Source organism: Methylobacterium mesophilicum, assembly GCF_022179445.1.
GTDB classification, from domain to species: domain Bacteria; phylum Pseudomonadota; class Alphaproteobacteria; order Rhizobiales; family Beijerinckiaceae; genus Methylobacterium; species Methylobacterium mesophilicum.
Genome location: NZ_BPQU01000016.1, coordinates 1 through 109,456, shown reverse-complemented (window position 1 = coordinate 109,456; position 109,456 = coordinate 1). Strand labels below are relative to the sequence as shown.

The window sequence follows — 109,456 nt, the reverse complement described above, 5'->3', positions numbered from 1 at the left end:
GCGGAAGCGCAGGTCGATCGGATCGACATACGGGATGCGCTTGGCGCGCTCGCGCAACTTCAGCAGCGCGCGTTCCACGTCCGGCCGGCCCGGGTCCGAGTCGCGCATCCCCGCGAGCTGGGCCTCCAGCGCCGCGACCTCCTCGGGCTTGGGGCGCTTGAGGGCGATCCGCCGCGACATCGAGTTGCGCAGGGTGCGGGTCAGGGCGAGGTTGGCGGGCGAGCCGGTCACCGTGTAGCCGGCCCGGCGCAGCCCCTCGGTCTCGACCACCGCGAGGCGCCGCTTGGCCAGATCCGGAAGCTCCAGATCCTCGAGGAAGAGTTCCAGAAACTCCTCGCGGGTGAGCACGAAGCGGAACGCGTCCTCGCTGTTCTCGCCGCCCTCCCCGCCCTCGCCGGAGCCGCGACCGCCGCCCGGGGGCCGCTCGATCGTGTCGCCCTCCACGTAGGTCTTGTTGCCCGGCAGGATGTGGTCCTGCAGGCCGGTGCCGGGCTGGCGGGAGAACCGCGGCTCGCGCACGCCGTCGGCGGGCACGCTCACCCGGCCGTCCTTGCCGAGATCCTTGATGTCCTTCTCGCGGGCGGATTCGCGCACGGCGCGCTGGGCCACGTCCTTCACGCGGCGCAGGAAGCGCTGCCGGTTGGGGAGGCTCTTGCCCCCTGGATTCAGGCGTCGGTCGACGATGTGCATACGCTGCGAAAACCCTCGTCCGCGTGTTCCGGCCGGGTCGGGCCCCGTGTCGTACCATGCTGTTCAGGGAGGGATGGATCCCTCTTTCGCAGCAGGCCCGAGAGCCTCGCCGGCCGGTCGTCCGAAACTGTGGCGGCGGAGGGTCGAAACCGGGCCCGGTCGGAGTCGCCCCCGCCGGGCCCCTCGCCCCTCAGCCGGCCTGCTTCACCCGCATGTACCATTCCACCAAGCGGCGGACCTGCCGCTCGGTGTAGCCGCGCGCCACCATGCGCTCGACGAACTCGCCGTGCTTCTTCTCGGTGTCGCCGTCCTTCTTCGAGCCGAAGGAGATCACCGGCAGCAGCTCCTCCACCTGGGAGAACATCCGCCGCTCGATGACCTCGCGCAGCTTCTCGTAGCTGGTCCAGCTCGGGTTGCGGCCCCCGTGCTGGGCGCGCGAGCGCAGGGCGAACTTGACCACCTCGTTGCGGAAGTCCTTCGGGTTGGCGATCCCGGCGGGCTTTTCGATCTTGGTCAGTTCCTGGTTCAGCAATTCGCGGTTCAGCAACTGGCCGGTCTCGGCGTCCTTGAAGTCCTGATCCTCGATCCAGGCGTCGGCGTAGTCGATGTAGCGATCGAACAGGTTCTGGCCGTAATCATGGTAGGATTCGAGGTAGGCCTTCTGGATCTCGTGGCCGATGAACTCCGCGTAGCGCGGGGCCAGCTCGGTCTTGATGAACTCCAGGTACTTCTTCTCGGTCTCGGGCGGCAGCTGCTCCCGGCGCAGCGACTGCTCCAGCACGTACATCAGGTGCACCGGGTCGGCCGAGACCTCGGTGGTGTCGTGGTTGAAGGTGGCGGCCAGCACCTTGAAGGCGAAGCGGGTCGAGATCCCGTCCATGCCCTCGTCGACGCCGGCGGTGTCCTTGTATTCCTGCATCGAGCGGGCGCGGGGATCGACCTCGCGGAGCGATTCGCCGTCGTAGACCCGCATCTTCGAGAACACGTTGGAATTGGCGTGCTCGCGCAGGCGCGACAGGACCGAGAACCGGGCCAGCATCTCCAGGGTGCCGGGGGCGCAGGCCGCGTCCGAGAGTTCCGAGCCGGAGATCAGCTTCTCGTAGATGTGCTGCTCCTCCGCGACCCGGAGGCAGTACGGGACCTTGATCACGTAGATGCGATCGATGAAGGCCTCGTTGTTCTTGTTGGTCTTGAAGGTCTGCCACTCGGATTCGTTCGAGTGCGCCAGGATGATGCCGGTGAACGGGATCGCGCCGATGTTCTCGGTGCCGACGTAGTTGCCCTCCTGCGTCGCGGTGAGCAGGGGGTGCAGCATCTTGATCGGCGCCTTGAACATCTCGACGAATTCGAGGACGCCCTGGTTCGCCCGGTTGAGGCCGCCCGAGTAGGAGTAGGCGTCGGGATCCGCCTGGGACAGGGTCTCCAGCCGGCGGATGTCGACCTTGCCGACCAGCGAGGAGATGTCCTGGTTGTTCTCGTCGCCCGGCTCGGTTTTGGCGATGGCGATCTGACGCAGCCGCGACGGCCGGACCTTGATCACCGTGAAGCGCGAGATGTCGCCGTTGAACTCGTCGAGGCGCTTGAGCGCCCAGGGGCTCATCAGCCCGGTGAGCCGCCGGCGCGGGACGCCGTAGCGCTTCTGGATCTCGTCGCCCATCGTCTCGGGATCGAACAGCCCGAGCGGGCTCTCGAACACCGGCGAGACCTCGTCCCCGGCCTTGAGCACGTAGACCGGGTGGACCTCCATCAGGGCCTTCAGGCGCTCGGCCAGCGACGACTTGCCGCCGCCGACCGGGCCCAGCAGGTAGAGGATCTGCTTGCGTTCCTCCAGCCCCTGCGCGGCGTGGCGGAAGAACGAGACGATCCGCTCGATCGTCTCCTCCATCCCGTAGAATTCACGGAACGCCGGGTAGGTGCGAATCGTCCGGTTCATGAAGATCCGGCCGAGGCGCGAATCCTTGGCGGTGTCCACGAATTCCGGTTCACCGATCGCCGACAGGATGCGCTCGGCGGCCGAGGCATACATCAGCGGCTCGTCGCGGCAGGCCTCGAGATACTCGGAGAGCGTCATCTCCGTATCGCGGCGGGCCTCGTACCCTCGGGCGAAGCTCTGGAAAAGGTCGTTCGTCGCATGCATCGACATTCGATAACCCTCTCAGACCCTGACAGCTTCATCCTGTCTCGGCTCGGATGCAACCGACAGGCCCGCTTTTGTCGCAGCGCGGCGAACGCGCCGCGGGCCTGTCGATTGCTTGCAACACTCGTCTGGCCAAAACCCGGCCTCGACGTGCTCCAACGTTGATTTCGATCTCCTTCGAGCGGGCATTTTAGGATGAAAAACTATGCACGCGCCAGGGTTTCCTGCCTCTGCTTAGAGATCCGTGCCTTCTTTCTTGGCATCGTCGCCGGATTTTGATCCAGAGCCCCCCACAGTGATCTTGATGTTGTGAGTCTGGACTTGGCCGTCGGCGCCCTTGACCTCGAACGTCACCTCGTCGGCGCCGGTGAAGCCGCCGTTGGGCTGGTAGAACAAAGCCTGCACGGCCGCCTCCTTGTTGGGGCAGCGATAGCTCGCCGGGGTCTTCAGCTTGCCGACCTTGGTGATCACGGAACCGTTCTTGGGCGCGCCCGAGACCTTGAACTCCGGCATCGGGCCGGGGGTGCAGTCCTTCTTGAGGTTCGGGGCGATCTCGAGCCGCACGGTCTTGCCGGGCGCCACCGTCTTGGAGCGGGTCACGGTGGTCTGGGCGAAGGCCGGGACCTGCGCCGTCCCGGCGAGGATCAGGCCGCCTGCGAGCAGCGCGGCGAGCGGACGTAGGGCGGTCATGGCGGCGTCACTCCGGTGCCGATCCGGGGCCGGATGTCCGGTTCCCCTGCCATCGGTCGAGGGGTCATGTGGGGACGCGGAGCACGGCCGTCGAGGGTTTTTGCGCGCGATGCCCGCCCCGGGCATCGCGCGTCCGGCCGAATCTTTTCCGGAACCGGTCCTATTCCTGCAGCACCGCGGCGACGACGCCCGTGACCCGGGCGATCTGCGCGGCGTCGAACTCGCCGGCGAGCGCCGCGGCGAGCCTTGCCTCGACCCGGGCGCGCTCGCCGGCATCGGCGAGCGGCACCGGCGGGATCTGGTCCTCGGGCAGGCGGCAGACCCGGCGGATCGTCTCGGCGGCGGCGAGCAGCTTCTCCCGGTCGGGCGGGCCCATCTCCCACAGGGGGTTGCGCAGGCGGCTGATCACCCGCTTGGCGTCCCGGTACTCCCGGTCGACGTTGGTGGCGGCCTCGATCTGGCTCACCAGGAACATCAGTTCGAGGACTTCGGAGGCGGCCTCCGGGCAGGTGCGGACGATCCGCATGATGCGGGCCATCAGTTCCTGGCTGGGAGACAGCTTGGGTTTTGGCACGGCCATGCGGGCAACAACGCGGTTTGGGGCCGGAAGGTCCGCCCCATCCGCAAGATGCATGCGCGGCATTCTCAACCGATGGGCGAGATACCGCGGGAACGCTACACGTCGCGGTCGTAGGGCCGGCGCAGGGCGTCGAGCAGCGCGCGGCAGGCCTGCAGGTCGTCGAGCACGTCCCGCAGGGCCGCCCGGTCGGGGGTGTCGGCGAGGTCCTGCATGGTGGCCTCGGGGGCGTCCTCGACCTCCTGGATCCGGGGCTCGGCCGCCCGGGCCTCGCCGCGGCCGACCGCCTGGACGAAGCGGATGCCGTTCTCCTTGAGCACCCGCTGCGCGCCCGCGATGGTGTAGCGCTGCACGTACAGGAGCTGCCGGATGCCGGCCACCAGCTCGATGTCCTGCGGCCGGTAGTAGCGCCGGCCGCCGGCCCGCTTCACCGGGCGGATCTGTCCGAATCGCGTCTCCCAGAACCGCAGGACGTGCTGGGGCACGTCGAGTTCCTCGGAGACCTCGCTGATGGTCCGGAAGGCGCCGGCGCTCTTCTCAGCCATCGGTTCGAGGGACATGTCGGCGGCGAGGGCTGGGGGCATGGCTATCTGATGCGGCGCGGGGCGGCGTCGATCTTGCCGGCCCGCGGGGCCGGGCTCAAGCCTTACCGGGAGTTGAGGCGATAATGTTTGCCGCTCGCCGTCGCACTCCCCCGCCGTGAGGGGAGGGAAAGGGCGTCACCCCTGTCGCAGGGGGCCTCCATCCAGGCGCTCAATCGTCCTCGTCGTGCTTGTCCAGCCCGTTGAGCGCCTGGCCGTTGATCTTGGCCTTGAGGACGTTGGAGGGCTTGAACACCATCACCTGGCGGGGTTCGATCGCCACCTCGACGCCGGTCTTGGGGTTGCGGCCGACGCGCTTGCCCTTGCTGCGCACCACGAAGGAGCCGAACGAGGACAGCTTGACCGTCTCGCCCCCCGCCAGGCAGCCGCAGATCTCCGACAGCACGGTCTCGACCAGGGCGGCGGATTCCGTCCGCGACAGGCCCACCTGGTGGTAGACGGCCTCGCTCAAGTCGGCGCGCGTCACCGTCTTGCCTGCCATGCCGTGTCCCCTCGCCTGCTGTTCTCATCCGGCAGCCCACGGGCGCGACGAACTGCGCCGCGCCGTGGGCTGCCGGTGTATCCCTATGATCCGGCACGCTAATCGGCGTCCGCCGCCCGGTCAACCGCGCGGGGCGGATGAATTGGCACGGCGCCGTCCGGCGGATTGCGGCCGCCGGCTTCGGCGCCGGGCGAGGGCCACCTGAGGCCGTGCCGCGTCACCAGCGGATCAGCGCCGCCCCCCAGCTGAAGCCGCCCCCGATCGCCTCGATCATCACGAGGTCGCCGGGCTGGATGCGGCCGTCCCGCCGCGCCACGTCGAGGGCCAGGGGGATCGAGGCGGCCGAGGTGTTGCCGTGGCGGTCCACGGTCAGGACGATCTTCTCCCGGGCGATCCCGAGCTTGTCGGCCGAGGCCTCGATGATCCGGCGGTTGGCCTGGTGCGGCACGAACCAGTCAAGGTCGGCGGCCGTGACGCCGGCCTGCGCGAACGCGTCCGCGATCACGTCGGCGACCTGCCCGACCGCGAACCGGAACACCTCGCGGCCCTCCATGCGCAGGTGCCCGGTGGTCCCGGTGGAGCCCGGCCCGCCATCGACGTAGAGCTTGTCCCGGTGCCGCCCGTCCGAGCGCAGGCTGGCGCAGAGGACGCCGCGCTCGCCCGCATCGGCCCGCGCCTCCAGCACCACCGCCCCGGCGCCGTCGCCGAACAGCACGCAGGTGGTGCGGTCCTCCCAGTCGACGATGCGCGAGAACGTCTCCGCCCCGATCACCAGGGCCCGGCGGGCCGAGCCGGTGGTCAGGAACTTGTCGGCCGTGGAGACCGCGAACACGAAGCCGGCGCAGACCGCCTGCAGGTCGAAGGCTGCGCCCCGATGGATGCCGAGCGCCGCCTGGATCTCGGTGGCGGTGGCCGGGAAGGTGTGGTCCGGCGTCGAGGTCGCGCAGATCACGAGGTCGATGTCGTCGGCGGTGAGGCCGGCATCGTCCAGGGCGGCCTGCGCGGCCCGGGCGCCGAGCACCGCGGTGGTCTCGCTCGCGTCGGCGATGTGGCGCTGGCGGATGCCGGTGCGCTGGACGATCCATTCGTCCGAGGTGTCGACCCGCTCGGTCAGGGCGGCGTTGGTCACGACCTGCGCGGGCAGGCTCGACCCGGTCCCGACCACCACCGAGCGCGGCGCCTGCGGAGACTCTGTGCGGAGGGCTGACATCGCTTTCCTTCCCGGACGCCGCCGGCTTCACACTTCTCAGGTGTGTCGCCCCGAACGTCCGAATCCTATCCGTTTGAACACGCGGAGCCGAGATAGGGATCCGACCTCCGCGGTAAGCGCGCGGACAGCGGGCTGGCCACCCGCGCGATCGCAGGTCGTCCAGGGCCGCCCCGGCCACGTTCGGTGATCGGAGGAGCGACCTCGAGACTCCTGATCACCCTGTCATTCCGGCGCCGCGCAGAGGAACCTGAAATCCAGAGCCGCCGACAGATCAAGGTCTTGCAGCGTCGGCGGTTCTGGGTTCCGGGCTCGCCTGCGGCGCCCCGGAATGACGGGGAGGAGGTTCGAGCGTCGTGGGACACGCCACGGCCAAAGGCAAAAACATCACGCCGGCGCCAGGACCGCCGTCTGGTCGAGCATCTCGCGGATCGTGCGGATCATGTCGTGGCGGGCCATGTCGTGGGCCAGGTCGATCGCGGCGGCGAACCCTTGCGCGTTCTCCGAGCCGTGGCTCTTGATGACGATGCCCTCCAGGCCGAGGAACACGCCGCCGTTGGCACGGCTCGGGTTCATCTTGTCCTTCAGGGCCTTGAACGCCTGCCGGGCGAACAGCGCGCCGATCTTGGCCGAGAGCGTGCGGGTCATGGCCGAGCGCAGGTAGCTGCCGATCTGCTTGGCGGTGCCCTCGGCGGTCTTGAGCGCGATGTTTCCCGTGAAACCTTCCGTCACGACCACGTCGACGGTGCCGCGCCCGAGGTCCGTGCCCTCGACGAAGCCGTGATAGGTGAGCCGCGTGCTCTCCATCTCGCGCAGCAGCCGCGCGGCTTCCTTGACCGCCTCGTTGCCCTTCATCTCCTCGGTGCCGACGTTGAGCAGGCCCACGGTCGGCTTGTCGAGGTCGAACACGATGCGGGCCATGGCCGAGCCCATCACGGCCATCTCGACCAGGTGCTCGGCATCGGTGCCGATGGTGGCGCCGACGTCGAGCACGACGCTCTCGCCGCGCACGGTGGGCCACAGGCACGCGATCGCCGGGCGCTCGATGCCCGACATGGTCTTGAGGCAGATCTTCGACATCGCCATCAGGGCGCCGGTGTTGCCGGCCGACACGCAGGCGTCGGCCTGCCCGTCCCGCACCGCCTGGATCGCCTGCCACATCGAGGACTTGCCCCGGCCCTGGCGCACCGCCTGGCTGGGCTTGTCGTCCATGGCCACGGCCACGGTGGTGTGGCGGATCTCGACGCAGTCCTTCAGCCGCGGTTCCTTGGCGACCAGCGGGGCGATCACCGCCTCGTCGCCGAACAGCAGGAAGGTCATGTCGGGATGGCGCTCGCGGGCCAGGGCGGCGCCGGGCACGACGGTCGAGGGCCCGTGGTCGCCGCCCATGGCGTCGAGCGAGATGCACACGCGTTGGGACATGTCTTTGCGGGTCGCGGTCTCGGCAGGGGGAACGGCGGCGGGAACGGCGGCGGGACGGACGAGGGCCGCCCGCCGGGCGCGCCGGACCATAGCGATACAGGCCCGCCGGGCAAATGAAATCGGGCCGGACGGGTCAGGCAATTGTTTCGGGGCGGGCCGGGCTGGGGCTCTGCGGGGGCTTCTGCTTCTGCGAGCGATCCCGTCCACCCTCCTCATCCTGAGGTACGAGCGCAGCGAGCCTCGAAGGAGATCTCCAGGGATCGCGCGGCCGGCTGGAGGGCTCCTTCGAGGCCTCCGCTGCGCTCCGGCCCCTCAGGATGAGGGGATTGGATTGGAGATTCCTCTTGGTGGAAACCGAACGCCCGATTCGTCCCTCTCGCGCAGCGACCCGACTGCTGACAGCGCCAGGCCGGTCCGCCTCACCCCTCCCCGTCGCGGAGCCGGCGCAACGCGTCGAAGGGGCCGGCATCCTCGCCCGCCACCACGGGCTCGAACGCGATGCCGGGCTTGCGCGGATAGGGATCGAGGCCCAGCGCCAGGAACTCGGCCGTGAGCGCGCCGAAATCGATCCGGCCGCCGACCAGCGGGTCGGGCACCTCGACGTCCTCGGCGTCGGTGCCGGCGAGCTGGTCGGTGTCGGTGTACACGACCTCCACCGGCTCGCGGACCGGGCCCTCGAACGGCTCGAGGCTGACGGTGCAGACCTGCGTCACCACGGCCTCGACCGTGCCGGTCACGGTCATCCGGTTGGTGGAGCCCGAGATGTCGAAACGGCCGACCAGGTCGCGGATGGCGGGGATCTTGAAGTCGGCCGCGAGCGCGTCGCACTCGGCCTGGCTCGCCTCGACGGTGACGGCGCCCCGTCCCTGCGGCAGGCGCTCGACGTTGACCCAGCGCGAAAGCGGCCCGCTCTCCGGGCCCGTACGGTGTCTCATGTCCTGTCTCCGGTCGGGGCCGGCGCGAACGCGTCCGGCTCCGGAAAGGGCGGCCCGGCACCGAGCAGCCCGTCGAGGTCGGCCCCGGCCAGGGCCGCATCGGCCGCCAGCACGTAGGCGGCGAGGCCCGCCGCGTCGCCCTCCCCGCCGAGCACGTTGCGGGCGAGCACCGCCCGCAGGGCCGCGTCGTCGCGGGCGTCGAGCGCGGCATCGTAGCCCGTGGCCCGGCCGTAGAAGGCGGCACCGAGTTTCTTCATCCGCTTGCCGACGCCCATATCGCCGACGCCGAGTTCGCGCAAAGCGGCGTCGAGCTGGGTGAAGACCGCGTTGACCAGGTCCTGCGCCACGTCGGCCGCCGGGGCCGGCAACCGGTTCAGCCGGCGCAGAACCAGGATCACGTGCAGGCACAGGGCCTCGAACCGGCCCTCCACGGTGTCGGGCACCGCGAGCCCCGTGTAGAGGCCCGGCCGGCGCGCCGCCAGGCTGATGGCCGCGTGCAGCCCCTCGACGGCGCGGCGGCGCGCGCCATCGCGCCGGAACAGCGCGGCGATCATGGATGCCTCGCGGGCTTGCAGGATGCCAAGAACAAAGCCGACACGCGCCTCTCCCTCCCCCCTCTAGCCTACGGTCTACACAGGTTTGAAGCACAAGCGTTGTTGCAGGCTGCGCCGCGCCCCCTCTCCCGTGCGGGAGAGGGTTGGGGTGAGGGACCAGGGCCTTCCGGAGAGGTCGTATCCCTCACCCTGTCCCTCTCCCGCACGGGAGAGGGGACCCGCGCCTTCTGCGCCCACGGCATGATCACGGCTACGGTCGAAACCTATGTCGCCCGTAGCCCCTCTGCGCAGCAGGGGGAAAGGGGCAGCGCGACAGCGCAGCTTGTGGGTCCCGTCGCGACGTCTCCGGCCACGGCGCTCCCCTCTCCCGACCCTCGCTGACGCCAGGCCCACCCTCCCCCGCAGGAGGGAGCACGGGTGCGTTGGCGGCCTGCGTGTGGCCAAGCTTGCCTTGTCAAAGCCATATCCCCGCGGTACGGCAACCCACGCCCAAGGCGCAAGCGCCGTCGGAGACATGGACCGGCGGCGGCCTGCGTCGCTCGTCCGTCAACACGCTCTCTGGGGGCCCGATGCGGCGCCGTCTCGTCCAGTCCTTTGCGCGCCTCGCCCTGATCGGCCTCGCGGGCGCCGGCCTCGCCGGCTGCGTCGGCGAAGAGCTCCGCCACGGCTACCAGATCGACCAGGCGGCGCTCGCCACGATCAAGCCCGGCATGGCCCCCGAGCAGGTGCTGCAGATCCTCGGCACGCCGTCGACGGTCTCCACGGTGGGCAACAAGTCCTGGTACTACATCTCGCAGAACACCAGCCGGACGATCATGTTCCTGGGCGAGCAGGTCGAGGACCAGAAGGTCACGGCGGTCTACTTCACCCCCGGCTTCAAGGTGGAGCGGGTAGCGCTCTACGGCCTCCAGGACGGCCGGGTGTTCGACTTCATCGAGCGCACCACGCCGACCAGCGGCGCCGACCGCGCGTTCCTCAGCCAGCTGTTCCGCGGCCTGACCCGCTACGAGCCGTTCGGCTCCGGCAAGGGCACCAGCGTCGTCCCGGGCGCCAACCGCGGCCTGTGATCGACCGGTAGGGGTTTCCAAAGGGCTCTGCCCTTTGGCGGGGTTCGGGGGCGGAGCCCCTCAGCACCCGGAGCGGGGCTCTGCGCTCGACCCGCAAAAGGTCGCGGACCTTTTGAAACCCTGACTTGTCTCAGACCAATTCGCGTCGTCGCACCAGCCGGGCGATGTCCGCCGGCTCGGCGAACAGGTATTCCGGCCGGAGCGCCGCCAGCGCGGCCGCGTCGGTGTAGCCCCAGGCCACCGCGCCGAACGGGCAGCCGAGCGCCCGGGCCGCCTCCAGGTCGCGGACCTCGTCGCCGATGCACAGGGCCCGCTCCGGCGCGACCTTCCGGTGGGCCAGCAGCGCCCGCAGCCGCCGGGCCTTGCCGAACAGCGAGGCGCCGCAGGCATAGGCGTCGATCCGGGCCGCGTTCTCGGGGCCGAGCACCCGGCGGACGGTGTCGGCGCGGTTCGACGACAGGATCGCCAGGGGCACCCCCGCCGCCGCGAGGTCGGCCAGCATCGCCGGCACCTCGGGAAACAGCGCGATCGCACCGGCGTCGCGGGCGGCCAGCGCGTGCATGTGCCGGGCGATGAAGGGCAGCTTCCAGCGCGGGATGCCGAGATGGGCCACGATCGCCCGCGCGCCCTGCAGCCGCAGCGCCTCGACCTCGTGGGCCTCGACCCGGCGGAACCGGTAGCGGTCGGCGACGCCGTTCAGGACCGAGCAGAACCAGCCGAAGCTGTCCGCGAGGGTGCCGTCGAAATCGAGCACCACGAGCGCGGGCCCGGCCCCGCCGGGGCTGCGCGCCATCTCAGTGCCGGAGGTTGGCCAGCGGCATGCTGAGCCGCATCAGCAGCCCGCCCGGCGCCCAATCGTGCTCCAGCACGCCGTCGAGCTGGCCCGCGACGCTGCGCTCGGCCAGCACGGTGCCGAACCCCTTCCGGGAGGGCTTTTGCGTCACCGGAGGGCCGCCGGACTCGGCCCAGGTCAGGGTGTAGCGGGCGCCGTCGCGCAGGCCGCTCAGCGTGACGCCGCCCGCCTTGGTGGAGAGCCCGCCATACTTCATCGCGTTGGTGGCCTGCTCGTGCATGATCAGCGCGAGCGCGGTGGCGGTGCGCTCGCCGATCTCGGCATCGTCCCCGGAGATCGCGACCCGCGCCCGGCCGTCCTCCTCGTAGGCGGCCATGATCAGGCGCATCAGCCCGAGCACGGTCTGGCCCTCGACTTCGGGGGCGCTGTCGGGGGAATGGGGCCGGACGTATTCGTGGGCCCGGGCGAGCGCGCCGAGCCGCTCCCGGAAGGCCGCCGCGAACGGCTTGGCCGCCGGGTCGCTCCGGGCGGTGAGCGCCGCCAGGCCGCCCACCACCGCGAAGATGTTCTTGATCCGGTGGGACAGCTCGCGGATCAGCAGGTCGCGGGCCTCCTCGGCGCGCTTGGCCTCGCGCAGGTCCCGGGTCACGGTGGCGTAGCCGATCTCGGCCCCGGTCGGGTCGCGCACCGGGAAGATGTTGTAGAGCACCGCCACCGGCTCGCCCGTGCCGAAATGCCGGAAGGCCAGTTCGCCCTCCCAGTATCCGGTCCGGCGAACCGCCGGCATCACCGTCCCGGCCAGCACCCGGCGGCTGTCGTCGCCGAAGAAATCCTCCATCCGGTGCCGGCGGGCGGCGGCGAGGTCGGGCAGCCCGACCAGCGCCACGGCGGCCTCGTTGAGATGGGTGACGGCGCCGTCCAGGGTGAAGAGGCCGATGAAGTCCTTGGAGGTCTCCACGATGGCGGCGAGCTTGCGCGCCTCGGCCTCGGCCTGCTTCAGGTCGTCGATGTCGGTGCAGGTCCCGAACCAGCGCTCGATCCGCCCCTCCGCGTCGCGGATCGGCATGGCCCGGCCCAGCGTCCACCGGTAGGCGCCGTCGCGGTGGCGCAGGCGGTACTCGATCTCGTAGGGCTCGCCGGTCTCGAGGGAATGGCGCCAGCGGGTCCAGGCCCGCTCCTGGTCGTCCGGATGGAACACGTCGTTCCAGCCCTCGCCGTCGGTGGAGCCGTACGGCATGCCGGTGAATTCGTACCAGCGGTCGTTGTAGTAGTCGTGGAACCCGTCCGGCAGGGTGGTCCAGACCATCTGGGGCATCGCCGACGTCATCACCCGGAAGCGACGCTCGCTGGCGGCGATCTCGGCCTCCCGGGCGGCGACCTGGGCGTGGGTCCGGCGGTTCTCGAGCAAGGTCGAGATCTGGCGCGCCAGGGCGGTGAGCGTCGCGGCCTGGTCGGCGTCGAGCCCCTCGGGCCGGGGCGTCCGGTCGAGGACGCAGAGCGCCCCGAGCGGGATGCCCTGCGCGCCCCGGATCACCGCCCCCGCGTAGAAGCGGAAGCCCGGCCCGCCGGTTACCAGCGGGTTGTCGATGGTGCGCGGGTCGTCGGCGAGATCCGGGATGATCAGGCAGTCGCCGGCCTCGATCGTGTGGGCGCAGACCGAGCAGTCGATCGGCAGTTCGCGCTGGCCGAGGCCGAATTCCGACTTGAACCATTGCCGCTCGGCGTCGACCAGGCTGACCAGGGCCACCGGCGCCCGGCAGACATGGGCGGCGATGCGGACGAGGTCGTCGTAGAGCGGCTCCGGCTCGGTATCGAGGATGGCGAGGTCGTGCAGTTCCGCCAGCCGGTCCGCTCTGCTCCAGCGCCGGTCGGTCGGTTCGAGATCCGCGCGCGGATTGGGGGGCGGCACATCCATGGTCTCGCGCTCACATAGGCGCGCGACGGGCGGATGCATAGGCGTGGCCGGTGATTAAGGTTTTCACGGCCGCCGTGACGGGCTGTCGGGCGGCCGCCCATTCCGCATGCGATTTCCACAGTGCCGGGGCCCGTCAGTGCCGGGGCCCGTCGCGCAGGCCTCGGCACCGCGTTGAAGCCGATCAGGCGGCGCGGGCTTCGCCGAGCGTCGGGTAGTCGGTGTAGCCCTGCGGCCCCTGGCTGTACCAGGTCGCGGCCTCGTCCTTGGCGAGCGGGGCGCCCTTGGCGATGCGCTCGACCAGGTCCGGGTTGGCGATGAAGGTCCGGCCGAACGCGATCGCGTCGGCCTCGCCCGCATCCAGCACCTTCTGGCCGCTGACCCCGTCGTAATCGGCGTTGAGGATCATCGGGTTGCGGAACACCTTGCGCATCGCCGGGGCGATCGGCGGGTGGTCGGCCTTGCCGAAGGTCCCGTCCGGGCCGGGCTCGCGCATCTCCAGGAAGGCGATGCCGCTGTCGGCGAGCGCCTGGGCGGCGGCCACGAACAGGGGCTCCGGGTTCGAATCGTTGGTGCCCTGGATCGCGCCGTTGGGCGACAGGCGCACTCCGGTGCGCTCCGGCCCGGCGACGCCGGCCACCGCATCGGTCACCTCGCGCAGCAGCCGCACGCGGTTCTCGATCGCGCCGCCGTACGGGTCGGTGCGGTGGTTGCTGCCGTCGCGCAGGAACTCGTCGATCAGGTACCCGTTCGCGGCGTGGATCTGCACCCCGTCGAAGCCGGCCGCCAGGGCGTTGGCGGTGGCGCGCTCGTAGTCGGCGAGCAGTCGCGGGATCTCGGAGACCTCCAGCGCGCGCGGCTCGGCATAGGGCTTCTTTCCGGAATAGGTGTGCGCCTGGTCCGGGGCTACGATGGGCGAGGCCGAGACCGGCTTCTCGCCGCCGAGGAAGTCCGGGTGGACCAGCCGGCCCATATGCCAGATCTGGCAGACGATCTTGCCGCCCCGGTCGTGCACGGCCTTCACGATCGGCCGCCAGGCATCGACCTGCGCGTCGGACCAGATCCCCGGCGCGAACGGCCAGCCCAGCCCTTCTTGAGAGATGCCGGTGGCCTCCGTGAGGATCAGCCCGGCGCCGGCGCGCTGGGCGTAATACTCGGCCATGATCGGGGTCGGCACGTGCTCGCGGGTGGCGCGGCCGCGGGTGAGCGGGGCCATGAAGATCCGGTTCTTCGCCTCGATGGCGCCGATGCGGATCGGGTCGTGCAGGGACGGCATGGATACCTCGTGCTGGTGCGGCGACGCCGCGTCCGAAACTCAAACGCCGAGGTGGCGTCGCGGCGCGGTGATGCCAGGGTGCAGCGCAGCATGGGGGCTCGGTCCGTGCGCGAGCGCACGTCCCAGGGGGGTGGAATCATCCCGGTTTTCTTTGGATTTGGGGGTGTGGTGAGTCGGGATGTGTCGGGCTCGATGCGCATGCGGCGGCGAGCCAGATCAGCCGCCGCATCATCTCATCCTTCGCGGGAGCACGATCGGGCATGCGCACAAGTCGCGCCGTCATCGTGTCGAGCGAGAAGAGTTTCGCTCGGACTCCCGATTTCAGCCACGCCTTGTCCTTGTCGCGCCATGCCACGACCTCGGACAAGGCCAAGTCATCAGGATCTGGGACAACCGCCGTAACCCCGGGGCAGCCGGCACTCTCGTAGAGGACCGTACGGGCTTCCCAATCGGTCGGCATCACAGCCGTTCCCGGCGAAACGCCATCGCAATAGTAGCCGAATTGCCGATGGAAACTGGAGCCTTGGCCGATACTGGCTTCGAGGGCGTCCGAGAGATCTTCCGAATCCGGTACGCCGGGCACGTAGAGGTCCGCTTCGGGCGTCAGCAACATGTCGCCCGGAATATTCCGGCAGCGGACGAGGACAACCGCGGAACCGACGAGCACGAATCGACGGTGGCCTGTCACACCCTCGGCGGCGCGGAGACAATGATCGAGTCGGTCGCGCCGCATCATGCCGTCAGCTTCGCTCTTGGCTTCCCTCCCGGATTTTGCGCCCATGCGTCCGCATCTCCTCGGGCGGGAGCACCACGAAGACCGGCTGGGTGTCGCGCAGGAGATCGCCCTCGGCCGTATCCTCCAAGAGGTGGCGGACTAACTGCCGGACATCTCTGCGGAGGAGATCGGCCCATAGGGTATAGTATTGGGATTGCTGTGGGTCGGTTCGGACGTGCCGTTCCAGATAATCCAGCCCCTGGGCCAACAGACCTGGCTCGTCGACGAGTCGCACGGCGAAACGACATGTCCGCTCGTAGGACCGGCGCTTACTGGAATCGTGGAAATCGACCTTTTTCGGCAACGCGCCGACGAAGCGTTCTCCATCGGTCATGAGCCTCACTCCGAAGCTTGTCCGTACGCCTCACGGCGAAGTCCCACCTTAGAAAATCACAATGCCGATCGAGGTCAAGCTGCCTCGGGACTCGCCGGGAACGACTTGCCGAGGGTCTCCCGTCCCCACCCTCATCCTGAAATGCGCACGCGCAGCGGGCGGCTCAGGATGGGGCAAGGGTTTGGGATGGGCGCTGAGGCATTATCGCTGCCCCACCGTCATTGCGAGCGCAGCGAGGCAACCCAGGGACACGCGACCTTCACGGGTGGCGCGCTGAGCGCCGAGTCCGGCGCGGACCCGCGCCGGACCCGCCCCTCAATAATGCGCCAGCACCGCCAGCAGCAGCAGGGCGATGATGTTGGTGATCTTGATCGCCGGGTTCACCGCGGGGCCGGCCGTGTCCTTGTAGGGGTCGCCGACCGTGTCGCCGGTCACCGCGGCCTTGTGGGCGTCGGAGCCCTTGCCGCCGTGGTGGCCGTCCTCGATGTACTTCTTGGCGTTGTCCCAGGCGCCGCCGCCCGAGGTCATCGAGATCGCCACGTACAGGCCGGTGAGGATCACGCCGAGCAGGCTCGCGCCCACCGTGGCGAAGGCCTGGCTCTTGCCCGCGATCGCCTGGATCACGAAGAAGATCACGATCGGCGAGAGCACCGGCAGCAGCGACGGGACGATCATCTCCTTGATCGCCGCCCGGGTCAGCATGTCGACCGCCCGGCCGTAATCCGGCCGGTCGGTGCCCTGCATGATCCCGGGCTTCTCCCGGAACTGGCGCCGGACCTCCTCGACCACCGCGGCCGCCGCCCGGCCGACCGCCGTCATGGCGATGCCGGCGAACAGGAACGGGACCAGGCCGCCGAGCAGCAGCCCGACCACCACGTACGGGTTGGACAGGGAGAAATCGACGCTGACACCCTGGAAGAACCGGTACTGCGTCGGGCTGGCATTTGCGATGAAGTAGTTCAGGTCGGACGTGTAGGCGGCAAACAGAACCAGGGCGCCGAGGCCGGCCGAGCCGATCGCGTAGCCCTTGGTCACCGCCTTGGTGGTGTTGCCGACGGCGTCGAGCGCGTCCGTGGACTTGCGCACGTCCGGCGGCAGGCCGGCCATCTCGGCGATGCCGCCGGCATTGTCGGTGACCGGCCCGAACGCATCGAGCGCCACGATGAAGCCGGCCAGCGCCAGCATCGCGGTGACCGCGATGGCGATGCCGAACAGGCCGGCCAGCGCGTGGGTGCTGATGATGCCGGCCACGATCACGAGGGCCGGCAGCGCGGTGGATTCGAGCGAGATCGCCAGGCCCTGGATCACGTTGGTGCCGTGGCCGGTGACCGAGGCGTCGGCGATCGACTTCACCGGGCGGAAGTTGGTGCCGGTGTAGTATTCGGTGATCACCACGATCAGCGCCGTGATGGCGAGTCCGATCACCGCGCAGCCGAACAGGCCGCCCGACGTGAAGGTCACCCCGGTCGAGGTGGTGAAGGCGGTCGAGAAGCCGCCCAGCAGGGCCAGGTTGACGATCGCGATCGCCACCACGGAGAGCACGCCCGCGGTGATCAGGCCCTTGTACAGGGCCCCCATGATCGACTGGTTGGCGGACAGCCGCACCGCGTAGGTGCCGGCGATCGAGGTGACGATGCAGGCCGCCCCGATGGCCAGCGGATAGAGCATCATCGGCTCGAGCACCGCCCGGCCGCTGCCGGTGGGGCCGGAGAAGAAGATCGCGGCCAGCACCATGGTGGCCACGATGGTCACCGCGTAGGTCTCGAACAGGTCGGCCGCCATGCCGGCGCAGTCGCCGACGTTGTCGCCGACGTTGTCGGCGATGGTGGCCGGGTTGCGGGGGTCGTCCTCCGGGATCCCGGCCTCGACCTTGCCGACGAGGTCGCCGCCGACGTCGGCGCCCTTGGTGAAGATGCCGCCGCCGAGCCGGGCGAAGATCGAGATCAGCGAGGCGCCGAAGCCGAGCGCCACCAGCGCGTCGATCACCTCGCGGCTCGACGGGTCGAGCCCGGCGCCGCGGGTGAGGTAGAGGTAGTAGAGGGCCACCCCCAGGAGCGCGAGGCCGGCGACCAGCATGCCGGTCACCGCGCCGGACTTGAACGCCATGTCGAGGCCTGCCCCCAGCGAGGCCGAGGAGGCCTGGGCGGTGCGGACGTTGGCCCGCACCGAGACGTTCATGCCGATGAAGCCCGCCGCCCCCGACAGGACCGCGCCGATCAGGAAGCCCACCGCCACCTTGATCCCGAGGAACACCGCCAGCAGCACGAACAGCACCAATCCGACCACGCCGATGGTGAGGTATTGCCGCTTCAGGTAGGCCTGCGCGCCCTCCGCGATGGCGGCGGCGATCTCCTGCATGCGCTGGGTGCCGGCGTCCCGCCGCATCACGTCGAGGATCGTGACGATGCCGTAGGCGACGGCACAGAGCCCGCCCACGATGATCAAAGCCAAGGGGATCATGCTCTACCGTCCTTGTTCTTATCGTGCCTGGCGGGGGCTTGTGATCGGTGTCGCGCTTGGCCATCGCAGGACGACCATGGGACGTGTGCGCGAATCAGGGCATTCCTTCCCAGTCGGTAAGTCTTAGCGCGTCCACCGCCGAAGTGGAGACCGGTTCGGCGACAGTGAGCCGTCTCAGCAAAGGATAAGAATCGGCCCGAGCATGGCGTGATCGGGCGGAGTCTAGTTGCCAAACTTCGCCGGTGAGCGCAAACGCCGCGTTTCCCGGCATGGGCACTGCATCATGTCGATGCTGCACTGCGCCATTCCAGGATACGGACCCAGACCGCGAAGGCTCTTCGCAGCGAAGCGGCGTCCGCGGTGTCGGTTCGTCGAAGTCTGGACCGATCCGACTGCCTCCGCGCCGCCCGACCGCCGAATTCTTCGCAGCTAAGGCGGGCCCTTAACCCACGGTTAACCATACGGATCTCTACTTCCGGTTGTATAACGGATGGGGCTGGACATGAGCAGCGACCAGGTCGCCAAGCTGGCGGCGACGATCGAGGTGTTGACCGGGGCCGTGCACTTCTTGATCGCCGAGCGGGTCTCGGCCCAGCCCGAGGCGGTCCAGGGCGACCTCCTGCACATCCTGCAGCGCGCCTTCTCGACGCCGCCCCGCCCGGAGGAGGCGCTCACCGGCCGCGCCGCGCTGACGAGCGGCGACCTGGCCCTGTGGATGCCGATCGTGGCGGCCGGGATGATGGACGAGGTCCGCCGCCAGATCGGGCGCCAGCCCGAGGGGGTGACCCACATCGTGCTGGGCCGGACCAGCCCGGGCCCCGCCTCAGAAGTGGCTGAACGACCCAGCCGCGAACACGCGCGCAGCGCCATCGCCCATTTCGAAGCGGGGCGGGCCGTCGCCTGAGGTGACGGTCCCGATGGCGGTGAGCGGGACCCCGGCTTCCGTCGCCTCGGCCCGGAGCGCGTCGAGCTTCTCGGGAGCTGCGGTGCAGAGAATTTCGTAATCGTCGCCGCCGGTTAGGACCGGGTCGATCAGGTCCGGATCCGCCGCGCAGGCCCGGGCCGCGGCCTCCGACAGCGGCACGGATCCCACCGCGATCCGGGCGCTGCGGCCGGCGCCCAGCATCTTGGCGAGGTCGCCGGCGAGCCCGTCCGACACGTCCATCGCGGCCGAGGCGTGGCGGCGGATCGCGTTTGCCAGGGCGATGCGCGGGCGCGGATGCAGGTACCGGTCGGCCAGCACCGCCAGCAGCGCCGGGTCGAGGGCGGCCGCCCAGGCGGCGTCCGGTTCCAGGCGCAGCCGCAGGCCGAGCGCCGCGTCGCCGATCGTGCCGCTGACGCAGATCCGGTCGCCGACCCGGGCGGTGCCGCGCCGGACGATGCCGCCGCTCGGAACCTCGCCGAACGCCGTCACCCCGATCAAGGCCGGCCCGCCGGAACGCACCGTGTCGCCGCCGAGCAGCGGGCAGCCGGCCTCGGCCGCCGCCGCCCCGAGCCCCCCGGAAAAGCCGGCGAGCCACGCCTCCGTCCAGTCGTCCGGGAGCGCCAGGGTCAGCAGGAAGCCGCGCGGCACCGCCCCCTTGGCCGCGATGTCGGACAGGTTCACCCCGAGCGCCTTGCGGGCGATCGAGGCCGGCGAATCGTCGGGGAAATAGTGGATCCCGGCCACCACCGCGTCGGCGGTGACGACGAGGTCATGCCCGGGGGTGGGCGTCAGGGTCGCGGCATCGTCCCGGAGCCCGTCCGCTCCCGGCCCGGCCAGTGGGGCGAAGTAGCGGGCGATCAGCCCCTCCTCGGAGGCCCGGCCCGGTCCGGACACGGCTCAGGCCTTCTTGGCGGGCGGCTTTCCGGAGCCCGGCTTGCCGCCCCCCTTGTTGCTCCCGCCCTTGTTGCTCCCGCCCTTGTTGCTCCCGCCCTTGTTGCTCCCGCCCTTGGGCGCGCTCATCTCACCCGGCCGGACCTCTCGGGCGACCCGGTCGAGCACGGCGTTGACGAGGCCGGGCTCGTCGGCGGTGTAGAAGCTGTGGGCCACGTCGACATACTCGGAGATCGCCGCGGGCGCCGGCACGTCGGGCCGGAACAGCAGCTCGTAGGCGCCCGCCCGCAGGATCGCCCGCAGCACGATCTCGATGCGCCGGAGCGGCCAGCCCTGGGCCAAAGCCTGGTCGAGCTTCTGGTCGATCGCCCGCTGTTCCTCGACCGTGCCGCGCAGCAGGTCGCGGAAGAAGGCGGTCTCGGCCTTGGGATGCACGATCCCATCGACTTCCTGGCCGATCCAGAAGGCCTCGAACTCGGCCAGCGCATCGAGGACGCCCTTGCCGGAGATGTCCATCTCGTAGAGCGCCTGCACCACGGAAAGGCGCGCGCCGCTGCGCGGGCTGATCGCCCGGGCGGTCTCATGGGCGGTCTCGTGGACCTCGCCTTCGGGGGCAGCCTGGGCGGTGTCGTCCGGCCTGGTTTCGGTCGTCCCGGTCATGTCGGTTCTCGTTATCGCGGGCGCGCCGCCTCGGCCGCGCGCTTGAGGGCGAGCACCCCGAGCGCCGCCTCGGCCGCGCCGCCGCCCTTGTTCATCTCGGCGACCCGGGCCCGTTCCAGCGCCTGCGCCTCGGTCTCGACCGTGAGGATGCCGTTGCCGAGCGGCAGCCGGCGCTGGACCGAGAGGTCCATGAGGGCGCGGGCGCTCTCGCCGGCCACGATGTCGTAATGCCCGGTCGCGCCGCGGATCACGCAGCCGAGCGCCACCACGGCGTCGTAGTCGTCCGCCAGGATCGCCACCGCGGCGGGGATCTCCAGGGCACCCGGCACCGTGACCACGGTGGCGTGCGCGGCGAACGCGTCGATCACCGCGAGGGCGCCGGCCAGCAGCTCGTCGGCGAGCGCCTCGTAGTAGCGCGCCTCGACGACGAGGATGCGGGCGCCGGCAAGGGCCGGATCCGCGGGCATCGGCGCCGTGGCGGCGCGGTTATGGGCGACCATGGCTGCGTCCGGTCGATATTTCGGGGGTTGGCGAGGGCGCCGCGCATCGGGCGCCCTCCGGATAGAGGGACGGTTAGACCGAAGCGGCCGGCGCGACAAGCACCGCGGGGCGCTACCGCACCAGCGGCGGCAGCGGCGGCGCGCCCGCTTCCGGGAGCGCCGTGCGGGCCACGTTCATGGTCATGGCCAGCAGCGCGTAGTAGCCGTTGATTCCCGTGAGATCGATCGCGCCCTGCTCGCCGAAGCGCGCCACCACGGACGCGTAGGTGGCATCGCTGACCGCACGGTTGTGCTGCAGCTCGGTCGAGAAGGCGTAGGCCAGCGCCTCGTCGTCGCTCATGGCCTCGGGGCGGCGGCCCTCCGCCAGGGCCTGCGCGGTCTCCGGTGCGACCCCGGCCTTGAGCGCGATCGGATGGTGGATCTGCCACTCGACCTGCTGGCTCCACAGCCGGGCGACGATCAGGATCACGAACTCGCTGATCCGCAGCGGCAGGGCGCTGCCGTAGCGCAGGTACAGCCCCATGCGACTGGCGCATAGCATCAGTTCGGGACTGCGCAGCAGCGGCACGAATGGCCCGAAGACCGGGACCCCGCGCTCGGCCTGGAACGCCTCGGCGGCTGCGGCCTGCGCCTCCGAGAACTGGTCGGCGGGGATCTCCGGCAAGCGATCCGTACCCGTCATGGCTTCCTGCCCTCACTGCACCGTGCGCGCGGCACGCGCTCTGGATTTCCGGCCCCCGGGAGCCTAGACCATTCAGGCTCACCGGCCCGACGAGCGCCCGGGCCGGACGCGATCCGAACACACGCCAGCGAGGCTTACGGCTTTGGCCCTCCCCGTCAACGAACGCCGGCGCATCATGCTGCTCACGGGCGCGAGCCGGGGCATCGGACACGCCACCGTCAAGCGCTTCTCGGCGGCCGGCTGGCGGGTGATCACCTGCTCGCGCCACGCATTCCCCGAGAACTGCCCCTGGGAGATGGGCCCCGAGGACCACCTCCAGGTCGATCTGGCGGACGCCCAGGACACGATGCGCGCCATCGAGGAGGTCCGGGGCCGGCTCGACGCCGAGGGCGGCGTGCTGCACGCGCTCGTCAACAATGCCGGCATCTCGCCGAAGGGCCCCGCGGGCGAGCGCCTGGGCGCGCTGGCCACGGAGTTCGACGGGTGGCAGCGGGTGTTCCAGGTCAACGTCTTCGCCACGATCCTGCTGGCCCGCGGCCTGCGCGACGAACTCGCCCGGGCCCGGGGCTCGATCGTCAACGTGACTTCGATCGCGGGCTCCCGGGTCCATCCGTTCGCGGGCGCCGCCTACGGCACCTCCAAGGCGGCGCTTGCGGGCCTGACCCGCGAGATGGCCGCCGATTTCGGGCCTCTCGGGGTGCGGGTCAACGCGATCTCGCCGGGCGAGATCGACACCTCGATCCTGTCGCCCGGCACGGAGAAGCTCGTCGAGCAGATCCCGCAGCGGCGGCTCGGCACCCCCGACGAGGTCGCCAAGGCGATCTACTTCCTGTGCACCGACGCCTCGTCCTACGTGAACGGGGCCGAGCTGCACATCAACGGCGGCCAGCACGTTTGACCCGCCGCTCCCGGCGGCGGACATGACCGCCATGCGCCCTTTCCCGCCCCTGCGACGCCGGATCGTCGCGGCCCTCACGGGCCTGGTCCTGTGCGCGGCACCGCTCGCCGGCGCCCGCGCCGAGGCCCCCGGTATCCGGATCCTGGACCTGCCGTTCAAGGTGCGGGCGCTGCGGGGGCCGCGCAGCGAGGTCGCGATCTCGGTGGCGACCTCCGGCCTTCTGCCGATCGCCGGCGCGAAGGCGAGCCAGCCGGCCGGCGACGAGGAGAGCGCCCCGATCGCCGTGGTCTGGGGTGACGACGGCGGTGCCGTGCTCGGCCTCGCGGACGGCGCCGTCACGGTGCGGCCGATCGGCCGCGAGGCGGTCGAGGGGCTGACCGCCGCTGAGACGCCGCGGGGCGCCCTTCCGGGTTCGCGCCGGGTCCTGGCCGGACCCCTGAGCGCCTACCTGACCGGCCGTACCCGGGCCGCCGACGGCGGCGAGGCCGCCGCCGTCCTGACGATCCGCGAACGCCAGCCGATGGCCGTCAGCACCGATCCGAAGCCCGTCCCGGTCGCCACCGTCACGGTGCCGGCGGGGGGCGACGCGGTTTTCGCGCCGCTCCGGCCGCGCCTGCTGCGCCTCGCCGGCCGCCCGGCCCTCCTGGCCGCGACCCTCTCGGGACCGGATTCGGGCGGCCTGGTGCTGATCGGCCGCCCCGACGGTGCTGCGGCCTGGAGCGTCACGGCCCGCACGCCGACGCAGGCCGGCCCGCCTCTGAAGATCGCTGGTATCGCGGATTTCGCGGGTTCGGGCGCCGTGCAGGCGGCCACCGTCAGCGCACGGGGCCTGCTGCAGCTCTGGACCCTGCAGGCGGACCGGATCGAGGCCGCCGGCGAGGCCCCGGGCTACGCGGCGGGCGAGGGCGACGCCGACCTCGCCGTCACGGCCCCGGCCGCAGGTCCACCCGAGCTCGCGGTGCCGGTGGCCGGACGGTCGGAGATCGCCCTGGTTCAGGCCAAGGGTCCGCTGCACGAGCGCCTGCGCATCCCGCTGCCGGCACCCGCCACGATCGGCATCGTGGCACTCGGCGAAGGTGCGGCGACGCGGCTGGTGGTCGGCCTCACCGACGGGCGGATCGCAATCGTCGCCCCCGACGGGGGCAAGCCGTGAGCGCGGGCGAGGCCGATGGCGGCGGGCGCCTATTCCCGACCCGGCCCTTCGTGGGCGCGTCGATCGCGGTGATCCGCGGCGATCGCGTCCTGCTGGCGGCCCGGGCCAACGAGCCGATGCGCGGGGTCTGGACCCTGCCGGGTGGCCTGGTCGAGGCCGGCGAGGCCCTGGCGGAGGCGGCCCTGCGCGAATTATCCGAGGAGGTCGGCCTCACGGCCGAGGTGGTCGGCGTGCTCTCACCCACCGAGATCATCGTCCGGGACGAGGCCGGCCGCGCCCGGCACCACTACGTCGTCCATCCGCACGCCGCCCTGTGGTGCGGCGGCGAGCCCGTGGCGGGTCCGGAGGCCCTCGGGGTCCGGTGGGCGACACTCGGCGAGATCGCCGGGCTGGCGACGACGCCGGGCCTGATCGGGACCCTGCAGGAGGCGTTCGCCCGGGTCGGTGACAGAGGTGAGGCGCGCCCGTGAGGCTTCCGGTCATCCTCTGCCTCGTCCTGGCGCTCGCGGGGCCGGCCCTGGCGCAACAGCGTGGCAGCCGCGCGGCGCCGGCCAAGGACGCGCCCAAGGAGACGTCCAAGGAAACGTCCCCGTCGGCGGACGTGCCCGCCCCCTATGACCGCGACCTCATGCGGATGTCCGAGATCATCGGGGCGCTGGCCTTCCTGCGCGGCCTCTGCGCGGCGCCCGACGCCGGGGAATGGCCGGCCCGCATGAAGGCGCTGATCGAGTCCGAGGGCGTGACCCCGGCTCGGCGCGACCGATTGGCGGGCGCCTACAATCGCGGCTATCGCGGCTACGCGCTGACCTACCGGGTCTGCACCCCGGCCGCGCACGAGGCGGCTGCCCGCTACGTGACGGAGGGCGACAGGCTGTCGCACGCCCTGGCTGGGCGATTCGGCGGGTGATGCAGAGGCAACACACGCGGCACGCATCCCCCGAAAGGATCAACTTCGAGCGTCCGCGTTAACCGATCTGAAATTCTCGGCTGGCCGAGCCGCGGGGAGCCACCTATCATTCGTTGGTCCGCCGGGTCCCGTGCCCGGCGCAACGGAAGTATCGGGTCCATGCAGCACATCTCTCAGACCGCCCCCATCGAGGTCGATGTCGAGGAGAAGCGCGTCGCGCTGAGTTACGTCTCGGAAGCGTTCGCGGAAGGCTGCCTCGACGGGCTCGACGGCGACTGCATGGCTCAGGCCGCCCTGTTCGCGGCCTTCCAGGAACTTGTGATGACCTACGGCGAGGAAGCCACCGCCCGCTACGCCGAGGGCTTTCCCGAGCGCATCCGTGGGGGTGCCTTCACCACGACCCTCCAGCATTGAGGAGGCGGTCGCGGACCCCGGACGGTTGAGGCACGGGCGCGCAGCGACTACCTCCCGGCCACGCGCTCCGGAATTCCGGATCGCTCCCGTCGCGTGAGGATCTGCCTGCCATGCCCGTCGCCCTGCTGCCGGACCGCGCCCTCGTCACCGTCACCGGGCCGGAATCCGCCGCACTGCTCCAGGGCGTGCTGACCTGCAACGTCGAGACCCTGCAGGCCGGCGAAGCGCGCCTCGGCGCCCTGCTGGCGCCGCAGGGCAAGATCCTGTTCGACTTCCTGATCTCGCGGATCCCGGACGGTTTCCGGCTCGACACGGCGATCGACCGGGCGGCCGACCTGGCCAAGCGCCTCACGCTCTACCGGCTGCGCGCGCAGGTGGCGATCTCGGTCGACCCGACCGTGGCGGTAGCGGCGGCCTGGGCCGGGGCCTCCCCGGCGGCCGAGTCGGACACGGTGGCGGATGCACGCCACGTCGATCTCAGCGCCCGGATCTACGCTGTCGAAGGCGCCTTCTCGGCCGACGCCTCGGAGGCGGAATACCATCGGCGCCGCATCGCACTCGCCGTGCCCGAGGGCGGACGCGACTACGCCTACGGTGATGCGTTCCCCCACGAGGCGCTGTTGGACCAGCTCGGCGGCGTGGACTTCAAGAAGGGCTGCTATGTGGGCCAGGAGGTGGTCTCGCGGATGCAGCACCGGGGCACCGCCCGCACCCGGATCCTGGCGGCCCGCTATACGGGCGAGGCCCCTCCCCCCGGCACCGAGATCACCGTCGGCGGCAAGGGACTGGGCACCACCGGCAGCGCCGCGGACGATCGCGGCCTTGCGCTGGTCCGGCTCGACCGGCTGGCCGACGCGCTGACGGCCGGTGCCACCCCGCTGGCCGGCGACCGGCCGGTGACCTTCGAGAAGCCGGCCTACGCGACCTTCGCGATGCCGGAAGCGGCCGGATCGCCGGCAGCCTGACCGCGGATCGGGGCGCGGGCCGCGATGGCGTTCCGCTCCTGTTCTCGCTAAACCGGCGGGATGTCCGAGACCGGCCTGATCAACCATCCCGATGGCTGCCCCCGCTGCTGGTGGGCCGGCCACGACCCGCTCTACGTCGCCTATCACGACACCGAATGGGGCGTGCCCGAGCGCGACGGCCGGGCGCTCTACGAGAAGCTAATCCTCGACGGCTTCCAGGCCGGCCTGTCCTGGATCACGATCCTGCGCCGCCGCGACGGGTTTCGCGACGCGTTCTCGGGCTTCGATCCGGAGGCCATCGCCCGCTACGACGAGGCCGACGTCACCCGGCTGATGGCGGACGCCCGCATCATCCGCAACCGCGCCAAGATCCTGGGCACGATCGCCGGCGCCCGGGCCTGGCTGCGGATCGAGGAGAGCGGCCCCGGCTTCGCGCCGTTCCTGTGGGATTTCGTGGACGGGCGGCCGATCCAGGGCGGCGCCCGGACCCGCGCCGAGATCCAGACCGAGACGCCGGTCTCCCGGGCGATCGGCAAGGCCCTTAAGGAGGAGGGTTTCTCCTTCTGTGGGCCGACCATCGTGCACGCCTTCATGCAGGCGGTCGGGATGGTGAACGACCATCTCGTCGACTGCCACCGGCACGTAGCCTGCGCCGAACTGGGGCGGCCGGCATGAGCGAGGCGCGCGACCCGGCGCCCCGGGCCTGGCAGCGGATGCTGTCCGGCCGGCGCCTCGACCTGCTCGATCCCGCACCCCGGGACATCGAGATCGCCGACATCGCCCACGGGCTCGCCCGGGTCGCCCGCTGGAACGGCCAGACCCGGGGACCGCACGTCTTCTCGGTGGCCCAGCACAGCCTGTTGGTGGAGGCGGTCGGGCGCCAGATCGCCCCCGGCTGCACCGAGCCCGAGGGGCTGGAGCTGCTGCTGCACGATGCCCCGGAATACGTCGTCGGCGACATCATCTCGCCGCTCAAGGCCGCGATCGGCGACGCCTATCGCGGGGTCGAGCTGCGCCTGCTCGCCGCCGTGCGCCGCCGCTTCGGCCTGGCCGAGCCCGGGCCCACCCTCGGCAGCCTGGTCAAGCGCGCCGACCGGATCGCCGCCCATATCGAGGCCGTGGAGCTCGCGGGCTTCGCGCCCGACGAGGCGGACCTCTATTTCGGCGCGGCCCCCGATCTGCCCGAGGCCGTCCTCGGGTTGGCCGAGCCCTGGCCGACCGCCCAGGCCGAGGCACGGTTCCTCGACCGGTTCCACGCCCTCTGCCGGGCTTGAGATCCGAGACCTCCGCCCTCGATCCGTCACGATCCCACGCCATGGGCCGCCACATGCCGACCCTTCACGTCTGTCCGCTCTCGCGCCTGCCCGAGACCGTCGCCGCCACCGGGGCGAGCCACGTGCTCACGCTGGTCAATGTCGGCACGCCCCTGGAGCGGCCGGCGCTAATCGATGCGGAGAATCACGCCATCATCGGGGTCAGCGACATCGCCGAGCCCCGGGACGGACACGTTTTGCCGGCTGACGAGCACGTGGCCGGGATCCTGGCCTTCACGCGGGCCTGGCCCCGGGACAAGCCGCTGGTGATCCACTGCTATGCCGGGATCAGCCGCTCCACCGCGGCGGCCTACATCGCGGCCTGCGCCCTGGCGCCCGAGCGCGACGAGGGTGCCATCGCCGACGCCCTGCGGGCCGCCTCCCCGTCCGCGACCCCCAACCCCCTGTTCGTGGCGATCGCCGACCGGATGCTCGGTCGGGACGGCCGCATGGTCGCGGCGATCGCGCGGATCGGCCGCGGCGCCGAGGCGTTCGAGGGGACGCCGTTCTGCCTCACGCTGACGTGACGGCCCACCACAAAACTTTCAGTTGCCGACGCCTGTACCGCTGCGTGCGACCGTTCGAGGGTCGTTCCGCAGAGGGTAGCGAGTGTGGCGCAAACGCCGCCGCGCCGCACCAAAACGCTGCGGATCGGCCCGGGCCCACCCTCGCCTGGGTTGTGGCCGCACCGGCTGCCGCCTTAGAACCGACCCAAAGGATGTGTGTGGGATGAACGCGAGCAGACCCGAGGCGGCCCCGGCCGCCGGCGACCTGCCCTTCGAGAAGGCGCTGGAGCAACTCGAAGAGATCGTGCGCAGGCTCGAGCGGGGCGATGTCCCGCTGGACGAGTCGGTGGCGATCTACGAGCGCGGCGAGGTGCTGAAGAAGCACTGCGAGGCGCTGCTGAAGCGGGCCGAGGCGCGGATCCAGAGGATCACCCTCGGCGCCGACGGGCGGCCCGTGGGCGTGGCGCCGCTCGATATATCCTGAGGCTCGGCGGTCAGACCGATCCCGTCCGATAGAGGTTGATGCCGTGGCGATTTCCCCCGAGCTGAGCGCACTTCTCGACCGTATCCCGGAGCCTGCGGCGCTCCGGCAGCTTCCCGAATCCGAGCTGCAGGCGGTGGCGGACGCGGTGCGGGCCGAGATGATCGACGCGGTGTCGATCACCGGTGGCCATCTCGGCTCCGGGCTCGGCGTGGTCGAACTCACGGTCGCCCTGCACCACGTGTTCGACACCCCCGACGACCGCATCGTCTGGGACGTCGGCCACCAGTGCTACCCGCACAAGATCCTGACCGGGCGCCGCGACCGCATCCGGACGCTGCGCCAGGGGGGCGGCCTGTCCGGCTTCACCAAGCGCTCCGAGAGCGCCTACGACCCGTTCGGCGCCGCCCATTCCTCGACCTCGATCTCGGCCGCGCTCGGCATGGCGGTCGCCCGCGACCTCGACGCCGACGCCGCCAAGGCCAAGGGCCGGACACCCAAGCGCCGCAACGCCATCGCGGTGATCGGCGACGGCTCGATGTCGGCCGGCATGGCCTACGAGGCGATGAACAACGCCGGCGCCCTGCACTCGCGCCTGATCGTCATCCTCAACGACAACGACATGTCGATCGCCCCCCCGGTGGGCGCGATGTCGGGCTATCTCGCTCGCCTTGCGTCCGGCGGCACCTACCAGTCGCTCCGCGAGACCGCCAAGCAGCTCGGCAAGCTCCTGCCCAAGGCCATCTACCAGCGCGCGGCGGCCGCCGAAGAATACGCCCGCTCCCTGGTGGTGGGCGGCGGCACGATGTTCGAGGAGATGGGTTTTCACTATGTCGGCCCGGTCGACGGGCACAACCTCGACCAGCTGCTCCCGGTGCTCAAGAACGTCCGCGACGCCGAGCACGGCCCGATCCTGCTCCACGTGGTCACCCGCAAGGGCAAGGGCTACGCGCCGGCCGAGGCCAGCGCCGACCGCTACCACGGCGTGGTCAAGTTCGACGTGGTCTCGGGGGTCCAGGCCAAGGCCAAGCCCAACGCCCCGGCCTACACGAGGGTGTTCGGCGAGAGCCTGATCAAGGCGGCCGACGCCGACGACCGGGTCGTGGCGATCACGGCGGCGATGCCGGGCGGCACCGGCATCGACCTGTTCGGCAAGGCCCACCCGGACAAGACCTTCGACGTCGGCATCGCCGAGCAGCACGCGGTGACCTTCGCGGGCGGGCTGGCGACCGAGGGCTACCGGCCGTTCGTGGCGATCTACTCGACCTTCCTGCAGCGGGCCTACGACCAGGTCGTGCACGACGTGGCGCTGCAGAACCTGCCGGTGCGGTTCTGCCTGGACCGGGCCGGGCTGGTCGGCGCCGACGGGGCGACGCACGCCGGCGCGTTCGACCTGGCCTACCTGTGCTGCCTGCCGAACATGACCGTGATGGCGGCCTCCGACGAGGCCGAGCTGGTGCACATGGTGGCGACCGCGCACGCCCATGACAGCGGCCCGATCGCGCTGCGCTACCCGCGCGGCGAGGGCGTTGGCGTCGAATTGCCGGAGCGGGGCGACGTCCTGGCGATCGGCAAGGGCCGGATGGTCCGCCAGGACCCGGAGGCGCGGGTGGCGATCCTGTCGCTGGGCACGCGGCTGTCGGAGGCCTTGAAGGCGGCGGATACACTCTCGGAGCAGGGCGTGGCGGTGAGCGTGGCGGATGCGCGCTTTGCCAAGCCGCTGGACGAGGCGCTGATCCTGGACCTGGCGCAGAGCCACGAGGTTCTGATCACCATCGAGGAGGGCTCGCGCGGCGGGTTCGGGGCGATGGTGCTGCACCTGCTGTCCGAGAAGGGCGCGCTGGATGCCGGGCGCGTCCGGGTGCGCACCCTGACTCTGCCGGACCTGTACCAGGACCACGACAGCCCGGAGAAGATGTACGCCGAGGCCGGCCTCGACGCCGCAACCATCGTCAAGACCGCGCTCGCCACCCTGCCGGCGTCCTCCGGCCAGGTCGAGCAGGCGAGCAACGTGGTGAGCGTCCGCCGCCGCCCGCGCTGATGTTTTTGAATGCGACGAGCGTCCAACCCAAGTCCCTCATCCTGAGGGGGCGAAGCGCAGCGTAGCCCTCGAAGGAGCCCTCCAGCGGTCTCGCGATCCCTGGAGGGCTCCTTCAAGGCCCGGTGGCGCGGACCCTTCAGGATGAGGGGGGTGGATGGGAGGTCGCGGAAGCGCCCCCTACCCCAAAGCGTCAGCCACCGCCTTACCGCACGCCTGCGTGTCGGCGTTGCCGCCGAGGTCGCGCGTGCGCAGCGTCCGCTCGGACAGCACCCGCTCGATCGCGCTGACGATCTCTCGGGCGGCCTCGTGCTCGCCGAGATGCTCCAGCATCATCGCGCCGGACCAGATCTGGCCGATCGGGTTGGCGATCCCCTGGCCGGCGATGTCGGGGGCGGACCCGTGGACCGGCTCGAACACCGACGGGTGCACGCGCTCCGGATTGATGTTGCCGGACGGCGCGATGCCGATCGTTCCGGTGCAGGCGGGTCCGAGATCCGACAGGATGTCGCCGAACAGGTTCGACGCCACGACCACGTCGAACCGGTCCGGGTTGAGCACGAAATGCGCGGTCAGGATGTCGATGTGGTACTGGTCCCACCGCACGTCCGGGTAGCCCTCTGCCACCGCCTTCACGCGCTCGTCCCAGTACGGCATCGTGATCGAGATGCCGTTCGACTTCGTGGCCGAGGTCAGGTGCTTCTTCGGCCGGGTCTGGGCCAACTCGAAGGCGAACTTGAGGATCCGGTCGACCCCGTGGCGGGTCATGATCGTCTCCTGCAGGGCGAATTCGCGGTCGGTGCCGGCGAACATGCGGCCCCCCGCATTCGAGTACTCGCCCTCGGTGTTCTCGCGGACCACCCAGAAGTCGATATCGCCGGGCTTGCGGTCGGCCAGCGGGCACTTCACCCCGGGCATGAGGCGCACCGGACGCAGGTTGGCGTATTGGTCAAACTCGCGCCGGAACAGGATCAGCGAGCCCCACAGGGAGATGTGGTCGGGAACGCGCTCCGGCATGCCGACGGCGCCGAAATAGATCGCGTCGTGTGTCTCGATCTGCGGCTTCCAGTCCTCCGGCATCATCCTTCCGTGCCGCTCGTAATAATCGCAGCTCGCGAAATCGAACCAGTCGAACTGGAGCGCGAAGCCGTGCCGCTTGGCCGCCTGCTCGAGCACGCGCACGCCCTCGGGCACCACCTCCTTGCCGATGCCGTCGCCCGGGATAACCGCGATGCGGTAGCGGCGCTGCGGGCTGCTGTCTTGACCGGCCATGGATCCTCACGGGTCTCGCGTCGGGGGCCGCGGACCGGCCCCGAGTTGCACGATGCCAGGGTGTTGCACCCGCGCATGCGGTCAACACCCCGGCCTGACAATCACGGAGATTCGCCTGCCATGGCCCGGCGCTGGCGGTCCAGTTCCTCGCTGTAGCGCTTGAGCGTGTGGCTCTCGGTGAGCAGGCCCAGGACTTGGCGGCTCGCCGCACTCTGGACCACCGCGAGCGCCTCGCTCTCGCTGCGGTCGAAGGTTGCGGCCGCATCCTTGGCGTTCATCTCCGGCGTCAGGAACAGGTCGGGGTGATGCAGGAGGTCGGTGAGCACCGGCGGGGCGCCGGCCTCGGCGTCGCGGGCGGCGGCATGTGCCTCGGGAACGCTCACGATCCCGGCGTAGCGGCCCTGTGCATCCACGGCGACCACCCGGGAGGGGGAGCCCAGCGGATGCGCGCGCAGGAAGGTCGGCAGCGGCGTGTCCGCCGCCACGGTGGCGACGTCCCGGCGCATCAGCCGGCCCACGGTCAGAGAGCGGATCCAGCCGACATCGTGGGGACTGCGGATGGTCTCGCCGCGCAGGTGGAAGCGCCAGGTCGCGAAGGAGTAGCCGAAGATCTTCCGGACGGTCAGCGAGGACGCGATCACCGCCGCCAGCACGAGCCCGGTGATCGGCAGGCTGCCGGTGATCTCCAGCGCCAGGAACGTCATGGTCAACGGGCCGCCGATGATCGCCACGGCGAGCGCGCTCATGCCGATCACCGCGTAGGCCAGCGGCGTGAGGCCGAAGACCGCCATCGCGGGCAGGAGGTCCGGGGCCAGGGCGGCGAACAGCTTACCGGCGATCGCCCCCAGGAACAGCGACGCGAAGAACAGGCCGCCCCGGAACCCGGAACCGATCGAGATCGCCGTGGCCGTCGCCTTGGCGGCGAACAAGCCGGCCAGAAACGCGGCTCCGTGCCCCTGCCCCTCGGCGGCGAAGTGCATGTGCAGGGCTCCGTGGCCGCCCGAGAGCACCTGCGGCGTCGCGACGAGCGCCAGCGCGCCGACGCACAGCCCCCCGAAGGCGGGACCGGCCGCCCGGGGCAGGCCGGAGGCCTGCACCAGCCGCTCGACCAGGGTGACGCCGCGCATGATCAGGATGCCGAGCAGCGCGCAGATCAGCCCGAGGGCGAGGCTCGGCAGGATCTCGAGGCTGGTGATGTGCGAGGTCGTGACCGCCTGCATGTCGCCGAGATCGACCAGCGGCTGCGTGTGGATCAGCGCCCGGGAGACGAGGTTGCCGCAGAGCGCCGCGACCACCACCGGCGCCAGGGTGGCGATCGTGTAGGTGCCGATGATCAGCTCGAAGGCGTAGAACGCCCCGGCCAGCGGCGCCCCGAACCCTGCCGCGATGGCCCCGGCCGCCCCGCACCCGACCAGGGTCCGCAGGTCGCCCCGGCGGACCTCGAAGGCGATGCCGAGCCGCGAGGCGAGGCCGGAGGCGAGCTGCGTGTAGCCCGCCTCCAACCCCACGGAGGCCCCTGAGCCGTTCGAGATCACGTTCTGCAGGGCGAGGTAGAGGCTGTCCCGCAGGGACATCCGGCCGCCGTGCAGGGCGTTGGCCTCGATCGGGTCGATGGCTGGGCGCTTGCGCGGCCCGCGCAGGTAGTTCGCCACGAGGATCAGCAACCCGAGCAGCACGCCGCCGAGACAGGGGCCGATCAGCAGGAGCGGCGGCGCGACCGCGTCGGCGGCGCTGAGCCGGGTCCCCGCCGGGAGGTGGTACAGCGTCTCCCGCAGAGCCTGCGTCACCCAGGTCATGGCCGAGACCGCCAGCCCGCTGACGCAGCCCACCACGGTCGCCAGCAGGACGAGCCCGCCCTCGCTGCGCCGGACCAGGCTGCGCAGCCGCCCAGGTGCCAGGAAGATCCGGGAGCGGGTCCAGCGCCCGCGGGGTCGATGGCCCGGCCGCGCAGCCGTCCGGTTCGCCGCCCCCGTCTCGGCGGCCTGGCCCCGATCCCGGCTCCCGGTCGCGCCCGCCGCTGGCTCTCGCGCGCTCACGCTCGCCCCTACCCCCGATCCGCCCTGGCCGATGCGCGGTTTTGTCGGTGCACTTATGAGGCGAATCCGCCCTGCGTCCACCGACACCGCATCAGCCTGCACACATCGTCTTGAAAACTGCCGCGGCCCACGATACACCGCCCGCCAGTGCCGCCGTAGCTCAGTTGGTTAGAGCACCAGATTGTGGATCTGGGGGTCCCCCGTTCGAGCCGGGGCGGTGGTACCATCCATTCAGGACGACGGCGCAAGGGGTTGGCGGATCGCCGACCCCTTTTGCGTTTGCGGATGCCCCGTGGCGCGCGAGAACGATCGTTCGGCCGGCGTAGGGCAGCGCGCATTCGGCATTCGCCTCTTGTGAGCGTCCCCCCACTCCGGCTGATTTGCGGGGCCGAGATGGGCGCCAACGCATCGCTGTCGAGGCGGAAACGGCCCTGTGCCCTCCTGGCGGGGGACGCCGACGCGTCCTGAATGGCGTAGGGTCCCAGAAACGGAGGCCACGCCATGAAGCAGTACCGCATCGCCGCCATCCCGGGGGACGGGATCGGCCAGGAGGTCATCGCCGCCGGCATTGAAGTGCTCGACGCCCTCGCCGAGCGCGACGGCAGCTTCGGATTCGCGTTCGACCGGTTCGATTGGGGCTCGGACTACTACAAGGCCCACGGCGTCATGATGCCGAAGGATGGGCTGGCGCAGATCGAGGGCCACGATGCGATCTTCTTCGGCGCGGTCGGCGCGCCGGACGTGCCGGACCACATCACCCTGTGGGGCCTGCGGCTCGCCATCTGCCAGCCGTTCGACCAGTACGCCAACGTCCGGCCGACCCGCATCCTGCCGGGCATCACCAGTCCCCTGCGCCACGTCACCGGGCCGGAGCTCGACTGGGTGATCGTGCGCGAGAATTCCGAGGGCGAGTATGCCGGCGTCGGCGGCCGGGTCCATCAGGGCCATGCCAACGAGGTCGCCACCGACGTCTCGATGATGACCCGCTCGGGGGTCGAGCGCATCATCCGCTACGCGTTCGCGCTGGCGCGTACGCGCCCGCGCAAGCTGCTCACCGTGGTCACGAAGTCGAACGCCCAGCGCCACGCCATGGTGATGTGGGACGAGATCGCCGCCGAGGTCGCGGCCGACTTCCCGGACGTGGCCTGGGACAAGATGCTGGTCGACGCCATGACCATGCGGATGACCATGAAGCCCCAGACCCTCGACACGATCGTGGCGACGAACCTGCACGCCGACATCCTGTCGGACCTCGCGGCGGCCCTGGCGGGATCGCTCGGCATCGCGCCCACCGCCAACATCAACCCGGAGCGCCGGTTTCCCTCGATGTTCGAGCCGATCCACGGGTCGGCCTTCGACATCGCCGGCAAGGGCATCGCCAACCCGGTCGGGACCTTCTGGACCGCCTGCCAGATGCTCGAGCATCTCGGCGAACAACCCGCCGCCGACCGGCTGATGCGCGCGGTCGAGCGCGTCACCGCCGATCCCGCCCTGCACACCCCCGATCTCGGCGGAACGGCCACGACCCGCGCGGTCACGGAGGCGGTGATCGCGGCGATCCGCGGCGACAACGGCTGACGGCAGGCCGCCGGCTTGATCCGGTGTTCCCCCGGCGGGTCCTGGGCGTTAAGGTCGGTCTCGATCGCGGCGGTGAGCCCGCACAAAAAAGAAACCTCCGGGACCCGTCAGATGAGCATCCCCGAGCGGCGCGTCCGCCCCCTGTTCGACGAGGCGGCGATCGCCAAGCGCAACACCGAGCTGGCGCAGGAGATCCTGTCGGCGAACCCGGAGGACCTTCTGGTCGTCGCCGTGCTCAAGGGCAGCTTCATGTTCGCCGCCGACCTGCTCCGGGCCTTGCACCGGGTGGGGCTGTCGCCGCAGGTCGAGTTCGTGCACCTATCGAGCTACCGTACGGGCACGGTCTCCAGCGGGCAGGTCGAGATCCTGCGCGACGTGCAGAGCGAGGTGCGCGGGCGGGACGTGCTGCTGGTGGACGACATCCTCGAATCCGGCCGGACCGTCGTGTTCGCCAAGGATCTGCTCATGGCACGGGGCGCCAAGCGGGTGCTCACCGCGGTGCTCCTGGAGAAGCCGGGCAAGCGCGCGGTGACGATCGACGCCGATTTCGTCGGCTTCACCTGCCCGGACGTGTTCGTAGTCGGCTACGGAATGGATGCCGCCCACGCCTACCGGCAACTGCCCTTCGTGGGCGTGGTCGATTTCGACAGCGGCGATCCGGACCTGTTCGACGAGGCGTGATCGGTCCGCTGGACGGCGCGGCATTTTCGTCCCGGCGGATGGGGATGCGATTGTTTTCCCGAGTTGTGCCTTGACAGCGCAACGGTTCCGTTCGTGATCTGTTATCCATAAGCAGGCCTGAAGTCTCATCCTGGCGGGACATCCTCCGAATCAGGCCCAGGATCAGGAACGTTTACGGGACCCCATGGCGCGCATCCTCCTCGTGGATGACGAAGAGACCGTCCGAGGCTTCCTCAAGCGGGGGCTTGAGATCGACGGCCACGCCGTCGTGACCGCCAATGACGGCAGCGACGGGCTGGATCGGCTCAACGAGGCCGATGGCGGCTTCGACCTGATGCTGACCGACATCCGCATGCCGCTCATGGACGGCATCGCGCTGGCGCTCGCCGCCAAGCGCGACTTCCCGGACCTGACCATTCTGCTGATGACCGGCTTCGCCGATCAGCGGGAGCGGGCCCGCGGTCTCGACGCGATCGTCACCGACGTGCTGACGAAGCCGTTCTCCCTGGCGGATTTGCGCGCCACCGTGAGACGGGCGCTGGCCGCCTGACGGTGCGCGTCCTGGTACCGGGCGTCGATTTCATCCGCCTTTAAACATCCGTTTTAGGTGGCGCTTCACGAAAGCGTGTCAGTTTCGGCGGCGAATATCGATCCGGCCGGGCAAGGCAGCGCGATGGACCGTCGAGACAGGGCCGCCCCCGAGGCGGATTGGGACGACGACTGGGATGCGCCGCCGCGTCCCCGTAGGAGCGTCTTCGGACGTGCGTTCGGTCTTCTCAAGCTTGCGATCTTCGTCCTGCCGGTGGCGATGCTCCTCTATGGCAGCGTCGCCGATTGCAGCGCGCGTCCCGCCCCGGGGAGCTGGCTGGGGCTGGTCGGCGCGAGCGCCTGCGCGCGCGGCGAAATGATCGGCACCGTCCTCTCGATCCAGGACAACTTCGCGCTGCTGAAGCGGCTGATCGATTGAGGTCTGCGGGGGAAAGCCCCGCCGCACCCCGCCGAGAGCATCGTCCTGAATGGGGGCCGCCGGCCTTCGCGAAAACGACGATGCGAATGAAGGGGCGATCGCAGCGTGACGGGTCCGATATCCGGCGCGCTGCGCCGGACGGTTACCGACTCGGCGTCGGCGAGCGCGTCACATCAAGCCCAGAAGGGCGACCCCGATTGCATCGCGACCGGGCTCGCCCGTTGCCCCGATCTTCGCGAGCCCAGCATGTCCAGCCAGCCCCTCCCCCCGTCTTCCACCGTGACCGGGCACGACGCGCTCGAGGAGGCCCAGTTCCGCGCCCGCATGGCGCGGCTCGGCTCCGACCCGGCGAGTCGCCGCCGCCCGCGGAACCCGCGGGCAGCCGGCCGGCGTGGCTTCCGCCTCGGCTGGAAGGGCTGGCTCGTCGTCGACAGCCTGATCGTATTGCTGGTCGTGGCGGCGGTGGTCGCTTGGCCGCCGATCCAGGCCTGCCGGCACCAGGATAAGACAACCGGCTTCTACGCCGGCGATTCCGTCGATCGCTGCATCCGCCGGGGCATCGCCGAGCGCATCGACCGGGCGGACCAGCGCCTGAAGGCCCTGGTCCGCGGCTCCGGGCGCTGAAGCGTGCGCCGCCGACTAAACGCCGGCTCGGCCTGAACGCGTCACCTCAAGGATCTGGCGCCGTTTCCTGTCCCGCCGGCACCGGAGATGGCACCAGCCTTGGCACAGGCCATTCGGTCGGACCCTGGATCCTCGCCCGGGCCGGCTTGAGCGGCGGCACCGCGACTGGTAGCAAGCGTGTCGTGGGCCGGTGTAGCACAGCGGTAGTGCAGCGGTTTTGTAAACCGAAGGTCGGGAGTTCGATCCTCTCCACCGGCACCAGATTTTTTCGAACGCTTACCGCAGGTTAAGTGAATTTCAGGCCCCGGCAACCGCATCGCGCGTACCGGGGCATGCAGCATCGGCTCTTCGAACCGCCGGACCGGGGAAGGACCCGAGAATAGCGGTCCTGTTCCAGCATCTCGCTTCGACGCAAACCTACAGGCTATCGGCCGGCATTCTGACGGCCGCGCGGCCCGCTGGACGCCTTGGCGTTGTCGAGGTTCTCGGTGAGTAGCTTGCGCCATCGGGTCAGCCTGTCGGGATCCAGCTGGCCGTTGGCGACGGCGGCCCGCACCGCGCAGCCGGGTTCGTGGGCATGCGTGCAGTCTCGGAACCGGCACGAGGGGGCCAACTCGGTGATCTCGGCGAACAGGGTCGCGATGCCGTCGGCGGCGTCGCTGACCTGAAGCGTTCGCATCCCGGGCGTGTCGATGACCCAGCCGCCGCCCGCGATGGCGTGCAGCGAGCGCGACGTCGTGGTGTGGCGCCCCTTCGCGTCGTGCGCGCGGATGCTTCCCGTCTCCTGCGCGACCGCCTCGTTCACGCCGGTCAGGGTGTTCACCAGCGTCGACTTGCCGACCCCGGAGGAGCCGACCAGTGCAACGGTCTGTCCGACGCCGCACCACGGCGATAAGGCGCTTGAAGCCTCCGGGAGGCGGGAATCGACGGCCACGACGGCCAGCCCGCGCTGCAACGCGGCGGCTTGGTGCTGGTAGGTCCGCACATCCGCCGCCGTATCCGCCTTCGTGAGCAGGATCACCGGATTTGCGCCGCCCTGATTGGCCAGCGCCAGATAGCGCTCCAGCCGGGCAGGATTGAAATCCGCGTTGCAGGATGTGACGATGAACAAAGTGTCGACGTTGGCCGCGGCCACCTGCGGAATCCTGCCGCCTTCGGTGCGGCGCTCCAGGACCGACCTGCGGTCCAGGCGGCGGTGCAGGGTCTGGGTCCGGGGATCGACCAGCACCCAATCGCCCACCGCGAAGTCGCCGGTGTTCGTATGAACCGGAAGCGTCAGCTTGACCGGTCCGGTGAGAGCCAGGGCGGTCAGGCGGGAGCGGTGGACCGTGGCGATCCGCATGGCGGCGAGATCGGTCTCGTCGTCCCCCCGCTGGTCCTCGAAGAAGCTGGACCAACCCAGGCTGGCAGGCTGCGCGGGATGAGGGCAGACGGGATGATCATTCACCGGCTTGGCCATGACACGGCCTCCCGCCCATGGCCAGCGTCCAAAGTGTAACGCTGCGCCAGGCTCGGCGTGCGTCCGGCGATGCAGCGGTCCTTGTCATCGGCCGGGACGCACTTTGCGCCGTGCATCGATGGCAGCGAAATCGTCTGCTCCCATCGGGTGTGAGCAACGGGAGGCGGCGCAGAATGGCCGATGGCCTCCGGTCCGCTTCGGTGAGATTCGACTGGCGAACGGATGGCCTCCGCCCGACCCGCCCCTCCCATTCCTCCGGGTTCAGCGGATCCCCGAAGCCGGCCTCGGCCCGGCCCTGGCGCAGGATCGCCCGGCGGTAAACCGGGGCCGCGCGCGATCGGCCCTTCGACCGGCCCCGGGGTACCGCGCGGGATTATCCGGCGCCGCGATCCGTCCGATTCCATGGGGGGAATGCGGATGGTGGAATGGTCGACTCGATGCGGGTGTTGTGTGCGGAAGACCGAAACCATCGACCGAAGCGTGTGACGAGGAGCCTTCTGGCAGGTTTCGCGGGGTTGCTGAGCCTCCCCATCGAAGGGGCGGAACTTCCGGACCGGCGCAAACCGCAGCGCTTCGAGAGCGTGCGGATCTGCTCGAGCTATGGTCAGGCCTTCTTCTTCATTCCCGGTACGGATACCTGCCTGCGCCTCTCCGGCCGGGCGCGCTTCGAATACGCCTACCAGCCCGCCTACAGCCGCTCCGGCAACAATGCCGGCGCCACGCCGGGGGATTACAGCGGCTACCAGGGCCGCCTCCGGATCAACCTCGACGCCCGGACCCAGACGGCCTACGGCACCCTGCGCTCCTTCCTCCGCCTCGATGCCGGGAGCCGGACCGGCTTCCCCACCATGCATGCCGGCGCGCTGCTCCGGATCGGCGGCGCCTACCCGGCCCTCGGCATCGACACGTTCGGGCGAGCCCAGCAGCAATTCAACGTCGACAAGGCCTTCGTCCAATTCGCCGGCCTCACCGCCGGGCGCGCGGCCTCGTTCTTCGATTTCTATGCCCACGACTTCGAGTTCATCGTGGCCACCACGGGCTCGGACAACCCCTCGACCAACCTGGCCGCCTACACCGCGACGGTGGGCAAGGGCCTGTCCGCCACATTGTCGGTGGAGGACCCGGTCTTCCGACGCACGCCGGTCTATTCGTCCCAGAACGCCGCCCTCCGGTCGAACCTCGGTCCGGGCGCCCTGGTCTTCTCGCCGGGAAGCCCCGTCGCGCCGATCTTCGCCGGGTTCGACGCCGCCGGGAACCCGACGGGCGTAGGCTTCGTGGATACGATCCAGCGCAGCCGGATACCCGACATCGTCGGGGTGCTGCGCTCCGACCAATCCTGGGGCTCGGCGCAGCTCTCGGGGGCCCTGCACGAGGTCAACCACGGCCTGCTCGACAGCGTTTCGTTCTCCGGAACGAACCTGGGCGCCCCCGTCTCGCCGGGCAACAGCCGCCCCCCGCGCGGAACCGCCTCCGCGTTCGGCTGGGCGGTGCAGGGGGGCGTGAAGGTCAACCTGCCCGCCATCGCGGCCGGCGACACGCTCTACCTGCAGGGCGCCTACGGAGAGGGCGCGGCGTTGTATACCGGCGTACCGGCCTATAACGGCCCCTACGCGCAGGCGGCCAGCGCGGTGCAGGGGGCGGCTTTCTCCCAGTTCTTCAACGACGGCGTGATCAACCCCTTCACCCATCGCCTCGCCTTGACGGCGAGCTACTCGTTCACGGCCTCGATGCTGCACTACTGGACCCCCTCGGTCCGCTCCGCCGTCTTCGGCTCCTACGGCGGCCTGGCCTTCGCCCGCGGCGCCCGCGCGGCACAGGGCGCCTATTTCGGGCTGACCGGGACAGGACCGGGCACCCCCGGTTCGCGATTCTTCGACCTGAGCCCGGTCTTGCGGTACAGCGACCGCTTCGTCGTCGGCGCCAACCTGATCTGGTCGCCGGTGAAGGAGTTCGATATCGGCGTCGAGGCGATCTACACGCGCTACGGACCGCGGAGCGGCCGCATCCTCGACACGAGCCGTTACCCCGGCCAGAACCCGGCCTACGTCAACAACCCCGCCAACCCGGTCGCCACCGCCAGCAGCGTCGACGTCATCCAGGTGCGCGCACGCGTGCAGCGGGATTTCTGAAGGGCGCGGCGGCCCCGGGCCGCGCGTTTATGGCCCGCGCAGCGAGTACGGCGCCCTGTGGGATGATGATCCCGGGCGGGCGAAGACGGCGATGCCCGCCCCCGTAGAGCGGCTCTTTGCGGCCCTCGCAAAGCGACGCCCCAGGCGGTGACCCGGTATACGGTCCGCGGCCTCTGCAAGGTCTCGGACCGTGACAGCCGGGTTGGCGAAAGCTCTGGGCATGCTTGCGCCGGTGGATCTCCGGCACGCCGATGCCGACGAGCTGCGTCTTCCAGCGATGAGACGTCGGATCGGACACGCCCATCGCCGGCAGACCTCGGCCACTGATGCGCCGTTCTCCACCTGCCGCCGGGCAAAGGGCTCAGATCGCGTGCATCCAGCCCAGAAAGCCCGCGATGGCCAGGATCGGGAGCGGATTGAGATTGGTGCGCCAGAACAGCAGGGTGAAGATTGCTGCGGCGACGTACCCACGGGACGAGAAGCCGGCCCCCTCCGCGACCGTCCACCCGCTCGCCAGGATCAGCCCGACCGCGATCGGCCCCAGCGCCGCCTCCAGGGCGATATGCCAAGCGGCCCCCGAAGACGCCTGCCAGATCCGCGCCACGACGATCATCAGCAACGCGGCCGGAAGCATCATGGCGGCCTGGGCGACGACCGCCCCGGCGAGGCCCGCGACCTTGTAGCCGATCATCGCGACGATCAGGTTGCTCGGCCCGGGCGCGGCCTGCGAGATCGCGAAGAGGTCGGAGAACGCGCCGCCGGTGAGCCAGTGCGCCTCCCCGACCGCATGACGCGCCATCTCCGGCACGACGCTGTTGCTGCCGCCGATCGACAGGATCGACATCGTGCTGAAGAAGGTCGCGAGCGCGACGAGGGCGCCGGGCTTCACCGCTCGGCCCCCGCGTCCCCGCGCTGGCGCGGATGCCGCCACGCCAACAGGAAGGCCGGGGGTGCCAGGATCGCCAGGACGGCGAGGAGCGGGAGGTGCAGCACGATCGAGCCCAGGAAGGCCAGGGCGATGACGGCGAGCGCCGCGGGCCGCCGCGCGAAGCCCTCGCCGGCCTTCAGGCCTGCCGACAGCGCGAGCCCCACCGCGGCGGCGGTGACCCCGCGCAGGATATCCTGGACCGCCGGGACCGCGCCGCTCCGGAAATAGGCCCAGGCGAGGCCCAGGACGATGCAGAACGGCACGAGCGTCAGGCCGAGCAGGGCGGCGGCCGCCCCGGGCACGCCGCGGAAGCGGTGGCCAACATAGATCGCGAAGTTCGCCTGGTTGGCCCCGGGTAGCACCCGGGCCAGCGCGTAGGCGCTGAGGAACTCCGCGTCGTCGAGCCAGCGCTTGTCCTCGACGATCAGCTTGCGCGCCCAGGCCGTGAGACCGCCGCCGAAGCTCACCAGCGTCAGCCGGTTGAACAGCCAGAACAGCTCCGGGAGGCCGGGCGCCACGGCGGTTCGGGCCGGGACGGGCTCAGCTGTGTCGGAGGTCGGCATCCGGCTCGAACTCCGCATTCTCTTCCGCATCGGCCGCAGCGATCGGATAGGGCGGCTCGTACCGCCGCGAGCCGCGCCAATCCGCCTCGAAGATCGCCGCGATCGCGCCGACGGTGGCGGCTTCGCGCACAACGACACCGAGTTCGCGCCGCAGGTCGAAGGCGGCCTGATCGAGGTTCTGGGTGCCGAGATAGACCCGGGCCTCGTCGATGATCGCGATCTTGCCGTGGCTGCGCAGCCCCCGCTGCTTGTGAAGCCGGCCGCCGGCCGCCCGGTACAGGCGCCACAGGGCGAAGGAGTACATCAGGTCGGGCTGGTGCAGTCCGTGCTTGCCGCCGCAGAGCAGGCGGACACGGACCCCGCGCTTCAGGGCGGCGTGAATCCGCTCGAAGATCACCGGTTCGGCGAATTTCGGATGGGCGAGATCGATGCTGCGCTCGGCGCCGTCGAGCAGGTCGCACAGGATCGCCCTGGCGCCCCCGGGGCTCCAGGACAGGTCGGAGCCGCCATCGGGCGCGAACGCCTCGCCGTTCCAATCGCCCTCGAAGCAGGCCCGGATGCCGGCGACCTGACCGGGATCGGACAGGACGACCGCGTAATCCCGGGTCTTGGTGAAGTACTTCTCCATGAAGTTGAACGTCGCCACCATGGCGCGCGCGCCGTCCACGACCAGGGACTTCTCGTGCGTGACGAGGAAGCGCGGCGACGTCCAACGCACGGGGATGCCGGCCTCCTCCAGACGCGCGAAGGTTGCGTCGTTGATGCGCTCGCCGGTGCCCTTGGCCGGGTTGAGGAGGACGCGCACCGCGACGCCCTCCGCGTGCCGAGCCAGAACCGCGTCGATCAGCAGGGGGTGGTCGAAGGTGAATTGCTTGAGCAGGATTTCCTGCTCGGCGCCCCGCATCAGCGCGACGACCGGCTCGATGCCGTGGTCCGGTTGAACGATGAGCTGCGGCGCTTGCATGTCGGCGCTACGATCTCCTGACGTCAGATCCGTGCGATGGCCGCGATCGAGCCGGGGCGGTCGAACCGCTGATCGACGCCGCCGCGACGCGGCGGCCTGCCGTGGCGGCTCTTGGAGATGTCCACGACCGGCGCCGTATAGAACGCGGAAATCTGCGAAACAATCAATCTTCGCACGAGCGTCACGCACACCGGCCGGCGCAATTTCTCGTCGGCATCGGTCGCGAACAGTATCGGCCGGAATTCGGCGAAGCGGAGGCCGCGCGCGCGACCGCCCTGTCGCCCGGGACCGGGACGTGGCGTTCCACCGCCCGAGCCGTCGACCGGAGCTGCGAGGGCCAGGGCGATGCGGTCCGTGACGATTCGGCTGCGGCGGCCATGGGGGCCAGCATCAGCACAGGTGCAGGGCGGTCTCGGAGGCGGTGGCGCGTCGGCCTGCGGACGGAGCCGCTTGCCGAGCCTCCTCGGTCCCGTGCGCCTCCAGCACCGTCTTCCCGCGGAAGACCCAGTAGGCGTGGCCGAGATAGGCCATGATGACCGGCACGACGATCAGCACGCCGACCCCGACGAAGCGCAGGGTCGCGACGTCGGACGCGGCACTCCAGATCGTGGCGTGGCGCGGGACGACGTAGGGCCAGAGGCTGACCACCAGACCCGCGAAGCCGAGGAGGAACAGCACGATCGTCAGCTGAAAGACCCGTGTCTCGCGCCGGCTCCACAGGCTGCGCCCGATGAGCACCGAGATGCCGGCGGCCGCCAACGGAAAGAGCGCCAGCGGCAGCACCTGCGGCCAGGCGAACCACCGCTGCGCGACCTCGGGAACCGTCAGGGCCGTCCAGGCACTCACGAGGGTCATCATGCTGGCCGTGAGGATCAGGGCGGCGCGTCCGACCTCCCGGCCGAAGATCTGCACCGCACCCTCGGTGCGCCAGATCAGCCAGCCGGCGCCCAGCAGCGCATAACCGCCGACGAGACCCGCACCGCAGAGCAGCCCAAGCAGGCTGAAAGCGCTGAGCGCGGTTCCCGAGAAGGCGCCATCGTGCACGGGAACGCCGCCGATGAACCCGCCCAGGACGATGCCCTGCGCCAGCGCGGCGAGGAGGGAGCCACCCGCGAAGGCGAAATCCCAGACGCGCCGGAAGCGCGTGGCCTGGAACCGGAACTCGAAGGCGATGCCGCGCAGGATCAGGGCGAACAGCATCGCCATGATCGGCAGGTAGAAGGCCGGAAGCAGCACATAATAGGCGATCGGGAAGGCGGCCCACAGAAGGGCGCCGCCAAGCACGAGCCACGTTTCATTGCCGTCCCACATCGGCGCGATGCTCTGCATCATCAGGTCCCGATGCCGATCGCGCGGAGCGAGCAGGAACAGAATGCCGACGCCGAGGTCGAAACCGTCGGCGAGAACGTAGATCGCGATGGCGAAGGCCGAGACGAGCGCGAAGATCAGGGGCAGGTCCATTGTCATTCCCCGGCCGCGATCGGCGTGGTGTAGGGACGCGCCCGGCTCGGGACCGCCGTTCCGGCCTGCTCGAGGCCCGGACGCACCGCGTTCGGGTGCACGTCTGCGATCGCGGCCGGTCCGCGGATGACAACGCGCGCGCCGTACCAGAAGAAGGCCAGGAGCAGCAGGTTGTAGACCAGGGCGAACATCAGCAGCGAGGTCAGCACGGCACCGGGCGCGAGCGGCGCGACGGCGTCGGCCGTGCGCAGATGTCCGTAGACGACATAGGGCTGCCGCCCGGTCTCGGTCACGGTCCAGCCGGCGATCACCGCGATGAAGCCCAGCGGGGTCGCCGCCATGGCGGCGAGCTGGAACCAGCGGGTGGTGAACAGGCGGCCGCGCCAGCGGAGCACGCCGCCGATGATCGCCAGGATCAGGAGCACGATGCCGATGCCGACCATGATGCGGAAGGCGAAGAACACCAGCGGCACGTAGGGCCGCTCGGCGGCCGGGACGGCCTTGAGACCCTGCACGTAGCCGTTCCAGCTATGCGTCAGGTAGAGGCTCGCGGCGTGCGGGATGGCGATCTCGAAGCGGTTGCGCTCAGCGGCCATGTCGGGCCACGCGATCAGCGTCGCCGGCACGCCCGAGCCGGAATCCCAGAGGCTCTCCATGGCGGCGAGCTTCGTCGGCTGGTGGCGCATCGTGTTGCGCCCATGCGCGTCGCCGATGACCAGTTGCAGCGGGACGAGCACGAGGGCCGCGCCCATCGCCAGCGAGAAGCCCTTGCGGGCGACCTCGACATGCTGCCGCCGCCAGAGATGATAGGCCGAGACACCCGCGACCACGAAGCTGCCCGTGATGTAGCTGGCGCAGACCATGTGCAGGAAGCGATAGGGAAAGGACGGGTTGAAGAACGCCGCCCACCAATCGGCCACGTGGAACAGGCCGTCGGCGTCGAGCGTGTAGCCGGCCGGGGTCTGCATCCAGCTGTTGGAGGCCAGGATCCAGCTGGCGCTGAACAGGGTCCCGGTGGCGACCATCAGGCAGGCGAAAAAATGCGCGCCGCGCCCGACCCGGTTCTCGCCGAAGATGACGATGCCGATGAAGCCCGCCTCCAGGAAGAAGGCGGTCATGACCTCGTACAGGAAGAACGGACCGAGCACGTTGCTGACGGCCCGGGAGAACCCGCTCCAGTTGGTCCCGATCTGGTAGGAGAGCACCAGCCCGGTCACGACCCCCATGCCGAAACCCAGCGCGAAGATGCGGATCCAGAACCGCATCAGCGCGCCGTAGACCGGATTGTCCGTCCGCCACCACCGGAAGCTCAGGAACGCGACGAACGAGGCGACGCCGATCGTGAAGGCCGGCCACAGGATGTGGAAGCCGATCGTGAAGGCGAACTGGATCCGGGAGAGCGTGAGGGCGTCCATGGTCAGGCGGCTCCCGTCTGGAGGCGGCGCATCCGGACGGGAATCGCCTTGAAGGAGGGGGTGTGGCTCTGCGGATCGTGCAGGCCGAGCGGGACCAGAGGGTTGGCCTCGGGGTAGTAGGCGCCGACGCAGCCGTCGGGCAGCCGGTAGGGCACCACCTGGAAGCCCTCCACCGAGCGGGCGACCCCGTCGTCGGCGATCGTGTCGAGCGCCACCCGGTCCCCGGCCCGGACGCCCTGCCGGGCCATCTCGGACTCGCTGAGGAAGACCACCATGCGGCCGCCGAAGACGCCGCGATACCGGTCGGACAGACTGTAGAGTGTCGTGTTGTACTGATCGTGGCTGCGCATCGTGGTGAGCCAGAGCGCCCCGGGGTCGCTCATGAGGGCATCCTCCTCGAGGCCCTCGAAGACTGCGAACTCGGCCCGGCCGGACGGCGTGGCCCAGATCCGCTCGCGCGCCAGCGATGTGAGATGGAAGCCGCCGGGCACGCGGATCCGCGCGTTGAACCCCTGGAAGATCGGGAACACACGCTCGATCGCGTCGCGGATACGGTCGTAATCCGCGGTGAAGTCCTCCCAGGGGACGGCCGAGCCCGGGCCGAGCGTCGCCCGGGCGATGCCGGCCACGATCGCGGTCTCGCTCATCAGGTGCTCGGAGGCAGGCATGTTGCGGCCGGCCGAGGCGTGCACCATCGACATCGAGTCTTCGACGGTGATCGACTGGGGCCCCGTCGCCTGATGGTCGACTTCGCTGCGGGCGAGGCAGGGGAGGATGTAGGCTTCGCGGCCGTGGACGAGCTGTCCCCGGTTGAGCTTGGTGTTGATCGCCACCGTCAGGTCGAGCGTGCGCATCGCCTGCTGGACGCTTTCGGTGTCGGGGACGGCGGCGGCGAAGTTTCCGCCGAGCGCGATGAAGGCCCGCGCCTGGCCCTGCAGCATCGCGCCCAGCGCCGCGACCACGTCGTGGCCATGCGCCCGGGGCGGCTCGAAGCCGAAGGCGTCCCGAATCCGGTCGAGCATTTCCGGCGTCGGCTTCTCGGTGATGCCGACGGTCCGGTTGCCCTGGACGTTGGAATGTCCGCGCACCGGGCACAGGCCGGCGCCCGGCCGCCCGACATTGCCGCGTAGGAGCGCGAGGTTGCTGATCAGGCGGACGTTCTCGGTGCCGCGCCGATGCTGGGTGATCCCCATGCCCCAGACCAGGATGGCGTTCTCGGCCGCCACGTAGGTCCGCGCCGCGGATTCGAGATCCGCGCGGGTGAGACCGGAGCGGCGCTCGATCGCCGCCCAGGATGTGGACCGGAGGTCGGCCGCGAGGGCTTCGAAGCCCTTCGTGTGGCCGGCGATGAAGTCCACATCGAGCACGCGAGCCTCGTCGGCGGCGATGGCGGCATCGTCCATCGCGATGCAGGCCTTCATGATGCCCTTGAGGGCCGCCGCGTCGCCTCCGACCCGGACCTGGAAGATGCGCGACGAGATCGGCGTCGACGTCAGCGATGCCATCTCGACGGGGTTCTGGGGCGCCTGAAAACGCTCCAGGGCTCGTTCCGGGAACGGGTTGAAGCTCAGGATGGCCGCGTTGCGCCGCGCCGCGTCGCGCAGGCTCGTCATCATCCGCGGGCTGTTGGTGCCCGGATTCTGGCCGAAGATCAGGATGGCGTCGGCGCGGTCGAAATCCTCCAGCAGCACCGTGCCCTTGCCGACGCCGATGCTCTGCGGGAGGCCGACACTCGTCGCCTCGTGGCACATGTTCGAGCAGTCGGGGAAATTGTTGGTCCCGTAAGCCCGGCCGAAAAGCTGGAACAGGAAGGCGGCCTCGTTGGAGGCGCGACCCGATGTGTAGAACTCGGCCTGATCCGGCTCCATGCCCTCGCGCAGGATCGTCCCGATCCGCGCGAAGGCCTCATCCCAGGCGACCGGGACATACCTGTCGCTGGCCGCCTCGTAGCGCATCGGATGCGTGATGCGACCGACCATCTCCAGTTCGTAGTCGCTCCACGTCTCCAGTTCGGAGACCGTGTGGGCGGCGAAAAAGTCCGGGGTGCACCGCTTGGCGGTCGCTTCCCAGGCCATGGCCTTGGCGCCGTTCTCGCAGAATTCGAACGGGCCCGGCTTCTTAGGATCGGGCCAGGCGCAGCCCGGGCAATCGAATCCCATCGGCTGGTTCATGCGCAGCAGCGTCGCCGCTCCCCGCACCGGAATATCCTGCTCGACGAGGGCCTTGCCGGTCGCCTCCAGCGCACCCCAGCCGCCGGCAGGATTGGTGTAGGCGCGGATCTTGACCTTGGCCATCAGGGTCCTCGGGCTGGAGACGGGCGCAGGCTTCCCGGGCGTCCGGAGCGGCGGCGATCAGGCGGGCGGCGGCGCCTGCCGACCGATCCGGCTTCGCGCGGCCTCCGGCGCCCAGGATCCGCGGCCGGAAGCCGCCGGCCCCGATCGCGTTGCGCGGTGAGCCGGATTGTCCGGACGCTTCAGCGACGATGATGACGATGGTGGCGACGCGGACGCATCACCCCGTACCGTGAGGTGATCCGAGCGCCGCGGTGCATGCCGGCGAAACGGCCGTTGCCCTGCGCCGCCGCGTCCCGATCCAGGCCGTCACCGGCCGCAAAGCTCGGATTGGCTGAGGCGACCAGCAGCCCGACGAGCATGGTGGCACCGAGGAGAAGTGACTTCATCGTCCATGATCCCTGAAGATCGCCGTATCCCGGCGACGGATTCGGGCCACATGGGTGCCGCTGGCAATCCGGGGCGACGCGCAGGTGGATGCTGCAGGGATGGAGCAGGAAGCTTCGCGAATATTGATGGATCTAATCTTTTTGGAACATTCGTATCATGGCGCCCGCCGGCCATTGCCCGCTGATCGCGTGCCGACACCGATGGAATCGATCCGAACGTCCAAATGGCCGCAGCTTTCGACAAGATACTCCGGTGGGATCGCGGTCTCTTGGGTAAGGTTGCGTCCGGGTCGCGCTCCTCCGGCGCAATCCAGACGCAGTCGACCAAGTACGGAGAAGCCGGGTGGCGCCAGTTTGCAGGCACGGTGCAGACATTCAGACGGTGACGCCGAGCGCGCGAGGCTGTGAGGACTGCCTCCGGATCGGCAGCGCGTGGTTTCACCTGCGAATCTGTCGAACCTGCGGTCACGTGGGCTGCTGTGATCAGTCGCCCCTGCGTCACGCGACAGCCCATTTTCACGCGACCGGGCATCCCATCATCGAGGGATACGACCCTCCGGAAGGCTGGGGCTGGTGCTATGTCGACGCGGTCATGATCGATCTCGACGGTGACACCACACCTCAGGATGGTCCGATCCCACGGTATTACTGAGTTCGATCGCCTCCAGATCAGGAACGCGATCGGCGGATACCGAAACTGGAACGTTTGCTGGCGGCGGTGAGGCGTGAGGTTTTCGATCCGTCCCGGCACCGCGCATCCGTTCCACCGCCTCCGGATGTCAAGCGGCGCATCGCCCGGAGCGCCCCTCGGGACGCCAGGTTTCTCTTGCAGCGAGGGTTGTACGGTGACCATCACGGATCTGTCGTTCCGCTACCGCCTCGAGACGCAACCGCCTCGCCTTGGACCCGGAGGCATCACCCGCGGCGCCTCTGTGAAACAGTTTCCTGCGAGTCAGGGCATTGCCGGCGTATCCATGCGGCTCGCGCCCGGCGGGATGCGGGAGATGCACTGGCACGCCAACGCTGCCGAATGGGCCTACGTCGTTTCGGGGTCCTGCCGCACCACGATCCTGAACCCCGACGGCGGCTCGGCGATCGACACCTTCGGCCCCGGCGACGTCTGGTATTTCCCGCGCGGCTGGGGGCACTCGATCCAGGGGCTCGGACCGGAGGAGTGCCACTTCATCCTCATCTTCGATAACGGCGACTTCTCCGAAGACCACACCTTCAGCGTCACGGATTGGCTGGCGCATACGCCTGAGGCCGCCTTGGCACAGAACCTCGGCCTCGCACCGGCGGATCGCGCCGGCTTACCCCGGGGCGAGGCGTACTTCGCCCTGGGGCCCGTGCCGGACGACCGGTCGCCGGATTCTGCGCCCCGGGCGCGGCCGGAACTGACGTCGCGGCATCGGTACCCGCTCCACGCACAGGAACCGCGGCGCGTCCCCGGAGGCGGCACCCAGCGCACCGTCACGGTCGACGAATTCCCGCTCTCGACCACGATGGCGGGATCGGTGCTCGAGATCGAGCCGGGGGCGATGCGGGAGCTGCACTGGCACCCGAATGCGGACGAATGGCAATATTACCTGGACGGATCGGCCGAGATGGCCGTGTTCCTGGCCGAAGGCCATGTCGTCGTCGAGAGCTTCGACGCAGGCGATATCGGCTACGCCCCAATGGGATCGGGACACTACATCCGGAACACGGGGCCCGGCATCCTCCGGGTGCTCATCGGCTTCAACAACGGGCATTACCAAGCCAACGATCTTTCGGCCTGGTTGGGCTCGAACCCGCCGGACGTGCTGGCGACCAACCTGGGTGTACCGCGTCCCGCGGCCGAGGCGCTGACGCGCCGGCGGGGCTTTCTGATCCCGGGCGCCTGATCGTCGCTCTGCCGGGCAGCGCCGCCTGGAAAGCCCCACCGACTGGCCGACGCCGGTCCGGCGGGGAGCGTCCCTCACCGAGGGCAGACCGGGACCGATCGGTTTGGTCAACGCTGCCGCGTCGCCTCGATCCCGAGTTGATGCGCCATCAGCACGAGGTCCGCGAGCGAGCGGGCCTGCATCTTCTCCATCATGCGGCGCTTGTGGACCTTGGCGGTGATCTCCGTGATCCCGAGTTCGGCGGCGATCTGCTTGTTCATCAAGCCGCCGATCGCACATCGCAGCACATCGCCTTCCCGCGCCGTCAGCGCTCCGAAGCGCCTGGACAACGCGTCCTGAAGGCGGCCGGCCCGCAAGGTGGCGGCGTCCATCTCCAGCGCGCGATGGATGGCCTCGAGCAGCACCATGTCGCCGACCGGCTTGGTCAGGAACTCGACCGCACCCCCGCGCATCGCCCGCACGGTCATGGGAATGGTCCCGTATCCGGTGAGGAAGATGATCGGCACCGTGCAGCCGGCATCGCGCAAGGTCTCCTGGACCGTCAGGCCGTTCTGCTCGGCCAGGCGCACGTCCAGCAGGATGCACTCCGACGCTTCGCGCGTCCGGGTGATCGGCAGCGTGGTTGGATCTTGATGGGCGACCGCCGCGAGGCCGGCCGACCTGCACAGACGGGTCAGCGCACTGCGTACAGCCGGATCGTCGTCGACGATGTGAACGGTTGCTTCCGGCATGTCACTCGCAACGCCAAACGTGTCGGATCCGGGAGGAGCGTCCCGGAAGGTTCCCATGATGCCGTACCGCGCCGGCGTTCACAGCAAGGTTCGTGCACGGCGACGGCCTCCGGTCGTTCCCATGACGCCTCCTCCCCCTGATCGGGCGATCCGCCCGGCCCTCGACGCGGCGCGTCCAAGCCCGACTGTTGATTATCGATTGATCAACAATGGTGCGGCCTTGGCCGCCTGTCAATGCTGTTTATCGCTCGATAAAGAATGTCAGGCCAGCTGGCATGCTATGCGATTGCGGAGGTCTTGATCGCGCCGAGGAGGGATCCGAATCGTTTATCGTTTGATCAGCCCAGCCACCATGGTAACGAGGGCTCATGGCTCGTTCGCCCAAGTCGAAGCCCGGCCCTGCTGGTCCGCTCACCGCCTCCCGACGCTCCCAGAATTCTGCCGAGCGGGGCCAAACCGGGTCGCGCAGGCGGCTGTCGCCCATCGATCGTGAGAAGAGCATCGCCGCTGCAGCCGTCGCGTTCTTCGCCGAGCGCGGCTTCGAAGGTCAGACGCGCGAACTCGCCTCGATACTGGGGATCACGCAGCCGCTGCTCTACCGCTATTTCCCGAGCAAGGAGGCTCTGATCGAGCGCGTCTACCAAGACGTCTTCGTGGGGCGCTGGGATCCGTTCTGGGAGGAGACGATCAAGGATCGAAGCGTCCCCTTGGAGACGCGGCTGACGAAGTTCTACGTCAGTTACGCCAACGTCATCCTGACGCCGGAGTGGGTCCGGCTCTTCATGTTTGCGGGTTTGAAGAACCTGGATTTCAACGCCCGCTATCTGAATTTCCTGCGCGACCGCGTGTTCGAAAGCGTGGTCGAGGAATTGCGGACTCATTTCGATCGACCGTCGATCAGGGATGTGCCCGCATCGAACATCGAGATCGAGATCGTTTGGTCCATCCATTCCTCGATATTCTACCTCGGCGTGCGAGAATTTATCTATCGCCTTCCGCCGGACGGAAACATCAAGGACATCATTCAGGCCAAGATCCAGACGCTCCTCGGGGGTGTCGCCACGGTGCTTCCGCCGGCCGAGCACGCGACCTGACGGCGGCGTCCCCGCGGGCGCGCGGACCCGGAGCGGTTCAGCCGGCGGCCGAGTCCCGTTCGATCGACCGGCGCCAGCGGCCCGGGCTCATGGCCTCCTCACGTGCGAAGACGCGGGTGAAGTGGCTCTGGTCGGCGAAGCCGCAGGCCAGGGCGATGTCGGCCAAAGACAGGTCTTGCGCGCGCATCAGGTCCTTGGCGCGGGCGAGGCGCTGCCGCACGAGCCAGGCATGGGGCGACACCCCCGTGGAGCAGCGGAAGGCGCGGGCGAAATGGTTGGGTGACAGGCCGCAAGCCGCCGCGACCGACGGCAGGCTGAGCGATTGCGCGAGCGCATCGCGCATCCGATCCTGAGCGCGCTTGAGTTGCCAGGGCGCGAGACCGCCGCGCGCGGGCTCCACGGCGTCTGCGAAGGTCGCGTAGGTTGCGAGCAGGTGGGCCGCCAGGGCCCGGCCGAGTTGGTTGCGGAACACCGTCGCCCCGCGATCCGCCCGATCGAGCGTCGCGCAGGCGCGCAGCGCCAGATCGCGGATCGTGGCATCGTTCAGGCGCCGGCCGCAGGCCTCCGTCAGCGCGTCGAGGGGGTTGGCCCGGCCGGAACGAAAGCATGCGGCAATCTCCCCGAGCAGCGCGCCGTGGAGCGTGATGTGCACGGCTCCGGGCGAGACAGCGATCGCGTGGGGTTGCCGCAGATCCACGAGCAGAACGTCGCCGGGTTGGGGCCGGTCACGCTCCGCGACCGGCCGATCCGTCGGCAAGACCTGCACGAGCAGGGCGTCGCAACGCGCGATCGACGAGGGGACATCCGACGCCTCCACTCTGTAGGCCAGGATGTCGGCCCCGTCCGACCCCGTTGCGGGCCAGCCTCGCGGCCGCCGAGGTGGACAGTGGGACGGCACGATGGCCCGCTCCCAGGCGCGCACCGCGGACGAGCCGAGGCGAGTCTCCGACCGATCGGGGCGCGAGGGGGATGCATCGAGCATCGTAGTCTCTCCTGTCTCTGCAGGAAAAACGATATCTTCGCTTCGGTTATAAAGTATTCATCGAGTTTGCGGCACTTTTCGTCGATCTTGCTCTTCTAAATCGCACGCCTAGCTGATGAGCCTCCGATATTCGGACGGCGTGTGACCTTTGACGCGCTTGAACGCCGTTCCGAAGGCAGCCTGGCTCGAGAATCCGGAACGCAGGGCGACGTCGAGGATCGGGGTCTTGCGGTCGGCCAGAAGCCGGCAGGCACAGGCCAATCGTTCCCCGCTGACGTAGCCGTAGGGTGTCTGTCCCGTCACGCGCTTGAACATCCGGGCAAAGTGAAACGGGCTCAGGCACGCGACGGCGGCGAGTTCGTTGATCGAGAGATCGCGCTCGAGATTGTCGCGGATGAAGGCGATCGCGCGCTGAATCCGGTCGGGACAGGCGCCCTCCTCCGAGGTTGCGCCGGCCGCGTCCGGGCGATCGTGCCCGTAGGCCTGGGCGATCCGCGCGGTGAGGGTCAGCGCGGCGGTCTCCACCATCATCCGGCCCGCCGAACTCTCCTCCACGAGTTCGCCGAGGATCGACAGGGCGATCTGGCGGATCAGCGGATCCTGGACATCCGCGAGGTAGCGCACCGTGTCGGCCCGGATGCGGGCATCGCCGTACAGGTCGGCCAGGGCCTTGAAGCGGTCGACCGGCAGGTAGATGTGCAGGATCTCGGTGAGCGGCGCCGAGATGTTGATGTCGTCCTCGCCGACACCCACCGGGCACAGCCAGATCGTCCCCGCCTCGACGGGCGTCTGCTGGCGCACGCCCGCGCCCTTCCGGCTCACCCGCGCGCCGGGACTGCGCCGCGTCGCCAGGGTGATCTCCATCTGGTTCGGCACGATCGCCGGCAGGTCTCCGGACGGATGGGAGCGCAGCTCGGCCGCGACGCCCGTCCAGCCCCGCGCGTGGGACGAAGCGAGCAAACCTGCATTCGGAAACTTGATGATGCCGTGCCGATACAAGTCCATGGCGGCAACATGCAATCCACGGTCGAATTGCGCCATTATACAGGCGTATCGGAGACGGGCCGGCACGATTTCCCTAAGCTGGTGGACCCGGTTGGATGAGTGGCATGCGGCAGGTCTTCTCGCGCTGGCCGAGCCTGGCGCAGACGTCCCACCAGCAGGTCACCGGCGACGACGACCTGCCGGCCTGGATGCGCGCGCCGGCATCCCGCCCCGCGGACATCGGCGCGGGAGACCTCGCCGCCGCGGGGCTGTCGGTCGGCATCCCGGTCGCCTTGGCCTTCCTGGCGGGCTCGACGGGCGCGTCGTCGAGCGGCGTCCTGCCGATCCTCTGCGGGATCCTGGCGCTTCTCGCTGCGGCCGCCACCGCGGCCCATCTCATGGCGCTGCGGCGAGGCCGGCGGAGCGCCGACCGTGCCTTCGAGGCCATCTACGAGCGCTCGGGCATCTCGATCTGGCGCGAGGATTGGACCGCCGTGGCCGACGCCGTCGCGGCCCTGCGCCGGGACGGAATCGTCGACATCGAGTGCCATTTCGCCAGCCACCCCGATGAGCTCCGCGCCCTGCGGGCGAGGGTCATCATCACGGATGTGAACGCCTTCACCCTGGAGGAGACCGGCGCGGCGGCCAAGGATGCCTATCTCGGCTCCCTGGATCGCCTGCTGCCCGACACCGACCAGACCTTCGTGCAGTGGCTCGTCGCATTCGGCCGGGGCGACCGCTTCTTTCGCTCGGAAGCCCACATCCTGGGCGCCGATGGGCGCGAACGCGACGTGCTGTTCACGGCGACGCTGCCGCAGGAGCGCGCGGCGTTCGCCGACGTGATCGTCACGTCGCTCGACGTCACGGCGTTCAAGCGCGCCCAGGCCCATCTCGCGGCGGCCGACACGGAACTCGCCCGGACCTCGCGGATCACCACGGTCGGGGCGCTCAGCGCCTCCATCGCCCACGAGGTCAACTCCCCCCTGGCAGCCATCGTCGCCAACGCCCAGGCGGCCCTGCGCTGGCTGCGCCGCGCCGAGCCCGACGTGGTCGAGGCCTCCCTCGCCCTCGACGACGTGGTGTCCGAGGCGACGCGCGCCCGCGATGTCGTGGCGCGGACGCGCTCGTATCTCAGCAACGCGCCGCGGATCGTCGCCCCGATCGACCTGGTCCAGGCCGCGCGGGACGCGAACCTCCTGGTGGAACGCGAGATCCGCAGCCACGGCGCCACGATCCATCTCGCCGCCGAGGAGGCGATCCCGCCCGTCCCGGCGGATCTGATCCAGATCCAGCAGATCTTCGTCAACCTGCTGGTCAACGCGGCCCAGGCCATGGCAGACGCCCCGGGCCGGAAGGACATCACCATCGCGATCCGGCGGTTTGCCGCCTCCGTGGTGGTCGAGGTGATCGACACGGGTCCCGGCATCGAGCCCGAACGGCGTGCGCGGATCTTCGAACCGTTCCACTCAACCAAGGTTGGTGGCATGGGGATGGGTCTGGCCATCTGCCGAAACCTGATCGACGCGCATGGGGGCGACATCTGGGTGGACGCCGCCCCGACGGGGGGCGCCGCCTTCCACTTCATGCTGCCGCTCGCCCATGGCTGAACGTCCCGTGCGCAGTCCCGTCGTCGCCATCGTGGACGACGATCCCTCGATCCGCTCCGCCCTCGATCGTCTGACGCGCGCGCTGGGATACGAAGCCCTCGTGTTCGACGGCGTGGAACCGCTGCTCGCCACGCTCGACCAGGCCAACATCGCGTTCGTGGTGACGGATGTGCAGATGCCGGGCTTGAGCGGGCTCGATCTCCTCAGGATCCTGGCGGGCCAGCGGCCGCATCTTCCCGTCATGGTGATGACGGCCTATCCGAGCGAGGCGACCCGCGAGCGGGCGCTCGCGCTCGGAGCCTTCGCGTATTACGCGAAGCCGTTCGAGGCGGACCAGTTCGAGCGCTGCCTGACCACCGTGCTGGGAGCCCGCCCGCTTTCACGTTAGGGGCGCGCCGCCGGGCTTGCCCAACGCCGTTCGGCACGAACCCGCGCGGCCGTCGGGACGACGGTGCGTTCGGCGCCGTAACGGCACAATCGCGACGCTTTCGTACAAGCGGGCGCGGGCGCGATACCCTTAGGAACCGTGCTCGGCCGTCCGGCGGAACGGCCTGAACGGAAGCGGATCAGGTACGGGGAACACCATGGCCACCGTTAAGACCCGGGACGGCACCGAGATCGCCTACAAGGATTGGGGTCCGAAGGATGCCCAGCCGATCATGTTCCATCACGGCTGGCCGCTCTCGTCGGACGATTGGGACGCGCAGATGCTGTTTTTCGTGCGGAACGGCTATCGCGTCGTCGCCCATGACCGCCGGGGTCACGGCCGCTCGGCGCAAGTCTCGGACGGCCATGACATGGATCACTACGCGGCCGATGCCGCTGCCGTGGTGGAGCATCTCGATCTCAGGAACGCCATCCATATCGGCCACTCCACCGGGGGCGGCGAGGTCGCCCGCTATGTCGCCACCTTCGGCCAGCCGCAGGAGCGTGTCGCCAAGGCGGTCCTGGTGAGCGCCGTCCCACCTCTGATGCTCAGGACCGAGGCCAATCCGGAGGGGTTGCCCCGCGACGTGTTCGACGGATTCCGCAAGGCGCTCGCCGAGAACCGCGCCCAGTTCTTCCTCGATGTCCCGGCCGGTCCGTTCTACGGTTTCAACCGCGACGGGGCGAAAATCCTTCCGGGTGTCATCCAGAACTGGTGGCGGCAGGGGATGATGGGCAGCGCCAAAGCCCATTATGAGGGTATCGAGGCCTTCTCGGAGACCGATCAGACCGAGGATCTCAGAGCGATCACGGTGCCGACCCTGGTGCTGCATGGCGAGGACGACCAGATCGTGCCGATCGCCGACGCGGCGCTGAAATCGATCACGCTCCTGAAGAACGGAACACTGAAGACATATCCCGGATACCCGCATGGCATGCTGACCGTGCATGCGGATGTCATCAATGCCGACATTCTCGCCTTCATCAGACCGTGATCGTCGAGAGCCCGGCAGCATCGCCGAGGCGGGCATCGTTCCGGGGCGGGCGTTCGAGGATGGCCCACGTCCAACGAGGGCCATCCTCTCAACGCGGGGCCGGTGACGGGAGAGCCTTCGTCTCGACGCGGCCGAGGAAGTCGCGGGTGAGCCGGGCGATCTCATCCGTCGCCTCGTCCAGCGCGAAGTGCCCGGCATCGAGGATGTGCAGTTCCGCCTTGGGCACGTCACGCAGGTAGGCCTCGGCGCCCGGCACGATGAAGGAGGGGTCGTAGCGGCCCCACAGCACGAGCGTCGGCAGCCGATGCTCCCGCATCCAGGCCTGCCAGGCCGGGTAGGACGCGACGTTCGTGCGGTAGTCGGAGAGCAGCGCTGCCTGGATCTCCCGCTCGCCCGGCCTCGCCAGGATGGCGTACTCGTCGGCCCAGGTGTCCGGATTGTAGCGCTCTGGGTTGGGGCTGGTGCCGAGGTGGCGCTGCTTGGCCCCTTCGAGCGACGTGAACGCATCGAGCTGCTCGGGATGGGCTGCGGGATCAGCCCAGTACCGGGCGATGCCCTGCCATTTGGCACCGAGGCCCTCCGCATAGGCGTTGGCGTTCTGAACGATGAGCGCGCTGACCCGTTCGGGATGAGCCAGCGCCATGCGGAAGCCGACCGGCCCGCCGTAATCCTGCAGGAACAGCGTGTAGCGCTCTATGCCGAGCCGGGCGACCAAGCCTTCCATGGTCTTGGCGAGAGTGTCGAAGGTGTAGGTGTACCGGGCCGGCGACGGCGCGTCGCTCTGTCCGAAGCCCGGGTAGTCCGGGGCGAGCAGATGGTAGCGGTCGGCGAGGAGCGGCAGCAGCGGGTCCCACTGCCGGGATGACGACGGATAGCCGTGCAGCAACAGCACCGTGGGCGCGTCGCGTGGGCCGGCCTCACGGTAGAAGATGCCGACGCCGTCGATCTCGACCCGGTGGTAGGTCGTCGTGGCCGAGACCGAGGGAATCGACTGCGCCGTGCCCTGCCCGAGGGCAACGGCGGTCGCGGCGGCCAGGAGGGTCTGCGTCGGCATGATCCGAACTCCTTCGGCGGCGGTGGGCGTTACAGTCGAGCGCGTCGACGACGGCATGCAGGTGCGGGAGGATCCATTCCCACGAGGAGGTTAGGACGTCGGGGCCGTGGAGAGGAAGCGTGCGGCCCGTCTTCTCCGTCGCCCTGCCGGCTCACCGCCGAGGCGGCGACGTTCAGGATCTTGGCGGCGGCCCGGACCGAACCCGCGCGCACGACGGCGAGGATGTGGCGAAGGGCCCGCTCGGTCACGATGGGCGCCACCGTGCCTGCGGCACCCCCGCCGTCAAGCCGGCGACGGCGTCGTTCCGGCGACCGGGCCACGGCGGTCGATGGCGACCGCCCCCTTCGCCAGGACCAGAACCGGTTCCTGGCGCTCGACGACGATCTGCGGCGCGCAGGCGGCGTCGAACGCGACGAGGTCGGCCCGCATGCCGGGGGCCACCGTCCCCGGGCCGAGCCCGGCCACCTTCGCCGGCACGGCGGTGACCGGATCGAGCAGAGCCGTGAGGTCCGCGTCGCTCCGGAGATCGAACCGGTACGCGGCGAGCAGGACGCGGTCGATCATGCCGGTGACCGTGGACGGGTTCCAGCAGTCGCGCACGTTGTCGGTGCCGAAGCAGATTGCGACGCCGAGGTCCCGCAGGCGCGGGATCGGCGGGCACCGGCGTGTGCCGGGCACGCTGCTCACGAGGGTGATGCCCGCCTCGCGCAGCGCGTCCGCGATCCTGCCGAGCCGCAGGTCGTCGGCATCCGCCAGGGCGAAGGCGTGGCTGATGGTGACCTGTCCGCCGAGCCCGCTGGCCTTCGTGCGCGCAACGATCGCGTCGATCTCGTCGAGGCCGGCCTCGCCGCCGTCATGGAGATGGATGTCGATGCCGCGGCCGTGACGCTCGGCCAGTCCGAAGACGGTGTCGAGCGGCCCGTCCCGGTCCCCGTCGATGCCGACGGGATCGAGTCCGCCGACGAGGTCGGCCCCCATCCGAAGGGCTTCGTCCAGGTCGCCGGCGACCGGGGCGCAGCGGAGGATCCCGCTCTGCGGAAACGCGACGACCTGGATCTGCATGCGATCGGACCAGCGGGCGCGCAGGTCGAGGATCTGCGCGAGGTGGTCCAGCCGGGTCACGTCGTCGATGTCGACATGGGTCCGCAAGCTGGTGGTGCCGCCGCGGAGCATGCGTTCGAGGAGCGCCTCGGCGCCCTGGCTCGCCAGTGGGATCCGGTGGGCCCGGCGGAAGGCCTTTTCGTCCTCGATGATCGCGCGGACGGATCCCTGCGCCCGGTGCGACCGCCAGTCCAGGCCGAGCATGCACTTGTCGAGATGCACATGGCTGTCCGACAGGCCGGGCAGCACCAGAGCGCCGCCAAGATCGATCTCGCGCCCAGCGGGCGGCAGGAGTCGGTCTGGGGCGTGGAGCACGGCCACACGCTCAGCCTGGATGTCGATGGTGACCTGGCCGCCCGCGATCGTCGTGGCGTGCAGCAGGCGCAAGTCGCAGGACGCGCCTCCCGACAGGTCGGACCTCGTAGTCATCGCGAACCTTCCTCTCGGCGAGCCCGGTCGCAGCTACGCCAACTCGGGACCTGTGGCGTCAGGAAGCGCGCGCCCGGGTGCCCGCCTCGATCGAGCGCTTGGCCTGACGGATGACCTCTTCCGGCGTCGGCGGGTTGGCCGGATGGTAGGAGAGGCAGAGGGGCGTGCGCAGCTTGGCCGGCCGTCCAGAGCCCTCGGTGGCGAAGTAGAACTCCCCAGCCCCCAGCTTGCCGATGTCGGCGGCCGCGCCTCCGTTCGCCGCGAGGATCTCCTGGGCGGCCGCGATCGTCGCGGGCGCGCTCTGCCGGCCGAAGAACTGCGTGGTGCAGTTGGAGACGACCTGGTTGTGGATGCCGCGCGGCACCTGCGTCGCCACGATCATCCCGAGGCCATACTTGCGGCCCTGGGCCACGAGCTTGATGCCGCTGCCGAGGCTCGGCGACGCCTTCTGGGCCGGCAGGAAGGTCTGAGCCTCGTCGACGACGTAGAGCATGCCGCGCGGGGACGGGTTCTTCTTGATCCAGCCGAACAGCGTCATCTGGAGCCGGTTCACGAAATCCTCGCGGGCCGCCTCCGATGCGAGACCCGACAGGTTGATCACCGAGATGCGGGTGCGTGCCGGGTCGGTCCCGAAGAACAGGTGCCGTGGGTCGAGCACCGTGCCCTCCACCTTCAGGAGCGGGTTCGTCGCCACGGCGGCGTGGAGCTGGTCCGCCATGCCGTGCCCGAGCTTGGCGGCGTTACCGATCTGGCTGATGCCGTCGGGCAAATCCGCGAGCAGGTCCATGAAGGCCGCGAGGTTGCCGCCGCCGCGCTCCGCGAAGCGGCGCAGCGAATCCGCCAGCACGCCGCGCTGGAGATTGGTCTTGGCCCCGGCCAGAGGCCCCAGGGTCTCGGCCGCCATCTCGATCGCCTGCTGGCGCTCGTCCCGATCCTCGCCCAGTTCTGCGAAGTTGGGCATGACGGAGAGGAACAGCGGGTTGCCGGCATGCACGCCCGGCGTCCACACCACCACCTCGACCCGCTCGGCGTAGAGCGCCGCCTTGCGGTCGTCGTCGGCGGAAAACCCCTGCGGCCGCTCGGGCCAGCGATCGCCGAGCCGCGAGAGATCGTTGTTGGGGTCGATGACGATGGCCGGAAGCCCCGCGAGCGCGGCCTCCTCCACGAGGCGGCGCAGGAGCACGGTCTTGCCGGAGCCGGAGCCCGCGATGATCGCGGTGTGCCGGGGCAGGAGGCGCAGCGGCAAGCTCACGCCGGGCGCGTCGGGCGTGAGCCGATGCCCGACCGGAATCGCATCCGGCACCGATGGTCCGGGGGTGGGCCGATCCGGCCGGGCTCCCCTTCCCGCTGGGGCGTGAGCCGCCGGGGGCGCAGCGGGTGCTTGCGCGACGCCGGAACGCTCGGCGGCGGCCCGACCGTCGATGCCCGGCGCGCGGACCGGAACCGCTGGCGTCTCGGCGGCGGCGTGATCCTTCCCTGGAGCGGTCCCGGCCTTGGCCGCATGGGCGAGCCCCGCATCCCGGAAGAACCCCGTGTTCACGAGCGGCTGCTCGGCGCGGATCCACCGCTCGAACCGATCCGACGTACCCGCCTCCCGCGCCCGCGTATGGAGGTCGCGCAGGGCGACGAAGACGCGCAGGTCCGCGTCCGTGGGGTCGATCGCCAGGCCCCCGGCGGCCTTGAACGCATCGACGAGCTGCTTCGTCTTGACCCCGCCGGGCATGGGCCCGCGGCGGATCAGCAGCAATTCCCGATCGGGGATGCGCGCCGAGATACCGGAGGCCGTGAGCGCCGCCCGGAGGCGGGCCTGGAACGCGATCGCGTTCTGGTGTTGGAGCGCCCGATAGCAGACATGCCGTTCCCGGTCGTTCTCATCCCGGTGGATGTAGATCAGCCGTCCGTGCAGGGGCGGGATGCGCTGGTCGGCCTCGCCCTTGCTGGCGACGTCGAGGGTGTCGTCCGGATCGTCTTCCAGGGCGTAGAGGTCGAAGGTGTCGCGCAGCAGCTGGCCGAGCCAGGTATCCTCGTCGCTGCGGATGCCGGCGATGTCGGCCGCCCGGCACGCGGCGGCGAGATCGAACCCGGCCTCCTCGGGTGGGGCTTCCGGAGGCGGAGCGGCGGTTCCGAGACTGTCGCAGACCGAGACCGCGCCCTCTGCGAGGCAGTGGCGTCGGAAGGCGTCGCAGCGCATCAGCAGCGTGCGCGGCATCATGCCGGCCGCCGCCGCGTCGGCGAGGGCGCGCTCGCTGAACGGCCATGTCGGAAACGGGGGCACGTAGCCGGCCTCCGCGTAGGCCGGCGCGAGGCGACCGGCCACCAGGGCGGCGGCGGCGGCCCGCTCGTTCATGCCCACGAGCCCCGTCGCCTCCGCGAAGCGCTCCCGCATGGAACTCAAGGCGCGGGCCTCCAGCCGCTCCCAGGATTCCTGGAGGCAGGTCATCACCGTCATGCTGCGGTCGCAGACGATGTTGACCTCCAGGAGCCCCGCGGCGAGCACTTCGGCCAGGCCCGCCTCCGCGTCGATCCCGTCCTCGGCCGCGAGCCGTCCGGTCTCGATCACCCCGTCGATCTGGTCGACGGCGATGAGCGTCGGCCCGCTCAGCGCCATGATCCAGCACATGCCGCGCACGAGTTCGACGGGCGCCGGCGGCGGCGTCTTGAAGCCCAGGGCCGCCCGCTCCGCCGGTCCGGCGTCGTAGCCCTGCAACCAGGCATGCGCGAGGCCGACGACGGCGAGATCCTGCGAGCGGAGAAGGCAGAGCGCGCGGAAGACGTCGAGGTGCTTGAGCGCGCGGCCGGCATCGACGCTCATCAGCGCCCGGACCAGCACGTCGACGATCCGGCGGGCATCCATGTTCGGCGTGTTGAACGCGGCTTCGACCTGCGCCTCGACACGGAAGCGGCGCGCCACGCCGGCGAGCACGGCATCCGATTGCCGTCGCCCATCCGGCATCGTCTGCAGCAGGGCGGTCACGAAGCTCAAGGCCGCGCTGCGCCAGAAATCCGTCAGCCCGAGGACGTCGAGGGGCACGAACCACGCGCCGGTGCGCCAGGCCTCGCGCCGGAGCTGCCCGATCAGGTGGGTCTTGCCGATTCCGGATTGGCCGACGAGCACGCGGCCCAGCGCCCGGTCGGCCGGCTGGCGCGCCTTGCGGTGCAGGTCGGCGACGATCTCCGGGACGAGCCGCTCGTTCGGGCCGCCGGTCGGCGCCGTATCGATCCAGATGCTGTCCAGCGTCCGCACCCAGTCGAAATCGATCCCGCGCAGGGCGTCGAGGGCATCGCTCATGATTGGATCCAGAGGATGTGGAACGGCTCGCCGGCCGGGCTGAACGCCGCCTCGCGCTCGGCGGCATCCAGCGACCTGGGATCGCTGAACTGGCTCAGCCGCGCCGTGCGATCGCCGCGCAGGATGGCGGCGAGGCCCGCATCGACGGTCGCACGGTCGAGGTCCCCGAGATGGGCGCGCAGGGCGCTTAGGCGCACGGCCTTGGCCCGCTCCCCGCCCGTCAGCGCGAGATAGGCGGCGTCGATGCGCGCCCGGAGCTGCTTGGGTCCGAGCTTCTTCGATCCCTTGGCCGTCGATTTGCGCGCACGCGGGGCAGGCGCCGCCGGTGCCGGCTCCTCGGAAGCGCTCCCGACGAGGTCGGCGAGGGACCGGCCCGTCCTGGCGAGATCGGCATGGATGCGCTCCAGCCAGTCCTGCAGCACGCGGAAGGCCGGCGGCAGGGGCTCGCGCATGTGCTCGCCTGCCCAGTTCCAGCCCCTATCCGTGACGGTCAGGCGCAGGGAGCGACCCTCCCGCTCCGCCGCAAGGTAGCGACTCGCGATCAGGGCCTCCCGGTCCGCCCTGTCGATGCGCGGCGCGAGCGTGCTCTGCAGTGCGCTTCCGCAGCGGCCGAGCAGGCACCACAGGATCAGCGCCTGCTTCGGCGTCGGCGTCTCACGCATCGGTTCGCCCCTCCTGCGCACCGCGTCGCAGGCGGACGACGGCTCGAATCTTCTCGATCGCGAGGGGAAGGTCCGCCGCGACCTGATCGTTGGTCAAGCGCAGCACGAGGTAGCCCGCCGTCAGGAGCTCGTAATCCCGGTGACGATCGTTGCCGAATTTGGGCTCGGCCCGGTGCTCGGGGCCGTCGAGTTCGACGACGATGCGGTATGCGCGGCAGAGCAGGTCGACGCGGTGTCGTGCGCCCCAGGCCCCCACGGGCACGGGGGCATTGCAGACGAACAGGCCCCCGAGGTCGGCGTCCTGCGCCAGCGCCTCCGCGACGTGCCGCTCGATGGCGCTCGCGTGGTGTGCTCCGGCCGGCGCGATGAAGCGCTCGGCCGCCGCACGTTCCCTCCGTGCGAGTTCATGGGCGCCGTAGAGGATGCGGTCGTAGGGCGCGGCGTCGGATGGCTCCGCGGCGAGCACCGCCACCACCGTGGCCCCGTGCCGGACGCACCATTCCAGCGCCTCGATGGCCGGACGCGCCCGCGTCGCCGAGGCCGGATCGACCTCCCAGACCAGAATGACGCCGGCGGGGTCGATCAGCCGGGACAGACGGCGGAGTTCGAGGTCTCGCCCCATCTTGAGGAAGCGCGGCGTCAGGCCGAGCCTGGCACGCTTCGAGGCCGCCTTCAGCCACGGATCGGGGACGACCGGCGTGGGAGACGCCTCGCGGCCGGGCCAGTGCGGCCAGCTCTCCAGCGCCAGCTCGGCCAGATCGTCGAGAAGCCGGTCGAGGAGCGCCGCGGCCGTGCGTCGGCCTCCGCTTGCGATCAGCAGCGCGCTGCGGTCGGTGCCATCTGAGATCAGCGCCCCCATGGCGGCGCTGTTGACGCCCAGGACGACCAGACGCTCGCCCTGCCCCAGGCCGGCGAGCCTCCGCGCCAGATCGTCTGGCGTGATCTGCGGCCGCGCCGCAGCGACGGGATGGAGAGGCGATAGCAAACTGCAACCGTGCTGCCGGCTTGCTGCCGACGCCGAGGCGTCCTGCAGCCGTTCCTCGGACCTATTCAGCACAGCTGCTCGGCCCTGGCTACAGGCCCCGCATCTTCAGGTTGTCGCATCCGAGCGCCGATCGCAGGGCATGAGACCGATCTCAGCGTGGTCGAACAATGGATCAGAGCAGAGGTGGAGATTTTGAAGGCCGAAGCGGGATAGCCCGCCTCGAATCTGCCCCTGAGCGAGATCGAAATGGAAGGATTGCACCCCGCTCCGATCACCATCTGTATCGCAGAGAGCCGAGCACAGTCCGGCCCTGGCTCAAGTAGCAGTAGCCGTTGTTGCAGATCGCGGGGCGCTCGTCGGCGAGGTTGACCGCGTTCAGAGCGGCGCTCCAGCCTTTCAGGCTCGCGGTCGTCGCGCCGAAATCGTAGCGCAGAGCGGCGTCGAGGGACGTGTAGGCCCTGTTGACGAGCGTGTTAGCGTTGTCCGCGTAGGTCTGGCCCACGAAACGCACCCCCAGGCCGAAGCCGAGCCCGGCAGCCCGCCCTTGTCTGACGGTGTAGTCGAGCCACGTCGAAGCGGTATGAACCGGCGTGACGAAGGGATGGCGTCCTAGATTGGCGGCGACCGCATCCTTCGTGATCCGCGCATCGTTGTAGTTATAGGCCGCGATCAGATCGAAGCCGGAGATGAGGTTGTTGACCCGTGCTCCGAGTTCGACCCCGAGCACGTCGAGTTCGCCGATGGCGATCGAGCAGAGGCAGCCGATGTCGTACTTGACCGAGTTGGCCTCGACCAAGTGATACGCCGCCAGCGTGAAGAGGCTGTCCGTCTGCGCGGGCTGGTACTTCACGCCCCCCTCGATCTGACGCCCTCTGGTCGGTTCCAGAAGCTGTCCGCTAGCGCCGAGCGACGAGGAGGGCAGGAACGACGTGGCGTAGTTGACGTAGGGCGACACGCTGTCCTCGAAGGCATAGAGCAGCCCCAGATTGTAGGTCAGGGCCTCGTCGTCGCGCTGCGCGTTGAGGCGCCCCGTCGTACCGTTCTCGGTCCGGCGGCTCGCCCAGTCCTGACGTAAGCCGAGGGCCAGGTTCCAGGCGCCAAGCGCAATCTGGTCCTGACCGTAGAGGCCGATCTGCTCCAGATTGAGGTTCGTGCGCGTGGTGATCGGCGGCGTCACCCCATAGCGCCCGTAGGCCGGCGCATAGAGCGGCAGGTCATAGGCCCGGTTCACGCCGAGGGAGCCGGTGCCGTAGTGCGAACCGAAGGTCTGGTAATCCGGCCCGAGGATCAGGGTGTGCGCGAGGGGCCCCGTGTCGAACCGGCCGACGAGCCGGGTATCGACCTGCGCCTCCGCGACGGTCTCCTGAATGGCGAAACTGCCCCGCCGGTAGACGTCGCCCAAGAAACCGCCGCCCGCGACGCCGCCGGTGAGATAGCGGGCGTTCCCGTCGATGTATCCGTAGCGGAAGCTCTGGCGCAACGTCCAAACGTCGCTGAGGGCGTGCTCGAACTGATATCCGATCTGATATTGCTCTTGCCTGAGGTGGTCATAACCCGGGTCGCTGGCGCGAATGTCGTAGACGTGGCGCGCACCACCGACGACACGGTTGAGGGCGGCGACGTTGCTGTCGGTCTCGTCCTTCTGGGCGAGGCCGAGGATAGTCAGGCGCGTGTCGATGTCGGGCCGCCACGTTAAGCTCGGAGCGAGCATCAGGCGGTCGTCCGCAATGTGGAAGCTGTTGTCGCCGACGCTGCCCAGCGCCTGCAGCCGGTAGGACAGGACCCCGTCGTCGGTGAGCGGCGCACCCACATCGAATCCCTGCCGGAACCAGCCGGTACTGCGAAGCTGCGTCAGGGACTCGAACACCGCTCCACCCGTCGGCAGCTTGGAGATGCGGTCGATCAGGCCGCCGGGGCTCGTCTGCCCGTACAGGACCGAGATCGGCCCCTTGACGATGTCGATGCGCTGCAGCCCGAAGGGCTCGGTGCGGAAGGTGAAGAACTGGCCGGGTGTCTGGCGCAGGCCATCCCGGTAGTCGCCGGCGCCGTTGACGGCGAAGCCGCGAATGAAGATCTGGTCGAAGCGGGGGTCGAAGCCAAAGGCGTTGGTCGTCACGCCCGGCGAATAGCGCACGGCCTCAGGAAGGCTCGTGACGGCGCGATCCTCGATCTCCCTGGGGCCGATCACCTCGATGGACCGGGCGGTCTTCAGGATCGGGGTGTCGGTCTTGGTGCCGGCCGCGCTGCGGGTCGGCACGTAGCCGTTCACAGGGCCGTACGCGGTCTCGGTACGCTCCCCCGAGACGCTGAGTTCCGAGAGTTGCACCTCGGTTGCGGTGGAAGATGCAGTCTGCGACGGCCGGACAACAGGTGCATGGCTGGCAGCATCGTCTTTCGCAAAGGTCGTCGCCGAGCCAGCGATGACCCCTGCCAGCATCGTGACAGCACAAAGACAACCCCGTTGCCGAGGCCCGGAAGAGACAGTCGACGGCACCATACGAAGCTCTCCGGTGACGCGTCGAATCAACCGAGTCGACGCCGGACGATCTTCGGAATATTTTTCGCTCCACCGCAGGAAAATCAACCCGCGATCCCTCCCGCAACGTCTTTTTGCGGTCCGGCAACTACCATACGGCAGATTATAATAACTTTAATTCATCAGCAATCCAGCTCTGAATCTTTGCGGAACAGCGAGGCATTCTTGGATGCTCGGTTTCGCAACCGATTCGGCTCAGCATCGTCCAACGGCTGGTTTCTGCTGTCGGTCGTTCGCGAAATCCTGGTGCGGCCAAGCGCGCAAGGTCGTCGAGCGAACGTTCGCCCTCCGATGCCGCACACGCTCAGCCGCCGGTCATCCGTGCTGCGCGCCTTGGTTTACGGCCAAGCTTGAGCCAGTATTTCTGGATTGTAACTGGAATATTTGTCAATCAATCGCTGTCTAGCTCACAAATCCAGACATTAAGATTTGATGAATACGAAGTTCAGAACCGATTAAATCCGTCGCGCCTACCAGCGTCGTCGGAAGGCGATGGAGCGCGTCTTCGCCGAATCCGGTCGACAGACGGGGGGCGGCGGATCGCCGGTCCCGTTGGGCCGCATCGCCGAGGATCGGGGCGTGATCATGATCCAGGGCAAGGACGAGCGGGTGGTGACGCGCCTCGCCGGGGCGGCGGAGGGCGTCGGGCTGACGCCTGCGAACGATGCCGCGCCCCTGCCCGACGGCGCGGCTGCACGCCCCACGCCCGGACGCCGGCCGATAAGCGAGGCGGATCGCGACCGGATCGGACGCGGCCTGCGCCTGCACTACGCCGATGTCCTGGCCCTGCCGATCCCGGAGCGGCTCCGGACGCTGATCGACGACCTCGCCGCATGCTCCGACACGGAGGCCCTGCAATGATGATGATGACCCAAGCCGCTCCCGCCGGCAGCGATTCCGGGCCGCCATCCCAGGGGGTCGATGCCGAGATGCGCGGCCTCCTGCTCGGGGCGATCCCGGCCCTGCGGGCCTTCGCGTTCTCGCTGACCTACGACCTCGACCGCTCCGACGACCTCGTGCAGGACACGCTGGTGCGCGCCTGGGTCAATGCCGGCAGCTTCCGCCGCGGGACCAACCTCACGGCCTGGCTGTTCACGATCCTGCGCAACCTGTTCTACTCGGAGCAGCGCAAGCGCAAGCGCGAGGTCGAGGATGCCGACGGCGTTCTGGCGGGGAAGCTGACCTCCCTGCCCGAGCAGGAGATCCGGATCGAGATGGCGCAGTTCCAGAGCGCCCTGAACCGGCTGCCCCATGCCCAGCGCGAGGCCCTGGTTCTCGTGGGCGCCCAGAGCTTCACCTACGAGGAGGCGGCCGCGATCTGCGGCGTCGCCGTCGGGACGATCAAGAGCCGGGTCAGCCGCGCCCGGATGCGGCTGATCGAGGTCCTGGGCCTCGAGGGCCCGGACGACATCGGCACCGACGCCCGCACCCGGGCGGCTCTCGACGGCGGCTGAGCCCGCTCACTTGATCAGCTTGACGGCCTCGCGGAAGCGCGGGTGCCGGGCGGTGCCGAGCCATTCGAACACCACCATCTCGGTGGTGACGATCTCGGCCCCGTGGGCCGCCATCCGGGCGAGGCCGGCCACACGGTTCTCGCTCCGGCGCGAGCCGACCGCGTCGGCGACCACGCAGACGCGGCGCCCAGCCTCCAGGAGGCCGAGGGCCGTCTGCAGCACGCAGATATGCGCCTCGCAGCCGGTCACGACGAGGTCGCGGTCCCCGATCCGGTCGAGGAAGCCCGGCGCCTGCGCGGCGCCGAAGCTCATCTTGGCGAAGGCCGCCCCGGGCTCCGGGGCGAGATCCGGCACGGTCGGACCCAGGCCGCCGGCATTCTGCTCGGTGAACAGGGACGGCACGTCGAGCAGCTTGGCCGCCGCCAGGAGGCGGCCCGTGTTGGCGATCACCCCGGCGCCGTCCGCGATGGCCGGCATCAGCCGGACCTGGATGTCGACGACCAGGAGGAGCGTCCGGACGGGATCGATCAGGGGCATCGGTTCTCAGTAGGTCGCGAAGAGGCGCGCGACCGCTTCGGGCTCGGATGTCACGGTCAGCGCCAGGGCGAGCAGGATCCGGGCCTTCTGCGGCGTCAGGTTGTCGGCGCTGAGGATGCCGCGGGTGCGCAGCCGCGTGGTCAGGGGCACCACCCCGCTGCCGGCCCGGGTCGACATCACCACCGGGATGCCCGCCGCGGCGGCCTCCTCCAGGGCGTCGGCCTCGGCCGGCGGCATCATCCCCGGGGCGAGCCCGGCCGCGACCAGGCCGCGGGCCCCCGCCTGCCGGAACGCTCGCACCGCGGTGCCGTCGGCATCGGCGTAGCCGTAGCACACGTCGACCCGCGGCAGCGCGGCCAGCGCCCGGATGTCGAAGGGCGTGCCCGGCGCGTGCGCCCGCTCGGAGCGGCGGTAGTAGCGGACATGATCGCCGTCGACCTGGCCGAGCACGCCGAAATCCGGGGTGCGGAAGGTCTGCAGCCGGGCCACCGAGGTCTTGGTGACCTCGCGGGCCGCCTGGATCTCGTCGTTGAGCACCACCAGCACGCCGCGCCCCCGGGACGCGGGGCTGGCGGCGGTGCGGATCGCCGCCACGAGGTTGAGCTTGGCGTCGGTGGACAGCGCACTCATGGGCCGCTGCGAGCCGACCAGCACCACCGGCAGGTCGATCGTGAGCGTGAGGCTGAGCGCGTAGGCGGTCTCCTCCAGGGTGGCGGTGCCGTGCCCGATCACGATGCCAGCGAGGTCCGGATGCTCCCTGGCGGTCCGCTCGCACAGCAGGACGAGGTCGCGCCACGCGGCGAACCCGATGGCCGGGCTCGGAACCGCCTGGAACGGCACCGGGATTACGGTGGCGACCGCGGCCAGTTCCGGGACCGCGTCCAGGATCGCGCCGGCTTCCAGGCGCCGGTCGGTGGCGGTGTAATCGAGGATGTCGAGGGCGTCGCGTCCCAGCGACGAGATCGTCCCGCCCGTGCCGATGAACGCGACCTTGGGCAATCCCGCCCCGTGTTCTGCCGCCATTCCTGCCGCCATGCCGTGTCTCCTGGCCGCCGGGCCGTCCGCCGGTCCCGGGCTGCTGCGCAGGCCCTTGATGCCGTCTCGCTACGCCGGGGTCGACCCCGTTCGGGCGCAGGCGGGCGATGCGCCCGGCGGTGGGGCGCCCGTCGGGACGGCGGAACCGGGAATGGCGCCGAGGCCGGCCGCGACGATCCCGAAGCGAACGGGGCCCGGACCGGCCGCCGGGCCGTCAGACGCCGGCGGCCACGCGCAGGGGCGGTGCCATCTCGGAGGTGCGGCCCACCGGTTCGGAGTGGCCGTAGAGGCCGCGCTGCTTCGGGTTCGGGCTGAGCCGGTCGGTCAGGCCGATCACGGTCTCGGCCGCCCCGAGCAGCAGGGCGCCCCCCGGTGCGAGTTGGGCCGCGAGCCGGGCCAGCACGTCCGACTTGGTCGGCGCGTCGAAGTAGATCAGCACGTTGCGGCAGTAGATCACGTCGAACTGGCCGAGCGACGCGAAGCTGTGCAGCAGGTTGAGCTGGCGGTAATCCACCATGGAGCGCAGGCTCTGGGCGATCTGCCACTGCTCGCCGATCTGGGTGAAGTACTTGATCAGCCACTGCACCGGCAGGCCGCGCTGGACCTCGAAGTGGCTGTAGAGGCCGAGCTTGGCCTTCTCGATCACTTCGGTGGACAGGTCGGTGGCGACGATCTCCACCTGCCATCCGGCGAGCCGGGGCGCCGCCTCCTGCAGCAGCATGGCCAGGGAATAGGGCTCCTGGCCGGTCGAGGCCGCGGCGCACCAGATCCGAAGCCGGCGCCGGCTGGCGTTGCGCGCCAGGGCCTCGGGCAGGATCGTATCGCGGAATAGGTCGAACGGGATGCGGTCGCGGAAGAAGAAGGTCTCGTTCGTGGTCATCGCCTCGACCACGGCGCGCTCGATAGCCCCGTCCTGGCCGAGCTTCAGCGTGCCGATGAGGTCGCCGAGGGTCGCAAGCCCGAAGCGCCGGCAGACCGGGGTCAGGCGGCTCTCGACCAGGTAGCGCTTCTCCGCGGTCAGCGCGAGGCCGGAGCGCTGCTTGAGGAAGCTGCGCAGGTATTCGAACTCGAGTTCGGTCATGACGGCTGCCCCGTGATCAGGGCGCGCAGCGCCGTCGCGAGTTCGGGGAGCGGCAACACGGCCTCGGCGAGGCCGGCCCGGGCGACGCTGCCGGGCATGCCCCAGACGGTGCTGGTCGCCTCGTCCTGCGCCAGGACCGGGCCGCCCGCATCGGTGAGCGCACGCGCGCCATTGGTGCCGTCCGAGCCCATCCCGGTGAGGATCACCGTCGCGGTGGCGGCGCCGAACACCACGGCCGCGTCCTTGAACAGCACGTCCACCGCCGGGCGGCAGAAGTTCACCGGCGGCCCGTCGGTGAGCCGGATCGTGGGACCGCCGGGTCCCGCCACGAGCCCCATGTGGCGCCCGCCCGGCGCCACGTAGATCCGGCCCGCTTCCAGGCGCTCGTCGGCCTTGCCCTCGGCCGCGCGCAGTCCCGTGCGGGTGGAGAGGTGCTCGGCGAAGACGGCCGTGAAGATCGGCGGCATGTGCTGGACGATCAGCACCGGCACCCGCCGCAGGGCGGCGGCGCCGATCCCCTCCAGCATCTCGCCCACCGCCCGCGGCCCCCCGGTGGAGGAGCCGATCAGCAGGGCGCGGGGCTGGGTGCGGTTGCGGACCTTCGGCCGGAGGGTGAACGGCGTGGGTGGCCGCGGCGCCGGAGCGGCGGGCGCCAGCGCGGGCGCGGCCTGGGCGGGGGCCGGCGCGGCGCCCGGGGCGCCCATGGGACGCCGGGCCCGGGCCCGGGCGGCGCCGAACACCCGCACGCGCTCGATCAGCTCGACTCGGAACGTCTCCGAGGTGGTGACGCCGCGGTTGCTCTCGGGCTTGGCGATGTAGTCGACGGCGCCGAGGGCGAGGCATTTCAGCGAGATGTCGGCGTTGCGCGTGGTCAGCGTCGACATCATCACGACTTGGAGATTCGGGCTCATCGCCAGCATGCGCGGCAGCGCCGTCTTGCCGTCGAGTTCCGGCATCTCGATGTCGAGCAGCACGACGTCCGGGTCGTGCTTGGCCATCATCTCCAGGGCGATGCGGCCGTTCGAGGCGGTCCCGGCGAGTTCGAACCCGGCCTCGGCGATCCAACGAGCGACGAGCCCGCGCACGACGGCCGAATCGTCGGCGATCAGCACCCGGATCGGAGCCGCCGTGGATGTCGTGGATTGCGCAGGCGGACTGCGAAGCGGGACGACCGCGGGGCTCAGGGCCATGATGTTTGCCTCGGGTACTGGGTCGCGGTTGGGGTCGGCGCCGATTCAGGCCGCGTCTGCGACGAGACCGACCTGTTCGAGCTTGGCCGCCAGGATGTCGCGGTCGAAGGGCTTCATGATGTACTCGTCCGCCCCCGCTCGGAGCGCCCGGGCGATCGCCCCGACATCGTTCTCGGTGGTGCAGAACAGGACCTTCGGGACGGTCCCCCCCTCGCTCTGGCGCAGGGCCTGGAGGAACGTGTAGCCGTCCATGTTCGGCATGTTCCAATCGAGCAGGATCGCGTCCGGCATGCCGGCCGCGCAGACTTCGAGCGCGGCGCTGCCGTCCTCGGCCTCGCTCACATTGATGCCGAGGGCCTCGATGATCCGCCGCGCGACCTTCCGGATCACCGCGGAATCGTCGACCACCAGGCAGGTCGTCTCGTGTGGCGCTTTCATACCCCCTCCTTCACGCGGCCTTCGCGCCGGCAGCGCTGAAGCCGAGGAGCGCGTCCACGTCGAGGATCACCAGGAGGCGGCCGTCGAGGCGGTGGACGCAGGTGGCGAGGTTGCGCCAGCGCGGATCCAGGTTGATCGGCACCGCCTCGCGGCTGTCGGTGCCGAGCTTCAGCACCTCGCCGACGCCGTCGACCACGAGCGCGAAGGTCTCGCCGCCCTGCTCCAGGCCGATCGCCATCTTGGGATTGGCCTTCTCGTCCTGCACCACGGCATCGGGCAGGCCCAGGCGCCGACGCAGGCACACCGCCGTGACCACGCGGCCGCGCAGGTTCAGCAGGCCGACGATCTCGGATGGCGCCAGCGGCACCGGCGTCACGCCGGAGGGGACGAACACGTCGTGGACGCGCTCGATCGCCAGGCCGAACAGGGTGTCGCCCACGAACACGGTGACATAGTCGTCGGTGGGGCCGGTCTCGGCGCCGTTGGCATTGGCAGCCTGCATCAGAACTCTCCGGGTTCGATCGTCGTAGGGCGGGCGGTGCCGGGATCAGGCGGCTTGAGAGACATCCGTGGCGCTGATCTCGGCCAGGGCCGCGATCAGTCCGCTGCGGTCGAACTTGGCCACGAGGTCGCTGATCGCCAGCGCCCGGGCCCGCTCCACCGCCTCGGCCCCGACCGACCCGGTCAGGCCGATCACCGGGAGGCCGGCGAGGCGCGGCTCGGAAGCCCGCATGGCGGCGACGAGGTCGAAGCCGCTGCGGCCGGGCATCTCGAGGTCGGTGACCACGATCTCGATCCGGGTCTCCGACTGGAGGAGTGCCAACGCGGCATCGGCGCTCGCCGCGGTGATGACCTGATAGCCCGCGGCCTTCAGCACCGGGCTCAGCATGTCGCGGAAGAAGGCCGAGTCGTCGACCAGAAGGAGCGTCGAGACCTGCTCCGACTTCTTCGGGCCGCGCGCCCAGTCGTCGTAGGCGAGCGGCAGGAAGTGGGCGATGTTGATGATGTCGGTGGCGCGGCCACGCAGCACCGCCGAGCCGATCAGGTCCGAGCGGTCGGCTGCGATCTCGATGTCGAGGCGCTCCTCGACGATGTCGACGATCTCATCGACCACCAGGCCCATGGCGCGCTCGCCGTCGGAGAACACCACCAGCGCCTGGGTGCCTTCGGAGCGGATCGTGATCGCCGAGTCGGCCGGGACCAGCGGCATCAGCCGGCCGCGGTACTGGATCAGCGGACGGCCGCCCAGCCACTCGACCTTGTCGCACTCGATCTCTTCGAGGCGGGTCACCAGGGAGAGCGGCACCGCCTTGAAGCTGCCCTGGCCGCCCTTGAACACCAGGAGCGTGGTCTTGGAGTCGATGCCGTCGGACATCTCCGCCTCGGCGTCGGGATCGGCATGGCTGTTGCTGCCCTGGACGCCCTGGGCGACCTGCCGGGCCACGCCGTTGGGATCGACGATCAGCACCACGGCGCCGTCGCCGAGGATCGTGTTGCCGGCAAACATCGGAATGTGCCGCAGCTTGGCCGACATCGGCTTCACGACGATTTCCTCCGTGTGGAAGACCTCGTCGACCAGAATGCCGAAGCGCTCGCGCCCGACCTGGGCCACCACCACGAAGCCCGCCTGCGTCGCCTCCTCGCCCGAGTCGGCCGATTGCCCGAGCAGACCGGTGAGCGACACGATCGGCAGCAGCCGCTCGCGCAGGCGCAGCACCGGCGAACCGTTGATGCGCTCGACCCGCTGCGCCCCGGCATCGACCCGCACCAGTTCGAGCACGGCCACCTGCGGCAGCGCGAAGCGATGCTCGCCGGCGCGCACGATCAGGGCGGCCACGATGGCCAGGGTCAGCGGGATCTTGATGGTGAAGGTGGTGCCGCGGCCCGCCGTGGTGGCGATGTCGATGATGCCGCCGATGGTCTCGATGTTGGTCTTGACCACGTCCATGCCGACGCCGCGGCCCGACACCGAGGTGACCGCCGCCGCGGTCGAGAACCCGGCGTCGAAGATGAACTTGGCGACCTGCGCGTCGGTCATCCGCTCGACATCGGCCTGGGCCGCCAGCCCGCGCTCTACCGCCTTCTTGCGGATCGCCGCGAGGTCGAGGCCCTTGCCGTCGTCGGCGATCTCGATCGTGATCGTGCCGCCCTCGTGGTAGGCGGCGAGGCGGATCGTGCCGCGGGCCGGCTTGCCCGCCGCGATGCGCCCGGCGGTGGACTCGAGGCCGTGATCGGCCGAGTTGCGGACCATGTGGGTCAGCGGGTCCTTGATGACCTCGAGGACCTGCCGGTCCAGCTCGGTCTCCGCGCCGACCATCACGAGGTCGATCTGCTTTCCGAGTTCGGCCGAGAGGTCGCGCACGACGCGCGGCAGCTTCTGCCAGGCGCTGCCGATCGGCTGCATGCGCGTCTTCATGACACCTTCCTGCAGCTCGGCGGTGACGTGGGACAGGCGCTGGAGCGGAACCTTGTAGCTCGAATCCTCGTGCCGGCGGGCGATCTCGAGGAGCTGGTTGCGGGTCAGCACAAGCTCCGAGACCATGGTCATCAGGTGCTCGAGCGTATCCACGTTCACGCGGATCGTCTGGATCTTTCCGGCCGCCGTGGTCTCGGTGGCCACCACGGCCTCGGTGTCACCCGCCGGCTCGGCCCTGCCCGAATCGGCCTCGGCCGGCTCGGCCTTGAGCACGACGGGGGCGGCGGGTTTGGCAGCGGCGGGCTTGGGTGCCTCGACCTTCGGCGCCTCGACGGGGGCCGGCGCGGCGAAGTCGGCCTCGCTCGGGCCCGGGGCTGCCAGGAAGGCCGCCTCCAGCTCGTCCAGGGTCACCTCACCCGGCTTCGGCTCGCGGGAGACCGGATCCGGCAGCACTGGCTCGGGCGCGGGGGCCGGTGCCGCCTGTGCCTCCGGCTCGTCCGAGGCCATGCGCTCCAGCTCGGAGATCAGGTCGTCGTCGGAGCCCGCCGGCTCGGTGCCGGTGGCTTCCAGGTCGGCCAGGATCGCCTTCAGCCGGTCCAGGGTCGAGAGAATCACCGTGACCGATTCGGAGGTGGCGGGCAGGCCGTCCCGGAAACGGCCCATCAAGGTCTCGGCGGCGTGCGCCAAGGCCTCGAGGCGCGGAAGGCCGAGAAACCCGCAGGTTCCTTTGATCGTGTGGACGAGTCGAAAGATATTCCGCAGTATCGTCTGATTATTCGGATCCTGCTCGAACCGAACCAATTCAGCATCGACCGTGTCGAGGTGCTCCCCGCTCTCGGTCAGGAACTCACGAAGCAGGTCGTCCATCGGCGATACTCGTTACACGAAGAGGCTCTCGCGTAACGTACTTACTCGCGCGGGGTTAGGGAAGCGTTTCAATCCCCTCCCCACCCCGTGGTTTTCCAGTTTTTTAGGCGAGCGCCGTGCCGGAATCTTCCTCACCGGCCTCCGCGGGTGTTGCGATCACTGTCGGCGAGGCCGTGATCGTCACTTCATCACCTTCGATGGCGAATCGCACATCCATGGCGGCGGCCTGCGCCACGAGGCCGGCATAGAACGGCAGGATGGCGTGGGCGTCGACGGTGCCGCTCTCCGGGCTGCCGGCCATCAGCTCCTCGACATGGGGCGGGATGCGGGCATGCGAGCCCTTGGCGGTGAGCACGAGGGTCGGCGCCTCGCCGTCGCCGGAGACGGTGACGTCGATCAGGCCGCCCCGCGGGATCGCCGAGGTGGCGATCATCACGAGGTTCAGGAGCAGCTTGACCTTGTTCTTGGGGAACAGGGCCTGCGGCGCGCTCCAGGCCAGCTTGGTCTTCTCGTCGCTGAACATGCCCTTGGCCACGTTCTCGGCGTCGGCGAGGTCGATCGAGGCGCCGGCGGAGCCGGCCGCCCCGAAGGCGATCCGGGCGAATTTCAACCGGGCCGAGGCCTGCCGGGCGCTCTTGCCGATCAGTTCGAGGGCGAAGACCCGCATCGATTCGTCATCGTCGTCCTCCAGCACCTCCAGCCCGTTCACGATCGCGCCGACGGGGCTGATCACGTCGTGGCAGACGCGGGAGCAGAGCAGGGCGGCGAGGTCGAGGCCGTCGAGAGTCAGGCGGGGTGCGTTCGGGGAGGACATGCTGCGCTCCGGGCGGGCGGATCTGGGGGGCGAATAATCTGCGGGCCGGCCCGTCGCGTCGGAACCGCCGATCCTTGGCCGCCCGGTTGGCGGTCGAGTCCCCGCGAAACTCGCCGCGCGGCCCGGCGGCCGGGCCGGGGGCGATGGACCGGTCCGCACGGATAAACGCCACGGTCGCCTTTGAAAAGCGTTACCGGGCGGTTCGGCGGGCAACGCGGCGGGTCGCCCGGAAAGCCCCGGTGCCGGCCGCGCCCGGATCGGTTAGGATGCCGGCCATCGTGCCGAGGGCGACGCGGATCGTGCGTCGTCCCGGAAGCCCGGCGCGATCGGGGGCGGCGCGCGACAGGGAGGATCGGCGTGAGACGCGAGACCACCGGTCGAAGCGGACGCTCCATCGCCGGGGCACGCCCCGGCACGCCCCGGGGCCGGATCCGGGCGGCCGTGCCCGGCCGGCCGCGCTGACGATGGGCCGTCCGATGCTGCCCGAACCGACCCTGCGCGACAGCCTGCGCCCCAGCCTTCGGCCCGCCGATCCCGAGGCGGCCCGCGCGCGGCTCGCCGAGATCGAGCCGGCCCTCCCCGAAGGCTTCCTCACCCCCGCCTGTCGTGCCCTGCTGCTCGGTCTCGCCGACCATTCGCCGTTCCTCTGGCAGGCCGTCACCCGCGCCCCGGAGCGGCTCGTCGCCCTGATGGGGCAGCCGCCGGGCGCCGCCAGCCGGGCGATCATCGAGCGGCAGCGCGCGGTCGGGGGCGCCTGCGGGGCCAACCCCGACCTCGCGGAGGTGGGCCGCCAGCTCCGCAGGAACCGCGAGGCGCACGCCCTCCTGGTGGCGCTGGCCGATCTCGGGGGCTGCTGGGACCTCGACACGGTCGTCCGGGCCCTGTCCGACTTCGCCGACGCGTCGGTGAGCGCGGCAACCGACGCCCTGCTCCGGCAGGGCATGGCGGCCGGCCGGTTCCGGCCGCAGGACCCGGAGGCGCCGCAGGTCGGCTCCGGGCTGGTGATCCTGGCGCTCGGCAAGCATGGCGGGGCCGAGCTGAACTATTCCAGCGACATCGACCTCGTCGTCTTCTACGAGGCCGAGCCCGCCGCGGCCGCCACCGGCGGCGACCCCAAGGCGTTCTTCGTCAAGCTGGCGCAGGGCCTGGTGAAGCTCCTCTCGGAGCGCACCGCCGATGGCTACGTCCACCGGATCGACTACCGGCTGCGGCCGGACCCGGGCTCGACGGCGGTGGCGCTCTCAACCGGCTTCGCCTTCGACTACTACCAGACGCTGGGCCAGAACTGGGAGCGCGCCGCCTTCATCAAGGCCCGGCCGATCGCCGGCGACATCCCGGCCGGCGCGGCGTTCCTGGCCGATCTCGCGCCGTTCATCTGGCGCCGGCACTTCGACTTCGCGGCCATCGCCGAGATCCACGCGATGAAGCGGCAGATCCACCTGGTCCGCGGGCACGACACGATCACGGTGGCGGGCCACGACATCAAGATCGGCCGCGGCGGAATCCGGGAGATCGAGTTCTTCGTCCAGACCCAGCAGCTCGTGTTCGGCGGCCGCAAGCCCGCCCTGCGGGGGCGCCGGACCGTCGAGATGCTGTCCCGCCTCGTCGCGGAGGGCTGGATCGACGGACAAGCCCGGGACGAGCTCACGGAGGCCTACGGGTTCCTGCGCACCCTCGAGCACCGGATCCAGATGATCCGCGACGAGCAGACCCAGCGCCTGCCAACCGGGGATGCGGCGCTCGACGCGCTGGCCCTGTTCGCGGGCTTCCCCACGCGGGCGGCGTTCGAGGCGGCGCTGCTGCACCAGGCCGGCCGCGTCCAGGCCCATTACGCCCTGCTGTTCGAGGCGGCGCCCGGGGACGGAGCGCCGGAGGACGCCCTGGTGTTCGGCGAGAGCGAGGCCGACCCCGGCACCCTGGAGGCCCTGGCGGCGTTCGGGTTCCGCGATCCGCGGACAGCCTGGGAGACCGTGCAGGGCTGGCATGTCGGCCGCCGTCCGGCGCTCCAGGCCGGCCGCGCCCGGGAGATCCTGACCGAGCTGCTGCCGAGCCTGCTGCGGGCGCTCGGCGGCACGAACGATCCGGACGCGGCCCTGCTCACCCTCGACCGGGCCTTCGCCCGGATGCCGGCGGTGGCGGAGCTGCTCGCCATCCTGCGCTCGCACGCGCGCCTGCGCCTGCTGTTCGCCGACATCCTGGGGACCTCGCCCCACCTCGCCGACACGGTCAGCCTCAGCCCCCACGTCCTCGACACCGTGCTTGATCCCGACTTCGTGGCGCCGGTGCCGGATCCTGAGCAGGTCCGCGACCAGTACCGGGCGCTGGTCGGGCAGCCGCCGAGCCACGAGGAGCTTCTGGACCGGTGCCGGGACGCCACCCGGCAGATGGCCTTCGTCACGGGGGCGCGGCTCCTGTCCGGCCTGATCACGCCGCGCCAAGCCGGGGAGGCCTATTCGGCCATCGCGGAGGCGACGGTCGCGCTGAACCTGGAGGCGGAGGAGCGCCGGTTCGCGCAGGACCACGGCGCCGTTCCGAAGGGCCGGTGCTGCGTGCTGGCGCTCGGCCGGCTCGGATCCCGGCAGCTCAGCGCGGTCTCCGACCTCGACCTCGTGTTCCTGTACGATTTCGATCCGGAGAACCGGATGAGCGACGGCCCGCGCCCGCTCGACGCGGTCGTGGCCTATAACCGGTTGGCGCAGCGGCTCTACGCGGCGCTGACCACCGCCACACGCCGCGGCCGGCTCTACGCGGTCGACCTGCGCCTGCGGCCCTACGGCAGCCACAGCCCGCCCGCCGTGCAGCTGAACGGCTTCGTGACCTATCAGCGCGAGGCCGCCGAACCCTGGGAGCACATGGCCCTGACCCGGGCCCGGGTGGTGGCGGGCGATCCCGAACTCGGCGCGGCCGTCATGGCGGCCATCGCCGAGACGGTCGGGCAGCCGCGCGATCCCGCCCAGGTCTGCGCCGCGGCCGGGGAGATGCGCCGGCTCGTCGCCGCGGAGCGCGGCCATGCCGGGCCGTACGACCTCAAGCTCGCCCCCGGCGGGCTGTTCGACCTCGATTTCCTGGCCCAGTCCATCGTGCTGAGCCACCCGCAGGTCCAGGCCGACGGCATCGGCCTCTCGGGGGAGGCTGTGCTCCGGAAGGCCGGCGCGCGCGGGATCCTGCCCACCGCCATGACCGAGCCCCTGTCCGAGACCTACGGCTTCCTCGACGCGGTCTACCAATGGCAGCGGCTGGTGATGGCCGATCCCGGCGCCGTCCCCTCCGACGGCGCCGCCCGGCAGATCGCCAAGGCCGTGGGCTTGCCGGATGCCCGCAGCCTCGCGGCGGAGCTGCATCGCCACCGGCGCCGGACCTGTGCGCTGCTCGCCCGGATCAAGCGGACGGTGATCGGGGTCCAGTCCCCATAGAGGTATCAGCCCCCTATCCGTTCAGCCGCCACTCCCCGATCAACACCACGCAACGGAACCGTTTCCCGGCCCGAACCGTCGACAATCTCAACCCGCTCGGGCATGCAAGCGGGTGCGGGAGGCGACATGACGGGCGCGGCGATGTTTTCGGGGCCTGAGCGCGAGCGGATCGCCGCGGCGCTCGCCGAGATCGCCTGCGCCGCCGGTGAGGTGCTGCGGCGCTATCATCGCGGCCCCTGCCCCCACGCCCTCAAGCCGGACGGATCGCCGTCGAGCGCCGCCGACATCGAGGCCGAGGCCTTGATCGTCGCGGCGCTGGCCGCACGCTTCCCCGGAATGGCCGTCGTCGCCGAGGAGAGCACCCCGGCGGACGAACTCGCGGTGCGGCCGGCCCAAAATTTCTTCCTGGTCGATCCGCTGGACGGCACCCGCGACTTCCTGGCCGGGACGCCGGATTACTCCGTCAACATCGCCCTGATCGCGGGCGAGCGCCCGGTGGCGGCCGCCCTCGTGGCCCCCGGCCTCGGGCGGGCCTGGTGGGCCGGCGCGACCACCGTCGAGGCCCCCGTGATCGACGGGCACCCGGGCGCCGGCAGGCCGGTGCGGGCCCGTCCGGCGCCGCGCGGCGGCCTCGTCGCCCTGGGGAGCCGACGGCACGGCGACCCGGAGACCGCGACGTGCCTCGCCGCCCTGCCCGTTTCGGAGACTCGCCAGACCGGATCCGCCCTCAAGTTTGGGCTGATCGCGGCCGGCGAGGCGGACGTCTACGTCCGCTGCGGGCCGACCATGGAATGGGACACGGCCGCCGGCGACCACATCCTGGCGGCGGCCGGCGGCTGCGTGGTGGTCCCCGGCGGCGGCCCGATCCGGTACGGGCGCTACCGCGCCGGCTACCGCAACGGGCCGTTCGCGGCCCTGGGCGACCCTGATCTCGCCGCCGGCCTCGCCCTGCCGGCATCCGGGCCCGCCCGGCCGGTGCGGACGCGCCTCACCGCGGCGCATTCTTGATCGGCGCATCCCGAGGCGGCATGTCCAACTGGTCCTGCAGGCCGGGCCAGGCCGCCTCCGCCTGACGGACCAGTTCGGGCGCGGCCAGGAACCGGTCGCGCCGGGCCGCATCCCGGAACAGGTAGAGGCGCTCGCCGATCACGGCGAAGACCAGGGGGTCGGCATCGACCAGGCGCCCGTCCAGGATGCCGGCGGCGTCGAAGCCGCCGAGCCGCGGGGCGTAGACCTCCGGGTTGTCCCGGAAAGCCGTCCTGTCGGCGCTGCTGGCGAAGCGCCAGACCTGGCCGCCCCACGAGATCTCGAACCGTGGGGCGCCGGCCCGCGGCCCGTCCTTGAGGAAATAGCTGACCGGGTCGAACCCCTGGAGCGCCAGAAGCTCGATCGCCGCCGTGTCTCCCGGCTCGGCCGCCGCAGGCGCGCCGGCCATCAGGGCGGCGAACGCCAGAATGGGCATCAGGCCGGTTCGGCCAGCCCGTATGCGCCAGTACCCGGGACACCGCGCGCGGAGCGAGGCCGGGGCCGGAGCGGCGTCAGGGCGCGTTAACCACATCTTGCGGTTTTCCTCAGAAGCTGGTCCCACGGTTCGGTCCGCGCCGTCCCGGATCGCGGGCCCGTCCTCGTGCGGATCCCGGTCGCGGATGCGGCCGCGACCGGCTCGTGCCCGCGGCGGCCTGGATCCGCCGCGGAACCGTTAAAGCATCGCGCGGAAGATGGTCACCGGCTTTCGGACGATGCGAGTCTCAAGACCGGCAACATCGGCCTGGATCCGATGCTGCCGTTGAACCGGGCGAGGAGGCAACGATGACGGTACGAGACGAGCGCGGCACCCACCGCCGCCACCTGCTCCGCGCGGGCCTCGGCCTGGCGCTGGGCGCGCCCCTGGCGGGCGTTTCCGGAATCGGCGCGGCGCTGGCGCGCGGAGGCGAACTGGACACGCCCGAGACGTTCCGCCCCGGCGAGATCGTGGAATCGGGCCATCGCTTCTTCGGGTCGGTGTCCCGCGGCCTCGCACTCACCGTCGAGGAGGCGGGACGGCGCTGGGGCGAGCCGAACGGCTACATCCTCGGACAGGAGGGCGGGGGCGCGGTGGTCGCCGGCGTCCGCTATGGCGAGGGCACGCTCTACACCCGCAACGCCGGGCAGAAGCACGTCTACTGGCAGGGTCCCTCCGTGGGCTTCGACGTCGGCGGCGACGGCGCCCGCACCATGATGCTGGTCTACAACCTGCCGAACGTGCGCGAGCTGTTCCGGCGCTTCGGCGGCGTCGACGGCTCGGCCTACCTGGTGGGCGGCTTCGGCATGACGGCGGTCGTGAGCGACCGTATCATCGTGGTGCCGATCCGCAGCGGCGTCGGCGCCCGGCTGGGGATCAATGTCGGCTATCTGAAGTTCACCCGGGAGGCGACCTGGAACCCGTTCTGATTGATGGGTGGAGCTTGATTTCGCCCCGGCGGCCGACCTGGGTTAGACTGATCCTGGGCCGGGTCTTCCGGCCGTCTGCGCGGGCCGTCCCCTCGTGATCGAAACCGTGATGATCTTCGCGCTGGGTTTCCTGGCGGCGAGCCTGTGCGGCCTCCTGCTGCTCCCGGCCCTCAACGCGCGCGCCGCGCGCCTGGCCCGACGGCGGGCGGAGGCGCGGCTGCCGCTGTCGCCGGCCGAGATCGCCGCGGAGCGGGATTTCCTGCGCGCGCAGTTCGCCGTGCAGCAGCGGCGCCTGGAGCGCAGGGTCGAGACCGTGCAGGCCAAGCGCCATGCCGACCTCGCGGCGATCGGTGCCGGCGCCATGCGGGCGGCAGCCCTCGCCCGGGACGTGGCGGCCCGCGACGCCGAGATCGCCCAGGCGCAGGCCAAGACCCGGGAACTCGAGACCGAACTCGCCAGCGCCCGCGAGGACGGGACCGCGAGCGCCGCCACGCTCCGCGTCCTCGAGGAGGCGCACGCGGACCTGCTCGACAGCCTCCTGGCGGTCCGGCAGGGCCGGCGCGCCGAGCAGACGCCGGCCGGCAATGCCGACGCGAATCCCGTCGCCCAGGCGGCGGAGCGCGACGACTTGCGCGCCAGCCTGAAGGCCGCCGAGGAAGCTCTCGCCCATACGCTGGCGGATCGTCAGGGCGGCGTCGAGCGAGAGAACGCCGACCTGCGCAGGCGGATCTCGGAGGTCGCCGACGCCCTCACCGGCCAGGACCGGATGCCCAGGGCGACCTTTCCGGCCCCGCAGCCCGAGCGCGTCTGATCGGAGCGCAAAGCCCGATCGCCGCTGAGAAACGTTCGCTGATTGCCTTGTTTCGACCATGCAAAGGCATCATCGCAACCGGGACTTTTCCCGACATTCCTGCCTCCGAGAGATGGTACGTATCCCCATGCGCCTGAAGCCAATCCTTCTCGCCGTCGCGGCGGCTACCGCCCTGACGCTGCCGGCCGCGGCGCAGCAGTCGAAGCGCGGCAACGAGACCCTGAAGAAATACTGCACCGGCGATTATCTGACCTATTGCGGCAACCTGGCCCCCGACGATCCGGCCACCGACGCCTGCTTCCAGAAGAACTGGAAGAAGCTCAGCGAGAATTGCCGCCGGGCGATCGACGCCTACGAGGCCCAGCAGCAGCAGGACGCCCCGGCCAAGGGCAAGCAGGGCGCACGCGGGACCAAGGATCAGCGCGGCTGAGGCCAAGCCCGGCTTGCTGTGGCGGGTCGGCGCTCGCGCCGGCGCCCGCCAACCGCTAAGGTGAGGCTCCCGCCGGCCCTCGAGCGCCGGCGCCGAGCCCGCCGGATCCTCGCGCGATGTTGTCGTCTCCCGCCCTGAAGCTCCTCGCCGCTTCCGGCCTCGTCGCCCTGGCGCTCGCCGCCTGCGGCCGACGCGGCTCCCTGGAGCCACCGCAGACCGCGGCCCCGTCCCCGGCCGCGCAGGCGGGCTCCGACGCGGTCGCCGGCCGCCGGACCCTGCCGGTCTCGGTCGGCCTCGGCGGCGGCGCGGAAGAGCCGACGGCGGCTGCCGTGCGGGCCGGGGACGAGCTGTCCATCGCGGCGGTTCCGCCGGGCGGCACCGGGGCACCGATCGAGACCGGCCGCGGCGCGAAGCGCGGCTACCGGATCCCCAAGGAGCCTTTCATTCTCGATCCGCTGCTGTAGACGGCTTCTGCCGGAGGCCGCCTCCGCGCCTGCGCCGTGTCGCGCCCTCGTCGATGGGCGCCCCGCCGGCAGGCGGCCGGGATGTTTCACGGGAAACACCCCGCGCTCCGGCACGCAGGAGAGACACGGCCGAGATGCACCATTTCCACTATCGCGACGGTCGCCTGCAGGCCGAGGACGTCGATCTGACGGATCTCGCAGCGGAAGTCGGCACGCCCTTCTACTGCTACAGCAGCGCCACCCTGGAGCGGCACTACCGGGTCTTCGCGGAGGCCTTCGCGGGCGACGACGCGCTGGTCTGCTTCGCCATGAAGTCGAATTCGAATCAGGCCGTGCTGCGGACCCTCGCCGCCCAGGGCGCGGGCATGGATATCGTCTCGGGCGGCGAGCTGCATCGGGCGCTCGCGGCCGGGGTCGATCCGGCCAAGATCGTGTTTTCCGGCGTCGGCAAGACCCGGGACGAGATGGTGGCGGCGCTCCAGGCCGGAATCTTCTGCTTCAACGTCGAGAGCGAGCCCGAACTCGCCCAGCTGTCCGAGACGGCAACCGGCCTCGGTCTGACGGCCCCCGTCTCGGTGCGGGTCAACCCGGACGTGGATGCCGGCACCCACGCCAAGATCTCCACCGGCAAGTACGAGAACAAGTTCGGTATCCCGATCACCCGGGCCCCGGAGGTCTATGCCGCGGCCGCCGCCCTGCCGGGGATCGCGATCCACGGCGTCGACATGCATATCGGCAGCCAGATCACCGACTTGGCCCCGTTCGCCAGCGCGGCACGGCTGCTCGCCGACCTCGCCCGGCAGTTGCTGGCGGCCGGCCATCCCCTGCGCCACATCGATTTCGGCGGGGGTCTCGGCATCCCGTACCGGGACGACAACGCCCCGCCGCCCGACCCCGCCGCCCTGGCCGAGACCCTGCGTCCGCATTTCACGCCGCTCGGCCTGCGCCCGGTCTTCGAGATCGGCCGGATGATTTCCGGCAATGCCGGGATCCTGGTGACCCGGGTGCTGTACGTGAAGCAGTCCGAGGGGCGCACCTTCGTGATCATCGACGCGGCGATGAACGACCTGATCCGCCCCACCCTGTACGAGGCGTATCACGGCCTGCGCCCCGTCGCCGAGCCGGGGCCGGACACGCCCCGCATCGTCGCCGACGTGGTCGGCCCGGTCTGCGAGACCGGCGACTATCTCGCCCTCAACCGCGAGATGCCCGCGGTGCAGGCGGGCGACCTGATCGCCGTGATGAGCGCGGGCGCCTACGGGGCGGTCCAGGCCGGCACCTACAACACCCGCGCCCTCGTGCCGGAGGTGCTGGTGCGCGGCGACCGGGCGGCCGTGGTGCGCCCGCGCATGAGCGTGGAGGATCTCGTCGCCCTCGATCGAGTGCCGGACTGGCTGGCGTGACCGGCGCGCCGGTGGGCTTGCGAGAAGCCGGCGCGGGACCGCTGCCCCTGTCGATCTTCATCATCGCGCGGAACGAGGCGGACCGGATCGGCGCCACCATCCGGGCGGTGCGCGACCTGACCGACGACCTCGTGGTCGTCGATTCGGGTTCCACGGACGGCACCCAGGCCCTGGCGACCGCGCTGGGCGCCCGGGTGATCCACAAGCCCTGGCCCGGCTACGGTCCGCAGAAGCGCTTCGCCGAGGAGCAGTGCCGGCACGTCTGGCTGCTGAACCTCGACGCCGACGAGGTCGTCCCCGCCGAGCTGGCGGCCGAGATCCGCACCCTGTTCGCCTCCGGCGAGCCCAGCCGGCCGGCCTGGCGGATCGGCATCGCGGAGGTCTTTCCGGGCGAGGGCCGGCCCCACCCGTGGGCCTACCGGCTGACTCCGGTTCGCCTCTATCGCAAGGACCGGGGGCGCTACGCGGCCTCCCCGGTCCACGACCGCGTCGCCCTGGAGCCCGGGGTGAAACCCGGCCGCCTGCGCGGGGTGATCCACCATTTCTCGGTGCGCTCGCTCGGCGATCAGCTGGACAAGCTCAACCGCTACTCCGACCAGCAGGCGGACGACCTCGAGGCCCGGGGCGTGGTGATTCCCACCTGGCGCGTGTTCGTCGAGCTGCCGGGCAACTTCCTCAAGGCCTATCTCGGCCGACGCCACGTCGTGCGCGGCACCTACGGCTTCCTGACGGCCATGAACTACGCGATCTCGCGGCATCTGCGCATCGCCAAACACTACGAACGCCGCCGCCGCACCGCCACCGGTCCGGATCGGGTTGACCCGCCCGATCCGACCTTCTAGAGCCAGAGCGCCGGAGACGTGGCCGAGCGGCTGAAGGCACTCGTTTGCTAAATGAGCATGCCCCGAAAGGGGTATCGAGGGTTCGAATCCCTCCGTCTCCGCCACTCACGTGGCTCAAGCGCCTGCCCCAATTCACATTCTCCAAGCGGCCGACATGCCGCTCGACTGTCGAACAGCGGGCGACTTCGGTTCGTCCGTATGTCCAGCGCTGATGGACGGTCGCCCGGCCAAGGTCTGCTGGTTTCGCGCGAGCGGCATGCGGGACGTGTTGGCTGAGGCGTTGGGTGCAGATCCGCCTGGGCGGTGGCTGCGACCCAAGCGATGCACCCGGATGCGCCCCGTCGCGCTCCGATCCCGCCGCGGCGGATCCGTCTGAGTTTACGTCGAACACCCGCGTCGCGGATCGGCCGCGACGCGGGTAAGCGGCCCGGGGCCGCGGTGGGACGGGTAAGGTCGGCGCTTCGGACGTGTCCTCCGTCAAGTCAGCGACGTGACGGCCGTCCGGCGACGAGGAGTTCCAGATCGACAGCGTGCCGCCCTCCGGCCGCCATGAGGAATGGCCCGGAGCTTCCACCGCCGCCGAAAGCGCGAATGAACCGATCTTGCAGCCCGAATCCGAACCGATGACGGTCGCGCTTCACCCTACGCCGGGTCGCGGCGCGAAATCGGACCGACCGTTACCGGTTGCGTGAACGTCCGGGCCTGGACTGGTATACTCGGATCATTGACGTGAGCAGGATCAACCAGCCAGAACGCGTGATCTGAACAGCGTCGTACAGGGGCCGATGGGCGCTCCCGTACGGAAGAAGGACGGTCCTTCCCATGCTCTCGCGTGAAGCACCTGACGGACCTTCGACGACCGAGGGGTTGCCGCGGCATGTCCAGGACCTGATCGGCCGCCGGTTGAACGAGATCCTGCCCTCCATGGAGGAGGTCGATCCCGGAACGCGACTCGGGCAGGTCCTGCTGCGGCTCCGGGCCGCCCTGCGCGATGCTCAGGTGGAGCGGCAGGTCTCGCAGGCGTTCAGCGACGGCCTTATCGCGGCGGTGCCACGCCTGCGCCGGTTCGCGATGGTCCGCGCCGGCAGCGCGGCCGAGGCGGACGACATGGTGCAGGGGACCTTGCTGAAGGCGTGGGAGCATCGCGCCCGCTTCCAGCCCGGCACGAACCTGATCGCTTGGCTGTTCACGATCCTGCGCAACGCGCACATCAACCAGGGGCTGCGGTCTCGGCGCGAGGTCGAGGACGTCGACGGGACCCATGCGTCCCGCCTGAGCCTGCCGCCCGAGCAGGAGCATCGCATCGGCCTCGCCGAGTTGCAGGCGGCCCTGAACGATCTCCCGACCGAGCAGCGGGAAACCCTCCTGCTCGTGGTGCTGGAGGGTCTCGTCTACGAGGAGGCGGCCACGATCCTCGGGTGCCAGCCCGGTACGGTGAAGAGCCGGGTCAGCCGGGCCCGCGAGCGCCTCTCCCTCGCCCTGGGCGTGTGACGTCTCCGCCGCGGTCAGGCAGGTGGTGACAGCCAGCCGTCGCCGGACCTCGGATATCCGCCGATCGGGTTCGTGACGGCCTCAGGATCGGGCGCCGGCACCGCCGCGCAGGTAACGATAAGGTGAGTCCCCTCAGCCAGATACAATTGGCAACGTATTCGATCGTAGAAACCTGCAACCCTCCCGCGGGGATCGATTTTTTCAGGCCATCGCAGCAGAGGAGGTGCAGATGCGACTCAAGCTTGTTGGCGCGGCAGCCCTGGCACTGGGAACGATTGCAGCGACGGCCGGTACCGCGCAGGCTCGCGATGGATGCGGGTTCGGCGGCCACCGCGGCTATGACGGGTACTGCCGACCGAACGTCATCTACCGTCCCGTCGTGGTCCGGCCGGTCTTCTACGGCTACCGCAGGGTCGGCTGGTACGGCCCCCGCTGGCATCGCTGGGGCGGCTATCGCCCCGTCGGGTTCCACCGGCCCTGGGGCTGGCACGGCGGCTACCGGCACGGTGGCTGGCACCACCGCTGGTGATCCGACCTTGACCTGAACGAAGCCGCCCGGAGCGACGCCGGGCGGCTTCTCACGGACCGCAGCAGCCTCGAGCCATCAGATGCCGAGTACGTCGCACATGAAAAGGGGCACCCGGATCGAATCCGAGTGCCCCGACAGGTGATGGCGTCAGGCGGTCAGAGGCTCAGTAGCCGTAACCGTAAGCCGGATAACCGTAGCCGCCGCCGTAGCCGTAAGCCGGCGCATAGCCGTAGGCCGGCGCGTAACCGTAGCCGCCGCCGTAGTAACCGACCGGGCGTCCGTAGCCGTAGCCACCACCGTAGCCGCCGTAGCTGTTGGCCACGATGGCGCCTGCCGCGAGGCCGGCGATGCCGAGGCCGATGGCCGCGCCCGGACCGATGCCGCGACGGTAACCATAGCCGCGTCCGTAGCCACGATATCCGCCGTAGCCGCCGCGGAACCCGACGCCCCGGTATCCGTAGCCGCCATGACCGTAGCCGCCGCCGTAACCCCAGCCGCGAGCCTCGGCGGGTGCCGACGCCAGCAGGCCTAGTCCGAGCAGTGCCGTGGAAGCGAGTGCAAGCTTGCGCATCCGGGTTGTCCTGTTGTGGTGAATATGGCGTCTCAACAATTTCGCCGCCGGCCCGTTCCAAATTGAAGGTGGTTCAGCCTGTCACGGTACAGAAGGATGGGCATACCGGTGAGAGCGTCGAAAGCGGCGGACAGGGCCTTGGCGGCGCACCGCCTGCCGGATCCGGCGTTCACACGGCTACGCCTGCCGGCACTCTGGCACCGTGCGCGCCCGCACAGGTCTTCGCAGCGTGCGAGATCGGCGAAGACGCCATCCTGATGCGTCATCCAGGAAGGCCGCCGTGGGATCGATCAATCCAGTCTCCCGTCGGATTGATGAACGATCCGACCAGAACTGGTTCAGGGCGCCGGCCACATCCTCTGGGCATCCGGTCCGGCAGGTGCGGGCCGACGGGTTCAGGAGATCGGGTCATGGTGCGTTCCAGGATGCTCGGTATCGCCGCGGTCGTCGCGGCAGGACTTGCCACCGGCACGGCGGCGAAGGCGGCCCCGTTCGGTTACGCGCCGCCGGACAGCACCGTTCTGATCGAGCGCGTGGCCGGCGGCTGCGGTCCGGGCTTTCATCCGAACCCATGGGGCCATTGCCGTCCCAACGATCGCGGATGGGGCTATGGCGGCCCCCGCGGCCCCTATGGTGGCCGCCCGGGATACGGGTACGGCCACGGGGGCGGGTATGAGCGCGGCCCCGGCGGCTACGACGGCCCGCGCCGGTTCTACGGCGGCTGGTAGTTCGTACGCTCCCCGGCGCGGACCCGGCGTCTGAACCGTCCGGGTTCCCGGGCGGTTCTCCCGGCGGAGGTTGCCATGTCCGATGTGTCCCAAGAGCCGAAGCGTGTGAACGTCGAAGACCCGAGTTCGGCCGCCTATTGGGCGCGCCGCCTTCAGGTGCCGGTCGAGAATGTGACGGAAGCCGTGCAGGCGGTCGGCGATGATCCGGCCGCCGTCGCGGCCCATCTCGGCCGACCGTGGCCGTACGACGGCAGCGGTATCGTGTAGGATGAAGGCCCGCTGTCAGCTGGGGTACGGACCGATGCGGCCCCACGGTCAATTACAACCACAGAGTGCAATTATCTGAGATCGTCGACCCAAAAGTAGTATTCGACGCCTTATGGTCAAGCTGATACGCAGTCTTTGCAGCTGTGTGCGTCGCAATAACTGAGACATGCTCTGGCATGGTTTCCGTGCAGAGCATGACTTTATGATCGATGAATTCTCGGACGACCAAGCCGGCAGCCCGGAGCCGGGCTCCGAGATGGCGCAGGAAGCCAACGGAGTCGCGTTTCTACTCGCCAGCGCGGCCTACCTGGCCCTGGCGGATGCCTACATGCGCCGGGAGGGCCCACAGGCCCTGACGGTGATGGAAGAGATCGAGGACCGGATCGAGGAGGCGCTCCAGAGCTTCGTCACGGAAACGTCCTACGACGAGGCGCGCCCCGACATCCTCGCCCACGCCACCGCGAAGATCCGCGCGCTGCTCGAGGCCGGGCGCTCGATGTCGCCGGGACCGGGCTCGCTCCAGTAAGGCGCGGACCCAGGGCCCCTCCGGCATCGTGGAGCGAGGGAGGCCGCCCCCTACGGACGGGCCGCGGGCGCCTGCGTGTTCGGAGTCTGCGGGCTCGGAGTCTGCGGGCCGGGAGTCTGAGGCGCCGGTTGGGTCTGCTGCTGCGGAGCCGGCGCGGTCTGGTCGGTCTGCAGCGCCTCGTTGGCCTTGGTCTGGATCTGGTCGGCGGTCTGCTGGCTGATCACCCCGTAGGACACAGCCGCCGCGAGCGCGACGGCGACCACGGCCCCGATGATCGTCTTCATGAGCTTGGGCGGCATGCGGACCTCCTCGTCGGCGCCGGCGGCGTGTCAGGCGGCTTCCCTGCGGGTGACAACCAGCGCCCAGATCGTCGCCGGGATCCATCCGATGATCGTGATGTGGAGGATGATGCAGAGGATGCCCTGCAGAATCTTCCCGCGCAGGAACATGGCGAGCCATGGCGCGAGGAAGCAGATGATGATCATGATCATGGGTTGAACGGCTCCTTGCAGCGGAGACATAGGCAGCCTGGCCGTTTCAGGTAGGGCCGATCCCGCCGCGTTTTCCTACCACGCGTGCACGAGGTGCCCCCCGGCCAGCACGAGCACGGCGAGGGTCACGAGCGAGATCAGGACCTTCCGGACCACGCCGGCCGCGCGGTCGGAGCGACGCCGGCCGTCCGGTGTCTTGAGGACCCGGATCTTCGGATCCGAGAGATGCTGCGTCAGGCTTTCGGGCAAAGCCCGCTTCGAAGCGCCAGACCTCGGCCGACCCCTGCGCATGCGCATCCCTGCTTAAAACCGCCGCCCCTTTGGCATCGCTCCCGCGCGGCCGGCCCATCGTGCCGGACAGCGGTCTTCGGGACGACGCCCTATCCGACGGTCACGGCACCGTCGATCGGGTTCACCGCGACGACGCGCGGCCCGCGGATCTCGGGGTCCCGCTGTTCCCACGCGGACAGGGCCGCGTTGGCGGCCTCGACGAGCGCTCCGGGCGAACCGGTCCCGACCTGGGGGCGGATCGCCTCGACGAGCCGCGCCAGGATCGTCTGCTCTTCGAGCGGGTGGGCGGGCATCGTCGCCTGCCGGCAGAACGCGGCGTAGACGTTCTCGGCAATCCTCCGGGCGACGCCGTCGGCGTGCGGTGTGTCGTCAGCCATCTGTCCGTCTCCCGATCGCCTGCGGCGCGCGAGCCGCCGAAGCGGGGACCGGCCCGGCGCCGGCGCGCGTGACATCAAAGCCCGAGCGGCGAACAGGGTTGCACTGCAATCGGCACCGCTCCCGCGGCGCTGCGGCTGAAGCTCAGTCGTCGTCGGTATCGGCCGGCGAGCCGGGCGGCAGGGGGCCGTCATCGATGACGCCGCGATCCCCGTAATTGTCGGGTACGCCGTCGAAGCCGACGACGCCGTCGGGATTGTCCGGCGTCACGTTCGGATCGACCCGCCGGATGCCGTCGCGGTTGAGGCGCCTGTCGAGCCGGTCCATCCGCCTGAGGTCGCGCTGGACCGGAACGTCCTGCATGCTCTGCGCCAGCGCTTCCGGTGCTGCCGTGAGGGCCATGACGGCACCGAGAGCCAGAAGCCTCATGTCGGATCGCCCTTCGCGTTCAGGTCCGCATGCGTGCCCGCGGAGCGTTGCCGGCGCGTGTCGGCGCGGCCGCAGGCACAGTGCCGGTGATTGCCCGGGGAATCAACGATAAGTGGCAGGCTGTCCCGCCTCCTGTTCGGGACGCGGCCGACGACCGTCAATCGACCCCGCATCCTTCCGCCCGTTCCCGCCGGCGGCGTTCCGCGTTCTGCTGCGCCTGCTCCTGCCAGCTGTCCTCGGGCGGGATCACGGCGACCCGGTCGGACTCGACGGCCAGGGCGTCCAGGTCCCGCATCCCGGTGGGCAGAGACCCGGTCGTCTGCGGGTCGTCGCAGCCCGGCCCGGACCGGTCGCCCCGGGCGAGGGCCGGGCCCGCGCATACGATCATCAAGGCCAGGAACGCGAAGCGGTGTTTCATGCGGGATGCCAAAGGAAGCCGTCAAACGATCCGTCGGCGGCGGGCGGAGAGCCGAGCCGCCGTCGGATCGTGGATACCGAAGAGGGGTATGGCGAAACGCTTAACGAAAAAGAGCCCGCCGCGGCTTGTGCCGAGCGGGCTCGAAGGGGTCGTCTTGGGAGGAGCCGTCACCTACCGCGCCTCCGGCGGCCGGGACACCGGTCATGAGGCATGGCCGACGCGCGCTGGCGGCATGTAACCGCCACGCTGGCCGGCTTGAGAACCGTTCCCAAGAGCAATCTTCGGGGCTTTTCGCGTCCATCGACGGCGATTCACGGCACCGGACGGGTGGGCCGGGCGCGGAGATCCGGCAGGCCCGCTTCGGAGTTCGGGCCGGGACTTTCTGGTCATGCCACACAAGCGACGACGCGATGACCCGGAACACCCCTCCTGAGAGGCGAAATCTTATTCCGAAATGCAACTTCTGATTAGTATTGGCCGCGCTATCGTGCGCCCGTATTGCCGCGTGGCGAGGCTCCCATGTACCGCGCTCTGGCCTGCCTGACCGACGAGCACACCCCCTGGGTGGTTCCCCTGGCGGCCTGTGTCTGCTGGATCTCGTGCTACGTCGCCCTGCTGCTCGAGCAGCGCGTGCGCAAGGGCGGCGCCTGGGCGCCGAGCTGGCTTCTGGCCGCCAGCTTCTCGGCCGGCGCCGGCATCTGGAGCACCCACTTCATCGGGATGCTCGGGTACGATCCCGGAATCGTCGTCGGCTACGAGGTCGCCACCACGCTGCTGTCGCTGATCGTCGCCATCGCGGCCGCCCTGGTCGCCTTCACGCTGCTGCGCGCCGCGCACCAGGGCGCGCCCTGGGCCGGGGCCGTCGCCGGCCTGGTCCTGGGCGGCGGCATCGCCTGCATGCACTTCCTGGGCATCGCCGGCGTGGTGCTGCCCGGACATTTCGACTGGGATCCGACCCTGGCCGTCGTGGCGGCGACGATCGGCTGCGGCCTCTCCGGCGCGGCCCTGATGGTCCATGGACGCGGCGGCGACGGCCGGACCCGGATGGCCGCCGCCACGATCCTGACGGCGGCCATCGCCGGGCTGCACTTCCTGGCCATGGCGGCGGCGCGCGTGGTCCCGGACCCGGCGCAGGAGACCCTGGATCTCGGCCTCGCCCGCGGTGCGGTGGCGGGCGGCATCGCCGTGATGATGGCAGTGATCCTGGCCTTCGCGGCGCTGGCGCTGATGCTGGACCACCTGCGCACCATCAACGCGGCGCTGGCCCGCCAGGGCCTCGCCCTGCGCGAGAAGACCCTGCTGCTCGACATGACCCTGGACAGCATGGACCAGGGGCTGATCCGGGTGGACGGGCGCGGCACGGTTCAGGTGTGCAACGAGCGCGCCCTGGCGCTCCTCGACCTGCCGCGCGCGATGATGCTGGGGGCCCCGAGCTACAAGGCCGTCCTGCGCCATCAGCTGCGCCACCGCGAGCACAACCGCACCGACCGGTCGTACCGGGACTGGATCGAGCGCGGCGGTCCGGAGCAGGCGCATGTCCACGAGCGCGTGCGCCCGAACGGCCTGGTGCTGGAGATCCGGACCGTGCCGCTGCCGGACGGCGGCTTCGTGCGGACCTTCACGGACATCACCCAGCGCAAGGCCGCGGAGGCCGAGGTCGCACGGCTGGCGCGGCACGACATCCTGACCGGCCTGCCGAACCGCGGCCTGTTCCGGGAGCATCTCGACGGGTGCCTCACCGAGATCGCAATCCGGGGCGGCACCGCTTCGGTCCTTTACCTCGACCTCGACGGCTTCAAGGGCGTGAACGACACGCTCGGCCACCAAGCCGGCGACGACCTGCTGCGCAGCGTGGCGGACCGGTTGCGGTCGTCGGTGGGGGACGGCGTCGTGGCGCGCCTGGGCGGCGACGAGTTCGCCGTCCTGCTCACCGGCGGCCCCGAGGAAGCCGTCACGGTCGCCGAGCGCCTGACCGGCCTGTTCGCGGCGCCGCTCCAGGTGGGCGGGCAGCGGATCGGCGTCGGCCTGAGCGTCGGCATCGCGGTGGCGCCGGAGCACGGGGTGAGCGCGGAATGCCTGTACCGGCGCGCCGACCTCGCGCTCTATCGGGCCAAGGCCGAGGGCCGGGGCACCTACCGGGTGTTCGCGGCCGACATGGACGAGGAAGCGGAGGAGCGCCGGGTGCTGGAGAGCGACCTGCGGCAGGCGATGGCCGACGAGGCGCTGAGCCTGCACTACCAGCCCCAGGTCGACGGCGCGACGGGCGTACTGGTGGGCTTCGAGGCGCTGGTGCGCTGGACCCATCCGGTGCGCGGCCAGATCCCGCCCGGGGTGTTCGTCCCCCTGGCCGAGGAGACCGGGCTGATCATCGCGCTCGGCGACTGGGTGCTGCGCGAGGCGTGCCGCGAGGCCGCGACCTGGGCGCCGTCGCTCAAGGTCGCGGTGAACCTGTCGCCGCGGCAGTTCCAGAAGCCGGACCTGCCCGAGACGGTGCTGGCCGTGCTGGCCCAGACTGGCCTGTCGCCCGACCGGCTGGAATTGGAGGTCACCGAGAGCGTGATCATCAACGACATGGCCCGGGCGATCAACATCCTGCGGCGCCTGAAGAGCTTCGGCGTCCGGATCAGCATGGACGATTTCGGCACCGGCTACGCGTCGCTGGCGACCCTGCAGGCCTTCCCGTTCGACAAGATGAAGATCGACCGCTCGTTCGTGGCGCAACTCGGCGTCGATCCGCAGGCGGCCGTGATCGTGCGCGCCGTGCTGAGCCTCGGCCGGAGCCTCCGGATGGGGGTCGTCGCCGAGGGCGTCGAGACGCCCGCGCAGAGGCGGTTCCTGGCCGACGAGGCGTGCGGGGAGATGCAGGGCTACCTGTTCGGCAAGCCGCGCCCGATCGGCGACTACGCCGAGATGCTGTGTTTTCCGGACCACTCCGAAGAGATGGCGCCCGTCGCCCGGGCGCGGGCCTGACGCACCCGCGCCGTTGAAGGATCCGACGATGCACGGCCCGGAACGCCAACCTGCAAGACAATCCGCCGCGGCGCCGGGCCGGGCGGGAATGGCCGACGGCGCCGGCTCAGCCGTGGGGCGAGCGCCGCCGCGCCGGGTATCGCGCTTCGGCGCGCTTGCGCACCGCCCGCGCACGCTCGACCTCGGCGACGCCGATCGGCCGGGGCGAGGCCTCCTGCGTGAACGGCATCCGGCTGCGGATGTCGCCGTAATAGTCCGCGCCGCTCATCCCGAAGCCGCCGCCCGTGACCGGACCGTCCATGAGCGGCTCCCCGGCGCAGGCCGCCGTGGCGGAGCAAACGAGGAGGGCGGCGAGGATCAGGCGCATGCTGGAACTCGGGCAACCGGGATTCGGCCGTTTCAAGACCACGGCCATGACGAGGGCGTGTGCGCCGGGCGGATCGGCCGCTCGGCCCCGCCCCGATCTGCTCACGGGGCGGGGGAGCGTCCGATCTCACCAGCGGTCGAGCCGATACGCGACGCGGCTCGTGATGCACGGTGACGAGCCGCGGTTAGCAGGCCGTGCGCGTGCCTCGGGATCGATCGTCCCGGGCCGGGACCGTGCACGCACGACGAGCCCGCCACGACAGGGGGCCGGGCGGGCTCATGAGGATCAGGATTCGGATCGGAAGCGGTCAGAAGCCGCCACGCCCATAGCCGCGCGGACCGCCATAGCCGTGCGGCCGGCCATAGCCACGACCGTACCCGCGACCGTATCCGCGGCCGTAGCCGTAACCCCGCCCCCGGAAGCCCGGGCCGCCGTAGCCATGGCGGTGGCCGCCGAAACCGGGTCCGAAGCGGGGTCCGCCGTAGCCGTACTGAACCCGCTCCACGGCCGGGGCAGCCTCGGCGACGGCCCCGAGACCGATCTGGGCCGCGGCGGCCGGGAGGGGCGCGAGAAACAGGCTGGCTGCGAACAGGCCACCCGTCAGCGTCGGTATCTTGAACACGGATTCTCTCCTTGCCGAGGCCGCTGATGCGCGGCCCCGGCTTAGTGGCAACCCGATGGGCTCTCGGACCGTTCCTGACGGAGTGACCTGCAACGGCCTTCCTGCGGATGCGCCCCGCTCCCACGCGACAAACCCGGCTCGTCGGCGAACCGGCCGGACGGCGCGCGGCGTCCAGTGCGCGATGATCCTAGAACGCCCGTCGGTGCGGTGGCTCGTGGTCGCGCTCGCGGTCTTCGGCAGCACCCCCGCATTCGCCCGGGGCGTTCGAGCCGACAGGGCCCATCGCCGCGAAGGGATCCAGGCGCAGCCCTTCTTCTATCCGCGACCGCCGACCACGACGCTGCGCGCCCCGGACGACGGCATCATCCACTGGAACACCCCGAACAAGGACGGCAATCTCGGCGGCCCCGGAACGGGCGGCGGCGGAGGAGGTGGCGGCTAGGGCGCGCGCCGCCGGAGGGGATACCGGTCCGGCGCAGGCGAGAGGGTTGGATCCAGGACCTGGAGCCACCGGCGAACCGGCGAACCGGCGGTCTCGCGGCCGCGGCGTGCGTTCCATCCGCAGGACCGCGCCCGGCGCGCATCAGGCGGCGATCAATCAGCCGCCGCCATTGTCGCCGCCGCCGCCGCCGCCGGTCTGGGGAACGCCGCGCTCGGGCTGGCTGGCATTGCCGCCCGCCGCCGTGTCGGTCGTTATGGTCGCCGCCCCCGTCCCCGCCGGCGCGATGACGGCCGTGCTGCCCGGGCCGCCGTTCTTGGCCGCGTCCGGGACGACGACGGTTCCCGGCGGCGTGCCGGGCGCCACCGGCCGGGGCGGCCCGGGCTGCGTGATCGGGGCGGGAGCGGTACTGGTCTGGGCGAGGGACGGTGTTGTGGCAGTCAGCGCAAGGACAGCGAAGATGGCATGACGCATCATGGTCTCCTGGGCATCTCGGCCTGACGTGCGCGTCGCACGGGGCCGTCGTGCCAAAACGTACGATGGGAGCCAGGGTTTCCCGCCGATAGGCCCGCCGGCCGCGCCATCCGGCATCGGGCGGTCCGGGATCACGAACCGGCGCATCCGCCGGAGCCGGAGCGGCCACGAAGAAGCCTGCCGCGAGCGGGGCGAACCCCCTCGCGGCAGGCGGCCTCGCCCGGCGCCGGAGGCTACTTCCCGCTCGGGGCGGCGTAGCTGCCGGTGGTGCCGTTGCCGCCGCTGCTGCCGGCCGGCGCGCCGCGGGTGGTGTTCCGCACGAAGCTCGCACCCGGGTACTTCCGCTGCGTCCGCGCCATGCTGCCCCGGCGCCTGTGGTGGTGGCGCATCCGAACCTGGGTGAGCAGGGCGGACGGCGCGGCCAATCCGGCCCCGGGGCCTGCCGGGACGGCCGCGGCCGGTAGACTCAGGATGGCGAGGCCGGCACCGGCCAGCGCCGCGAGATAGGGGATGCGCATCGAGATTCCTCCTGCCGCGGCACCAACGGATCGCCCCGGCGCAGGGAGAAGTTCGCGAGCCGCCCTCCGGTTCACGGATCCTTCCGATCCGGAAAGGTTGCCGGCGGTCGGCGAGCGTTCGCCCGGACCTTGAGCCGCGTCCTCACGTTATGCTGTCGGCTCGGCAGACAGCGCGGCACGGATGATCGGGCGTTCCAAGACGACACTCATCGCCCTGGGCGTCATCGCCGGCGCCGCGATCGTCGCGGTGCTGGTCCATCTGCTGCTCGGCCTGCTCGCCCTCGACATCGCCGTCGCGAAGACCAGCACGGAGGATCGAGAGGCGGCACAGGCGCTGACGCAGCTCTTCGAAACCCGGCATCCGCGGGTCCGCATCCGGACGATCTACGAGCCGGATCGCCTCGGGGCAGCGGAGGCCCTCGACAGGGGCAAGACCCAGCTCGCCCTGGTGCGCAGCGATGCCGCCCCGAAGGACGGACAGACCCTGGTCATCCTGCGCCGCGACGCGGTCGTGTTCATCGCGCCCGGCGGCAGCGCCGTCGACAGCGTGGCCAAGCTCAAGGGCAGCACGGTCGGGCTCCTCGACGGACGCAAGCTCGATCCGCGGCTGCTCGACCTGATCCTGACCCATTTCGGCGTGCCTCCGGGAAGCGTCCATCGCCGGATCCTGAGCGTGGACCAGCTGACCGAGGCCGCCCGCACCCGGCAGATCGGTTCGCTGTTCGTCGTGGCGCCGGTCGGAAGCGCACTATGGCTGCCGCTGTTCACGGCGCTCCGCAAAGGCTCCGGGGCGGTGAAGCTGTTCGAGGTCGACGAGGCGGCGGCGATCGCCAAGGAACATCCCGTGCTCGACACGATCGACGTGCCCAAGGGCGCCTTCCTGGGTTCCCTGCCGGCGCCGGGCGACGACATCACCACCCTGTCGGTCAGCCACCGGCTCGTCGCCAGGGGCGCGATGCCCGATTGGCTCGCCGGCGAGATCACCCGCGAGGTGCTGACCGGCAAGCCGCGGCTGGTGGCGCTCGACGACGACCTGGCCGGCATCGAGGCGCCCGACACCGACGACAAGGTCCAGGCGCTCCCCATCCATCCGGGTGCCGCCGCCTACCTGACCGGCAACCAGCCGAGCCTGGCGGATCAGGCGCAGAATGGGGCCTACTGGCTCGGGCTGATGATCAGCGCGGCAGCCTCGCTGAGCGCGGCGGGCATCGGCCTGTATCGCCGCTTCCGGCCGCGGCGGCCGCCGACCCGGGTCATGCGCCTCCTGGAGATCTGGCTGTCCGTGTCGGGCGCCGAGCCCGCCGACCTCGAACGGCTGGAGCGGGAGGCCGACGCGCTCGCAGCCGATGCGATCCGGTCGGAGGCGCACGGGCGGACGGAGAGCGTCGAGATGCGCCTCGTCGCCCTGCTGGTCACGCATGTCCGCGAGGCCGTCCAGAGACGCAGGCGCGCGGCGCGGCAGACGTCGTAGCCTTCAACGGCCCGGATTCGAGGCCGGCACGGCGGCCGGTCCGGAGGTGGCGACGCACGAACCCGACGGACCCATATCGGCACCGCTGCCACAACCATGAAGCGCGGAAGGCAGTACTTCGACTGTGCTATGGAGCCGCGGCACTTGAGGTCATCCCAAAAGCCTATGCTGCACGAACAGGATTGTTGATCTCCGCGCTCGACAACGCGTGGTTCAGTCCCGTATGATGCTTGAACGTTGCCGGCACATTTTGCGCCGCCGGGCACGTTAGTCTCAGGAATTCCGCACACATGAAGCGCCGGAGCGCGCGGCCGTTCACGGTCGAAGTCAAGCATACCCGCACCTCCCGCGTCGCGCTGGTCGATACGACGGCGCGACACCGCGACAATCCCGATCTGTGGTGGGACATTCCGCCGGACACCGCCGACAAGCCGGCCGAGGCCGCGTTCGCGCCCGCCGCCCCTGTCGAGCCGGCGCCGCCCGAGACCCCGGCCCGGCGGGTGCTGCCGAGCCTCGTTCCGATGTTCGCGACGGCGAGCGAGCCCGACGCCGACGAGGCGGACGACGCCCCGTCGGTCGAGCGCCTGCCGCGGGTGCGCCGGGCCAAGGCCGTTTCGAAGCCGGCTTCGAAGGTGCCGTCCAAGCGTGCGCAGACGCCCGTGGTCACGGTGGCGCGGCCGGTTCTCGCCCCGGCGCCGGTCGCGGTCGTGAGCCAGCCGGCCGCGATGCCGACGCGCCCGGTCCGGCTTTCCCGGCAGGGCGACACCCTCAAGGCCGGCGAGCGCTGGAAGCGGCGGTTGCCGCGCAATCTCTGGTGATCGGATCCGAGGCCGCCCCGCGGTAACGCCGCGGAGCCCGATGGGCCGTGCGGCTTCTCTCCCCGGTTGCGACCCTTTTTGCAGACGGCTGCGGGGCCGAGCAGCCGTCCGTCCCCCCTCAGATGCCGACGCTGGCCGCGCCCGCCTCCGCGGCCTGGCTGACGGTCGCGCCGTTCCGGAGCGCCATCGCGATCGCGGTCGAGGCCGTGTCGACGGCCTCCGCACGGTCCTCACCGTAATCGTACATGCTGTTGGCCTGCGACCCGAGCCGGGCGTGAAAATTATCCGGAAAGTTCTTGTCCATCCGCTGCTTCAGCAGGTTGGTCGCCGCATGATAATCACTTTCGAACCCGGATGACTGATAAGCCGGCGCGGCATCGTAGGTCCCGCCCTCCTTGTCGGCAGCAGCTTTGCGGTTCTTGTGGTCGATCGTCTGCGAGAACAGGAAGCCGATAACCTTGGCCATAAGCCATCTGAAGGCGTTCATGTCGGTCCTCGACGAGAGCAGCGGCGGAATCTCTTCAGGTCTGTACCACGCATTGTCCCGGCGCCGCGGCTTTCTTGGCCGCGATGACCTTTTGCCCGGCCGCGAACCGCTCCGGGCGGCCCGTCACCATCGCTCCTCGGCGATGAGCGCCCCGCTTTCATCGAAGATGCCCCGCCAGCCCTTGTCGAGCAGGCGGACCGTCACGCGGGTCTGATCCGCCTCCGCGCCCGAGCCGGGCTTGATGCGAGCCTCGACCTGGCCGAGGCGTTCCTGCTGCTTGAGGACGGCCATGGTGACGCCCAGGCGCGACGCCAGCTCGCGGGGATCGACGATCCAATCGCCTTTGTGACCGAGATCGAGCCGCACGGCGCGAATCCTTTATCCCTACGGGTGCCCTAACGGAGCCGGCCGGCATCGACGCCACCGTCTAACTTTAGCGGGGCGCTGGCTCCTCCGGACAACGACGGTGCGGATCAGAAGGCGTGCGCCGTGCCGCGCCGCTTGCGCGGTGTCCTGTGGTGAGATCGGGCCGGATGGCGCCGGACCCGGACCCGGGGCGGCGGCGCTGCCTGCGGTACCATCACCGGGACGCCGTCATGCTCCGCGATGACTTCGCGCGCATGCGCGACGCTCATGTCGCAGGCACTGGTCATGCCCTGGAGCGCGCCGAGGGCGCGATTGTATTCGGGGAGGTTGGTGCACCCGGGAATGCCCCAGGCACGGGCCGGGGCGGGCGCCACCAGGACCGTCGTCACCAGCGCCAGGAGGGCGGCGCGCGGGGCGAGCGTCAGGACGATCCCGTCCCGATGGATGAGCAGGCGCATCAGAATCTCCCGACCGGCACCAGGGTCAACCCGCATCGGCCCGCTTGGTGCGGTGCGGAGGGGGTCGCGGTTGCGGGACGGCGCAGGCCCGGATCGATGCCCCGGGCCGGCTTGCAAGTGAGGATCCGGCGCGACCGCGAAAAGCGCCCGCGCCGGATCGTGGTGTTTAGGTCTGGAGCCGGCTTAGAAGTCCATGCCGCCCATGCCGCCCATGCCGCCGCCGCCCGGCATGGCCGGGGCTTCCTTGCGCGGCAGCTCGGAGATCATCGCCTCGGTGGTGACCAGCAGGCCGGCGACGGAAGCCGCGCCCTGGAGCGCCGCCCGGACGACCTTGGACGGATCGACGATGCCGGCCTGGAGCATGTCGACATACTCCTCGGTCTGCGCGTTGAAGCCGTAGGTCTCCGAGGCGTTGGCCAGGATGTTGCCGACCACGATCGAGCCTTCCACGCCCGAGTTCTGGGCGATCTGACGGATCGGGGCCTCGAGCGCCTTCAGCACGATCTTGATGCCGGCCAAGACGTCGGGGTTGTCGCTGGTCAGACCCTGGGCGGCCTTCTTGGCGCGCAGCAGCGCGGTGCCGCCGCCCGGGACGATGCCTTCCTCGACGGCCGCGCGGGTGGCGTGGAGGGCGTCGTCGACGCGGTCCTTCTTCTCCTTGACCTCGACCTCGGTCGAGCCGCCGACGCGGATCACCGCGACGCCGCCCGCGAGCTTGGCCAGGCGCTCTTGCAGCTTCTCCCGGTCGTAGTCCGAGGTGGTCTCCTCGACCTGCGCCTTGATCTGCGAGATGCGGGCCTCGATGTCCGACTTCTCGCCGGACCCGTCGATGATCGTGGTGTTCTCCTTGTCGATCCGCACCCGCTTGGCCCGGCCGAGCATGTCGAGCGTCACGTTCTCGAGCTTGATGCCGAGGTCCTCGGCGATCATCTGGCCCTTGGTCAGGATCGCGATATCCTCGAGCATCGCCTTGCGGCGATCGCCGAAGCCCGGCGCCTTCACGGCCGCGACCTTCAGGCCGCCGCGCAGCTTGTTCACCACGAGGGTGGCCAGCGCCTCGCCCTCGATGTCCTCGGCGATGATCAGCAGCGGCTTGCCGGTCTGGACCACGGCCTCGAGCACCGGAAGCATCGCCTGCAGCGACGACAGCTTCTTCTCGTGGATCAGGATGTAGGGATCCTCGAGCTCGGCGATCATCTTCTCCGCGTTCGTGATGAAGTACGGGGACAGGTAACCGCGGTCGAACTGCATGCCCTCGACGACGTCGAGCTCCGTCTCGGCCGTCTTGGCCTCCTCGACCGTGATCACGCCCTCGTTGCCCACCTTCTGCATGGCGTGGGCGATCATCTCGCCGATCTCCTTGTCGCCGTTGGCGGAGATCGTGCCGACCTGGGCGATCTCCTCCGAGGAGGCGACCTTGCGGGAGCGCTCGCTGATGTCCTTCACGACCGCGGCGACCGCGAGGTCGATGCCGCGCTTCAGGTCCATCGGGTTCATGCCGGCGGCGACATACTTCACGCCTTCGCGGACGATGGAGGCGGCCAGCACGGTGGCGGTGGTGGTGCCGTCACCCGCGATGTCGCTCGACTTCGAGGCCACTTCGCGCACCATCTGGGCGCCCATGTTCTCGAACTTGTCAGCGAGCTCGATCTCCTTGGCGACGGTGACGCCGTCCTTGGTGATGCGCGGGGCGCCGAAGCTCTTCTCGATCACGACGTTGCGGCCCTTGGGACCCAGCGTCACCTTCACGGCGCTGGCGAGCAGCTCGACGCCGCGCAGCATCTTCTCGCGGGCGTCGACGGAAAAACGGACGTCTTTGGCTGACATGGACGATCTCTTCTGTTGTCGTTCGGCCCCGAGGCGCGCCGGAGCGGGCGCCTCGAAGGGCTTGAGGAGCTTTGGGCTGGGCGGACGCCCTTAGGCGACGACGCCCATGATGTCGGATTCCTTCATGATCAGAAGGTCCTGGCCGTCGATCTTGACCTCGGTGCCGGACCACTTGCCGAACAGCACGCGATCACCGGGCTTCACCTCCAGGGGATTGATCTTGCCGGCCTCGTCCCGGGCACCGGGTCCGACGGCGACGACCTCGCCCTCCTGGGGCTTCTCCTTGACGGTGTCGGGGATGATGATCCCGCCCTTGGTCTTCTCCTCGCCCTCGATGCGGCGTAGCACCACGCGGTCGTGCAGCGGGCGAAACTTCATGTGTGGCATCCTGGTCGTCCCGCCTCCGGGTCTCGCGTCGGCATGACGGAGCCCGTACGGGAAAGGCGGCAGCGGACCGAATCATCCGCGCCGGGTCGGGACCTCTTAGCACTCAATCGGCGAGAGTGCTAACGCTCTTCGAAGCCGGCGGGCCCGATCGCGACCCGCCGGAGCGGCCCGGATCCGGACGGGCGGCCTGAATATTGAAGGTCGTGCACCAAAACAACATCGCAAGAACCCGCGATTTCACGGGCACGCCGGACCGTTTTTCTCGGCAGCCTCTTTCGGGATTGTGATTATCCCGGCAATGCGCTAGAGAACGCATATCGATTTGAGGCCAGATATTCGGCCGTCTCGCCACAACAGGGCGAGCGCTCTGCATCTCTCCCATTTTCGACGACTCGCGGATGAGCGCATGCACGGCGTGCGCTCGACCCATTCGATCGTCCAGCGTTCGCTGCCCGTGCAGCGCATCGGCAGCAAACCCTGGATCTTTGTTACCGTATGATGATTTTGATCGGCCGGAATGCTGGTCGATCGCATCATGCTCTAAAGCAGTTGGAATATTTATGACCATCGGCACCGTTAAGTGGTTCAACGAGACCAAGGGCTTCGGCTTCATCCAGCCTGACGACGGCGGCAAGGACGTGTTCGTGCACATCTCGGCTGTCGAGCGCGCCGGCATGCGCAACCTGATCGAGGGCCAGAAGCTCTCCTTCGAGCTGGAAACCGACCGTCGCAGCGGCAAGCAGTCCGCCGGCAGCCTCCAGGCCGCCTGAACCGAGCGCCTCACCCTGAGGACGCGTTTCGAAGCCGTTCCCTGTGTGGAGCGGCTTCTTCTGTTTCTGGACCGGCATCCGCGATGCCGTTTCGGGCTCTTGATCGGGCATCATCGGTCTCCGAAACCCTTTCGGGATGATGCTCTCGCCACCGGCGCTGCGAAGCGCGCGAGGAGTATCCGTGGGTCAATTCAAAGAAACGCAGCTGTCCGATCGTCTAGAGGCCGGCGCGAAGGCCAAGGAAGAGCGGCTGGCCCAGTTCCGGGCACGCCCCCCGGCCGACGATCCGGCCGTCCTCGCCCGGCAGGCCGAGCGCCAGGCCGTCGTCGAGGCCCGCGAGGTGCGGGTGAGCGAGCGGGAGGCCGCCCGCGCCGCCGCCGACGCGGTCCGTGCCGCCGAAGCCCTCGCCGAACAGGAGCGCGCGGCGGCCGAGATCGTCCGTCAGGCCGCCGAGAAGGTCGAGCGCCAAGCCGCCCTCGCCGCCGAGCAGAAGGCGACCCGCGACGCCCGCTTCGCCGCCCGCAAGGCCAAGGTGAAGCGGTAACACGGCGCTCTTTTCGAAAGCCGTTCGTCCAAGCTTTCCACCTTGATCACCCCGTCATTCCGGAATCGTCTGCGGCGCTCCGAAATGACGGGAGTGGCGTCCTGGGCAGCCGCGCAGATCTCGATCCTTCCGAGAAACGGCACATCCTGTTCGGTCACGCGCCGCCCGTCTCGTCCGACGCAAAAAACCGGTTCGGCGGGCGCGGCAGGCCGAGATGGTCGCGCAGGGTCGTGCCGGCATAGTCGCGCCGGAACAGGCCGCGCCTTTGCAGTTCCGGCACGAGCCGGTCGACCACGTCGTCGAGCCCTTCGGGCACGAACGGGAACATGACGTTGAAGCCGTCGCAGCCGCGGCTCTCCAGCCATTCCTCCATCCGGTCCGCAACCTGCGCCGGCGTCCCGACGAAATGGAGCCCGGCATAGGCGCCGACCCTGCGGGCGAGGTCGCGCACCGTGGCGCCGGTCCGGTGGGCCTCGCCGAGGATCTGAGCCTGGCTGGTCTTGCTGGCGTTGGTCTCGGGGATCTCGGGCAGGGGCGCGTCGAGATCGAAGCCGGAGGCGTCGACCCCGAGCCGCACCGACAGGTTGGCGAGCCCGCTGTCGGGATGGACCAGATCGTCGAGGCGCGTCCGCTTGGCCCGCGCCTCGGCCTCGGTCTCGCCCAGGATCACCAGGGCGCCGGGCAGGATCTTCAGGTGGTCGGGATCGCGCCCGAGCGCCGGCATCCGGCCCTTCACGTCGGCGTAGTAGGCCTGCGCGGCCTCCAGGGTGGAACTCGCGCCGAACACCATCTCGGCGGTCTCGGCCGCGATCTGCCGTCCCGCCTCCGAGGCGCCGGCCTGGACGATCACCGGCCAGCCCTGCACCGGCCGGGCGATGTTGAGCGGGCCCTTCACCTTCAGGAACTCGCCCGCGTGGTCGAGGACGTGCAGCTTGTCGGGATCGAAGAACAGGCCGCTCTCCGGATCCATCAGGAAAGCGTCGTCGGCCCAGGAATCCCACAGGCCGGTGACCACGTCGTAGAACTCGCGCGCCCGGGCGTAGCGCACCGCGTGGTCGAGATGCGCGTCGCGGCCGAAATTCAGCGCCTCGTCCGGGTTGCCCGAGGTGACGAGGTTCCAGCCGGCCCGGCCCTTCGAGATGTGGTCGAGGGAGGCGAACTTCCGGGCCACATGGTAGGGCTCGTTGTAGGTGGTCGACGCCGTGGCGATCAGCCCGATCCGCGACGTGAGCGCGGCGAGCGCCGGCAGCAGCGTCAGCGGATCGAACGAGGTCACGGTGGCCGAGCGGCGCAGCGCCGCCACCGGCATGTTCATCACCGCCAGATGGTCGGCCATGAAGAAGGCGTCGAACTTCGCCGCCTCCAACCGCCGGGCGAAATGCGTCAGGTGCTCGAAGTTGAAGTTCGCGTCCGGGTAGCCGCCGGGATAGCGCCACCAGGCCGTGTGGATCCCCACCGGGCGCATGAACGCGCCGAGATGCAGCTGGCGGTCTCGACTCATGGTTGCGCTCCGCAGGGATTCACGGGTGCTTGTGGATCGGATCGACCCAGTGGACGGATTCGGGCCGCTCCACCGGCTCGACATCCGGGATGTTGACCACCACGGCCTCGTTGTCCGAGCGCACCAGCACGCAGTGCAGGGGCTCGTCCGTGGAGGCGTTGATCTCCTGGTGCGGCACGAAAGGCGGCACGAAGATGAAATCCCCCGGCCCGGCCTCGGCCACGTATTCGAGGCGCTCGCCCCAGCGCATCCGGGCGCGGCCGGAGAGCACGTAGATCACGCTCTCCAGGGCGCCGTGATGGTGCACGCCGGTCTTGGCGTCGGGCTGGATCGCCACCGTGCCGGCCCAGATCTTCTGGGCGCCGACCCGGGCGGCGTTGACGGCCGCCTGCCGGAACATGCCGGGGGTCTGCGCGGTGTTGCTGTCGAGCTGGTCGCCCGGGATCACCCGCACGCCGTCGTGCTTCCAGCGCGCCGCCCCCTCCCCTGCGGGGTGATCGTGATCGTGCTTTTGGCCGTCCTCGTGGGCATGGCTGTGGCCGTCGCCGGCGTCGTGCATGGTCAGGACCTCTGATCCGGGGAACCGCCCATCATTGCACCGCCGCCGGGATTTCCGACAGGCCTCGCGACAGACCCTCGGGCAGGGCTTGGGAAAACCCCGTGTCGAAGATCGCCGCCGCCTGCGGGGCGCGGCCCTTCGGGATCAGGCCGGCGCGGACGTAGAGGGCGATGGTGCGCTGCTCGTCGGCGATCACGTCGGCATCGATCGGCACGGTCCGGTAGCCGGCGCGGCTGAACCAGCGCAAAGGCACCGCCTCCGGCAGGCCGATCAGCTTCGACCAGACCTTCGCGTAGGGCGCCGGGTCCTTGAGCGCCCAGGCCCGGGCCTTCGCAAGGCGCGCGGCGAAGTCGGCGAGCAGGGGTCGCTTGTCCTTCAGGGCGCTGTCGCGCGCCACCGTGAAGGTCAGCCCCGGGGTGATGCCGTTCCCGTCCCGGACCACCCGGGCCAGGCCGGCGAGTTCGGCGGTCGAGGTGTAGGGCTCCCAGGTCGCCCAGGCATCCACGGACCCGGACGCAAGGGCGATCTTGGCGTCCGCCGGCGGCAGGAAGCTGAACACGACGCCGTCGAACGGCAGCCCCGCCTCCTCCAGGGCGGCCAGCACGACCTGGTGGCCGATGGAGCCGCGGTTGGTGGCGATGCGCTTGCCCTTGAGATCCGCCACGGTCCGGATCGGCGAATCGGGCGCCACCAGGATCGCCAGCCCGTCCTGCCGGTTGCGGAACGCCATGAACGCCTTCACGGGCGCCCCGGCGGCGGCCGCGAAGGTAAAGGGCGCGTCGCCCACCCCGCCCGCATCGATCGCCCCGGCATTGAGCGCCTCCAGCAAGGGCGCGGCGGCCGGGAACTCGCTCCATTCGAGCCGGTAGGACAGGCCATCGAGGACGCCCGCCGCCTCCATCAGGGCGCGGGCGTTGCCGCGCTGGTCGCCCATCCGCAGCACGTCTTCCGCCCGAACCGGCCCGGCTGCCAAGAGGGCGAGAACCAAGAAAAACGCGGCGCGCATCAGGCGGCCTCGGCGGCGCTGCCGCGGGCGGCGAGGGCGGCCTTGAACGCCGGCAGCAGGTCCCGGCCGTACTGGATCGCGTCCTCCAGCGGATCGAAGCCGCGGATCAGGAAGGTGCGCACCCCGAGGTCGTGATAGTCGAGCAGCGCCTCGGCCACCTGCTCGGGCGTCCCGACCAGCGCCGTGGAATTGCCCGCCGCCCCGGTCTCGGTCGCGATGGCGGTGAACAGCCGCGTGTCGAGGCGCGAGCCGGCGGCGGGCCCCCCGAGCACCGGACCCGGGCCCGCCGCCTCGGGCCGGGCCCCCGGCCCGACCCCCCCGGCCGCCCGGGGCGGGCGGGGCCCTCGCCAGGTGGGCCCCCGGCTCGCCCC

General features: G+C 70.2%; 115 protein-coding genes, 3 tRNA genes and 2 pseudogenes (1 of these 120 cut by a window edge). 50 read left to right on the top strand and 70 right to left on the bottom strand.

The genetic code is table 11. From position 1 onward, the window contains the following. From MFF40_RS17065 to MFF40_RS17020, 10 genes are all read right to left on the bottom strand, one after another. On the bottom strand, positions 1 to 690 hold the 5' portion of the coding sequence (locus MFF40_RS17065; RefSeq protein ID WP_238261470.1) for a YeaH/YhbH family protein. 606 nt of this gene lie to the left of the window's left edge; 690 of the gene's 1,296 nt are visible here — the first part of the coding sequence; it begins with the start codon at positions 688 to 690; its stop codon lies off the left edge, out of view. A 190-nt stretch (positions 691 to 880) separates the two neighbouring features. Next, complete coding sequence (locus tag MFF40_RS17060; RefSeq protein WP_147898960.1) at positions 881 to 2,833, bottom strand: PrkA family serine protein kinase; 1,953 nt, start codon at positions 2,831 to 2,833, stop codon at positions 881 to 883. Between the two features lie 228 nt (positions 2,834 to 3,061). Beyond that, a complete protein-coding gene (locus MFF40_RS17055; RefSeq protein ID WP_238261468.1) occupies positions 3,062 to 3,517 on the bottom strand; it encodes a 4-aminobutyrate aminotransferase in 456 nt (151 codons plus the stop codon). A 160-nt stretch (positions 3,518 to 3,677) separates the two neighbouring features. Next, positions 3,678 to 4,097 carry a hypothetical protein gene (locus MFF40_RS17050; protein WP_147898962.1) on the bottom strand — a complete coding sequence of 140 codons (420 nt, stop codon included), beginning with the start codon at positions 4,095 to 4,097 and terminating at the stop codon, positions 3,678 to 3,680. Between the two features lie 95 nt (positions 4,098 to 4,192). Continuing rightward, complete coding sequence (locus tag MFF40_RS17045; protein WP_238261466.1) at positions 4,193 to 4,678, bottom strand: MerR family transcriptional regulator; 486 nt, start codon at positions 4,676 to 4,678, stop codon at positions 4,193 to 4,195. Between the two features lie 169 nt (positions 4,679 to 4,847). Continuing rightward, positions 4,848 to 5,177 (bottom strand): integration host factor subunit alpha, encoded by a 330-nt coding sequence (locus MFF40_RS17040; RefSeq protein ID WP_147898964.1) that lies wholly within the window; start codon positions 5,175 to 5,177, stop codon positions 4,848 to 4,850. Positions 5,178 to 5,394: 217 nt separating this feature from the next. Beyond that, positions 5,395 to 6,387, bottom strand: coding sequence for a beta-ketoacyl-ACP synthase III (locus MFF40_RS17035; protein WP_147898965.1), 993 nt, complete (start codon positions 6,385 to 6,387; stop codon positions 5,395 to 5,397). Between the two features lie 384 nt (positions 6,388 to 6,771). Continuing rightward, positions 6,772 to 7,806, bottom strand: a complete 1,035-nt coding sequence (plsX, locus tag MFF40_RS17030; protein WP_147857119.1) for a phosphate acyltransferase PlsX — start codon at positions 7,804 to 7,806, stop codon at positions 6,772 to 6,774. Positions 7,807 to 8,225: 419 nt separating this feature from the next. Beyond that, a complete protein-coding gene (locus MFF40_RS17025) occupies positions 8,226 to 8,741 on the bottom strand; it encodes a YceD family protein (protein ID WP_238261464.1) in 516 nt (171 codons plus the stop codon). Further along, entirely contained in the window at positions 8,738 to 9,295 is a 558-nt protein-coding gene (locus tag MFF40_RS17020) for a ubiquinol-cytochrome C chaperone family protein (protein WP_238261461.1), read from the bottom strand. The genes MFF40_RS17025 and MFF40_RS17020 overlap by 4 nt, the downstream gene beginning before the upstream one ends. Positions 9,296 to 9,864: 569 nt before the next feature. Here MFF40_RS17020 and MFF40_RS17015 point away from each other — a divergent pair. Next, complete coding sequence (locus MFF40_RS17015; RefSeq protein WP_147857231.1) at positions 9,865 to 10,362, top strand: outer membrane protein assembly factor BamE; 498 nt, start codon at positions 9,865 to 9,867, stop codon at positions 10,360 to 10,362. Between the two features lie 130 nt (positions 10,363 to 10,492). On the opposite strand, the gene MFF40_RS17010 is transcribed toward MFF40_RS17015, so the two are convergent. The 6 genes from MFF40_RS17010 to MFF40_RS16985 form a co-directional block, all read right to left on the bottom strand. Further along, positions 10,493 to 11,155, bottom strand: a complete 663-nt coding sequence (locus tag MFF40_RS17010; RefSeq protein WP_238261459.1) for an HAD hydrolase-like protein — start codon at positions 11,153 to 11,155, stop codon at positions 10,493 to 10,495. Position 11,156: 1 nt separating this feature from the next. Beyond that, positions 11,157 to 13,070 carry a PAS domain S-box protein gene (locus MFF40_RS17005; RefSeq protein WP_147855206.1) on the bottom strand — a complete coding sequence of 638 codons (1,914 nt, stop codon included), beginning with the start codon at positions 13,068 to 13,070 and terminating at the stop codon, positions 11,157 to 11,159. Positions 13,071 to 13,251: 181 nt separating this feature from the next. Continuing rightward, entirely contained in the window at positions 13,252 to 14,343 is a 1,092-nt protein-coding gene (locus tag MFF40_RS17000; RefSeq protein ID WP_147855207.1) for an alkene reductase, read from the bottom strand. A 136-nt stretch (positions 14,344 to 14,479) separates the two neighbouring features. After that, positions 14,480 to 15,124 (bottom strand): DUF6036 family nucleotidyltransferase, encoded by a 645-nt coding sequence (locus MFF40_RS16995; RefSeq protein ID WP_238261457.1) that lies wholly within the window; start codon positions 15,122 to 15,124, stop codon positions 14,480 to 14,482. Beyond that, complete coding sequence (locus MFF40_RS16990) at positions 15,084 to 15,452, bottom strand: hypothetical protein (RefSeq protein WP_147855209.1); 369 nt, start codon at positions 15,450 to 15,452, stop codon at positions 15,084 to 15,086. Before MFF40_RS16990 ends, MFF40_RS16995 begins: the two co-directional genes overlap by 41 nt. Positions 15,453 to 15,767: 315 nt before the next feature. Then, positions 15,768 to 17,912, bottom strand: a complete 2,145-nt coding sequence (locus MFF40_RS16985; protein ID WP_147855210.1) for a sodium-translocating pyrophosphatase — start codon at positions 17,910 to 17,912, stop codon at positions 15,768 to 15,770. 502 nt (positions 17,913 to 18,414) lie between these two features. Here MFF40_RS16985 and MFF40_RS16980 point away from each other — a divergent pair. Then, positions 18,415 to 18,816: a hypothetical protein gene (locus MFF40_RS16980; protein WP_147855211.1), complete on the top strand. Its 402-nt coding sequence runs from the start codon at positions 18,415 to 18,417 to the stop codon at positions 18,814 to 18,816. On the opposite strand, the gene thiL is transcribed toward MFF40_RS16980, so the two are convergent. From thiL to MFF40_RS16960, 4 genes are all read right to left on the bottom strand, one after another. Further along, positions 18,736 to 19,731 carry a thiamine-phosphate kinase gene (thiL, locus tag MFF40_RS16975; RefSeq protein WP_147899201.1) on the bottom strand — a complete coding sequence of 332 codons (996 nt, stop codon included), beginning with the start codon at positions 19,729 to 19,731 and terminating at the stop codon, positions 18,736 to 18,738. The genes MFF40_RS16980 and thiL overlap by 81 nt on opposite strands. A gap of 3 nt (positions 19,732 to 19,734) precedes the next feature. Further along, entirely contained in the window at positions 19,735 to 20,388 is a 654-nt protein-coding gene (gene nusB, locus MFF40_RS16970) for a transcription antitermination factor NusB (protein ID WP_283206110.1), read from the bottom strand. Between the two features lie 11 nt (positions 20,389 to 20,399). After that, complete coding sequence (gene ribH, locus MFF40_RS16965; RefSeq protein ID WP_147898828.1) at positions 20,400 to 20,888, bottom strand: 6,7-dimethyl-8-ribityllumazine synthase; 489 nt, start codon at positions 20,886 to 20,888, stop codon at positions 20,400 to 20,402. Between the two features lie 112 nt (positions 20,889 to 21,000). Then, entirely contained in the window at positions 21,001 to 21,570 is a 570-nt protein-coding gene (locus MFF40_RS16960) for a carboxymuconolactone decarboxylase family protein (protein WP_147898829.1), read from the bottom strand. Positions 21,571 to 21,745: 175 nt separating this feature from the next. Here MFF40_RS16960 and MFF40_RS16955 point away from each other — a divergent pair, with 175 nt between their 5' ends. The 11 genes from MFF40_RS16955 to dxs all read left to right on the top strand — a co-directional run bounded on the left by MFF40_RS16955 (position 21,746) and on the right by dxs (position 30,248). Continuing rightward, the gene (locus tag MFF40_RS16955; RefSeq protein ID WP_058193267.1) at positions 21,746 to 22,468 is read left to right on the top strand and encodes an SDR family NAD(P)-dependent oxidoreductase; all 723 of its coding nucleotides are present in this window, start codon (positions 21,746 to 21,748) and stop codon (positions 22,466 to 22,468) included. A 31-nt stretch (positions 22,469 to 22,499) separates the two neighbouring features. After that, a complete protein-coding gene (locus MFF40_RS16950) occupies positions 22,500 to 23,621 on the top strand; it encodes a hypothetical protein (protein ID WP_147898842.1) in 1,122 nt (373 codons plus the stop codon). Continuing rightward, positions 23,618 to 24,091, top strand: coding sequence for an NUDIX hydrolase (locus MFF40_RS16945; protein WP_147898830.1), 474 nt, complete (start codon positions 23,618 to 23,620; stop codon positions 24,089 to 24,091). Before MFF40_RS16950 ends, MFF40_RS16945 begins: the two co-directional genes overlap by 4 nt. Beyond that, the gene (locus MFF40_RS16940) at positions 24,088 to 24,528 is read left to right on the top strand and encodes a TIGR02301 family protein (RefSeq protein ID WP_147898831.1); all 441 of its coding nucleotides are present in this window, start codon (positions 24,088 to 24,090) and stop codon (positions 24,526 to 24,528) included. Before MFF40_RS16945 ends, MFF40_RS16940 begins: the two co-directional genes overlap by 4 nt. Positions 24,529 to 24,687: 159 nt before the next feature. Beyond that, entirely contained in the window at positions 24,688 to 24,942 is a 255-nt protein-coding gene (locus MFF40_RS16935) for a hypothetical protein (protein WP_007564226.1), read from the top strand. A 110-nt stretch (positions 24,943 to 25,052) separates the two neighbouring features. After that, the gene (gene ygfZ / locus MFF40_RS16930) at positions 25,053 to 25,907 is read left to right on the top strand and encodes a CAF17-like 4Fe-4S cluster assembly/insertion protein YgfZ (protein WP_238261455.1); all 855 of its coding nucleotides are present in this window, start codon (positions 25,053 to 25,055) and stop codon (positions 25,905 to 25,907) included. Positions 25,908 to 25,967: 60 nt separating this feature from the next. Next, a complete protein-coding gene (locus tag MFF40_RS16925; RefSeq protein ID WP_147898833.1) occupies positions 25,968 to 26,582 on the top strand; it encodes a DNA-3-methyladenine glycosylase I in 615 nt (204 codons plus the stop codon). Next, positions 26,579 to 27,181 (top strand): HD domain-containing protein, encoded by a 603-nt coding sequence (locus MFF40_RS16920; protein WP_147898834.1) that lies wholly within the window; start codon positions 26,579 to 26,581, stop codon positions 27,179 to 27,181. The genes MFF40_RS16925 and MFF40_RS16920 overlap by 4 nt, the downstream gene beginning before the upstream one ends. 53 nt (positions 27,182 to 27,234) lie before the next feature. Then, positions 27,235 to 27,747: a tyrosine phosphatase family protein gene (locus tag MFF40_RS16915; protein WP_147856000.1), complete on the top strand. Its 513-nt coding sequence runs from the start codon at positions 27,235 to 27,237 to the stop codon at positions 27,745 to 27,747. A 202-nt stretch (positions 27,748 to 27,949) separates the two neighbouring features. Beyond that, the gene (locus MFF40_RS16910; protein WP_147898835.1) at positions 27,950 to 28,210 is read left to right on the top strand and encodes an exodeoxyribonuclease VII small subunit; all 261 of its coding nucleotides are present in this window, start codon (positions 27,950 to 27,952) and stop codon (positions 28,208 to 28,210) included. 43 nt (positions 28,211 to 28,253) lie between these two features. Then, a complete protein-coding gene (gene dxs, locus MFF40_RS16905) occupies positions 28,254 to 30,248 on the top strand; it encodes a 1-deoxy-D-xylulose-5-phosphate synthase (RefSeq protein WP_147898836.1) in 1,995 nt (664 codons plus the stop codon). 177 nt (positions 30,249 to 30,425) lie between these two features. On the opposite strand, the gene MFF40_RS16900 is transcribed toward dxs, so the two are convergent. Continuing rightward, positions 30,426 to 31,517, bottom strand: coding sequence for a tartrate dehydrogenase (locus tag MFF40_RS16900; protein WP_147898837.1), 1,092 nt, complete (start codon positions 31,515 to 31,517; stop codon positions 30,426 to 30,428). 101 nt (positions 31,518 to 31,618) lie between these two features. Then, on the bottom strand, positions 31,619 to 33,553 hold the full coding sequence (locus tag MFF40_RS16895) for a chloride channel protein (RefSeq protein WP_238261453.1): 1,935 nt from the start codon (positions 33,551 to 33,553) through the stop codon (positions 31,619 to 31,621). 149 nt (positions 33,554 to 33,702) lie between these two features. On the opposite strand from MFF40_RS16895, the gene MFF40_RS16890 reads away from it, so the two are divergent. The 7 genes from MFF40_RS16890 (at position 33,703) to MFF40_RS16860 (ending at position 37,664) form a co-directional block, all read left to right on the top strand. After that, positions 33,703 to 33,779 (top strand) — tRNA-His (locus MFF40_RS16890). Positions 33,780 to 34,054: 275 nt separating this feature from the next. Continuing rightward, positions 34,055 to 35,131: a tartrate dehydrogenase gene (locus tag MFF40_RS16885; RefSeq protein ID WP_147898838.1), complete on the top strand. Its 1,077-nt coding sequence runs from the start codon at positions 34,055 to 34,057 to the stop codon at positions 35,129 to 35,131. Positions 35,132 to 35,242: 111 nt separating this feature from the next. Next, on the top strand, positions 35,243 to 35,812 hold the full coding sequence (hpt, locus tag MFF40_RS16880; protein ID WP_147856744.1) for a hypoxanthine phosphoribosyltransferase: 570 nt from the start codon (positions 35,243 to 35,245) through the stop codon (positions 35,810 to 35,812). A 184-nt stretch (positions 35,813 to 35,996) separates the two neighbouring features. Continuing rightward, positions 35,997 to 36,362, top strand: a complete 366-nt coding sequence (locus MFF40_RS16875) for a response regulator (protein ID WP_007567202.1) — start codon at positions 35,997 to 35,999, stop codon at positions 36,360 to 36,362. Between the two features lie 57 nt (positions 36,363 to 36,419). Further along, on the top strand, positions 36,420 to 36,779 hold the full coding sequence (locus MFF40_RS16870; protein ID WP_238261451.1) for a hypothetical protein: 360 nt from the start codon (positions 36,420 to 36,422) through the stop codon (positions 36,777 to 36,779). Between the two features lie 246 nt (positions 36,780 to 37,025). Further along, entirely contained in the window at positions 37,026 to 37,403 is a 378-nt protein-coding gene (locus MFF40_RS16865; protein ID WP_147898839.1) for a hypothetical protein, read from the top strand. Between the two features lie 186 nt (positions 37,404 to 37,589). Beyond that, positions 37,590 to 37,664, top strand: a tRNA-Thr gene (locus MFF40_RS16860). 163 nt (positions 37,665 to 37,827) lie between these two features. Here MFF40_RS16860 and rsgA read toward each other — a convergent pair. After that, entirely contained in the window at positions 37,828 to 38,862 is a 1,035-nt protein-coding gene (gene rsgA / locus MFF40_RS16855) for a ribosome small subunit-dependent GTPase A (protein ID WP_147853354.1), read from the bottom strand. A 425-nt stretch (positions 38,863 to 39,287) separates the two neighbouring features. On the opposite strand from rsgA, the gene MFF40_RS16850 reads away from it, so the two are divergent. Next, positions 39,288 to 40,991, top strand: coding sequence for a porin (locus MFF40_RS16850; RefSeq protein WP_378997245.1), 1,704 nt, complete (start codon positions 39,288 to 39,290; stop codon positions 40,989 to 40,991). Positions 40,992 to 41,205: 214 nt separating this feature from the next. Here MFF40_RS16850 and MFF40_RS16845 read toward each other — a convergent pair. From MFF40_RS16845 to MFF40_RS16810, 8 genes and pseudogenes are all read right to left on the bottom strand, one after another. Continuing rightward, a pseudogene (locus tag MFF40_RS16845) lies at positions 41,206 to 41,408 on the bottom strand (transposase); the annotation flags it as partial. Further along, positions 41,353 to 41,880, bottom strand: coding sequence for a chromate transporter (locus MFF40_RS16840; RefSeq protein WP_210247779.1), 528 nt, complete (start codon positions 41,878 to 41,880; stop codon positions 41,353 to 41,355). The pseudogene MFF40_RS16845 and the gene MFF40_RS16840, both read right to left, overlap by 56 nt. Further along, entirely contained in the window at positions 41,877 to 42,482 is a 606-nt protein-coding gene (locus MFF40_RS16835) for a chromate transporter (RefSeq protein ID WP_147897749.1), read from the bottom strand. Before MFF40_RS16835 ends, MFF40_RS16840 begins: the two co-directional genes overlap by 4 nt. Continuing rightward, a complete protein-coding gene (locus MFF40_RS16830) occupies positions 42,460 to 43,446 on the bottom strand; it encodes a phospholipase D-like domain-containing protein (RefSeq protein WP_147897748.1) in 987 nt (328 codons plus the stop codon). The genes MFF40_RS16835 and MFF40_RS16830 overlap by 23 nt, the downstream gene beginning before the upstream one ends. 23 nt (positions 43,447 to 43,469) lie before the next feature. Next, positions 43,470 to 43,631, bottom strand: a complete 162-nt coding sequence (locus MFF40_RS16825) for a hypothetical protein (protein WP_187277623.1) — start codon at positions 43,629 to 43,631, stop codon at positions 43,470 to 43,472. A gap of 205 nt (positions 43,632 to 43,836) precedes the next feature. Next, positions 43,837 to 44,907 (bottom strand): cytochrome d ubiquinol oxidase subunit II, encoded by a 1,071-nt coding sequence (gene cydB / locus MFF40_RS16820; RefSeq protein ID WP_308447709.1) that lies wholly within the window; start codon positions 44,905 to 44,907, stop codon positions 43,837 to 43,839. A gap of 2 nt (positions 44,908 to 44,909) precedes the next feature. Further along, complete coding sequence (locus MFF40_RS16815; RefSeq protein WP_147897745.1) at positions 44,910 to 46,322, bottom strand: cytochrome ubiquinol oxidase subunit I; 1,413 nt, start codon at positions 46,320 to 46,322, stop codon at positions 44,910 to 44,912. 2 nt (positions 46,323 to 46,324) lie between these two features. Beyond that, positions 46,325 to 48,616, bottom strand: coding sequence for an FdhF/YdeP family oxidoreductase (locus MFF40_RS16810; RefSeq protein ID WP_147897744.1), 2,292 nt, complete (start codon positions 48,614 to 48,616; stop codon positions 46,325 to 46,327). Between MFF40_RS16810 and MFF40_RS16805 the strand changes: the two genes are divergently transcribed. Then, entirely contained in the window at positions 48,609 to 48,776 is a 168-nt protein-coding gene (locus MFF40_RS16805; RefSeq protein ID WP_187278104.1) for a hypothetical protein, read from the top strand. The genes MFF40_RS16810 and MFF40_RS16805 overlap by 8 nt on opposite strands. 19 nt (positions 48,777 to 48,795) lie before the next feature. Here MFF40_RS16805 and MFF40_RS16800 read toward each other — a convergent pair whose 3' ends face one another. Further along, the gene (locus MFF40_RS16800) at positions 48,796 to 49,002 is read right to left on the bottom strand and encodes a hypothetical protein (protein WP_147854330.1); all 207 of its coding nucleotides are present in this window, start codon (positions 49,000 to 49,002) and stop codon (positions 48,796 to 48,798) included. Between the two features lie 343 nt (positions 49,003 to 49,345). Here MFF40_RS16800 and MFF40_RS16795 point away from each other — a divergent pair, with 343 nt between their 5' ends. Together MFF40_RS16795 and MFF40_RS16790 are read left to right on the top strand one after the other, a co-directional pair. Beyond that, entirely contained in the window at positions 49,346 to 49,654 is a 309-nt protein-coding gene (locus tag MFF40_RS16795; protein ID WP_147854329.1) for a UBP-type zinc finger domain-containing protein, read from the top strand. Positions 49,655 to 49,847: 193 nt separating this feature from the next. Then, on the top strand, positions 49,848 to 50,885 hold the full coding sequence (locus MFF40_RS16790) for a cupin domain-containing protein (protein WP_238261447.1): 1,038 nt from the start codon (positions 49,848 to 49,850) through the stop codon (positions 50,883 to 50,885). A gap of 107 nt (positions 50,886 to 50,992) precedes the next feature. On the opposite strand, the gene MFF40_RS16785 is transcribed toward MFF40_RS16790, so the two are convergent. Continuing rightward, entirely contained in the window at positions 50,993 to 51,616 is a 624-nt protein-coding gene (locus MFF40_RS16785; RefSeq protein WP_147854328.1) for a response regulator transcription factor, read from the bottom strand. A 368-nt stretch (positions 51,617 to 51,984) separates the two neighbouring features. On the opposite strand from MFF40_RS16785, the gene MFF40_RS16780 reads away from it, so the two are divergent. Next, positions 51,985 to 52,710, top strand: a complete 726-nt coding sequence (locus tag MFF40_RS16780; protein ID WP_147854327.1) for a TetR/AcrR family transcriptional regulator — start codon at positions 51,985 to 51,987, stop codon at positions 52,708 to 52,710. A 37-nt stretch (positions 52,711 to 52,747) separates the two neighbouring features. Here the strand turns inward: MFF40_RS16780 and MFF40_RS16775 are convergent, their stop codons facing one another. Both MFF40_RS16775 and MFF40_RS16770 read right to left on the bottom strand, forming a co-directional pair. Then, positions 52,748 to 53,692 carry a helix-turn-helix domain-containing protein gene (locus MFF40_RS16775; RefSeq protein WP_238261445.1) on the bottom strand — a complete coding sequence of 315 codons (945 nt, stop codon included), beginning with the start codon at positions 53,690 to 53,692 and terminating at the stop codon, positions 52,748 to 52,750. 108 nt (positions 53,693 to 53,800) lie between these two features. Next, complete coding sequence (locus MFF40_RS16770) at positions 53,801 to 54,697, bottom strand: helix-turn-helix domain-containing protein (protein ID WP_238261442.1); 897 nt, start codon at positions 54,695 to 54,697, stop codon at positions 53,801 to 53,803. A gap of 104 nt (positions 54,698 to 54,801) precedes the next feature. Here MFF40_RS16770 and MFF40_RS16765 point away from each other — a divergent pair, with 104 nt between their 5' ends. The 3 genes from MFF40_RS16765 (at position 54,802) to MFF40_RS16755 (ending at position 57,704) form a co-directional block, all read left to right on the top strand. Then, positions 54,802 to 56,283, top strand: a complete 1,482-nt coding sequence (locus MFF40_RS16765) for a sensor histidine kinase (protein WP_238261440.1) — start codon at positions 54,802 to 54,804, stop codon at positions 56,281 to 56,283. Continuing rightward, on the top strand, positions 56,276 to 56,671 hold the full coding sequence (locus MFF40_RS16760) for a response regulator (RefSeq protein ID WP_238261438.1): 396 nt from the start codon (positions 56,276 to 56,278) through the stop codon (positions 56,669 to 56,671). The genes MFF40_RS16765 and MFF40_RS16760 overlap by 8 nt, the downstream gene beginning before the upstream one ends. A 196-nt stretch (positions 56,672 to 56,867) precedes the next feature. Next, positions 56,868 to 57,704, top strand: a complete 837-nt coding sequence (locus MFF40_RS16755; RefSeq protein ID WP_238261436.1) for an alpha/beta fold hydrolase — start codon at positions 56,868 to 56,870, stop codon at positions 57,702 to 57,704. Between the two features lie 88 nt (positions 57,705 to 57,792). Here MFF40_RS16755 and MFF40_RS16750 read toward each other — a convergent pair whose 3' ends face one another. The 6 genes from MFF40_RS16750 to MFF40_RS16720 form a co-directional block, all read right to left on the bottom strand. Next, a complete protein-coding gene (locus tag MFF40_RS16750) occupies positions 57,793 to 58,758 on the bottom strand; it encodes an alpha/beta fold hydrolase (RefSeq protein WP_238261434.1) in 966 nt (321 codons plus the stop codon). 282 nt (positions 58,759 to 59,040) lie between these two features. Then, the gene (locus tag MFF40_RS16740; RefSeq protein WP_238261431.1) at positions 59,041 to 60,288 is read right to left on the bottom strand and encodes an amidohydrolase family protein; all 1,248 of its coding nucleotides are present in this window, start codon (positions 60,286 to 60,288) and stop codon (positions 59,041 to 59,043) included. A gap of 58 nt (positions 60,289 to 60,346) precedes the next feature. After that, positions 60,347 to 63,577 (bottom strand): helicase HerA domain-containing protein, encoded by a 3,231-nt coding sequence (locus MFF40_RS16735; RefSeq protein ID WP_238261429.1) that lies wholly within the window; start codon positions 63,575 to 63,577, stop codon positions 60,347 to 60,349. Beyond that, positions 63,574 to 64,239, bottom strand: a complete 666-nt coding sequence (locus MFF40_RS16730; RefSeq protein ID WP_147855253.1) for a hypothetical protein — start codon at positions 64,237 to 64,239, stop codon at positions 63,574 to 63,576. Before MFF40_RS16730 ends, MFF40_RS16735 begins: the two co-directional genes overlap by 4 nt. Beyond that, positions 64,232 to 65,224, bottom strand: coding sequence for an endonuclease domain-containing protein (locus MFF40_RS16725; RefSeq protein WP_147897734.1), 993 nt, complete (start codon positions 65,222 to 65,224; stop codon positions 64,232 to 64,234). The genes MFF40_RS16730 and MFF40_RS16725 overlap by 8 nt, the downstream gene beginning before the upstream one ends. 271 nt (positions 65,225 to 65,495) lie before the next feature. Next, positions 65,496 to 67,661 (bottom strand): TonB-dependent siderophore receptor, encoded by a 2,166-nt coding sequence (locus MFF40_RS16720; protein ID WP_147897733.1) that lies wholly within the window; start codon positions 67,659 to 67,661, stop codon positions 65,496 to 65,498. Between the two features lie 591 nt (positions 67,662 to 68,252). Between MFF40_RS16720 and MFF40_RS16715 the strand changes: the two genes are divergently transcribed. Next, a complete protein-coding gene (locus tag MFF40_RS16715) occupies positions 68,253 to 68,621 on the top strand; it encodes a NepR family anti-sigma factor (RefSeq protein WP_238261427.1) in 369 nt (122 codons plus the stop codon). Continuing rightward, positions 68,618 to 69,214 (top strand): sigma-70 family RNA polymerase sigma factor, encoded by a 597-nt coding sequence (locus tag MFF40_RS16710; RefSeq protein WP_147855256.1) that lies wholly within the window; start codon positions 68,618 to 68,620, stop codon positions 69,212 to 69,214. Before MFF40_RS16715 ends, MFF40_RS16710 begins: the two co-directional genes overlap by 4 nt. A 6-nt stretch (positions 69,215 to 69,220) precedes the next feature. Here MFF40_RS16710 and MFF40_RS16705 read toward each other — a convergent pair whose 3' ends face one another. From MFF40_RS16705 to chpT, 8 genes are all read right to left on the bottom strand, one after another. Next, positions 69,221 to 69,751 (bottom strand): isochorismatase family protein, encoded by a 531-nt coding sequence (locus tag MFF40_RS16705; protein ID WP_147855257.1) that lies wholly within the window; start codon positions 69,749 to 69,751, stop codon positions 69,221 to 69,223. A gap of 6 nt (positions 69,752 to 69,757) precedes the next feature. Then, positions 69,758 to 70,774, bottom strand: a complete 1,017-nt coding sequence (locus tag MFF40_RS16700) for an asparaginase (protein WP_147897753.1) — start codon at positions 70,772 to 70,774, stop codon at positions 69,758 to 69,760. A gap of 226 nt (positions 70,775 to 71,000) precedes the next feature. Next, positions 71,001 to 71,867, bottom strand: a complete 867-nt coding sequence (locus MFF40_RS16695; protein WP_147857677.1) for a CheR family methyltransferase — start codon at positions 71,865 to 71,867, stop codon at positions 71,001 to 71,003. Beyond that, positions 71,864 to 73,057: a chemotaxis-specific protein-glutamate methyltransferase CheB gene (gene cheB / locus MFF40_RS16690; RefSeq protein ID WP_238261425.1), complete on the bottom strand. Its 1,194-nt coding sequence runs from the start codon at positions 73,055 to 73,057 to the stop codon at positions 71,864 to 71,866. The genes MFF40_RS16695 and cheB overlap by 4 nt, the downstream gene beginning before the upstream one ends. A 45-nt stretch (positions 73,058 to 73,102) precedes the next feature. After that, positions 73,103 to 73,495, bottom strand: coding sequence for a response regulator (locus MFF40_RS16685; RefSeq protein WP_147856739.1), 393 nt, complete (start codon positions 73,493 to 73,495; stop codon positions 73,103 to 73,105). A gap of 10 nt (positions 73,496 to 73,505) precedes the next feature. After that, the gene (locus MFF40_RS16680) at positions 73,506 to 73,997 is read right to left on the bottom strand and encodes a chemotaxis protein CheW (RefSeq protein ID WP_147856738.1); all 492 of its coding nucleotides are present in this window, start codon (positions 73,995 to 73,997) and stop codon (positions 73,506 to 73,508) included. A gap of 45 nt (positions 73,998 to 74,042) precedes the next feature. Continuing rightward, the gene (locus MFF40_RS16675; RefSeq protein WP_147897666.1) at positions 74,043 to 76,778 is read right to left on the bottom strand and encodes a hybrid sensor histidine kinase/response regulator; all 2,736 of its coding nucleotides are present in this window, start codon (positions 76,776 to 76,778) and stop codon (positions 74,043 to 74,045) included. A 103-nt stretch (positions 76,779 to 76,881) separates the two neighbouring features. After that, positions 76,882 to 77,592, bottom strand: a complete 711-nt coding sequence (gene chpT, locus MFF40_RS16670; protein WP_147857590.1) for a histidine phosphotransferase ChpT — start codon at positions 77,590 to 77,592, stop codon at positions 76,882 to 76,884. Positions 77,593 to 78,068: 476 nt separating this feature from the next. Between chpT and MFF40_RS16665 the strand changes: the two genes are divergently transcribed. Together MFF40_RS16665 and MFF40_RS16660 are read left to right on the top strand one after the other, a co-directional pair. Next, positions 78,069 to 81,005 carry a bifunctional [glutamine synthetase] adenylyltransferase/[glutamine synthetase]-adenylyl-L-tyrosine phosphorylase gene (locus MFF40_RS16665; RefSeq protein ID WP_147897665.1) on the top strand — a complete coding sequence of 979 codons (2,937 nt, stop codon included), beginning with the start codon at positions 78,069 to 78,071 and terminating at the stop codon, positions 81,003 to 81,005. Between the two features lie 126 nt (positions 81,006 to 81,131). Then, positions 81,132 to 82,013, top strand: a complete 882-nt coding sequence (locus tag MFF40_RS16660; protein WP_147897664.1) for a 3'(2'),5'-bisphosphate nucleotidase CysQ family protein — start codon at positions 81,132 to 81,134, stop codon at positions 82,011 to 82,013. Here MFF40_RS16660 and MFF40_RS16655 read toward each other — a convergent pair. Further along, complete coding sequence (locus tag MFF40_RS16655) at positions 81,994 to 82,467, bottom strand: YHS domain-containing (seleno)protein (RefSeq protein WP_238261423.1); 474 nt, start codon at positions 82,465 to 82,467, stop codon at positions 81,994 to 81,996. The two genes, MFF40_RS16660 and MFF40_RS16655, sit on opposite strands and share 20 nt — an antisense overlap. 347 nt (positions 82,468 to 82,814) lie before the next feature. Between MFF40_RS16655 and MFF40_RS16650 the strand changes: the two genes are divergently transcribed. The 9 genes from MFF40_RS16650 (at position 82,815) to MFF40_RS16610 (ending at position 89,405) form a co-directional block, all read left to right on the top strand. Then, positions 82,815 to 83,435: a DUF1134 domain-containing protein gene (locus MFF40_RS16650; protein ID WP_147857583.1), complete on the top strand. Its 621-nt coding sequence runs from the start codon at positions 82,815 to 82,817 to the stop codon at positions 83,433 to 83,435. A 109-nt stretch (positions 83,436 to 83,544) separates the two neighbouring features. Beyond that, positions 83,545 to 84,246, top strand: a complete 702-nt coding sequence (locus MFF40_RS16645) for a hypothetical protein (RefSeq protein WP_238261477.1) — start codon at positions 83,545 to 83,547, stop codon at positions 84,244 to 84,246. Between the two features lie 127 nt (positions 84,247 to 84,373). Beyond that, positions 84,374 to 84,676, top strand: coding sequence for a 3',5'-cyclic-nucleotide phosphodiesterase (locus MFF40_RS16640; RefSeq protein WP_147857822.1), 303 nt, complete (start codon positions 84,374 to 84,376; stop codon positions 84,674 to 84,676). Positions 84,677 to 84,792: 116 nt separating this feature from the next. Further along, the gene (lptM, locus tag MFF40_RS16635; protein WP_147897662.1) at positions 84,793 to 85,140 is read left to right on the top strand and encodes an LPS translocon maturation chaperone LptM; all 348 of its coding nucleotides are present in this window, start codon (positions 84,793 to 84,795) and stop codon (positions 85,138 to 85,140) included. A 134-nt stretch (positions 85,141 to 85,274) separates the two neighbouring features. Then, on the top strand, positions 85,275 to 86,543 hold the full coding sequence (gene lysA, locus MFF40_RS16630; RefSeq protein ID WP_147854935.1) for a diaminopimelate decarboxylase: 1,269 nt from the start codon (positions 85,275 to 85,277) through the stop codon (positions 86,541 to 86,543). Next, positions 86,540 to 87,385, top strand: a complete 846-nt coding sequence (locus MFF40_RS16625; RefSeq protein ID WP_238261421.1) for a glycosyltransferase family 2 protein — start codon at positions 86,540 to 86,542, stop codon at positions 87,383 to 87,385. The genes lysA and MFF40_RS16625 overlap by 4 nt, the downstream gene beginning before the upstream one ends. A 12-nt stretch (positions 87,386 to 87,397) precedes the next feature. Continuing rightward, a tRNA-Ser gene (locus MFF40_RS16620) sits at positions 87,398 to 87,489 on the top strand. A gap of 718 nt (positions 87,490 to 88,207) precedes the next feature. Next, positions 88,208 to 88,876, top strand: a complete 669-nt coding sequence (locus MFF40_RS16615) for a sigma-70 family RNA polymerase sigma factor (protein ID WP_147854934.1) — start codon at positions 88,208 to 88,210, stop codon at positions 88,874 to 88,876. A 229-nt stretch (positions 88,877 to 89,105) separates the two neighbouring features. After that, positions 89,106 to 89,405 (top strand): GCG_CRPN prefix-to-repeats domain-containing protein, encoded by a 300-nt coding sequence (locus MFF40_RS16610; RefSeq protein ID WP_147854933.1) that lies wholly within the window; start codon positions 89,106 to 89,108, stop codon positions 89,403 to 89,405. A 163-nt stretch (positions 89,406 to 89,568) separates the two neighbouring features. Here the strand turns inward: MFF40_RS16610 and MFF40_RS16605 are convergent, their stop codons facing one another. Further along, the gene (locus MFF40_RS16605; protein ID WP_147854932.1) at positions 89,569 to 89,976 is read right to left on the bottom strand and encodes a hypothetical protein; all 408 of its coding nucleotides are present in this window, start codon (positions 89,974 to 89,976) and stop codon (positions 89,569 to 89,571) included. A 410-nt stretch (positions 89,977 to 90,386) separates the two neighbouring features. Here MFF40_RS16605 and MFF40_RS16600 point away from each other — a divergent pair, with 410 nt between their 5' ends. From MFF40_RS16600 to MFF40_RS16590, 3 genes are all read left to right on the top strand, one after another. Beyond that, entirely contained in the window at positions 90,387 to 90,704 is a 318-nt protein-coding gene (locus MFF40_RS16600; RefSeq protein ID WP_147854931.1) for a GCG_CRPN prefix-to-repeats domain-containing protein, read from the top strand. A 75-nt stretch (positions 90,705 to 90,779) separates the two neighbouring features. After that, entirely contained in the window at positions 90,780 to 90,971 is a 192-nt protein-coding gene (locus MFF40_RS16595; RefSeq protein ID WP_147854930.1) for a DUF3606 domain-containing protein, read from the top strand. A 202-nt stretch (positions 90,972 to 91,173) separates the two neighbouring features. Continuing rightward, the gene (locus MFF40_RS16590; protein ID WP_147854929.1) at positions 91,174 to 91,497 is read left to right on the top strand and encodes a hypothetical protein; all 324 of its coding nucleotides are present in this window, start codon (positions 91,174 to 91,176) and stop codon (positions 91,495 to 91,497) included. 50 nt (positions 91,498 to 91,547) lie between these two features. Here the strand turns inward: MFF40_RS16590 and MFF40_RS16585 are convergent, their stop codons facing one another. The 6 genes from MFF40_RS16585 to MFF40_RS16560 all read right to left on the bottom strand — a co-directional run bounded on the left by MFF40_RS16585 (position 91,548) and on the right by MFF40_RS16560 (position 93,501). Next, positions 91,548 to 91,796, bottom strand: a complete 249-nt coding sequence (locus MFF40_RS16585) for a hypothetical protein (protein ID WP_147897661.1) — start codon at positions 91,794 to 91,796, stop codon at positions 91,548 to 91,550. A 30-nt stretch (positions 91,797 to 91,826) separates the two neighbouring features. After that, complete coding sequence (locus MFF40_RS16580; protein WP_147854927.1) at positions 91,827 to 91,988, bottom strand: YqaE/Pmp3 family membrane protein; 162 nt, start codon at positions 91,986 to 91,988, stop codon at positions 91,827 to 91,829. Positions 91,989 to 92,063: 75 nt separating this feature from the next. Next, positions 92,064 to 92,237 (bottom strand): hypothetical protein, encoded by a 174-nt coding sequence (locus MFF40_RS16575; RefSeq protein WP_187277720.1) that lies wholly within the window; start codon positions 92,235 to 92,237, stop codon positions 92,064 to 92,066. A 131-nt stretch (positions 92,238 to 92,368) separates the two neighbouring features. Next, positions 92,369 to 92,656 carry a hypothetical protein gene (locus MFF40_RS16570; protein ID WP_147854926.1) on the bottom strand — a complete coding sequence of 96 codons (288 nt, stop codon included), beginning with the start codon at positions 92,654 to 92,656 and terminating at the stop codon, positions 92,369 to 92,371. 142 nt (positions 92,657 to 92,798) lie between these two features. Next, a complete protein-coding gene (locus MFF40_RS16565) occupies positions 92,799 to 93,083 on the bottom strand; it encodes a hypothetical protein (protein WP_147854925.1) in 285 nt (94 codons plus the stop codon). 157 nt (positions 93,084 to 93,240) lie between these two features. Then, positions 93,241 to 93,501, bottom strand: a complete 261-nt coding sequence (locus tag MFF40_RS16560; RefSeq protein ID WP_147854924.1) for a hypothetical protein — start codon at positions 93,499 to 93,501, stop codon at positions 93,241 to 93,243. Positions 93,502 to 94,020: 519 nt separating this feature from the next. On the opposite strand from MFF40_RS16560, the gene MFF40_RS16555 reads away from it, so the two are divergent. After that, positions 94,021 to 96,471: a bifunctional diguanylate cyclase/phosphodiesterase gene (locus tag MFF40_RS16555; protein WP_147897659.1), complete on the top strand. Its 2,451-nt coding sequence runs from the start codon at positions 94,021 to 94,023 to the stop codon at positions 96,469 to 96,471. 106 nt (positions 96,472 to 96,577) lie between these two features. Here MFF40_RS16555 and MFF40_RS16550 read toward each other — a convergent pair whose 3' ends face one another. Together MFF40_RS16550 and MFF40_RS16545 are read right to left on the bottom strand one after the other, a co-directional pair. Then, complete coding sequence (locus MFF40_RS16550) at positions 96,578 to 96,838, bottom strand: hypothetical protein (RefSeq protein ID WP_147897658.1); 261 nt, start codon at positions 96,836 to 96,838, stop codon at positions 96,578 to 96,580. Positions 96,839 to 97,145: 307 nt separating this feature from the next. Continuing rightward, positions 97,146 to 97,460, bottom strand: a complete 315-nt coding sequence (locus tag MFF40_RS16545) for a hypothetical protein (RefSeq protein ID WP_147857769.1) — start codon at positions 97,458 to 97,460, stop codon at positions 97,146 to 97,148. A gap of 181 nt (positions 97,461 to 97,641) precedes the next feature. Here MFF40_RS16545 and MFF40_RS16540 point away from each other — a divergent pair, with 181 nt between their 5' ends. Then, on the top strand, positions 97,642 to 97,902 hold the full coding sequence (locus tag MFF40_RS16540) for a hypothetical protein (protein ID WP_147897657.1): 261 nt from the start codon (positions 97,642 to 97,644) through the stop codon (positions 97,900 to 97,902). A 156-nt stretch (positions 97,903 to 98,058) separates the two neighbouring features. Here MFF40_RS16540 and MFF40_RS16535 read toward each other — a convergent pair whose 3' ends face one another. Together MFF40_RS16535 and MFF40_RS16530 are read right to left on the bottom strand one after the other, a co-directional pair. Beyond that, on the bottom strand, positions 98,059 to 98,373 hold the full coding sequence (locus MFF40_RS16535) for a hypothetical protein (RefSeq protein WP_147897656.1): 315 nt from the start codon (positions 98,371 to 98,373) through the stop codon (positions 98,059 to 98,061). Positions 98,374 to 98,606: 233 nt separating this feature from the next. Next, a complete protein-coding gene (locus tag MFF40_RS16530) occupies positions 98,607 to 98,891 on the bottom strand; it encodes a hypothetical protein (RefSeq protein WP_147897655.1) in 285 nt (94 codons plus the stop codon). Between the two features lie 181 nt (positions 98,892 to 99,072). Between MFF40_RS16530 and MFF40_RS16525 the strand changes: the two genes are divergently transcribed. Then, complete coding sequence (locus tag MFF40_RS16525; protein ID WP_147857383.1) at positions 99,073 to 100,362, top strand: TAXI family TRAP transporter solute-binding subunit; 1,290 nt, start codon at positions 99,073 to 99,075, stop codon at positions 100,360 to 100,362. 290 nt (positions 100,363 to 100,652) lie between these two features. Further along, positions 100,653 to 101,180, top strand: a complete 528-nt coding sequence (locus MFF40_RS16520) for a hypothetical protein (protein ID WP_147897654.1) — start codon at positions 100,653 to 100,655, stop codon at positions 101,178 to 101,180. A gap of 118 nt (positions 101,181 to 101,298) precedes the next feature. Here MFF40_RS16520 and MFF40_RS16515 read toward each other — a convergent pair whose 3' ends face one another. The 5 genes from MFF40_RS16515 to groES form a co-directional block, all read right to left on the bottom strand. Next, a complete protein-coding gene (locus MFF40_RS16515; protein ID WP_147856340.1) occupies positions 101,299 to 101,667 on the bottom strand; it encodes a hypothetical protein in 369 nt (122 codons plus the stop codon). A gap of 123 nt (positions 101,668 to 101,790) precedes the next feature. After that, complete coding sequence (locus MFF40_RS16510; protein ID WP_147856339.1) at positions 101,791 to 102,033, bottom strand: DUF6522 family protein; 243 nt, start codon at positions 102,031 to 102,033, stop codon at positions 101,791 to 101,793. A 107-nt stretch (positions 102,034 to 102,140) separates the two neighbouring features. After that, positions 102,141 to 102,491: a hypothetical protein gene (locus MFF40_RS16505; protein WP_238261418.1), complete on the bottom strand. Its 351-nt coding sequence runs from the start codon at positions 102,489 to 102,491 to the stop codon at positions 102,141 to 102,143. 183 nt (positions 102,492 to 102,674) lie between these two features. After that, positions 102,675 to 104,318 (bottom strand): chaperonin GroEL, encoded by a 1,644-nt coding sequence (gene groL, locus MFF40_RS16500; protein ID WP_147856338.1) that lies wholly within the window; start codon positions 104,316 to 104,318, stop codon positions 102,675 to 102,677. A 90-nt stretch (positions 104,319 to 104,408) separates the two neighbouring features. Beyond that, positions 104,409 to 104,696 (bottom strand): co-chaperone GroES, encoded by a 288-nt coding sequence (groES, locus tag MFF40_RS16495; RefSeq protein WP_007565402.1) that lies wholly within the window; start codon positions 104,694 to 104,696, stop codon positions 104,409 to 104,411. A gap of 569 nt (positions 104,697 to 105,265) precedes the next feature. On the opposite strand from groES, the gene MFF40_RS16490 reads away from it, so the two are divergent. After that, the gene (locus MFF40_RS16490; protein ID WP_147856337.1) at positions 105,266 to 105,475 is read left to right on the top strand and encodes a cold-shock protein; all 210 of its coding nucleotides are present in this window, start codon (positions 105,266 to 105,268) and stop codon (positions 105,473 to 105,475) included. A gap of 181 nt (positions 105,476 to 105,656) precedes the next feature. Then, positions 105,657 to 106,019, top strand: a complete 363-nt coding sequence (locus MFF40_RS16485) for a DUF6481 family protein (RefSeq protein ID WP_187278098.1) — start codon at positions 105,657 to 105,659, stop codon at positions 106,017 to 106,019. A 154-nt stretch (positions 106,020 to 106,173) separates the two neighbouring features. On the opposite strand, the gene MFF40_RS16480 is transcribed toward MFF40_RS16485, so the two are convergent. From MFF40_RS16480 to MFF40_RS16465, 4 genes and pseudogenes are all read right to left on the bottom strand, one after another. Beyond that, complete coding sequence (locus MFF40_RS16480; protein ID WP_147856822.1) at positions 106,174 to 107,520, bottom strand: LLM class flavin-dependent oxidoreductase; 1,347 nt, start codon at positions 107,518 to 107,520, stop codon at positions 106,174 to 106,176. 19 nt (positions 107,521 to 107,539) lie between these two features. Further along, positions 107,540 to 108,079 (bottom strand): cupin domain-containing protein, encoded by a 540-nt coding sequence (locus MFF40_RS16475; protein ID WP_147856821.1) that lies wholly within the window; start codon positions 108,077 to 108,079, stop codon positions 107,540 to 107,542. A gap of 31 nt (positions 108,080 to 108,110) precedes the next feature. Continuing rightward, entirely contained in the window at positions 108,111 to 109,085 is a 975-nt protein-coding gene (locus MFF40_RS16470) for an ABC transporter substrate-binding protein (RefSeq protein WP_238261416.1), read from the bottom strand. Beyond that, positions 109,085 to 109,456, bottom strand: a pseudogene (locus MFF40_RS16465) (LLM class flavin-dependent oxidoreductase); the annotation flags it as partial. The pseudogene MFF40_RS16465 and the gene MFF40_RS16470, both read right to left, overlap by 1 nt.

Bases quoted from the DNA above. Each gene is read 5' to 3' on its own strand.
- MFF40_RS16720 (WP_147897733.1), bottom strand. From the start codon at position 67,661: ATGCTGGCAGGGGTCATCGCTGGCTCGGCGACGACCTTTGCGAAAGAC.
- MFF40_RS16560 (WP_147854924.1), bottom strand. From the start codon at position 93,501: ATGAAACACCGCTTCGCGTTCCTGGCCTTGATGATCGTATGCGCGGGC.
- MFF40_RS16595 (WP_147854930.1), top strand. From the start codon at position 90,780: ATGTCCGATGTGTCCCAAGAGCCGAAGCGTGTGAACGTCGAAGACCCG.
- MFF40_RS16505 (WP_238261418.1), bottom strand. From the start codon at position 102,491: ATGCGCCTGCTCATCCATCGGGACGGGATCGTCCTGACGCTCGCCCCG.
- MFF40_RS16665 (WP_147897665.1), top strand. From the start codon at position 78,069: ATGCTGCCCGAACCGACCCTGCGCGACAGCCTGCGCCCCAGCCTTCGG.
- MFF40_RS16555 (WP_147897659.1), top strand. From the start codon at position 94,021: ATGTACCGCGCTCTGGCCTGCCTGACCGACGAGCACACCCCCTGGGTG.
- MFF40_RS16765 (WP_238261440.1), top strand. From the start codon at position 54,802: ATGCGGCAGGTCTTCTCGCGCTGGCCGAGCCTGGCGCAGACGTCCCAC.
- MFF40_RS16585 (WP_147897661.1), bottom strand. From the start codon at position 91,796: ATGCCGCCCAAGCTCATGAAGACGATCATCGGGGCCGTGGTCGCCGTC.
- MFF40_RS16475 (WP_147856821.1), bottom strand. From the start codon at position 108,079: ATGCACGACGCCGGCGACGGCCACAGCCATGCCCACGAGGACGGCCAA.
- MFF40_RS16680 (WP_147856738.1), bottom strand. From the start codon at position 73,997: ATGCAGGCTGCCAATGCCAACGGCGCCGAGACCGGCCCCACCGACGAC.
- MFF40_RS16655 (WP_238261423.1), bottom strand. From the start codon at position 82,467: ATGCCCATTCTGGCGTTCGCCGCCCTGATGGCCGGCGCGCCTGCGGCG.
- MFF40_RS16515 (WP_147856340.1), bottom strand. From the start codon at position 101,667: ATGAACGCCTTCAGATGGCTTATGGCCAAGGTTATCGGCTTCCTGTTC.
- MFF40_RS17005 (WP_147855206.1), bottom strand. From the start codon at position 13,070: ATGGATGTGCCGCCCCCCAATCCGCGCGCGGATCTCGAACCGACCGAC.
- rsgA (WP_147853354.1), bottom strand. From the start codon at position 38,862: ATGGCCAAGCCGGTGAATGATCATCCCGTCTGCCCTCATCCCGCGCAG.
- MFF40_RS16800 (WP_147854330.1), bottom strand. From the start codon at position 49,002: ATGAAGTCACTTCTCCTCGGTGCCACCATGCTCGTCGGGCTGCTGGTC.
- MFF40_RS16615 (WP_147854934.1), top strand. From the start codon at position 88,208: ATGCTCTCGCGTGAAGCACCTGACGGACCTTCGACGACCGAGGGGTTG.
- MFF40_RS16955 (WP_058193267.1), top strand. From the start codon at position 21,746: ATGCTGCTCACGGGCGCGAGCCGGGGCATCGGACACGCCACCGTCAAG.
- MFF40_RS16900 (WP_147898837.1), bottom strand. From the start codon at position 31,517: ATGGCCGGTCAAGACAGCAGCCCGCAGCGCCGCTACCGCATCGCGGTT.
- MFF40_RS16810 (WP_147897744.1), bottom strand. From the start codon at position 48,616: ATGGCCAAGGTCAAGATCCGCGCCTACACCAATCCTGCCGGCGGCTGG.
- MFF40_RS16590 (WP_147854929.1), top strand. From the start codon at position 91,174: ATGATCGATGAATTCTCGGACGACCAAGCCGGCAGCCCGGAGCCGGGC.
- ygfZ (WP_238261455.1), top strand. From the start codon at position 25,053: ATGCCCGTCGCCCTGCTGCCGGACCGCGCCCTCGTCACCGTCACCGGG.
- MFF40_RS16785 (WP_147854328.1), bottom strand. From the start codon at position 51,616: ATGCCGGAAGCAACCGTTCACATCGTCGACGACGATCCGGCTGTACGC.
- MFF40_RS16660 (WP_147897664.1), top strand. From the start codon at position 81,132: ATGACGGGCGCGGCGATGTTTTCGGGGCCTGAGCGCGAGCGGATCGCC.
- plsX (WP_147857119.1), bottom strand. From the start codon at position 7,806: ATGTCCCAACGCGTGTGCATCTCGCTCGACGCCATGGGCGGCGACCAC.
- MFF40_RS16730 (WP_147855253.1), bottom strand. From the start codon at position 64,239: ATGCGTGAGACGCCGACGCCGAAGCAGGCGCTGATCCTGTGGTGCCTG.
- MFF40_RS16550 (WP_147897658.1), bottom strand. From the start codon at position 96,838: ATGCGCCTGATCCTCGCCGCCCTCCTCGTTTGCTCCGCCACGGCGGCC.
- MFF40_RS16740 (WP_238261431.1), bottom strand. From the start codon at position 60,288: ATGACTACGAGGTCCGACCTGTCGGGAGGCGCGTCCTGCGACTTGCGC.
- cydB (WP_308447709.1), bottom strand. From the start codon at position 44,907: ATGGACCTGCCCCTGATCTTCGCGCTCGTCTCGGCCTTCGCCATCGCG.
- MFF40_RS16755 (WP_238261436.1), top strand. From the start codon at position 56,868: ATGGCCACCGTTAAGACCCGGGACGGCACCGAGATCGCCTACAAGGAT.
- hpt (WP_147856744.1), top strand. From the start codon at position 35,243: ATGAGCATCCCCGAGCGGCGCGTCCGCCCCCTGTTCGACGAGGCGGCG.
- MFF40_RS16640 (WP_147857822.1), top strand. From the start codon at position 84,374: ATGCGCCTGAAGCCAATCCTTCTCGCCGTCGCGGCGGCTACCGCCCTG.
- MFF40_RS16960 (WP_147898829.1), bottom strand. From the start codon at position 21,570: ATGACGGGTACGGATCGCTTGCCGGAGATCCCCGCCGACCAGTTCTCG.
- MFF40_RS16750 (WP_238261434.1), bottom strand. From the start codon at position 58,758: ATGCCGACGCAGACCCTCCTGGCCGCCGCGACCGCCGTTGCCCTCGGG.
- MFF40_RS16520 (WP_147897654.1), top strand. From the start codon at position 100,653: ATGAAGCGCCGGAGCGCGCGGCCGTTCACGGTCGAAGTCAAGCATACC.
- MFF40_RS16565 (WP_147854925.1), bottom strand. From the start codon at position 93,083: ATGAGGCTTCTGGCTCTCGGTGCCGTCATGGCCCTCACGGCAGCACCG.
- MFF40_RS17040 (WP_147898964.1), bottom strand. From the start codon at position 5,177: ATGGCAGGCAAGACGGTGACGCGCGCCGACTTGAGCGAGGCCGTCTAC.
- MFF40_RS16980 (WP_147855211.1), top strand. From the start codon at position 18,415: ATGAGCAGCGACCAGGTCGCCAAGCTGGCGGCGACGATCGAGGTGTTG.
- ribH (WP_147898828.1), bottom strand. From the start codon at position 20,888: ATGGTCGCCCATAACCGCGCCGCCACGGCGCCGATGCCCGCGGATCCG.
- lysA (WP_147854935.1), top strand. From the start codon at position 85,275: ATGCACCATTTCCACTATCGCGACGGTCGCCTGCAGGCCGAGGACGTC.
- MFF40_RS17035 (WP_147898965.1), bottom strand. From the start codon at position 6,387: ATGTCAGCCCTCCGCACAGAGTCTCCGCAGGCGCCGCGCTCGGTGGTG.
- MFF40_RS17045 (WP_238261466.1), bottom strand. From the start codon at position 4,678: ATGCCCCCAGCCCTCGCCGCCGACATGTCCCTCGAACCGATGGCTGAG.
- nusB (WP_283206110.1), bottom strand. From the start codon at position 20,388: ATGACCGGGACGACCGAAACCAGGCCGGACGACACCGCCCAGGCTGCC.
- MFF40_RS16875 (WP_007567202.1), top strand. From the start codon at position 35,997: ATGGCGCGCATCCTCCTCGTGGATGACGAAGAGACCGTCCGAGGCTTC.
- MFF40_RS17055 (WP_238261468.1), bottom strand. From the start codon at position 3,517: ATGACCGCCCTACGTCCGCTCGCCGCGCTGCTCGCAGGCGGCCTGATC.
- MFF40_RS16850 (WP_378997245.1), top strand. From the start codon at position 39,288: ATGGTCGACTCGATGCGGGTGTTGTGTGCGGAAGACCGAAACCATCGA.
- MFF40_RS16920 (WP_147898834.1), top strand. From the start codon at position 26,579: ATGAGCGAGGCGCGCGACCCGGCGCCCCGGGCCTGGCAGCGGATGCTG.
- MFF40_RS16535 (WP_147897656.1), bottom strand. From the start codon at position 98,373: ATGCGTCATGCCATCTTCGCTGTCCTTGCGCTGACTGCCACAACACCG.
- cheB (WP_238261425.1), bottom strand. From the start codon at position 73,057: ATGGCCCTGAGCCCCGCGGTCGTCCCGCTTCGCAGTCCGCCTGCGCAA.
- MFF40_RS16775 (WP_238261445.1), bottom strand. From the start codon at position 53,692: ATGCTCGATGCATCCCCCTCGCGCCCCGATCGGTCGGAGACTCGCCTC.
- MFF40_RS16925 (WP_147898833.1), top strand. From the start codon at position 25,968: ATGTCCGAGACCGGCCTGATCAACCATCCCGATGGCTGCCCCCGCTGC.
- MFF40_RS16580 (WP_147854927.1), bottom strand. From the start codon at position 91,988: ATGATCATGATCATCATCTGCTTCCTCGCGCCATGGCTCGCCATGTTC.
- MFF40_RS17015 (WP_147857231.1), top strand. From the start codon at position 9,865: ATGCGGCGCCGTCTCGTCCAGTCCTTTGCGCGCCTCGCCCTGATCGGC.
- MFF40_RS16835 (WP_147897749.1), bottom strand. From the start codon at position 42,482: ATGCCGACCTCCGACACAGCTGAGCCCGTCCCGGCCCGAACCGCCGTG.
- MFF40_RS16605 (WP_147854932.1), bottom strand. From the start codon at position 89,976: ATGCGCAAGCTTGCACTCGCTTCCACGGCACTGCTCGGACTAGGCCTG.
- MFF40_RS17010 (WP_238261459.1), bottom strand. From the start codon at position 11,155: ATGGCGCGCAGCCCCGGCGGGGCCGGGCCCGCGCTCGTGGTGCTCGAT.
- MFF40_RS16480 (WP_147856822.1), bottom strand. From the start codon at position 107,520: ATGAGTCGAGACCGCCAGCTGCATCTCGGCGCGTTCATGCGCCCGGTG.
- MFF40_RS16710 (WP_147855256.1), top strand. From the start codon at position 68,618: ATGATGATGATGACCCAAGCCGCTCCCGCCGGCAGCGATTCCGGGCCG.
- MFF40_RS16815 (WP_147897745.1), bottom strand. From the start codon at position 46,322: ATGGACGCCCTCACGCTCTCCCGGATCCAGTTCGCCTTCACGATCGGC.
- groL (WP_147856338.1), bottom strand. From the start codon at position 104,318: ATGTCAGCCAAAGACGTCCGTTTTTCCGTCGACGCCCGCGAGAAGATG.
- MFF40_RS16610 (WP_147854933.1), top strand. From the start codon at position 89,106: ATGCGACTCAAGCTTGTTGGCGCGGCAGCCCTGGCACTGGGAACGATT.
- MFF40_RS16915 (WP_147856000.1), top strand. From the start codon at position 27,235: ATGCCGACCCTTCACGTCTGTCCGCTCTCGCGCCTGCCCGAGACCGTC.
- MFF40_RS16645 (WP_238261477.1), top strand. From the start codon at position 83,545: ATGATCTTCGCGCTGGGTTTCCTGGCGGCGAGCCTGTGCGGCCTCCTG.
- MFF40_RS16990 (WP_147855209.1), bottom strand. From the start codon at position 15,452: ATGACCGATGGAGAACGCTTCGTCGGCGCGTTGCCGAAAAAGGTCGAT.
- MFF40_RS16780 (WP_147854327.1), top strand. From the start codon at position 51,985: ATGGCTCGTTCGCCCAAGTCGAAGCCCGGCCCTGCTGGTCCGCTCACC.
- MFF40_RS16705 (WP_147855257.1), bottom strand. From the start codon at position 69,751: ATGCCCCTGATCGATCCCGTCCGGACGCTCCTCCTGGTCGTCGACATC.
- MFF40_RS17020 (WP_238261461.1), bottom strand. From the start codon at position 9,295: ATGATCGCCGCGCTGTTCCGGCGCGATGGCGCGCGCCGCCGCGCCGTC.
- MFF40_RS16770 (WP_238261442.1), bottom strand. From the start codon at position 54,697: ATGGACTTGTATCGGCACGGCATCATCAAGTTTCCGAATGCAGGTTTG.
- MFF40_RS16995 (WP_238261457.1), bottom strand. From the start codon at position 15,124: ATGGGCGCAAAATCCGGGAGGGAAGCCAAGAGCGAAGCTGACGGCATG.
- MFF40_RS16830 (WP_147897748.1), bottom strand. From the start codon at position 43,446: ATGCAAGCGCCGCAGCTCATCGTTCAACCGGACCACGGCATCGAGCCG.
- lptM (WP_147897662.1), top strand. From the start codon at position 84,793: ATGTTGTCGTCTCCCGCCCTGAAGCTCCTCGCCGCTTCCGGCCTCGTC.
- MFF40_RS16650 (WP_147857583.1), top strand. From the start codon at position 82,815: ATGACGGTACGAGACGAGCGCGGCACCCACCGCCGCCACCTGCTCCGC.
- MFF40_RS16715 (WP_238261427.1), top strand. From the start codon at position 68,253: ATGGAGCGCGTCTTCGCCGAATCCGGTCGACAGACGGGGGGCGGCGGA.
- chpT (WP_147857590.1), bottom strand. From the start codon at position 77,592: ATGTCCTCCCCGAACGCACCCCGCCTGACTCTCGACGGCCTCGACCTC.
- MFF40_RS16935 (WP_007564226.1), top strand. From the start codon at position 24,688: ATGCAGCACATCTCTCAGACCGCCCCCATCGAGGTCGATGTCGAGGAG.
- MFF40_RS16570 (WP_147854926.1), bottom strand. From the start codon at position 92,656: ATGGCTGACGACACACCGCACGCCGACGGCGTCGCCCGGAGGATTGCC.
- MFF40_RS16700 (WP_147897753.1), bottom strand. From the start codon at position 70,774: ATGGCGGCAGAACACGGGGCGGGATTGCCCAAGGTCGCGTTCATCGGC.
- MFF40_RS17025 (WP_238261464.1), bottom strand. From the start codon at position 8,741: ATGAGACACCGTACGGGCCCGGAGAGCGGGCCGCTTTCGCGCTGGGTC.
- MFF40_RS16530 (WP_147897655.1), bottom strand. From the start codon at position 98,891: ATGCGCATCCCCTATCTCGCGGCGCTGGCCGGTGCCGGCCTCGCCATC.
- MFF40_RS16685 (WP_147856739.1), bottom strand. From the start codon at position 73,495: ATGAAAGCGCCACACGAGACGACCTGCCTGGTGGTCGACGATTCCGCG.
- groES (WP_007565402.1), bottom strand. From the start codon at position 104,696: ATGAAGTTTCGCCCGCTGCACGACCGCGTGGTGCTACGCCGCATCGAG.
- MFF40_RS16760 (WP_238261438.1), top strand. From the start codon at position 56,276: ATGGCTGAACGTCCCGTGCGCAGTCCCGTCGTCGCCATCGTGGACGAC.
- MFF40_RS17060 (WP_147898960.1), bottom strand. From the start codon at position 2,833: ATGTCGATGCATGCGACGAACGACCTTTTCCAGAGCTTCGCCCGAGGG.
- MFF40_RS16525 (WP_147857383.1), top strand. From the start codon at position 99,073: ATGATCGGGCGTTCCAAGACGACACTCATCGCCCTGGGCGTCATCGCC.
- MFF40_RS16885 (WP_147898838.1), top strand. From the start codon at position 34,055: ATGAAGCAGTACCGCATCGCCGCCATCCCGGGGGACGGGATCGGCCAG.
- MFF40_RS16950 (WP_147898842.1), top strand. From the start codon at position 22,500: ATGCGCCCTTTCCCGCCCCTGCGACGCCGGATCGTCGCGGCCCTCACG.
- MFF40_RS17000 (WP_147855207.1), bottom strand. From the start codon at position 14,343: ATGCCGTCCCTGCACGACCCGATCCGCATCGGCGCCATCGAGGCGAAG.
- MFF40_RS16540 (WP_147897657.1), top strand. From the start codon at position 97,642: ATGATCCTAGAACGCCCGTCGGTGCGGTGGCTCGTGGTCGCGCTCGCG.
- MFF40_RS17050 (WP_147898962.1), bottom strand. From the start codon at position 4,097: ATGGCCGTGCCAAAACCCAAGCTGTCTCCCAGCCAGGAACTGATGGCC.
- MFF40_RS16490 (WP_147856337.1), top strand. From the start codon at position 105,266: ATGACCATCGGCACCGTTAAGTGGTTCAACGAGACCAAGGGCTTCGGC.
- MFF40_RS16735 (WP_238261429.1), bottom strand. From the start codon at position 63,577: ATGAGCGATGCCCTCGACGCCCTGCGCGGGATCGATTTCGACTGGGTG.
- MFF40_RS16695 (WP_147857677.1), bottom strand. From the start codon at position 71,867: ATGACCGAACTCGAGTTCGAATACCTGCGCAGCTTCCTCAAGCAGCGC.
- MFF40_RS16470 (WP_238261416.1), bottom strand. From the start codon at position 109,085: ATGCGCGCCGCGTTTTTCTTGGTTCTCGCCCTCTTGGCAGCCGGGCCG.
- MFF40_RS16910 (WP_147898835.1), top strand. From the start codon at position 27,950: ATGAACGCGAGCAGACCCGAGGCGGCCCCGGCCGCCGGCGACCTGCCC.
- MFF40_RS16985 (WP_147855210.1), bottom strand. From the start codon at position 17,912: ATGATCCCCTTGGCTTTGATCATCGTGGGCGGGCTCTGTGCCGTCGCC.
- MFF40_RS16600 (WP_147854931.1), top strand. From the start codon at position 90,387: ATGGTGCGTTCCAGGATGCTCGGTATCGCCGCGGTCGTCGCGGCAGGA.
- MFF40_RS16675 (WP_147897666.1), bottom strand. From the start codon at position 76,778: ATGGACGACCTGCTTCGTGAGTTCCTGACCGAGAGCGGGGAGCACCTC.
- MFF40_RS16865 (WP_147898839.1), top strand. From the start codon at position 37,026: ATGTCCAGCCAGCCCCTCCCCCCGTCTTCCACCGTGACCGGGCACGAC.